This is a genomic window from Sphingobium sp. ba1 (assembly GCF_000743655.1).
Classification (GTDB): domain Bacteria; phylum Pseudomonadota; class Alphaproteobacteria; order Sphingomonadales; family Sphingomonadaceae; genus Sphingobium.
Genome location: NZ_JPPQ01000069.1, coordinates 301,186 through 384,330, shown reverse-complemented (window position 1 = coordinate 384,330; position 83,145 = coordinate 301,186). Strand labels below are relative to the sequence as shown.

General features: G+C 61.5%; 70 protein-coding genes, 1 tRNA gene and 1 pseudogene. 38 read left to right on the top strand and 34 right to left on the bottom strand.

Annotated elements, in window-relative coordinates; genetic code table 11:
• The first annotated feature begins 49 nt into the window (after positions 1–49).
• Genes IL54_RS04885 through IL54_RS04875 form a run of 3 tightly spaced genes read left to right on the top strand, consistent with a single transcriptional unit; the run spans position 50 to position 3,892 of the window.
• Complete coding sequence (locus IL54_RS04885; RefSeq protein WP_037477834.1) at positions 50–1,627, top strand: phytoene desaturase family protein; 1,578 nt, start codon at positions 50–52, stop codon at positions 1,625–1,627.
• Positions 1,628–1,639: 12 nt separating this feature from the next.
• A complete protein-coding gene (locus tag IL54_RS04880) occupies positions 1,640–2,734 on the top strand; it encodes a phosphotransferase (protein WP_037477832.1) in 1,095 nt (364 codons plus the stop codon).
• An 18-nt stretch (positions 2,735–2,752) separates the two neighbouring features.
• Complete coding sequence (locus IL54_RS04875) at positions 2,753–3,892, top strand: epoxide hydrolase family protein (RefSeq protein WP_037473647.1); 1,140 nt, start codon at positions 2,753–2,755, stop codon at positions 3,890–3,892.
• Between the two features lie 2 nt (positions 3,893–3,894).
• Here the strand turns inward: IL54_RS04875 and IL54_RS04870 are convergent, their stop codons facing one another.
• The 5 genes from IL54_RS04870 to IL54_RS22135 form a co-directional block, all read right to left on the bottom strand.
• Positions 3,895–4,725, bottom strand: coding sequence for an SDR family NAD(P)-dependent oxidoreductase (locus IL54_RS04870; RefSeq protein WP_037473645.1), 831 nt, complete (start codon positions 4,723–4,725; stop codon positions 3,895–3,897).
• A gap of 19 nt (positions 4,726–4,744) precedes the next feature.
• Positions 4,745–6,118: a phosphotransferase gene (locus tag IL54_RS04865; protein WP_037473644.1), complete on the bottom strand. Its 1,374-nt coding sequence runs from the start codon at positions 6,116–6,118 to the stop codon at positions 4,745–4,747.
• Positions 6,115–6,492: a nuclear transport factor 2 family protein gene (locus IL54_RS04860; protein ID WP_037473643.1), complete on the bottom strand. Its 378-nt coding sequence runs from the start codon at positions 6,490–6,492 to the stop codon at positions 6,115–6,117. Before IL54_RS04860 ends, IL54_RS04865 begins: the two co-directional genes overlap by 4 nt.
• Before the next feature lie 2 nt (positions 6,493–6,494).
• Positions 6,495–8,915 carry a TonB-dependent receptor gene (locus IL54_RS04855; protein ID WP_037473640.1) on the bottom strand — a complete coding sequence of 807 codons (2,421 nt, stop codon included), beginning with the start codon at positions 8,913–8,915 and terminating at the stop codon, positions 6,495–6,497.
• A 144-nt stretch (positions 8,916–9,059) separates the two neighbouring features.
• Positions 9,060–9,710, bottom strand: coding sequence for a TetR/AcrR family transcriptional regulator (locus tag IL54_RS22135; RefSeq protein WP_161774232.1), 651 nt, complete (start codon positions 9,708–9,710; stop codon positions 9,060–9,062).
• A 149-nt stretch (positions 9,711–9,859) separates the two neighbouring features.
• Between IL54_RS22135 and IL54_RS04845 the strand changes: the two genes are divergently transcribed.
• Genes IL54_RS04845 through IL54_RS04820 form a run of 6 tightly spaced genes read left to right on the top strand, consistent with a single transcriptional unit; the run spans position 9,860 to position 17,192 of the window.
• Positions 9,860–11,482 carry a GMC family oxidoreductase gene (locus IL54_RS04845; protein ID WP_037473639.1) on the top strand — a complete coding sequence of 541 codons (1,623 nt, stop codon included), beginning with the start codon at positions 9,860–9,862 and terminating at the stop codon, positions 11,480–11,482.
• A complete protein-coding gene (locus tag IL54_RS04840; protein ID WP_037473638.1) occupies positions 11,479–12,969 on the top strand; it encodes an aldehyde dehydrogenase family protein in 1,491 nt (496 codons plus the stop codon). The genes IL54_RS04845 and IL54_RS04840 overlap by 4 nt, the downstream gene beginning before the upstream one ends.
• 3 nt (positions 12,970–12,972) lie before the next feature.
• The gene (locus IL54_RS04835) at positions 12,973–14,133 is read left to right on the top strand and encodes a sulfotransferase family protein (protein ID WP_037473636.1); all 1,161 of its coding nucleotides are present in this window, start codon (positions 12,973–12,975) and stop codon (positions 14,131–14,133) included.
• On the top strand, positions 14,120–15,298 hold the full coding sequence (locus IL54_RS04830) for a hypothetical protein (RefSeq protein WP_237748783.1): 1,179 nt from the start codon (positions 14,120–14,122) through the stop codon (positions 15,296–15,298). The genes IL54_RS04835 and IL54_RS04830 overlap by 14 nt, the downstream gene beginning before the upstream one ends.
• Complete coding sequence (locus tag IL54_RS04825; RefSeq protein ID WP_237748782.1) at positions 15,280–16,047, top strand: SDR family NAD(P)-dependent oxidoreductase; 768 nt, start codon at positions 15,280–15,282, stop codon at positions 16,045–16,047. Before IL54_RS04830 ends, IL54_RS04825 begins: the two co-directional genes overlap by 19 nt.
• 38 nt (positions 16,048–16,085) lie before the next feature.
• Entirely contained in the window at positions 16,086–17,192 is a 1,107-nt protein-coding gene (locus tag IL54_RS04820) for a phosphotransferase (protein ID WP_037473633.1), read from the top strand.
• Positions 17,193–17,789: 597 nt separating this feature from the next.
• Here the strand turns inward: IL54_RS04820 and IL54_RS04815 are convergent.
• A complete protein-coding gene (locus IL54_RS04815) occupies positions 17,790–18,821 on the bottom strand; it encodes an IS110 family transposase (protein ID WP_037473632.1) in 1,032 nt (343 codons plus the stop codon).
• A 375-nt stretch (positions 18,822–19,196) separates the two neighbouring features.
• Between IL54_RS04815 and IL54_RS04805 the strand changes: the two genes are divergently transcribed.
• On the top strand, positions 19,197–19,421 hold the full coding sequence (locus IL54_RS04805) for a hypothetical protein (RefSeq protein WP_037473628.1): 225 nt from the start codon (positions 19,197–19,199) through the stop codon (positions 19,419–19,421).
• A 76-nt stretch (positions 19,422–19,497) separates the two neighbouring features.
• Here the strand turns inward: IL54_RS04805 and IL54_RS22710 are convergent.
• Positions 19,498–19,696, bottom strand: a pseudogene (locus IL54_RS22710) (IS3 family transposase); the annotation flags it as partial.
• Between the two features lie 10 nt (positions 19,697–19,706).
• Positions 19,707–20,402, bottom strand: coding sequence for a TetR/AcrR family transcriptional regulator (locus tag IL54_RS04800; RefSeq protein ID WP_081912770.1), 696 nt, complete (start codon positions 20,400–20,402; stop codon positions 19,707–19,709).
• A 163-nt stretch (positions 20,403–20,565) separates the two neighbouring features.
• On the opposite strand from IL54_RS04800, the gene IL54_RS04790 reads away from it, so the two are divergent.
• The 5 genes from IL54_RS04790 to IL54_RS04770 are packed head-to-tail and all read left to right on the top strand — an operon-like array spanning position 20,566 to position 25,099.
• Complete coding sequence (locus tag IL54_RS04790) at positions 20,566–21,963, top strand: phosphotransferase (RefSeq protein WP_156106123.1); 1,398 nt, start codon at positions 20,566–20,568, stop codon at positions 21,961–21,963.
• Positions 21,964–21,978: 15 nt separating this feature from the next.
• Positions 21,979–22,836 (top strand): helix-turn-helix transcriptional regulator, encoded by an 858-nt coding sequence (locus tag IL54_RS22130; protein ID WP_052027558.1) that lies wholly within the window; start codon positions 21,979–21,981, stop codon positions 22,834–22,836.
• 33 nt (positions 22,837–22,869) lie between these two features.
• A complete protein-coding gene (locus IL54_RS04780; RefSeq protein WP_052027557.1) occupies positions 22,870–23,523 on the top strand; it encodes a glutathione S-transferase family protein in 654 nt (217 codons plus the stop codon).
• Positions 23,520–24,758: an aromatic ring-hydroxylating oxygenase subunit alpha gene (locus tag IL54_RS04775; RefSeq protein WP_037473622.1), complete on the top strand. Its 1,239-nt coding sequence runs from the start codon at positions 23,520–23,522 to the stop codon at positions 24,756–24,758. The genes IL54_RS04780 and IL54_RS04775 overlap by 4 nt, the downstream gene beginning before the upstream one ends.
• Positions 24,755–25,099: a hypothetical protein gene (locus IL54_RS04770; RefSeq protein ID WP_037473621.1), complete on the top strand. Its 345-nt coding sequence runs from the start codon at positions 24,755–24,757 to the stop codon at positions 25,097–25,099. Before IL54_RS04775 ends, IL54_RS04770 begins: the two co-directional genes overlap by 4 nt.
• Here the strand turns inward: IL54_RS04770 and IL54_RS04765 are convergent.
• From IL54_RS04765 to IL54_RS04745, 5 genes are all read right to left on the bottom strand, one after another.
• The gene (locus IL54_RS04765) at positions 25,091–25,480 is read right to left on the bottom strand and encodes a DUF4345 family protein (protein ID WP_037473619.1); all 390 of its coding nucleotides are present in this window, start codon (positions 25,478–25,480) and stop codon (positions 25,091–25,093) included. The genes IL54_RS04770 and IL54_RS04765 overlap by 9 nt on opposite strands.
• Positions 25,477–27,714 (bottom strand): molybdopterin-dependent oxidoreductase, encoded by a 2,238-nt coding sequence (locus IL54_RS04760; RefSeq protein WP_037473618.1) that lies wholly within the window; start codon positions 27,712–27,714, stop codon positions 25,477–25,479. Before IL54_RS04760 ends, IL54_RS04765 begins: the two co-directional genes overlap by 4 nt.
• Positions 27,715–27,720: 6 nt before the next feature.
• Positions 27,721–30,129, bottom strand: a complete 2,409-nt coding sequence (locus IL54_RS04755) for a TonB-dependent receptor (protein ID WP_037473616.1) — start codon at positions 30,127–30,129, stop codon at positions 27,721–27,723.
• 143 nt (positions 30,130–30,272) lie between these two features.
• Complete coding sequence (locus IL54_RS04750) at positions 30,273–31,478, bottom strand: cytochrome P450 (protein WP_152542803.1); 1,206 nt, start codon at positions 31,476–31,478, stop codon at positions 30,273–30,275.
• 38 nt (positions 31,479–31,516) lie between these two features.
• On the bottom strand, positions 31,517–33,988 hold the full coding sequence (locus IL54_RS04745) for a TonB-dependent receptor (RefSeq protein WP_037473613.1): 2,472 nt from the start codon (positions 33,986–33,988) through the stop codon (positions 31,517–31,519).
• 72 nt (positions 33,989–34,060) lie between these two features.
• Between IL54_RS04745 and IL54_RS04740 the strand changes: the two genes are divergently transcribed.
• From IL54_RS04740 to IL54_RS04725, 3 genes are all read left to right on the top strand, one after another.
• Positions 34,061–34,624 carry a hypothetical protein gene (locus IL54_RS04740; protein WP_237748781.1) on the top strand — a complete coding sequence of 188 codons (564 nt, stop codon included), beginning with the start codon at positions 34,061–34,063 and terminating at the stop codon, positions 34,622–34,624.
• Positions 34,621–35,454, top strand: a complete 834-nt coding sequence (locus IL54_RS04735; protein ID WP_037473610.1) for a ferredoxin--NADP reductase — start codon at positions 34,621–34,623, stop codon at positions 35,452–35,454. The genes IL54_RS04740 and IL54_RS04735 overlap by 4 nt, the downstream gene beginning before the upstream one ends.
• Before the next feature lie 161 nt (positions 35,455–35,615).
• Positions 35,616–36,754 (top strand): IS3 family transposase gene (locus IL54_RS04725; RefSeq protein ID WP_148648459.1). Its coding sequence is split into 2 segments (ribosomal slippage): positions 35,616–35,883 and positions 35,883–36,754, totalling 1,140 coding nucleotides; the frame shifts between segments, so codons are not numbered across the junction.
• Between the two features lie 122 nt (positions 36,755–36,876).
• On the opposite strand, the gene IL54_RS04720 is transcribed toward IL54_RS04725, so the two are convergent.
• Both IL54_RS04720 and IL54_RS23955 read right to left on the bottom strand, forming a co-directional pair.
• Positions 36,877–37,491 carry a hypothetical protein gene (locus tag IL54_RS04720; RefSeq protein WP_156106121.1) on the bottom strand — a complete coding sequence of 205 codons (615 nt, stop codon included), beginning with the start codon at positions 37,489–37,491 and terminating at the stop codon, positions 36,877–36,879.
• A gap of 44 nt (positions 37,492–37,535) precedes the next feature.
• Positions 37,536–37,778, bottom strand: coding sequence for a hypothetical protein (locus IL54_RS23955; RefSeq protein WP_076605548.1), 243 nt, complete (start codon positions 37,776–37,778; stop codon positions 37,536–37,538).
• Between the two features lie 83 nt (positions 37,779–37,861).
• Here IL54_RS23955 and IL54_RS23630 point away from each other — a divergent pair.
• Positions 37,862–38,628, top strand: a protein-coding gene (locus IL54_RS23630) for an IS5 family transposase (RefSeq protein ID WP_156106119.1) whose coding sequence is annotated in 2 segments (ribosomal slippage) — positions 37,862–38,174 and positions 38,174–38,628 — 768 coding nt in all. Because the reading frame shifts where the segments join, the coding sequence is not laid out codon by codon here.
• 362 nt (positions 38,629–38,990) lie between these two features.
• On the opposite strand, the gene IL54_RS04705 is transcribed toward IL54_RS23630, so the two are convergent.
• Positions 38,991–39,782 (bottom strand): Crp/Fnr family transcriptional regulator, encoded by a 792-nt coding sequence (locus tag IL54_RS04705; protein WP_052027555.1) that lies wholly within the window; start codon positions 39,780–39,782, stop codon positions 38,991–38,993.
• A gap of 74 nt (positions 39,783–39,856) precedes the next feature.
• Complete coding sequence (locus IL54_RS23950; protein WP_156106117.1) at positions 39,857–40,336, bottom strand: DUF6894 family protein; 480 nt, start codon at positions 40,334–40,336, stop codon at positions 39,857–39,859.
• A 159-nt stretch (positions 40,337–40,495) separates the two neighbouring features.
• Between IL54_RS23950 and IL54_RS24820 the strand changes: the two genes are divergently transcribed.
• Together IL54_RS24820 and IL54_RS24815 are read left to right on the top strand one after the other, a co-directional pair.
• The gene (locus tag IL54_RS24820) at positions 40,496–40,729 is read left to right on the top strand and encodes an antitoxin (RefSeq protein WP_037473601.1); all 234 of its coding nucleotides are present in this window, start codon (positions 40,496–40,498) and stop codon (positions 40,727–40,729) included.
• Between the two features lie 3 nt (positions 40,730–40,732).
• Complete coding sequence (locus IL54_RS24815; RefSeq protein WP_037473599.1) at positions 40,733–41,134, top strand: type II toxin-antitoxin system VapC family toxin; 402 nt, start codon at positions 40,733–40,735, stop codon at positions 41,132–41,134.
• Between the two features lie 287 nt (positions 41,135–41,421).
• Here IL54_RS24815 and IL54_RS04685 read toward each other — a convergent pair whose 3' ends face one another.
• The 6 genes from IL54_RS04685 to IL54_RS04660 form a co-directional block, all read right to left on the bottom strand.
• Positions 41,422–42,381, bottom strand: a complete 960-nt coding sequence (locus tag IL54_RS04685; RefSeq protein WP_037473598.1) for a fumarylacetoacetate hydrolase family protein — start codon at positions 42,379–42,381, stop codon at positions 41,422–41,424.
• Between the two features lie 4 nt (positions 42,382–42,385).
• Entirely contained in the window at positions 42,386–43,165 is a 780-nt protein-coding gene (locus IL54_RS04680) for a cyclase family protein (protein WP_037473596.1), read from the bottom strand.
• Positions 43,162–44,319, bottom strand: coding sequence for an alpha/beta hydrolase family protein (locus tag IL54_RS04675; RefSeq protein WP_037473594.1), 1,158 nt, complete (start codon positions 44,317–44,319; stop codon positions 43,162–43,164). Before IL54_RS04675 ends, IL54_RS04680 begins: the two co-directional genes overlap by 4 nt.
• Positions 44,320–44,335: 16 nt before the next feature.
• A complete protein-coding gene (locus IL54_RS04670) occupies positions 44,336–45,238 on the bottom strand; it encodes a VOC family protein (RefSeq protein WP_037473593.1) in 903 nt (300 codons plus the stop codon).
• A 30-nt stretch (positions 45,239–45,268) separates the two neighbouring features.
• The gene (locus IL54_RS04665) at positions 45,269–46,384 is read right to left on the bottom strand and encodes an FAD-dependent oxidoreductase (RefSeq protein ID WP_037473592.1); all 1,116 of its coding nucleotides are present in this window, start codon (positions 46,382–46,384) and stop codon (positions 45,269–45,271) included.
• A gap of 81 nt (positions 46,385–46,465) precedes the next feature.
• Positions 46,466–47,380, bottom strand: coding sequence for a LysR family transcriptional regulator (locus IL54_RS04660; protein WP_037473590.1), 915 nt, complete (start codon positions 47,378–47,380; stop codon positions 46,466–46,468).
• A gap of 123 nt (positions 47,381–47,503) precedes the next feature.
• Between IL54_RS04660 and IL54_RS04655 the strand changes: the two genes are divergently transcribed.
• Genes IL54_RS04655 through IL54_RS04645 form a run of 3 tightly spaced genes read left to right on the top strand, consistent with a single transcriptional unit; the run spans position 47,504 to position 51,270 of the window.
• Positions 47,504–49,780, top strand: a complete 2,277-nt coding sequence (locus IL54_RS04655; RefSeq protein ID WP_037473588.1) for a TonB-dependent receptor — start codon at positions 47,504–47,506, stop codon at positions 49,778–49,780.
• Between the two features lie 27 nt (positions 49,781–49,807).
• Positions 49,808–50,362, top strand: a complete 555-nt coding sequence (locus IL54_RS04650) for a cupin domain-containing protein (RefSeq protein WP_037473586.1) — start codon at positions 49,808–49,810, stop codon at positions 50,360–50,362.
• Positions 50,359–51,270 (top strand): NAD-dependent epimerase/dehydratase family protein, encoded by a 912-nt coding sequence (locus IL54_RS04645; RefSeq protein WP_037473585.1) that lies wholly within the window; start codon positions 50,359–50,361, stop codon positions 51,268–51,270. Before IL54_RS04650 ends, IL54_RS04645 begins: the two co-directional genes overlap by 4 nt.
• On the opposite strand, the gene IL54_RS04640 is transcribed toward IL54_RS04645, so the two are convergent.
• Complete coding sequence (locus IL54_RS04640) at positions 51,257–52,201, bottom strand: LysR family transcriptional regulator (protein WP_037473583.1); 945 nt, start codon at positions 52,199–52,201, stop codon at positions 51,257–51,259. The genes IL54_RS04645 and IL54_RS04640 overlap by 14 nt on opposite strands.
• An 88-nt stretch (positions 52,202–52,289) precedes the next feature.
• Between IL54_RS04640 and IL54_RS04635 the strand changes: the two genes are divergently transcribed.
• Positions 52,290–53,357 (top strand): aromatic ring-hydroxylating dioxygenase subunit alpha, encoded by a 1,068-nt coding sequence (locus IL54_RS04635; RefSeq protein ID WP_037473581.1) that lies wholly within the window; start codon positions 52,290–52,292, stop codon positions 53,355–53,357.
• A 41-nt stretch (positions 53,358–53,398) separates the two neighbouring features.
• On the opposite strand, the gene IL54_RS04630 is transcribed toward IL54_RS04635, so the two are convergent.
• Positions 53,399–54,040: a TetR/AcrR family transcriptional regulator gene (locus IL54_RS04630; protein ID WP_037473580.1), complete on the bottom strand. Its 642-nt coding sequence runs from the start codon at positions 54,038–54,040 to the stop codon at positions 53,399–53,401.
• A 201-nt stretch (positions 54,041–54,241) separates the two neighbouring features.
• Between IL54_RS04630 and IL54_RS04625 the strand changes: the two genes are divergently transcribed.
• From IL54_RS04625 to IL54_RS04610, 4 genes are all read left to right on the top strand, one after another.
• On the top strand, positions 54,242–56,569 hold the full coding sequence (locus tag IL54_RS04625; protein WP_037473579.1) for a TonB-dependent receptor: 2,328 nt from the start codon (positions 54,242–54,244) through the stop codon (positions 56,567–56,569).
• A gap of 12 nt (positions 56,570–56,581) precedes the next feature.
• Positions 56,582–57,889, top strand: a complete 1,308-nt coding sequence (locus tag IL54_RS04620) for a glycoside hydrolase family 1 protein (RefSeq protein ID WP_237748780.1) — start codon at positions 56,582–56,584, stop codon at positions 57,887–57,889.
• Positions 57,890–57,932: 43 nt separating this feature from the next.
• Complete coding sequence (locus IL54_RS04615) at positions 57,933–61,010, top strand: alpha-L-rhamnosidase (RefSeq protein ID WP_037473577.1); 3,078 nt, start codon at positions 57,933–57,935, stop codon at positions 61,008–61,010.
• Between the two features lie 317 nt (positions 61,011–61,327).
• The gene (locus IL54_RS04610; protein ID WP_337587979.1) at positions 61,328–62,887 is read left to right on the top strand and encodes a DUF1593 domain-containing protein; all 1,560 of its coding nucleotides are present in this window, start codon (positions 61,328–61,330) and stop codon (positions 62,885–62,887) included.
• A 304-nt stretch (positions 62,888–63,191) separates the two neighbouring features.
• On the opposite strand, the gene IL54_RS04605 is transcribed toward IL54_RS04610, so the two are convergent.
• Together IL54_RS04605 and IL54_RS04600 are read right to left on the bottom strand one after the other, a co-directional pair.
• Entirely contained in the window at positions 63,192–64,544 is a 1,353-nt protein-coding gene (locus IL54_RS04605) for an IS1380 family transposase (protein ID WP_037472266.1), read from the bottom strand.
• Between the two features lie 772 nt (positions 64,545–65,316).
• Positions 65,317–65,390: transfer RNA gene (locus tag IL54_RS04600), tRNA-Gly, on the bottom strand.
• A gap of 86 nt (positions 65,391–65,476) precedes the next feature.
• On the opposite strand from IL54_RS04600, the gene IL54_RS04595 reads away from it, so the two are divergent.
• Together IL54_RS04595 and IL54_RS04590 are read left to right on the top strand one after the other, a co-directional pair.
• Positions 65,477–66,409, top strand: a complete 933-nt coding sequence (locus IL54_RS04595; RefSeq protein ID WP_037473574.1) for a LysR family transcriptional regulator — start codon at positions 65,477–65,479, stop codon at positions 66,407–66,409.
• A 123-nt stretch (positions 66,410–66,532) separates the two neighbouring features.
• Positions 66,533–68,692 (top strand): TonB-dependent receptor, encoded by a 2,160-nt coding sequence (locus IL54_RS04590; RefSeq protein WP_037473572.1) that lies wholly within the window; start codon positions 66,533–66,535, stop codon positions 68,690–68,692.
• A 55-nt stretch (positions 68,693–68,747) separates the two neighbouring features.
• Here IL54_RS04590 and IL54_RS24810 read toward each other — a convergent pair whose 3' ends face one another.
• Positions 68,748–68,921, bottom strand: a complete 174-nt coding sequence (locus IL54_RS24810; protein WP_193378815.1) for a hypothetical protein — start codon at positions 68,919–68,921, stop codon at positions 68,748–68,750.
• A 138-nt stretch (positions 68,922–69,059) separates the two neighbouring features.
• On the opposite strand from IL54_RS24810, the gene IL54_RS04585 reads away from it, so the two are divergent.
• Positions 69,060–70,469, top strand: a complete 1,410-nt coding sequence (locus IL54_RS04585) for a helix-turn-helix domain-containing protein (RefSeq protein WP_037473571.1) — start codon at positions 69,060–69,062, stop codon at positions 70,467–70,469.
• Positions 70,470–70,506: 37 nt separating this feature from the next.
• Here the strand turns inward: IL54_RS04585 and IL54_RS04580 are convergent, their stop codons facing one another.
• Positions 70,507–73,140 carry a glycosyl hydrolase 115 family protein gene (locus tag IL54_RS04580; RefSeq protein ID WP_037473569.1) on the bottom strand — a complete coding sequence of 878 codons (2,634 nt, stop codon included), beginning with the start codon at positions 73,138–73,140 and terminating at the stop codon, positions 70,507–70,509.
• A gap of 224 nt (positions 73,141–73,364) precedes the next feature.
• On the bottom strand, positions 73,365–74,237 hold the full coding sequence (locus tag IL54_RS25670; RefSeq protein WP_037473567.1) for a cold-shock protein: 873 nt from the start codon (positions 74,235–74,237) through the stop codon (positions 73,365–73,367).
• Positions 74,238–74,495: 258 nt separating this feature from the next.
• Between IL54_RS25670 and IL54_RS04570 the strand changes: the two genes are divergently transcribed.
• The 4 genes from IL54_RS04570 to IL54_RS04555 are packed head-to-tail and all read left to right on the top strand — an operon-like array spanning position 74,496 to position 77,010.
• On the top strand, positions 74,496–75,113 hold the full coding sequence (locus tag IL54_RS04570; RefSeq protein ID WP_037473566.1) for a ribonuclease D: 618 nt from the start codon (positions 74,496–74,498) through the stop codon (positions 75,111–75,113).
• A 15-nt stretch (positions 75,114–75,128) separates the two neighbouring features.
• Positions 75,129–75,776, top strand: coding sequence for a hypothetical protein (locus tag IL54_RS04565; RefSeq protein WP_037473564.1), 648 nt, complete (start codon positions 75,129–75,131; stop codon positions 75,774–75,776).
• Positions 75,776–76,327 carry an LptA/OstA family protein gene (locus tag IL54_RS04560; protein WP_037473563.1) on the top strand — a complete coding sequence of 184 codons (552 nt, stop codon included), beginning with the start codon at positions 75,776–75,778 and terminating at the stop codon, positions 76,325–76,327. Before IL54_RS04565 ends, IL54_RS04560 begins: the two co-directional genes overlap by 1 nt.
• The gene (locus tag IL54_RS04555) at positions 76,324–77,010 is read left to right on the top strand and encodes a pentapeptide repeat-containing protein (protein ID WP_037473562.1); all 687 of its coding nucleotides are present in this window, start codon (positions 76,324–76,326) and stop codon (positions 77,008–77,010) included. Before IL54_RS04560 ends, IL54_RS04555 begins: the two co-directional genes overlap by 4 nt.
• 87 nt (positions 77,011–77,097) lie before the next feature.
• On the opposite strand, the gene IL54_RS04550 is transcribed toward IL54_RS04555, so the two are convergent.
• The 4 genes from IL54_RS04550 to secB all read right to left on the bottom strand — a co-directional run bounded on the left by IL54_RS04550 (position 77,098) and on the right by secB (position 81,140).
• Positions 77,098–77,751 (bottom strand): DUF4136 domain-containing protein, encoded by a 654-nt coding sequence (locus IL54_RS04550; protein WP_037473560.1) that lies wholly within the window; start codon positions 77,749–77,751, stop codon positions 77,098–77,100.
• A 162-nt stretch (positions 77,752–77,913) separates the two neighbouring features.
• Entirely contained in the window at positions 77,914–78,918 is a 1,005-nt protein-coding gene (trpS, locus tag IL54_RS04545; RefSeq protein ID WP_037473558.1) for a tryptophan--tRNA ligase, read from the bottom strand.
• Between the two features lie 13 nt (positions 78,919–78,931).
• Entirely contained in the window at positions 78,932–80,515 is a 1,584-nt protein-coding gene (gene murJ / locus IL54_RS04540; RefSeq protein ID WP_037473557.1) for a murein biosynthesis integral membrane protein MurJ, read from the bottom strand.
• A gap of 118 nt (positions 80,516–80,633) precedes the next feature.
• Positions 80,634–81,140 carry a protein-export chaperone SecB gene (secB, locus tag IL54_RS04535; protein ID WP_037473556.1) on the bottom strand — a complete coding sequence of 169 codons (507 nt, stop codon included), beginning with the start codon at positions 81,138–81,140 and terminating at the stop codon, positions 80,634–80,636.
• A gap of 182 nt (positions 81,141–81,322) precedes the next feature.
• On the opposite strand from secB, the gene IL54_RS04530 reads away from it, so the two are divergent.
• Both IL54_RS04530 and IL54_RS04525 read left to right on the top strand, forming a co-directional pair.
• A complete protein-coding gene (locus tag IL54_RS04530; RefSeq protein WP_037473554.1) occupies positions 81,323–81,976 on the top strand; it encodes a Tim44/TimA family putative adaptor protein in 654 nt (217 codons plus the stop codon).
• 7 nt (positions 81,977–81,983) lie between these two features.
• Positions 81,984–83,145, top strand: a 1,162-nt coding sequence (locus IL54_RS04525; protein WP_076605546.1) for a murein transglycosylase A, incomplete at its 3' end; no start/stop codon positions are given.

Below are 83,145 nucleotides of genomic sequence, written 5' to 3'. Positions count from 1 at the left end.
AGGCCTATACCGCCGCCGCCACCGCCTGAAGCAACAGAGGACAGAGAGCATGACCGATCAGGTGGACGTCGTCGTCATTGGAGCCGGGCATAATGGCATGGCCGCGGCCGGCTATCTGGCGCGCGAGGGCAAGAAGGTGCTGGTCGTCGAGCGGATGGCCAAGGTCGGGGGCATGACCAGTTCGGGCTATATGATCCCCGAAGCGCCCAATCATCTGGTGACGCCCTGCGCCGTCGAACTGCTGTTCGCGCGCAAATCCGGCATAATCGAGGATTTCGAGCTGGCCAAATATGGCCTCAAAACCGTCGATCCCGACCCGACCTATGCTTATCTGCACCCCGATGGCAGCTCCATCGCGCTGTTTTACGATTACAAACGCACAACCGAGGACATAGCCCGGATCAACCGTAACGACGGCAAAGCCTATCTGAAGTTCATGGAAACGCTGAACGTCATGATGGACATTGGCTTTCCGATGATGATGGCAGAACCAGGCCGCCCGGACATGAAAAACCTGTCCAAGATGATCGGCAGCGCGGTGCGTAACGTGCGGTTGAAGGATGAACTGGTCGCCATGTCGAAGGCGACGGCCGATCAGGTCGCGTGCGAACGGTTCGAACATCCCGCGACCATCGCCCTGCTGCTGGGCATCGCGGCCGGTGCCGGGCCGGTGGATGATGATGGCAATGCGGCGGCCTATATGATCTTCGCGGTCACGCATAAATATGGCACCGGCAAGCCGATCGGCTCGCTCCAGTCCTTTTCCGACGCGCTGGCGCGCAGCATCGAAGCGTCCGGTGCGACGATCCAGCTTAACGCCCCCGTCGCCGAAATCATCGTCGATGATGGCGCGGCAAAGGGCGTGCGGCTGGAGGATGGCCGGGTGATCCGGGCGAAGATGGTCATTGCCACCTGCGACCCGCGCACCGCCATGCGCATGACTACACCGGGCGGGGTCGATCGCGCACTAATGCAGCGGATTGAACATGCGCCCTCAAACCGGTCCAACGCTGCGCCGTTCCTGGCCAATATCGCGATGTCGGGACCATTGCGCCTGAAGAAGCATCAGGATTTGCGCCATGACGACGCGGACCTGAATAAGGCGGTCGGCCTGATCGGCACGTCCGAAGAAGTACGCGAATCCTTCGCCACCGCGCGGCGCGGCGACATTCCCGATCGCCATGCGATGTCGCTCAGCCCGCTGTCGAACAGCGACCCGACGCAGGCACCGCCGGGCGGATCGCTGGCCTATGTCTATCTGCCTGCCATGGCGGTGGATGCGCGCGAGGGCTGGTCGCCCGCGCTCAAGGACAAGACCATGTCATCGGTCATCAGCCATCTGGGCGACTATTATGACGGGCTGGACACCGAAGTCGGGCGCTTCGTGGAAACCGCGCGGGAACGGGAAAAGCGGTTGAACGTCACCAATGGTTGTGTAACCCATATCGATTTCGGCGCGCTGCGTTCGGGCGTGCATCGCCCCGCCACTGGTTTTGGCGGTCCCAAGCCGCCCTTCCCCGGATTTCTGATCGGCGGCGCGGGCGCGCATCCGGGCGGCGGCGTGTCGGGCATTGCCGGCCGGATCGCGGCCAATCGCGCGCTGCGTGAACTCAAGAAAATGAAATAAGGGATGGATGCCATGACAAGTTTCGTAAATCCGGTCGGCATCCCTGCAAAGCTGGAGAATGTCACTGCCGAATGGCTGACACAGATCATGCAGGCGCGCTTTCCCGGCATCGTTGTGCAGGAGATGGAAGCAGTGTTCCTGCGCAACAGCCACACGACCAAATATCAGGTCAAGCTGACGCTCAACGATGTTGGAAAGGCGGCGGGTATCCCGGAGAATGTATGCCTGAAGGCTAATTGGGCGCAGTTCGAAAGCCAGGGCATCTGTCGGTTGGAAGCCAGGTTTTACGAAGATTTTCGCCGCCTCGTCGCCTTCCCCGCGCCCCGCTCCTTCTTCGAGGCGTGGGATCCGCGCGATAATAGCGGCCAGGGACTGGTCGTGATGGAGGATCTTTCGATCGAGGGCGGCCATTTCGGCGTCAGCACTGACCATATGGGCGTGGAGGAAGCCGCGCGCGCCGTCGCCAGCCTGGCGAAAATCCATGGTGCCTTCTGGGATAGCCCGGTACTGCACGCGGCCGACTGGCTGCCCGTGTCGATGGTGACGGCAGTCGACGCGCAGCAGCTACACATGATGTATAGTTTTGCGGAAGCAAACCATGCAATGCCTGAATATCAGGCGTTCCTGCCAAGCTGGATCAAGGGCGACCTGTCGCGGCTGCATACGGTGTTCGACGCGCTGGTCAACTTCGCGCAGCATAAGGAACAGGGACCATGGTGCCTGGTCCATGGCGACAGCCATCAGGGCAACAGCTATCTGCGCCCCGACGGCGAGCGGGTGTGGCTGGACTGGCAACTGGTGCGCAAGGGGCGGCCGATCCGCGACTTCACCTATTTCCTGCTCGGCGCGCTGACGATCGAGGAGCGGCGCGCCAATGAACGCGACCTGTTGCGCCATTATCGCCGCTGCCTTATCGAAACCGGGGCGCAGGGCGTACCGGACGACGAGACATTGTGGGAATATTATCGCCGCTGGCCACCCTATGCGATGCAGGCATGGATCGCCAATATGGACGAGTGGGGGCAAAAGGGGATGCACATCGTCGAGCGTATCTTCGTCGCGGGCGAGGATTTGGGCACGGTCGAAGCGCTGGGCGTCACTTTCTAAAGATAAGGGAAAAGCGCCATGTCGGATTCCATCACGCCCTTTACAGTGGCCATTCCGCAGGAGGCTCTGGACGATCTGCATCGGCGGATCGTTCACACACGCTGGCCAGCAGCGGAGACGGTTGCGGACTGGAGCCAGGGCGTGCCGATCGCCGCGATGCGCGACTTGTGCACCTATTGGGCCGATGGCTATGACTGGCGGCGGTGTGAGGCGGCGCTCAACGCCCTGCCCCAGTTCATGATGCAGATCGACGACCTAGCGATCCATTTCCTGCATGTGCGCAGCCCCCGGCCCGATGCCGTGCCGCTGATCCTGACCCATGGCTGGCCCGGATCGGTGCTGGAGTTCATGAAGGTCATCGGCCCGCTCAGCGATCCTGCGACCGCCGATGCGCCAGCCTTCCACCTCGTCATCCCGTCCCTGCCCGGCTATGGTTTTTCCGACAAGCCCATCGCGACCGGATGGGGCGTCGAAAAAATCGCAGACGCCTGGATCACGCTGATGCGGCGGCTGGGCTATGATCGTTTCTTCGCGCAGGGCGGCGACTGGGGCGCGGCGGTCACGACCGCCATCGCCATGGCCGCGCCGCCGGAACTGGCGGGCGTCCACCTCAACATGCCGCTGGTCTTTCCCGAAGCCGCCGACTTTGCCGACCTGACGCCCGCCGAGGCCAAGACGGTCGAGCGGATGCAATATTATCAGGACCATGATGCGGGCTATGCCAAGTTGCAGGGCACAAGGCCGCAGACGGTCGGCTATGCGCTGGCGGATTCTCCGGTCGGGCAGGCAGCGTGGATATACGAGAAATTCCAGGCTTGGTCCGACAATGGTGGCCGGGCGGAAGACGCGCTGAGCCGCGACGACATGCTGGACATCATCAGCCTCTACTGGCTGACCAACAGCGGTGCTTCATCGGGGCGGCTTTACTGGGAAAGCGCGGGCGCGTTCAAGGCGCAGCGGCTGGACCTGCCAGTCGGTGTCAGCATCTTCGCGCAGGAAATCTTTCGCCCCTCGCGCCGCTGGGCCGAACGCAGCTATTCCGATCTGGTCCACTGGAACGAACTGCCGGTCGGCGGCCATTTCGCTGCGTTCGAGCAGCCTGCGCTGTTTGCAGTGGAATTGCAGGCCTGCTTTGGCGCGATGCAGCCCCGCGCCTGATTTCAGCCCGGCAGGAAGCTGAGTGGTGCGCCCATGGTTGCGCGGTAGGACACAGGCTGCTTGCCGTCCGTATCGCGCAGGCCATAGCCTTCACCCAGTTCCGCGCCAATCAGCGCCTTGCCTGACAGGGCGGCAAGATCGGGATCGTCCATCAACCGGTCGAGGACCAAGCCGGAAAATTCCGGGGTTTCCCAGGACGGCAACATGGCGCGCAACTCTTCGGGCAGCATTTCGGGTGGCATGGCGCGCACCGCATCGGTCAGGATGAAACCGGGCCACAGGGATACCGCCGACACGCCATGGGGCGCCAGGTCGATCGCCATGTCGGCGGTCATCTTGTCCGTTCCTGCCTTCGCCGCGCCATAGGCTGGACCGTGGAAATAGGACACTGCGCCGTAGAAGGATATGCTGGCGATCAGACCCCTGCCCGCCGCGACCATCATAGGTGCTGCATGATAGGCGGCGACATAGGACGATCGCAGGCCGACATTTATCATGTCAGCCAGATGGAGTGGCTTTTCCCAGAAACCTCCCGGTGCGATCAGGTCCATTGCATGGACGGCCGCGACATTGTTGACCAGCAGGTCCAGCCTGCCGCCGGTCCACTCCGCCAGCTTGGCGAAGGCTGCGGCCACCGCATCATCGTCGCGATGGTCGCAGAGCAGCGCCAGCCCTTTGCCCCCGGCCCGGTCGATCTCCGCGACAACGGCGTCCAGTTCTAACCTGTCCCGCCCAGTGACGGCGACCCTATGGCCGCGCGATGCCAGGCCCCTTGCGATGCCACGCCCCAATCCGCGCGTTGCGCCTGTCATCAGCACCATCTTGTCGCTCATATGCCTGTCCCTGTTCTGTTCATGCCCTGCGCGTGACCGGCAACACCACATTGCTGGCCGCCACGCCCAGCGCAGTGGGGCCAAAAAGCTGGAGCTGCCGGCCCTCTATCGTGCCAAGTAGGGTGATGAGCGCCGCGTCCTGGTCCGGGCCGGCAGCGTTCACATACGCCTCCAGCGCCGTGGCGGCCGCGTTCCAGTCCTGAAACGGCCGATCCAGCAGCGCCGTCACATCGGCGATGTTGCGTGCGACCATATCCGCGCCATGGGCATCGGCGCGCTCCGCCCATTCGACCAGTTCCGCCACCTGCCTTTTCTGCATCTGCGCCCCTTCGTCGGCCATGGCCAGTCCGGCCAGCGTATCGGCGATCTTGGCCATCAACGGCGCATTGTCACCCTGTCGTTCGACCAGTGGCGGCAAATCGGGCAGCGCCACCCCCGACAGGGCAGACAGGGCCAGCAGGATCGACCGGCGCAGTGCCAGGTCGAACATCAGATAGACCGAATGAGGATCGCCCGCTTTGGGCGCACCCACGGTCCCGGTGAACTGCATCGTGCCCAGCAGGGAAAATTGCAGGACGTGGAACAGCACCGCGTCATGGTCGACCGGCTCGCCCGTCGCCTCTTCATAATAGCCGACCAGTTCCGCCAGCGGCGCGCCCAGCGGTTCGAAACTGTCGCGCATCCCCATCGTCGCGATATCGACCAGCGGATCGCCGATCATCGAAAATTCGAAATCATACAGCTTTGTCATCGCGCCCTGATCGACCAGATATTGGCCCGAATCGAACTGGATGAAGCTGGCTTGAGTGCGGTAATCCGGCACGTTGCGACGCAGCCAGCCGATCACGAACGCCAGCAAAGGTTCGGGGCGGCTCTTGGTGCGCCGATAATGCGGCATATAGGCGTCCAGCCCGGCCAGCGCGATCGCCTCGGCACCGTCCGGCTGGTGTAGCCCGGCCGCGACGAAGGGTTCGATCGGCAGCCGGTGCATCGCCGCGACGGCGTGCATATAGTCGCGCCCGATCGCGATCCTCGTTGCATCGTCCAGGGTAGAGAAATCGCGCGTACCCGCTATCGCTTCCATGACGATGCAGGGCGGATCGGCGAGATAGCCATGGATTTCCGGCACCGGCAGTCCCTGCCTGTGAAGCAGGTCGATCACGTCCGCCTCACGCTTGAGGTCGGGAAAGATCGACACGTCGCCGCCCCGGTCGCCGCGCAGGTGGAGGCGGCGCACCACCCCGTCCACCTCCACATCGGCGAACCAGGAAGGGCGCCAACGGATCAGCCGTTCCAGGCCCACGACTTTGCCGCCGGTCAGGTGTTCGACATAGCCGGTGATGCGCCCGACCGCCGCATCGTCATAGTCGTTGAGGGGGACGGGGCCGCTCACGGCGCGAAGGCCTCCGCTGCGGCGCGCGTGTCCATATATTCTCGCCCCGACAGAATCTGGCCGTCGCGGATCACCAGCAGATTATGATAGTCGTTGCGATAGACCCGGTCGGGGAAGATCATTTCGCCGCGCACTTCCACCGCGACCCTGTCCCCTTCGGCCGTGATGCCGACCACCTGCGCGCTGCGCCGCTGCGCCGACAACAGGCCGCCGGTTACGCTGGCGATGAAATCGGCGCGGCTCATGTCGCCAAAGCCTGATATCCACCATGTGCAGTCGGGATGCTGCAACGCTTCGATCGTTGCGGCGTCCCCCTCTTCCACCGCCTGCATGTAGCGGCGAGCGACCGCCTTGTTCGCTTCGAGGTCGGCCATGCTCATTCTCCCAGACGATAGCGCAGGGTCAGGCCATATTGGCGCGGCGGACCGAAGATAGCTGTGTTGAAGCCCAACCCCGCCCCCGATACGGCACCGATCGCCTGATAGGTCTTGTTGAAGACGTTGGTCATAGTGACGCCGACGTCGATCGGGCGGCCACCGACATTACGCCAGTCCAGCCGTATGTTGGCCAGGCCATAGGCTGGTAACGCCGTGTCGACGAAGGACAATTTGCTGGAATGATAATAGTCCGCCGACGCGTTGAGATCGCCCATCGCGCCCAGTGGGATGCGATATTGCGCGCCCAGCGTGAAGGTCGCCTTCGCCACCAGGTCGAACGGGATTTCCTGGGTTGTGAGATAAGCGGCGATCGGCGCAGGGGCGGTCAGTTCGCGCGTTTTGGTGTCGAGCAGGTTGCCGCCGAAGGTGAAGGTCAGCCGATCGGAAAACAGGATGCGACCGTCAAAATCCAGCCCCGCGACGCGCGACTTGCCGGCATTGGCCAGCATCGTGCCCGACTGCGGATCGTTGTCCGCGCTGCAATCGCCATCGGGGGAAAAGGGCGCTTCGCCAAAGACCGGATCGCCCGCAACGCAGCCCGGCTGGGTCAGCAAGCCGCTCAGTGCAATCTGCACCCCGTCATAATAGCCCACAAAGCCCGACAGGTTCAGGCGGACGCGGACGTCGCCCAGCGTCCAGTCGGATCGCACCCCCAGTTCCAGGTCGGTGACTCGTTCCGGCCCGAAGGACTGATAGGGCGCCAGCCGCCCGCCGAAGGTGGGCGTATTGATGCCGCCGGTGCGATAGCCGCGCCGGGTGGAAATATAGGTGAAGAGGTCGGGCGTCACCTGCCAGTCGAAACCCACGGTCCAGGTGGGCGCATCGGATTTGGCGGTGTTGGTGGTTGCGCCGATCAGGATCGGGTTGGTCGATACGCATTCATTGGGGCGGACGGTCCCCTGGGTGGTGTTGTCGGTCGCCGTACAGGCGATTTCCTTGTCCCAGGTGTAGCGCAGCCCGGCGTTGAAGCGCAGACCCTGGGCGATTTCATCCAGCTTTATGTTGACGTTGCCGAACAGCGCTTTGCTCTTTTCGGTGTAGAAATTATATTGGAAGGTGCCGTAATTTTCGGCCGGCAGGAAAGGTGGCAGCACGACCTGGGCGATCGAATTGCCGCTGCCTGTCGGGCCGTAGGGCTGGCTTTTCAGATAAAATCCGCCCACCAGCCAGTCCACCCGGTCGTCAAGCGCGCTGCCCTTGATCTGCACTTCATTGGTATATTGTTCGACGTTGTTGACCGCGCCTGCGTTCAGCAGGGTCAGCGGCAAGCCGGCGGGCAGTCCGGCAGCAGGATTGCCAGTCGTGATCAGCAACGGCACGCCGTCGGTGTTGATATTATAGTTCACATAGGTTTTGCGATAGCCGAAGATGTTGGTGAAGCTGACCCCGCTGTCGCCCAGGTCGATATCGGTGCGGTTGGTGATGCCCCAGCGGCGGGTGCGGTTGATTGCGGGGGACACGTCGCTGTCGATGACGCGGGGACCACGCGCCTGCTGCGCCGCCAGCGCCTCCTGCATCGCGCTGCGCAGACCCAACAGGTCGATCAGGCTGGGATTGTCGAACAGGCTGGTCAGCAACACCGCGTCGCCGGTGTAGTTGTTGCGATACCAATCGAAGATAGTGAGGTTCTTGAAACCCTCGACTGGTTCGGCCAGCACGGACACGCGGAACGCGCGGGAATTGACGTCGTCCAGGTCGCCGCCCAGTCCGATATTCTTGGTATAACCCTCGCGCTTTTCGTACCGGCCCGCGACCCGTACCGCCAGCTTGTTGTCCACGATCGGGATGGACAGCGCGCCTTCCAATTGCTTGCGTTCATAGCGGCCGTAGCCCGCCTCAACATAGCCGCCCAGGACATATTCGGGCGCGGCGGGATAATAGAGGACGGCGCCGCCGGTGGTGTTACGGCCAAACAGCGTGCCCTGCGGCCCTTTGAGAACCTGGACCGATGCCATGTCATAGGTTGCGACGCCGCTGCCGAAGGTGGGCGCGGGCACATCGGCAAAATAGCTGACGACGGCAGGCGCGTTGGACCCGCTCAACGCCTTGGACTGGCCACGGATCTGGAACACCGAATTTTCGCGCCCGCCCGATCCGGACAGATAGACGCCGGGCGTCTTGATCATCAGGTCGGCGGTGGTTGCGATATTAGCTTCGCGCAGCATATCCGCGTTGAAGGCGGTGACGGACACAGGCGTCGACTGGATGCTTTCCTCGGAGCGGCGGGCGGTGACGACGATGTCGTCGATACTAGGCGACGCCTGGGGCTGCGCCGTTTGGGCGATCGCCAGGACCGGCAGGGCCAGGGGTGCAACGGACGTTAAAAGTACCGCAAGACGCGCGGTGAAAATCGGGCGCATTTCATCTCTCCCTGAGCAGCAGAACGTCATGTTCTCGCAAGCCTGACCTTTGCCAGTGCCGTCGGGAGAAGTAGAAGACGATCGTCTTAGTCGTGCCTATCGCCGGAGAGGGCCCTCGATTTTCGTCCATGACCCCGCCAATCGTCAGCCGGGCGTGTCGGCGGCTTCGACGAAGGGCGGCAGCATCAGCAAGGCGCAGCCTGCGGTGATCAGGTCTTCAAGATATTGGTCGGAGCGCGGATAGGCGCCGCCGGTCAGATTGGCGACCCGGTCCCCATAGCTGACGCCCATCAGGAAATTCGTCACCGCCACCGACAGGCGCATGGTGAAGACCTGGTCCGACATGGCGGCGCAGCATCCCCGCAACGCCTGATGAACCAGCGCGACCGCCGGTCCTTCTCTGGCTCGGTCAAAGGCTTCGTCAAACGGATCGTTCAGGATCAGGTGCAGGATGAACTGCGAATAAATCCACCTCTGCCGCCCTGCGAAGGCGTCCAGCACCGGCAACAGGAATAATTCGAGCAGGCCGCGAATATCGTCGGGCAGGCGCGGCAACCCCTGCATCCGCAGCATCCGGCAATCGTCCACTTCCGCCTGGCGGATGTCGTAAATCGCCCGGATCAATAATTCTTTCGATCCGAAATGACGATAGATGGCGGAGTTATTGCCCTGCTTGGCGACGCGCAGGATTTCGCGGATGGATGCACCCTCGATCCCGCGTTCGGCGATGATTTCCTCCACGGCGAGCAGCAGCTTGCGCGCGCCGGGTCCATAATCTTCCCATTTACCCTTCATGCCCGCACGCATCGCAATTCGCTGCCGCCAAGCCAAGCGGAAAGCGAACCACCCGCGACGAGCGCGCCGACCGTCCACCTATCACCCGACAGGTGGGACTAAGGCCACGTCTATGGTCTTTAGCGGCTATGGCGAGGAACTCGAACGGCATGAACCAGAATGGCTACGACTATATCATCATCGGCGCCGGGTCGTCCGGCTGCGTCCTGGCGAACCGGTTGTCGGTCGACCCGGCGGTCAAGGTATTGCTGGTGGAAGCTGGCCCGGACGACAACAGCCCGCTGATCGCCATGCCGCGCGGCATCGGCAAATTGCTGGCGCCGGGCAATCCCCATGTGTGGGACTATGCCGTGTCGCCGGGCGGCAATGCGCCGCAGGAAAGCTGGCTGAAGGGGCGCACGGTCGGCGGATCGAGTTCGGTCAACGGCATGGTCTATGTGCGCGGTGCGCCGGCCGATTACGACGCGTGGGAAGCGGCGGGCTGCACCGGCTGGGGCTGGCAGACGATGGGCCGCCATTTCGTCGCGCTGGAGGATCATGCGCTGGGCATCAAGGCGTGGCGCGGGACCGGCGGCCCGCTCAAGGTGAGCGTCCATCCGTCCGGCGATCCGTTGTGCGAAGCGTTCCTAACCGCGGCCGAGCAGGCCGGGACGCATCGGGTGGACGACATGAACGACATCCCTGCGGTCACGCAGGGTGGCATGGGCTATCAGCCGACATCCACCTATCGCGGCAAGCGCTTTTCCGCTTCGCGCGCTTTCCTGAAACCGGTGCGGGGACGCGCGAACCTGACCGTGGTGACCGATACCGACGTGCAGCGCATCCTGTTCGACGGGCAGCGGGCCAGCGGCATCCTGCTGCGTGACAAAAATGGCTTGCACGAAGTCGCGGTACGGCGCGAAATCATCCTGTCGGCGGGGGCCATCCAGAGCCCCAAATTATTGCAACTGTCGGGCATTGGCCCCCGCGCCCTGCTCGAACCGCTGGCCATTCCGGTCGTGGTCGACGCGCCCGGCGTCGGCGCCAATTTGCGTGAACATCGCTATCTGAGCTTTACCTACAAGGTGCGCGGCAACAGCCTGAACCAGAAACTGTCTGGCCTAGGTCTGATCGCGTCGGTGCTCCGATACTTCTTCGGCTCGAAAGGGGCGCTGACCCACGGCGCGCATGAAGTGGGCGGCTTCATCAAGACGCAGGCGTCGCCTGACCGGCCCGATGCCCAGATCGGCCTGGGGCTCTATTCCTTTCATACCGATGCGAAGGGCGCGGTGGTGCTGGACCCCTATCCCGGCATGACCGTCATCGCCTATTATCTGCGGCCCGACAGCCAGGGGCAGGTGCGGATCAGCGCCGCTGATCCCGATGCGCCGCCCGTTATCGACGCCAATCACCTGGCCACCGATGCCGACCGGCGGCACTTCGTCGCCCTGTTCCGCTGGCTACGCGATCTGGCCACGCAACCCGCGCTCAAGGACTGGATCGTCGCGGAAACCGGCAAAACCGTGGGCATCGAGACGGACGAGGACATACTGGCCAATGCCATCAGCCTTGGCGGCACGACATTCCACATCTGCGGCACCTGCCGGATGGGCGCGGACGAAGACGCCGTACTCGACCCGCAGTTGCGCGTGCGCGGCGTCACCGGCCTGCGCGTGGTCGATACCTCCATCATGCCGACTATTGTGTCGGGCAACACCAATGCGCCAGCGATGGCCATCGCCCTCAACGCCGCGGAGATGATCCTGCGGCCCGGACAGGATATCCACCCATGACCATCCCCTTCACAACGATCGACAAACTCTACATCGACGGCGACTGGGTTGCCGCAGGCGCGGAGCGCGACGCTATCATCAATCCGGCGACCGAAGCGGTGATCGGCCACGCGCCTGTGGGCAACGCGGCGGCGGCGGAAGCAGCGATCGCGGCGGCCCGCGAGGCGTTCGATCATGGCGTGTGGCCGCGCATGGCGATGGCCGAGCGCGCAACCTATCTGCGCCGGATGCACGCGGCGCTGGACGCGCGGCGGCCGCAGATCGTCGCGCTGATCGTGGCGGAGGTCGGTTGCGCGCAGGGCGTGACCCACGGGATGCAGGTCGCCAATCCGCTCGACCATCTTCTCGCTGCGCTGGAACATTCAACGCGCGACGATAGTGTCCGCCTGCCGATCGACATCACCCCCAATCCCTTCGACCCCGATGGCCCCCGCAAAATGGGCGGCACGACGGTCGTTCGCGAGCCGGTCGGCGTGGTCGCAGGCATTACCGGCTATAACTTCCCCTTCCTCATCAACCTGGCCAAGATCGTGCCGGCGCTGCTGGCGGGCAATACGCTGGTGCTCAAGCCGTCTCCCTTCACCCCCTTTTCCGCTTTGCTGTTCGGCGAGATCGCCGACGAGATCGGCCTGCCCAAGGGTGTGCTGAACGTCATCACCGGCGGGCCGGAGGTTGGTACGATGCTGACCAGCGACCCGCGCGTCGACCTGGTCAGCTTCACCGGGTCCGAAGGCGTCGGCGCGGCGATCATGGCGCAGGCGGCCCCGACGCTGAAGCGCGTCCATCTGGAACTGGGTGGCAAGTCAGCGCTGATCCTGCGGCACGATGCCGATGTCGCGCGGGCGGCGGCGATGGCAGTCGCCGTGCTGTCGGTCAATGCGGGCCAAGGCTGCGCGCTCCTTACCCGCCTGGTCGTCCATAACAGTATCCGAAAGGCGTTCGTCGAAACCGCCTGCGCCGTCGCCAGCCAGTTCAAGATCGGAGATCCTGCCGATCCGAGTGTGGCGATGGGGCCGTTGATCCGCGAATCGCAGCGGAGCAAGGTCGAAAATCTGATCGCCATCGGCCGCGATGAAGGCGCGAAGATCGTCCATGGCGGCGGGCGGCCTGCGGGTCTGGACAAGGGTTTCTTCACCGACATCACGATTTTCGACGATGTCGACAACAGCATGACTATTGCCCAGGAAGAGGTGTTCGGCCCGGTCGGCTGCATCATCGGCTTCGACACCGACGAGGAAGCAGTCCGCATCGCCAATGATAGCCGCTATGGGCTGAATGGCGGCGTCGAAACGGCGGATGCGGCCAAGGGATACGAAATGGCCCTGCAAATCCGGTCGGGCAGCGTCATGCTGAACGGCGGCACCGGGCGCATGAGCTATGCGCCGATCGGCGGCTATAAGCGATCGGGTGTCGGGCGCGAATATGGTCCCGATTGGCTGCATGAATATCAGAATCAGAAGTCGATATTCTATCCGGTGGGGATATAAGCCATGGCAACGATCAGCAGCGCCCATGATTTCCCCGACGCCGATACGCTTCTGGACCGCTATCCCCTGCCCGACTATCTGCGCGACAATGTCAGGCCCGGCCTGACGATGTTGCTGGCGTCGATGGCGGAGGACCGCGATCTCAACGCCAATGGCCATGCCCGCGCCCTGCATATCGTCAACGATGATCTGTCGCGCCTGAAAGCGATAGCCGACGATCGCGCGCGCTACCCCGAAATTGCCGAGGTGGAGATCAGACAACCACTGTTCATCCTGGGTCTGCCCCGTTGCGGCACCAGTTTCCTCCATGCGTTGATGGACGGCGACCCGCAGGTCCGCACTCCACTGATGTGGGAAGTGGCCGAACCCTCGCCCCCGCCAGAGGCCGCCACGGCGGACACCGACCCGCGCATCGCCCGTTTCGACGCGCATCTGCGCGCGCAACTGGGCGCGGATGCCGACGAATTGCTCAAGGCCCATCCGCTGGGTGCGAAGATACCGCAGGAATGCGGGTCGTTCATGACCACGTCGTTCCAGAGCAGCAACCCGTGCATGTTCCAGCATCTTCCCCGCTTCTACGACTGGTTCAAGGGGATCGACGCGACCTTCCGCTACGAGGTGCACAAAATGTGGCTCCAGCATCTGGGCTGGCGCCATCCGGGCCAGCATTGGGTGCTGAAGATACAGGAGCATATGTACAAACTGCCCGCGCTGCGCAGCGTCTATCCCGACGCAATCTTCATCCAGCCGCATCGCGACCCTACCACCGTCATCGCCTCCATCTCGCAATTGATCAGCGTCATTCGCGGACCATCTTATGATGATCTCGACCTGCACGCGCTGGGGGCCGAATTTCTGCAACTCTGGTGGGACGGGGTGAAGTGCAGCATGGACTATCGCAAGGCGCATCCCGACCTGCCAATCCACGACATGCGCTACAAGGATCTGGTCGCTGATCCGGTCGCCACCATCCGCGCCGCCTACGACCATTTCGGCTGGGACTTCACCCCGGAATCGGAAACGGGCATCCTTGGCTGGCTGCATGACAATCCGGCGGGCAAGCATGGCGCGCGCAGCTATACGCTGGCCGATTATGGCCTGACCACCGATCAGGTCAGCGACCGGTTCGCCGAATATATCGAGACTTACCGTGCCTATATCTGAACCCTCCGCCTGGCGCGGCTGGCTGGAGACGATGGCCAAAGCGGACAGCGTATTGGACAGTTTGACGGACCCCGCCGACCCGCAGGCACGGGCGGAGGCGCACCGCCTGCTCTTTGCCGCACTCGCCACCGGCTACCAGACTGCCTTTGCCGACGCCGACCGGCCCGATTTCGTGCCGTCGGTCAGCAATGTGCTGAACACCGTCGGGGTCAATCCCGACTTCATCTATGGCGCGGCGCGGATCGATGGCGGGGGCGTGTACCGGCTGTCGGGCCAGCGGGGCGACGGCGTGTTCGTGTTCATCGATCTGGTCGCGGGCGGGCTGGGGCCGATGGAGCAACTAGGGCCGTCTGTCGGGATGATCGACCTGGATGCCTGCACGCTGGGGCCGGACGGGGCGTTCGACATATTGGTCGGCGGACAACGGCCGGAGGACCATGCGGGCGACTGGTTCCCGCTCGATCCGCGCGCCGTCACCATCGGCCTGCGCCACGCTTATTATGACTGGGGCGTAGGCCAGGAATTGCGCATCGCCATCGAGCGGGTCGACCGGCCGGTGGGCGGCGCGCTTATGCCAGCAACCGAGATCGTGCATCGGCTCGATCGCCTGTCCGCCTTCGTCGAACGCTATGCCGGTTTCGCGCTGGGCTATGTCCAGCGGCAGCGGGCGCAAGGCTTCGTTAATCGCCTAGAATATGACGACTGGGCCGGGCGCGGCGGCGTAGCCGGGCAGCATTATTATCAGGGCATTTTCCGGTTGGAACCGGGGCAAGTGATCATCATCGACACCGCGATGCCCGATCAGGTCCGCTATTGGAATGTGCAGTTGAACGATCCGCTGTGGAACACAATCGACTGGATCAACCATCAGAGCAGCTTGAATGGCGGCCAGGCCGTTCTGGATAGTGACGGCCGGTTTCGCGCCGTGATCGCGATAGACGATCCCGGCGTGCCCAACTGGCTGGACCCGGCCGGGCGGCTGGAAGGATCGCTGATGCTGCGCTGGACCGGCGCGAGTTCGGGGCCGGAACCCACGCTCAAAATCGTACCGGCGGCAGAGGTACGCGATCACCTGCCCAGCGATACGCCGGTGGTGACGCCATCGCAGCGCGATGAAGCGCTTCGTAGGCGCAGGCGAGGCGCGCAATGGCGGCGGCGCTGGTGATGGAATTTACCGGCAAGGTCGTCCTCGTCACCGGGGCGGGATCGGGATTGGGCCGTGCCGCCAGCCTGGCCTTCGCGCGGGAGGGGGCGACGCTGTGCCTGTTGGGGCGAAGCGCGGACAAGCTGGCGGAAACGGCGCGGTTGATCGGGGAAGCGGGCGGCCGCAGCGTGGAACTGCCCTTCGACCTGGGCGATGCCGATGATTGCGCCGCGTCGATCGCAGCGGCCATCGCGGCGTTCGGGCGGCTGGACGTGCTGTGCAATATCGCCGCCGACGTGATGTTCCACCAATTGTCGGACGTCACGGCGGACGAGTGGCGTCGCACCATCGCGTCCAACCTATCCGGCCCCTTCTTCCTGATGCAGGCGGCTATGCCGCATCTGGTCGAAAGTCACGGCAATATCATCAGCGTGGCGTCCACCGCGGGCTTCATGGGCCAGGCCTATCTGGCTCCCTATACCGCGTCCAAATTCGGCCTTGTCGGCCTGACCCTGTCGCTGGCGATGGAGATGATGGACAGCCCGGTCAGGATCAACGTGCTGGCCCCCGGCCCGATGCGGACGGAAATGTTGCAGGGGATGGCATTTCCCGACTTCGCCGATCCCAAATTGCTGGCCCGTTACACCGGGATGCGGCCGCCCTGCCCGCCCGAGGACGTGGTGGAGCCGCTGCTGTTCCTGGCGTCCGACCGCGCGCGCCGGGTGCATGGCGCCTGCTGGGCGGTCGATGGCGGGATCATGGCCGGTTAGCCCCGCGGATAAACCATAACAGGAAAGGATAGCTTTGCATGGCCGACCCATTGGCGCACCCGACATCGGCGGCGGACATCACGCCCGCTTATCTGACCAGGCTGATGGCGCAGGCCGTCCCCGGCGTGACCGTCACCCATGTCAATATGGTGGAGGCCAAGACCTATGGCGAGCAGTTCGTGTCCACGGCCGGGCGCGTGATCGTCAATGTCCGCTATGGTCCGGGCAGTCCGGCAGACCTGCCCACCCGTCTGGTCGTGAAGGTCGCGCGCGGCGTCGACACAATATTGGCACCCTTCTACGAAAATGAAGTCAATTTCTACAACCGCGTCCGTCCCGAACTGGACCTGGAGACGCCGCGCAGTTTCGGCGCGGGCTTCGATGCGGCATCGAGCGACTTTGCCATCGTGCTGGAAGACCTGACGCTGCGCGGCGCGACCTTTCCCAGCGTCCTGTCGCCGGTGACGCTGGACACTGTGCGGTCGATCCTGTCGCAGCAGGCCAAGTTGCACGCCCGTTTCTGGGAAAGTCCGCGCCTGCGGCCCGGCGGCGATCTGGCCTGGGCGGGGAGCCATGTCGAGGGCAAGGTGGCCGACCTGATGATGGTGGGCGCGCAGCCGCTGATCCAGCATGAGATCGACACCGTGTCGTTCAAGCGCGAAATGGTGCAGCGGCTGCGCACGACCGGCCCGGACCTGCGCAACGGCACCTTGGCGCTGCACCGGCACCAGCAGAGCCTGCCCCAGACGCTGGTCGAGGGCGACATGCATATCGGCAACAGCTATATATTGCCTGACGGGTCGGGTGGCCTGCTCGACTGGCAACTCACCTGTCGCGGCCATCATATGCATGATGTCAGCTATCTGGTGACGACGGCGCTGTCAGTGGAGGATCGCCGCGCCCATGAACAGGATCTGGTCCGCTTCTATCTGGACAGGCTGGCGTCCGAGGGCGTGATCGATGGGCCTTCGTTCGAGGACAGTTTCACCGAGTTTGGCCGTTGCCTGATGTGGGGCGTCTATATCGGCTGGCTGACGACGCCAGTGGTCAATTATGGTTGGGAAATCAATGTCATGAACCATTTTCGCCTGACCACGGCGTTCGAGGATCACGAAACAGCTCGGTTGATAGCACAGGTAGTGTGACAGATCGAGCTTGGCGACGCGCCCCCCGCTCGTCATTGCAGAGGGCAGCGTCGAGAGGTTCGTAACCACGCCACAACCGCAGAGATCACCAGCATCTTCGAGAAAGAGCGCCTGTCTCCCATTTTCATCGCTATTTGAGATCTAGCGGCATCGACATGAACAATTACCGGATCGCGATCAAAATGGCGACTTCAACCGGCACCTGACGCCAGAAACAGCAGTGAAATGTGGAAGCTGGTGTTGAACTCCGAATTATAGTCAACTTGTTGTATAATCGCGTCCCTCCAGTCAAGCGTGGTTGGCATGGGAAGGCTGATCGCGTCGGTTAGTGCGTCGACACGTTAATCAACCTTGTGCTTGTTTTTCTCAATGCGGCGTGTCGCGCGAGGGTGTTCGTATGCCGGGAGCAGGGTTGTCTTCGCGGTCGGCATAAAGCCGCCGCATGATGGGTCTCCGCAGGCAAGGTCTTCCTATGTTTTGTGCGCAGTCTTTAAAAAGCTGCAGCCGTTAAAGCGGAATGACCTGACCCACGTCCACGGCAAGGACGCCTCAATACGTCAGATGCTGACGCGTTGAGAAGTTAAGCTGGTGAATTGGTTATGCGGTGACGCCAGCCGATGTGTTGAATGCCTCTCCTGTTTTGAGCATTGTGTGCATGATGACTGCCAGTTTGCGGGCCACAGCGACCGCGGCGCGCTTGAAGCCCAGCCGCTCGCGTAGCCTGAGGCCCCAGTCTTTGAGGCCGCTCTGGTTGCTAGCGCTGGTGCGCGTGAGAATGACCGTTGCCGCCTCGTATAAGAGGCCGCGCAGATGGTTGTCGCCTCGCCGCGAGATGTGGCCGTCATAATCCACTTCGCCTGATTGGTAACGCCGCGTGGTAAGCCCGAGCCAAGCGCCGACCGCGCGTGAAGTTTTGAAGTTTGCTGGGTCTTCGATCGCCGCAGCATAGGAGACGGCCGTGACCGCCCCGACTCCCGGGATCGTCATCAGCAGCTTGATTGCCTGGCTTTGCCGGGCTGCGGCGAGCAACTGACGATCAAGTTCAGCGGCGCGCTTGCGGATGTCGCGCCAGGCCTCCAGCAAAGGCAATATGATCTGTGCCAGGCCATCCCTGCCGTCCAGAAGCTCGCGGACATTCCCGTCGAATACACGACCTGTACCCTTGGGAACGACGATGCCAAACGTCTTCATGACCCCGCGGATCTGATTGCTCAGCTGCGTTGAGATGGTAAGCAACAGGTTGCGGGCGCCCACCAGTGTGCGGGTCAACATGGCGTCGAACGACTTCACCCGGACCGCCTTGTAAAAGCCGGCTTCTGCCAGTTGGGCCAGACCGTCAGCATCATTGGCATCAGTTTTGTTGAGCGTCTCGTTCAATATTTTCTGCGCATGACGCGCTTCGATGCAGATCGCGGGAACTCCCGCCGCCGTTAACGCATGATAGAACCAGGTCGACAATGGACCTGTCTCAAATACCACCCGCTCCGCATGCGGGGCGTGTTTGCGGACTATCTGCGCCAGGATCTGGGGATCCGATGCGCACTTGCCGCGCCAGATCCGTTTTCCATCCTGACGAATGGAGATCGCGGTATCTTTTAGTGAAACGTCAAAGCCTATATATTGTTTCATGGTTGCTCTCCGTGCGATGCTTGGGCCCGGTGCCAATCGTGAGCCCGTTTTTCCATCATATCGGGGGGCAACCACCCCTGTCAGCTATATCAAAAAGCTGATGCCCAGGATGAATCGCGCCGCGATTATCCCATGTTTTGTTCCGTGAGCTTGTCCCTGCCTGACGTTTCCCCTGGCTGGTATGAACAGATCAGAGAAGGGGTATCAGACGAAGGACGGAGTAAAGGCGGAGGACACCGGTCGCCTTCTTGATGTTCACGTTAAAGCCGTGAGCCTTGAACAGATGGAGATCGCACGGCTGGAGGCCGAGCTGGTGCGAGTGCGCATGGAGAGCCACATTCTAAAAAACAGCGGTAGACTCGCGAGGGAGCCGCGGTGAGGTATGCCTTGATCCGGCGACATGGTGGCACCTGGCCGATCGTGGTGCAGTGCCGTGTTTTGCAGGTCAGCGCTAGCGGCTATCGTCATCACAGATTGCAGCAAGCCACCGATATTGGCCCAAAGCAGCCGCACCGTCTGCTCAGCGATGCGGCCTTGGCGGTGCATATCAAGGCGGTCTTCGCCGGGATGAAGGATGCCTATGGCTGGCCAATGATTTGACGTTTTCGGTCGTCAGAACATTCAGCACACTTCGCGGCATAAATTAGCGGAGTGGTGGCCTCGTGTGGGGGTAGGTTTAGGGGGCGAGCTTGCGGTGTTGCAAGCGCCGATGCTCGATGGTCTGCCGCTTGAACCTTTCGCGCTGCTTAATGATGGCTGGGCCCCCTGCCAAAGTAGGCGTCGGCGGACGTCACGTTGCTCAGGCTCTTTTGATACCTCTGATGGTTCTAGTGCTCAACGAAGGCCTCGATCTGAGCCTCAAGGTCGCCCGGCATCTGTCAATTATTAATGTGTCGGCTCCGACGTAGCCTGCCAACGGCAGATCAATGCTTCGACGATGTCACGCAGTATGATACGGCCATCTGGGAAATCATCATGATCGCTTCCCCGCGGTAAGAGTACGGCCCCTGATATAGACGCCATCAGGGCTCCTACTGCCGATTGAATGTTCGAATTCTGGTGCGAACTGGGTGCCATTACGGAGCTGACCGCCTGTTCGAAAAAGGCATGGATGCGCGCTGCTGCGGGTGCAGTATCACGAATGGGAGCGCCATTCTGCGTGCCAGCGGGGTCGAACCAGAACAGGAACAAGCTATTCATGCCGAAGGCGGCGATCTGGTCGCGTGAAAAATCGAAGGCCCGATCGGCAACGGCGAACAGGCGCTCTTCCGCTTCGTCATATGTGGCGAATTCCATCTCTAGCCTATCACCGAAATTGGCCAATTCGCTGTCACGGATCGCGAGAAACAGTGAATCGCGATCCGCAAAATACCGATACACGACACCGGAGGAATAGCCGGCATGGCGGGCAATTCCACGGAGCGATATCGGTCCTGAGGGCTTGGCCAGCAGCAGATGACGTCCCGCGTCAATCAATGCTTGCCGCACATGATCCTTAGCCTCTGCGCTGCGCGCCCGACGAGGTGATGCCGTGGTGCCAGCGACTAGAATATCTTGGTGGCCCTTAGCATTGCTCTCCATTGCGCGCTTTCCTGTCCGATGTCGGGTGCTGAATAGCGCAATCACGGCGCATTGCCCCGCGATAAATTCGCTTGAATGAACAGTGTTACCCTATTATGATAACGCTGTTCACATAAAGATTGCATCCGCGTTGCGGTGTGACGAACATTCATGAGGATGCCTGGTGATCGACCAGCCGAACTTAATAGCTGAGCAGAATATCCGGCTCTGGATCCAAGCGACGATGGGCGATATTGTCGCTATGGATATCCTGCCGGGATGGCGCCCGGCGTGGAACGCATCGGTCCGCACGCCAGAGGGCGTAATCCATATCCATATTCGCGGCGATCGCGGTGCGGGCCAGGAAACGCAGCCGTTGCGCGTAGAACATGATGTCTTGCGGTTGCTGGCGGACGAGGGCATCGCCGTACCGCATATCCATGGCTGGTGCGACAACCCCGCGGCGATTGCCATGGAGCGCATCGACGCGACGGCTTTCGCGGGCGGCGCCGACCGCGACGCAAACCTGCATCGGCTGGTCAGCGATTATATGGCGATCATGGCGTCCGTTCACCGGATCGATACAGTAAAGGCCGCAGGGATCGGATTGCCACAACCGCAAAGCCCGCAAGCCATTGCGCTCGCCTATTTTGATGATGCGGATCAACAGTATCAAAGCCATCGCGATGGTCCCGATCCATTGATCGCCTTTCTACGTAAATGGGTGCTGGGCAATCTTCCGCTGCATCGCACGGAAACGGCGCTGCTGATCGCCGACGCGCCGCAGTTTTTTCATGATGGGGACAGGATCACCCATATTTATGATCTGGAACTGGCGCATTTAGGCGACCCCATGGCGGACCTAGCATCGATCAGGGTGCGCGACATCAACGAACCGATCGGCGATCTGACGTCGTTGTTGCAGCGCTATGTCGTGGAAAGCGGTAACCCGATCGACTGGGTGGCGCTCGATTTTCACACCATCGCGTCTTTCCTTGCTGTGCCGATGCGGATGGAGTCGGCACTCCGCACGCAGCGCCAATTGCCTGCCTATGTCGAATATCTGTCCTGGGATCTTGGCTGTAGGTGCGCTGCTTTGGAAATATTGGCGCAGGTGCGCAGCGTCGATCTGACACCTGTCGCCGATCTTGTAACCGTCGAAAAAGCGACCGACATCATTTATGATAATTTGGTCGCGAGTTGTACCGATCTGCCAGCGGCGCGCGGACGATTGCGCGAACCTCCAGCCTTATCGCTCGCCCGCTATGTACAGCGCCGCGACGCCATCGGCCACGAGATTGCGCGCCGCGATCGATCGGAGGCAGAGCAGTTGCTGGGCCAAAGTTTCGCAGGCGCGGCAGCGGCCGAGGCGACGCTGGAACAATATGTGCTGGCCGCCGGGCCAGATAAGGAAGCCGATCTGATCGGCCTGTTCCATCGCCGGACGATGCGCGCGCTGCAATTGCTGCGTGGCTACCCTGGACCCATCGTGGATAGAGCGCCCGGCCCTATCGATCGGCTGGCTTTTTCCGATCCGCCTTCGACGACTGTCATGGCGCACGATTCGGCCACCCATATCTAGAAAGAGGATAGGCGCATGGAGCAGGAGCAGGCTTTCAGGGGTGAAATGCTCTATACCGGAATGCTGGAAGGCGCGCTTGTGGACCCGGATTATTCGGTACGGGTCGACAATGTCCGATGGTCGAAGCCTGGCGAAGCAACAATCCTGTCGGATCAATTCTTCCTGGAATGGCTAATGTACCGGGAGGATGATATCGAATGCGCACGTCCGGGGCGCAACTTCGTGACGTCTCATGCCGTCATCCTCGTGCCGCCAGGGCAGGCGGTGCGGACCCGCTGGAACAGCGGCCGCCTTCGGACCATATCCTGTAGCTTTCGATCCGAATTACTGGCTGACTATCCCGAATTGCTATCGTTCCTCTCCAGTCTCGACGGGGACCATCAGTTTAATCTCGATAGCCCGTTCCTCCATGCCGGCCTGACCCGTATCGCTGACGAGGTCGTCACGCCGGGCCTCGACAGCGGGTTCATGGTCCGGTCGCTACTGTTCGCCATTTGCGGCGAGATACGCCGGGCGACGCTGGGGCAACCGGTGCCGCAGAAGTGCGACGGCACCCTTTCGCCCGGCCAGATGACGATGTTGCGGCAGGTTTTGCATGAAAGCGGCAAATTGCCCACGGTGGTCGATCTGGCACAGCATTGTGGCGTGACGTCGCGTGCCTTGTCACCGCTGGTGAAGCGCGCCACGGGCGTTACGCTGCGCCATTATATCGCACGGGAGCGACTGAACCGCGCCAAGGCGTTGCTCGACGACCAGAAATTGATGGTCAAGCAAGTCGCCTATTCCTGCGGCTTTGCCAGCGCAGCGGCGTTTACGGCCGCCTTTCGCAAGACGACGGGCATGACGCCGGTCGAGTATCGGACGCGATGCTGATCGGCTCCTTCTCCAGATTGAAAGTCACCGACAATGCTGACCGTACATCACCTCAACGACTCCCGCGCCCAGAAGACGATATGGCTGCTCGAAGAACTGGGCTTGCCCTATGATCTGGTGCCTTATCAGCGGCATCAGGTATCGATGATGGCACCGCCCGCGCTCAAGGCGCTGCATCCGGTCGGCAAATCGCCGATGATCGAGGATGAGGGACGGATCGTCATCGAATCGGGCGCGATTACGGAGCATATCATCGAGCGGCATGGCGATGGTCGATTGGCGCCAGTGCCCGGTACGGATGCGCATGAACGGTATCGGCAATGGCTCTATTATGCGGTGTCGTCCGGCATGAACCCGATCATGATAAAGGTCTATGCCCGCGCCTTTGGTCTGGATGGCAGTCCGATCGATGAAGCAGCCAATGTCGAACTGGCTAAGGCGCTGACCTATATCGACGATGCGTTGGCCGACGGTACGTTTCTTCTCGGCGAGGATTTTTCTGCTGCCGATATCCAGATGAGCTTCATCCCGGAAATCGCGCAAACGCTGATGCCGATCGACGCCTATAGCCATATCGTGACTTGGCTGGACAGGCTGCATGGCCGTCCCGCGTTCCGGCGGAGCATCGAGCGAGGCGGCGACTATAGACTGGCGGGCAAGGCGGGACTGCGGGAGCCAGTTGCATGACCAATATATTGTCGGCCACGCCGGACGGCGGTTTCGATCTGGGACATGGCGTGATGCAGCCAGACGCCGCGATCCTGCGCGATGGTCGTGTAGCGGCGGACAGCTTCTGGAGCGAGGCCCAACATGCGGCCGAGCGCGACGCGATATACCGCCGATGCTGGCTTTTTATGGTCCGGGCGGAGGACGTGCCGGAACCAGGCGATTATGTGGTCCGCGATGTCGAAATTTGCGGCGTGTCGGTGCTGATCGTGCGGGGTAGGGACAAGGTGCTGCGCGCATTCCACAATGTCTGTCGCCATCGCGGGATGCCGGTCGCCGATGCCCCCTGCGGCAAGGCAGAGGCATTTCGCTGCCCCTATCATAGCTGGACCTTCCGCCTGGACGGCAGCTTGAAGGCCATCCCCAACCAGCGACGCTTTCCGGCTCTGGATGCGGGCGACCTGGGGTTGGCGCCGATCGCGATCGACATATTTGCAGGGTTCGTGTTCATCAATCTCGATCCGCTGTCGGCCTTGTCGCTCCCGGCGTTTCTAGGCGGCATCGCGCCGCTGCTGGAGGCGACGACGCTGGCCCCCTTCACCCACCGGGACAGCCTGTCGTACGAAGTCGCGGCCAACTGGAAGGCGGGGCTGGATCCGCAATATGAAGGCTATCATGTCGGCACTGTCCACGCGCTGACGATCCGCGAAATATCGGTGACGCCTGCCAACCCCTTTTCCGAATTCCGTAAGATGGCCTTTGCCGGGCCGCACGCGGCAGGCTGGTCGCAGGGTAATCCGAGTTGGCGACCACGCGCCGACCGGATCGTCCAGTCCTTTGCGGTGCAGGCGATGGGGGCATTGGCGGGACGTGTGGCTGGCGAGGGCTACCCAAGCGCTGAGACACCGGCGTCGCTGGCGATATTTCCCAATTTCATGATCCATCCCGGCGCAGGCGGCTGGTTCACGCAGCAGCATTGGCCGCTGACGGCGCAGAGTCATCGCTGGACAGCGCATTATTATTATCATGCCCCCATCACGGCCAGCGAACGCTTCGCGATCGCTCAGGCCACTACATTCGGGCGGGATTCGGGGATGGAGGATTTCATGGTGATGGCGCGGCAGCAAAAGGGGCTGGCGTCCGGCGCGACCGAAAGTTTCTATTATGGCGAGGCGGAAATGTTGCCCCGCCACCGCGCGGCGGTAATCCGATCCGTTTTGAACGGCGCGCGGGCCGATATGAGGAGCGCCGCATGAGTGCCAGCCTGCCCGCGGCCTTTGCCGATCTGGAACCGTTCGCCCATTCGTGGATCGGACTGGAGACGATGGAAAGCCGCTATCGCGCGCGACAGGACATCCCATTCGATGCGCTGAAGCAGTTTTACGATGCTGCCGCCCCCCGACTGGCCGACATCATGGCGCATCTGGATGCGTTCGGATCGGACACCCTGCCATCGGCCGAAGCGCGGCTCTATCGCGTGGCGCTGGGGCTGGTGGAGGCGGCGCAGGCGGTGGAGTTTTTCGCCGCTGCCCGCCTGCCCGGCGCGCCCTATCCGCACACTGTCGCCGTGGGCGGCCAGGCCGCGCTATCAGACTGAGGATATAGGGGCGGTCCGGCTCGCGGCGATCAGGATGAGCGCCGCCACGACTTCCGATCCGATCGACGCCGAGAGGATCGGGGCATAGCCGTCCATCGCGATCGATATGATCCGCGCGACGACGAAGCCTGCAAAGATCACACCCACCGCGAGAAAAAGGGGTTGCCGAAAACGCGGCGTGCCAAGACCATAGAGGATCAACCCGCCCATGGCCCAGAACGAGCCAGCGTAAATAGCGCGGGCTTCGTTCAGGCCGGCCACGCCCCTAGGGTCCAGCGCGGTCATATCGGTAATGGCGGTTGTTGCGACCAGGGCGTAAATGCCGAAGGCGATAAGCGCGAAACCGATCACGCCGGACAAGGCTCCCAATATCTTGCTCACGCAGTTGCTCCCATTGTTTCGCAGGGTTGAAGGTCGGCCTTGCGGACCTGAACCGGAATGCCGTTCAGCACAGCATTGCCCGAAATGACGTCGACCATCATGCCGGGACTAAGGATATTGGTGTTGGCCCCGGCGTGCGCCTGGGCAATCGCGATTTGTGTCTGTGGATCGCGATGCCCCCAGCCGTGCGGCATCGACACCACGCCGGGGCGGATGTCGTCGTCAATCTCCAGCGGTACATGGATTTCACCCGATGCAGAGGTCAGCGCGACCATATCGCCATTGGCCAACCCATGAGCGGCGGCGTCGATGCTGTGCATTTGCAGGGTGCAGCGATCCTTGCCTTTCACCAGCGTATCGATGTTGTGCATCCAGCTGTTGAGCGAGCGGAGATGGCGACGGCTGACCAGGACGAGCGAGGGATTGTTGGCGACCAAGGCCCGCTCCAGCCGGGGAAGATCGGACAGGATGAGGGCGGGCGTGAGGTCGATCTTGCCGGACGCGGTTTCAAACCCCTCATGCGCGCGAGGGATGGCGGGCGCGACGATCAGGCCGTCTGGTTCGTCACGGAAACTGTCGAGTGTCAGGCCGCCCGCTACCGTGCCGAAGCGATCGCCGAATGGGCCGGTTCGAATTGCCAGGTCCAAAATGCGATCCGGCCCACGGTTAGGCAGCGCCATGATCGCCATGTCGGGATCGATCCCGCGCCCGGTGGCGAGTGCGCGGAAATAGCCATCGTCCATGGCGTCGATATCGGCACTTGGTTGCCCACCGATGATCGCGCCGACGCGCGCGACGACGCGCCAATGGTCCGGGCGATCGGTAACTGGAAAGATCGGTGGCGAATAATGGCCGCCGCTGGTCAGGCAGAAGACCCAGGACCACATGTCATAGTGCGCGCTTTCCAGGAAGGATGGGCTGGGCAGGATCACATGGGCGTGTCGAGTCGTTTCGTTGAGATAATTGTCCAAGCTGACCATGCATTCCAGCAGCGGCAGCGCCTCGGCAAGCTTGCCCGAATCCGGCGCGCTGAGCGCTGGATTGGCGGCGAAGGTCAGCAGCCCCTTGATCTGGCCCGGTCCGGGCGTCGCGATCTCTTCGGCCATGCAGGAAGCGGGGAACTGGCCCAGCACCGCAGGAACGCCGCGCACCCGGCTCTTGCCCATGACGACCGGCATATCGGCAGGCAGCGTCGCGAGCATGTCCACCAGTGGTGCGACCGGGCGGCTCCACATGCTGCCGCCCTGCCGGTCCAGATTGCCGGTCAGGATAGCCAGCACGTCGATCATCCAGGACGCCAGCGTGCCAAACGTCTGGGTGCAGGTGCCGATGCGGCCATAGATGGCGGATCGTTCGGTGCGGATCAATTCGTCGGCCAGGTTTTCGATGACGATGGCGTCGATGCCGCAATGATGGGCGACCCATTGGGGGCTGAACCCGGTGACGATCTCCCGCAGCGTCTCCAGCCCATCGACCAGCCCATCAAGGTGCCGCAACCGCACGGCGTCGCGGGCGAACAGGACATGCGCGATGCCCAGCATGAAGGCTGCGTCGCTACCGGGTTTCAGACCGATCCACTGGTCGGCCGATCGCGCCGTCTGGGTGCGGACCGGATCGATCACGATGACTCGCCCGCCGCGGGCGCGTAAATCCCGCATCGCGCCCATCACGTCGCGATGGGAAAAGATGCTGCCCTTCGATGCTGCCGGATTGCCGCCGAAGATGACGAACAGGTCGGTATGGTCGAGATCGGGAATGGGGATTTTCCATTCACTGCCGAACATCAGCATGGCCGACAAATTCTTGGGGTGCTGATCGACCGTGCCAGACGAATAGACCTGTTGAATGCCCGACGTCGCCAGCATCAGCCCCGAATAGCGCGACAGCGTGGCGTCCTTGCCCGCCATATTGCCGCCATAGGCCGCGAACGCATGGGGGCCGTGGCGCTCGCGCACTCCATCGACCAACGTCTCCAGACGATCGAACGCGGCTTCCCACGAAGCGCTTTTCCACTCGCTCCCGTCGCGTATCATCGGCGTGCGTAGCCGGTCGGGATCATGATGGAGCGCGCCCAGCGTCGTGCCCTTGGGGCAGATATGGCCCAGGCTCCAGCGATCCTTCTTGTTGGGGCGGACGGTCGCCGCTCGTCCGCCCTCCACGGTCACGGTAACCCCGCACATCCCCTCGCACAGGGGGCAGGTGCGGTGCTGTACGCCGTCGTGGGTCATCGTCATGCTGTCCTAGCTGCCAAATCGATAGGTGAGTTGGAGACCGTAGGTGCGCGGATCGCCATAATAGACGGTGCTGGCCGGAAAGGAACTGAGCAGCACGGCCGGGCCGATCGGATATTGTTTGTCGAACAGGTTGCGGACATAGGCCGCGATGCTGATGCCGCGCCCGCCAATGTCGCTCAACTCCAGGCGGCTGTTGACGACATCATAGCCGGGCAGTTGCTGACCAAACTGCGCGTCATAGGCCGATGTGTGATAGAGGTCGGCGTTGAAGGCGAGTTCCCCCTCCATCGGACGGATCGGCAGCACGGCGCGTAAAGCGGCTGTCCCCGAGAATTTGGGGGTGGGGAGCGTGACTTCATTCTTGGTCAGCGTCAGCGGGCCGAACGGCTTTACGTCATCGACCTTCTGATCGACATAGGCACCGCCAAAGCTGAACGTCAGCCAGGGCGCTGGCTCGATCACGAGTTCGGCCTCTATGCCGCGCACGGTCGCGTCGGATGCGTTGATGGCGAGCGAGGTCCGGGTCGGCTGATCGGGTGCCGTCGGCGGAATGCCGAGCGGGCGGACGTTGAAGAATTGCAGCGCGTCCTTATACTTCGTTTGGAACGCCGATACGTTGAAGCGGCCTTTCATAGCGCCCGCGCGCCAGTTGAGCTTCATACCCAATTCGACGTCGGTCACCTGTTCCTGCTTCACCTCCTGGTAAGGTCGCAGGTCAGGGCAATTGACCCCGCCCAGGCACGCGCCGACGCCGCCCGTCGTGAACGGCGTTTCGAACAGCGGCGTGTTGACATTGACGCCGCGAATGCCGCGCCGGGACGTAACATAGAGGAACAGGTCGTCGGTTGCCTGATAATCCAGCCCCACGGTCCAGGTCGCGTAATCGCCCTTATTCTTCACGATGCCAGTGCCGTCGGGCAAGCCAAGCGCAGCCTGATCGGCGCATTGCTGCTGACTGAGCGCCCCTGCCAGGCTGTTGCCCGCGCACGCCTCTACCTTGTCCCAGGTGTAGCGTGCGCCTGCGTTGGCGGTCAGCTTGTCGGTGATCTTGAACCCCAGCTGCGCGAACAGGGCGAAACTGCTGTTGGTATAGTGCGACGTGCTGTAATTCACCGCCGGGCCATAAAGGTCGATGAAGCTGAACTGCTGCGGGAAATTGACGTTGGTGCCGGTGGGCTTGTCCTTGCTGTAAAAGGCACCCGCAAGCCAGTTGAGGCGGCCCATGTCGCCCAGCACCTGAAACTCGTCGGTGAGGAAGGATTTATTTGCTTCGGCGCCGGTGTGATAGATGACAAGCCGTCCTTGAGGACCGATCAACTGGCGGGTGCCCTGGGTATTGACGAATTGATAATTATAGACGTCGCGATAGCCGAAAATGTTGCGGATGGTGACGTCGCCCAGTTCCAGACTGGTGGTATTGGTGATGCCCCAGATCCGGCGATCGGCCGCAACTTTCAGGCCGCTACCATCGTTGACCAGTTCGTTAGTGACCTTGTAGGGACCGTTGGCCTGTTGCTGCGCAAACAGGCTGGCAAGATCCGCTTCGTAGACAGCTGCGTCGGCGGGCGCGAAGCCGAAGCCGCCGACCAATATACCTGACAGCACACCGGCATTGTAGCGATTGGGCACTTCGGCGGCGGGCTTTTCCCGCGCGCGGAAATAATCGAAAACCAGCGTGTTGGTCAGATTTTCGGTAGGCTGGAGTAGCAACGACGCGCGAAAGCTCAACTGGTTGGTGTCGTCCAGGTCGGGATTGCCGGATGTCAGGTTCTTCGTCCGGCCGTCACGGTTGCGATACTGTGCAGCAATGCGAAGCGCCGCCACATCTTTGGCCAACGGCACGTTGAGCGCGCCCTCCAATTCCTTATAATCGAAATTCCCATAGCCGGCCTGGATATAGCCTTCGGTGTCGAAGGTCGGCTTTTTCGAATTGACCAGCACCGCCCCGCCGATGGTGTTGCGCCCGAACAATGTGCCCTGCGGCCCCTTCAGCACCTGAATATTGGCCAAGTCGAACGTCGGAATATTGCCGCCCTCCTTGGACAGGGGCACATCGTTGAAATAGGCGACGATAGCGGGCACCCCTTCGCCGATCGGTAATTGACCAAGGCCGCGCAACGACAGCGTCGGCTGGTTCTTGCCGCCCTCCTGCGAGAAACGGAAGCCGGGTGTGAGCGTGGCGACATCGCTCAGATCCTGGACCGATTTCTGCTCCAGCATCTCGGCGGAGATGGCGGTGATCGATACCGGCACCGACTGAAGCGATTCCTCGCGACGGCGTGCGGTCACGACGATATCCTGTAGCCCGCTATTGACCGAAGGCTGGTCGGCAGGCTGCTGTGCCAAGGCAGGTACGGCGGTCGCGAACAGGGCCAGCGCGCTGGTGGCAAGCACCTGGCATTTGACGGATCTCATAGCTTCATCTCCCCTTGGGCACCTTCTGTGTCGATCCATGGATCGCCTGTGGTGCTCAGGTGCAAACTAGGGCAGCCGCCGCCGGGGCACGACCGCCTTTGCTATCGCTCGTTGCAAAGACGCTATCGCTGAGCGCGCCATACCTATCTGGCCCAGACCAGTGGAAGCGATTCCACATGGATGATGTTGCTGAGATAGAAGGGCACATCGAACCCCGGTTGCACTGTAAAAGCCGGCAGGGCGGCGAGCATTTCCTGCATGGCGATCTGTAGCTCGCGCCGGGCAAGATGTGCGCCGAGGCAGCGATGTGGGCCATAGCCGAAGGTCAGATGCGAAGGGCGGCGGTCGAAACGGATGTGCGTCGGGGCCTCGAACGCTTCGGGATCGTTCGATCCCAAAGGGGTCGACATCGCAACCCGGTCACCCGCGCGGATCGTGACATCGTGCAGCATCACGTCTTTGGTGCAGATGCGGAAGGTCGTGACAGCGGCATAAGCGCGCAGCAACTCCTCGATGGCTACGGTGGCACCCGCCGGATTTTGCCGCAGGGCATCCTGATCGGCCGGATGGGTCGCGAGATGCTGGAAATGCAGGCCGATATTCGCCGACACCGTATCCAGCCCGCCCAGATACAGATTGAAGCAATGGCCGAACACCTCTTCGGGCGTCCATTTGCGCCCTTCATATTCCAGTTGGAGCGCGATGCTTATCAGGTCGTCGCCGGGCCTTTTGCGACGATCTTCGATGGCGTTGAGCAGATAGGCCTTGACCGCGCGCGTGCCCTTGACCCGATCTTCCATGTCGTCGGTGTGTAACAGGGAAAATTCCCAATCGAGAAACTGCTGCATCTCCTCCTGCGGCAGGCCGAGCAGGTCGAGGAAGATCGACACCGGAAAGGGGATGGCGAAATCCCGGACGAAATCGCATTCCCCCCGGTCCTTGAACCTGTCGATATATTCCCGCGCGCGCAGCCGCACCTTGCCGTCCAGTTCGCCCATCCGCTTGGGCGAAAAGACGGGATTGAGCGCATTGCGAAAGCCGGTGTGTCGGGGCGGGTCGAGTTCGGTCGGGATGATGTCCCAGCTTTCGCCGATCCCGGCGGCAAAGCCGGTGTTGCCGCGTTTCCCGAAACTATCAGTGTCGGCATAGATTTTCCGCAGGTCTTCCGCGCGCCGCACTACCCAGCCTGGCTGACGCCCCGGAAACACGTCGGTGCCGTAGAAGATCGGCGGGCCTTCATGCAGTCTGGGAATGATGTCGGTATAGGGATTGACCGTGGTCGTCCGACGCGGCGTAAGCGCAAAGGGCATCACGAGTTCGCGCGGAACATTGTCGGGAAGGTCGATCACGAGCAGCCTTTCTTGTCCAGGTTTCGATCGGGCACGCTTTATTGTGCGCCGAAACGATAGCGCATACCAATGCCGACCACGCGGGGGTCGCCCGCATAGTCGACAGCTATGCCCAGGCCGCCGGTCTGGTAGAGATCGGAAAAGCGGCGGCTGAGATATTTTTTGGCTGTCAGGTTGCGGCCATAGACATAGAGTTCGATATTCGGATCGTTGAGCTGATAGGCGATGCGGCCGTTGAGCAGGCCATATCCTGCCGTTTCACCCAACGCATTTTCCTGCGCGTAGGCGGCTTTGACCGCAGCGGTCTGCTGGTCCGACGCCACCACCGGGTTGAAATGCTGCTTGCCGACATAGGCGTAATTGACGTGCAGGATCAGGTCGCCGGTCGACAGGGCGATGGTCTGGGTCGCGCCGATGCTGAACTGGATCTTGGGCAGCTGCGTCAGCGCGCGACCGCTGAGGTCGACAGTGCAGTCGTAGCGCGGGACGCCGGCGGCGGTCGGCGGCGCGGCGGCGCATCCTGTCAGCGGCGTGGCGCTGGTGATCCGCTGCACTTCGGAAATGCTCCCCGCCTTATATTTGCCGTCGAGCAGCGAGAGATTGCCCGAAATCTCCATGCCCGACCATGGCGCCGCCACGACCTCGAACTCAGCCCCCCAGACGCGGGTGTCGCCGTTATTCTGGGTATATTGGGTGACGCCGACCCCCGGTGCTACGGCATTGACGATCACCTGCGCATTGCTTTTCCAGGTGTGGAACAGCGCGACATTGGTGCGCAGCCGATTGTCGAGCCAGCTTGCCTTGATGCCGCCTTCGACGTCCTTGACCTTTTCCGGCGAGAAGGCGGGAAGCGACCCGGCGCGTATGTTGAAGCCCCCCGCCTTAGCTGCGCCGCGCGTGGCAACATAGAGGAAGATGTCGTCGCTCGCCTGCCAGTCTAGCCCCAGGTTCCAGGCGGGATAGGAAAAATTCTTCGCCTGGGTCTGGTTGCATTGCGTGGCCGTTGGCGTCTGGTCCGGGTTGACCAGATTACAGTTCACGCCGAACGGCGTGCCCGCGACGGGCGCATTGGGGGCAAGGCCCAGCACCTGCTGGTTGTGCAGGACAACCTCACGCCCGTCCCAGGTGTAGCGGAAGCCGCCCACTGCACGCACGCTGTCAGTCAGATTATAATAGAGTTGCGCATAGGCGCCCTTGGTCGTGTTCTTCGCGTCGCCGAAGCTGTTGCGGATTAGCCCGCCAAAAATCTGCGACTGGGAATATTCAAAACCTGTTTCGCGCGACGCATATCCGCCCAGAATGTAGCTCAATTGATCCGTGATATTGCCGGACATTTGAAGTTCCTGCGAATAGGATTCCGAATGCGCGCCGCCGAATACGGCAAGGACCGGCGATGGCGATCCATCGAGATCGATCAGACCGTCGGAATCCGAATAGCGATAGGCGGTGATCGATTTGAGCTTGTGCTCGCCAATGTCGATGTTGACTACACCGGAAAAGCCATAGGCAACCAGCTTGTCGAAAGGCAACTGGCTGTATTTGGCCTGGATGTCGGCAGGCAGCGTGGCGAAGGTCGGGTTGGTCGTGGGCCGCGTCAGCCCACCTGCATAGGTCGTGTACCAATTGTCCTCCGTGTGAATCGCGCTGGCCAGGCCGGGCGCAAAGGCTGCCAGCGGCCCCTGAAACGACAGCGGGTTGAACCCGGCGGTCTGGGCAAGCTGGCCCATGTCCGTTATCTTGTTATAATCGCCGCTCAGGGTGACGTCGAACCCGTCATTTTCATATTTCAGCTTGCCGCGCAGGAAATGGCTTTTCTGATCGCCCACGTCGCGGTTCAGCCGGGCATTGTAGCCATAGCCGTTGCGATCATGGAAATCATAGACGACACGCGCGGCCAGGCCCTCTGCCAGCGGCACGTTCAAAACGGCTTCAACATCCCGATAGGCATAATTGCCGACCTCGCCCTTCAGGCTGGCTTCCAGCCGATCGACAGGATCCTTGGACAGAATGTTGATCGCGCCGCCCGTCGTGTTGCGACCAAACAGCGTGCCCTGCGGACCACGTAGCACCTCGAGCCGCTGGAGATCGTGCAGATCGGTCAGGCCCTGCGAAGGCCGGGCGATATAAACGCCGTCAATATAGGTCGCGACCGCCGGATCGTTGGCGATCAGCGGCTGGAGATTGCCTTGGCCGCGGATCGACACGAATGCGAAGCCGGACGTCGAGGCAGAGCCGGTCGATATGACGACGCTGGGCGCGACACGCTGCACGTCCTGCACGCTGACGATCTGCGCGCGCTGAATCGCGACAGCGCCCAATGCCGTGACGGCCAGCGGGGTGGTTTGCAGGCTTTCCTCGGTCCGCCGCGCGGTGACGACGATATCCTGAATGCCGCTGAACTGTTCCTGCGCCGCTTCCTGTGGTGCGACTTGCCCCCGCGCAGGCTGAGCCATCGCGACAGGCAGGCCCGACAGCATCGTCGCCACCATCAGTTTGGACGTTTTCATCATTCTCTCCCACATATCTTTATTGATGGCGGACAGGCGACATTTCGATGGGATGACAACCTACCTTAGGAAAGGGTGGCACGGTTCATCGATAGTGAAACGCGGGTCGGCGATAGCCGCGCCGCTTCCGCGTCACATGATTGTTGCGAAACGATAGCCTATTGCATTCCGGCGATAGCTTGTCGCCTTGCCCGCCCTTTCTCCCATGGTCAGAGATCGTTCCAGCAATCAGAACAGCGGCTGCGGGCCGCTAAAAAGGACATACAGATGGCAACGCTCGACGCAGACCGGATCGAAGCATTTCTCCGGCATCAACTTGATATGTTCAATCAGGGTCAGCGTGACGACTTCATCGCCGCCTACCGTGACATCGCGCCAGGCGGGCTGCTGATCGATGACCCGGTGGGTAGCGATCGTCAGGAGGGGCTGCACCTGATCGGGGAATTGTTCGACCGCTATGTCGGCTGGAAGCTGACATTTGTCGAACTGATCGTGAACGGGCATGAGGCCGCGGCCTGCGTACGGAACGAAGGCATGATGAATGGCCATCCCGTCACAGTGCACAGCCTTGAGACATATCATTTCGGCGAGGACGGCACCTTCCTGGCCCGCTATTTCCATCCGGCGATGTCGGCATGACCGCCTCGGACCAACTCGCGATACACAGCGACAAGATAGAACTGACCGCGACCAGCGCCCTGTCGGTCGAGACTGTCCTGAAAGTCCGCCATTGGAACGACCGGTTGTTCAGCTTTTCGGTGACACGCCCGGCGAGCTTTCGGTTTCGGTCCGGCGAGTTTGTCATGATCGGACTCGCGGGCGAGGGTGGCAAACCGCTGTTGCGCGCCTATTCGGTGGCCAGCCCTGCCTATGCCGAGGAACTGGAATTTCTGTCGATCAAGGTGGAGGACGGCCCCCTGACGTCGCGATTGCAGAATATCCGGCCCGGTGACCAGATATATCTTGGGCGCAAGCCCACGGGCACATTGGTGACTGACGCGCTGTTGCCTGGCAACCGGCTGTTGCTGCTGTCGAGTGGCACCGGGCTGGCGCCGTTCCTCAGTCTGATCCGCGACCCCGACGTCTATGAACGCTATGAGCGCGTGGTCGTCGTCCACAGCGTCAGGCAGGCAAACGACCTGGCGTTTCGTGCGGAACTGGAATCCGGCCTGCAGGATGATCCGCTGGTATCGGAACCGGCAATGGTGCAACTATCCTATCTGCCCACGGTCACGCGCGAAGCCTTTACTTGCAACGCGCGTATCACAACGATGATCAAAGATGGCAGCCTGTTCGCGCAGGTTGGACTGAGTGGTGCGCCGCTCTCGGTCCAGACCGATCGCATCATGCTATGTGGCGGCATGGCCATGATCAAGGGTATCGCTCGCCTGCTGGATGCGCGGGGCTTTATCGAAGGTTCCAACGCGAAGCCGGGCGATTATGTGATCGAACGAGCCTTTGTCGGTTAATAACGGCGGGATGCTGGTCACTTGCCATTTTTATAGATGGGCTTCAGATCGGCCTAGCCTCGGCTCGGCGGGCATCAGAGGTGGCCTGGGAAATCTGGACATTGAGATGAGTGGATTTTCTGCCTGACGGCGGCCAGGATGGCCGCGTGACAGGAGTAGAAATGAGCAAACGACCACGCCGGAATCACAGCCCGGCTTTCAAGGCGAAGGTAGCATTGGCTGCCGTGAAGGGGGAGAAGACGCTGGCCGAGTTGGCGCAGCAGTTTGACGTGCACCCAAACCAGATCACGACGTGGCGTAGCCAGTTGCTGGAGGGCGCGGCCGGGGTATTTGATTCGGACAATGCGTCGGCAACGGCCGAGCCGGCGATTGACGTGAAGACGCTGCACGCCAAGATCGGCGAGTTGACGCTGGCGAACGATTTTTTGGCCGGCGCGCTCGGGAAGGCCGGTCTGTTGCCGAGCGCAAAGCGATGATCGATCGTTCGCACAGTTTGCCGTTGGCGCGGCAGGCGCGGGAACTGGGGATCAGCCGGGGCAGCGTCTATTACCTGCCCAGACCGGTTTCGGAGGCTGATCTGGCGATCATGCGGCGCATCGACGAGTTGCACCTGGAATTTCCGTTCGCAGGCAGTCGCATGCTGCGCGATCTACTGCGGCAGGAAGGCATGAAGATCGGCCGCCAGCATGTAGCTACGCTGATGAAGAAGATGGCGATCGAGGCGATTTACCGCCGCCCGAACACTTCAAAGCCGACGCCGGGGCACAAGGTATATCCCTATTTGCTGCGCAAGCTGGCGATCGTACGGCCCAATCAGGTATGGGCGACCGACATCAGTTACATTCCGATGGCGAAGGGGTTCGTCTATCTCGTGGCTATCGTCGACTGGTTCAGCCGCAAGGTCCTGGCCTGGCGGGTGTCGATCACGATGGAAGCCGACTTCTGTGTCGAGGCACTGGAGGAAGCTCTGGCGCGCTTCGGCAAACCGGAGATCTTGAACACCGATCAGGGCAGCCAATTTACGAGCATGGCCTTCACCAGCGTGTTGCTCCGCGAAGAAATCGCCATCAGCATGGACGGTCGGGGCGCATGGCGCGACAATGTGATGGTCGAGCGCCTGTGGCGCTCGGTGAAATACGAAGAGGTTTATCTGCACGCCTACGGCGGGGTCAGCGAAGCCCGATCATCGATCGGTCGGTATCTGAGCTTCTACAATAGTAGGAGGCCGCATTCGAGCCTTGCTGCCAAGACGCCGGACCAGACCTATTTTGACAACCTGCCCATGTTGATGGCAGCTTGAATTTGGCCGCCGATATGGGGCGTCACTCTGGTCGGCTACGCCCTCCCGACATGACGCCCCATATCGGCAGTTCGATGAAACCGGCAGACGATCCACTTAACCGTTGCAGATCCCTGTTCAAATCAACCCGGCCACCTCTCTCGGCGGCGACGATCCGCAACGATCGCAATCAACGGCCACAGCATCACTGCGGCGAAAACGCCCCATTCTGCATATGGGACAAGCAGCGGCATCGGCAAAAGGCGACCAAAGGCTGGTCCGGTCAGGATGGCCATGCCGCAAAACATCAAACGCCGGTGCCATTCGATCCGCTTGCGCATCGATATCGCCACGACGACCAATCCGCCAAAGCAGAGGATCGACAGGATGTTCATGACAAGAAAATATGCGGGAAGGAAGAAGAACGGCGTGGCGGCATTTCGCGTCATTTCTATGGTCGTATATATGCCGACGAGAACCATGGCGCTGGCCCACCCAGCGCCTACCCAACCGAGCCGCCGGTGAAGAGCGATCGAACCCCGTGAGACTAGGAAGCTTTGGGAAACGAACAGCACCACCCAACCAAAGAAGATGAAGGCGTGAAGGTGGACAAGCGGCGGCGCGCCAAACGTCGAGCGACCTGTCGCCGCCTGAAGGGAAAAGCCCGCAACGATGGTCAAAGCCATCGCGATCGCCATATTTAAAAAGAACCGGTCATCCCGCCCATATCCAGGTAGCGGTTCAGCCAAAGTTGCCATCTGTGACCTCCACGCCATCTAGGTCGTGAACCCATAAACGCGATTCAGGCTGGGATGTAGAAGCCCCATACACCGTTGGAGAGTTCGCCAGCCGCGAAGCGGATTGGGCTATCTGTAGGCCCGACCTCGTAAATATCGAACCGATGGCGCTGATGCTGGTAGCTTGGATGAGGGAGTTGAATGGCTTCTTCCCCAGTGCGTCGCCAATTTTGCTGCCAGACTGCAATGCCGCTGATTTTCACACCGTCGCCCTCAAAGCCAACGTGAACATCTCGCCACTCGCTCATTTCAACACTGCCTTTGACCTGGATACACGCCGGATAGCACATAATGGGTTTTGTCTCGCTTCGACTTGTGATTCAGCGGCGGCATGAGCCGATATGACCTAACCGATTTTGAGTGGCGCGTGATCGAGCCGCTGCTGCCCAACAAGCCCAGAGGCGTTCCGCGTGTTGACGACCGACGCGTCCTGAACGGCATTTTCTGGGTGCTGCGATCCGGTGCTCCGTGGCGCGATCTTCCCGAGCGCTATGGGCCGCGCACCACCTGCTATAACCGCTTCGTGCGATGGCGAAAGGCTGGCGTCTGGGACCGGATGATGAATGCCATCACCGCTGCGCACGACGGCGACATCCAGATGATCGACAGCACCTCTGTTCGGGCCCACCAGCAGGCCGCGACGGCAAAAAGGGGGATCGAGATCATTGCCTCGGTCGCTCCCGAGGCGGGCTTACGACCAAAATCCACGCGGTCGTCGATGCGCAAGGGCTCCCGATCCGGCTTGGCCTAACGGCGGGACAGGCGCATGACGGGCAGGTCGCGGACACGCTGCTCGACCATCTCGGGCCGCGCACCATCGTGCTCGCTGATAAAGCCTACGATGCCGACCGCATTCGCGCACTGATCGAAGAGCAAGGAGCTACGCCTAATATTCCGGCCAAATCCAATCGAAAATGGAAACCCTGCTTCAGCAAGCGCCTCTACCGCGAGCGCAACCTGATCGAACGGTTCTTCTCGAAGCTGAAGCACTTCCGTCGCGTCGCAACCCGCTATGATAAACTCGCCGACAACTTCCTCGCCATGGTGCAACTCGCTTCAATGCGCCTCTGGCTCCGTGCTTATGAGTCTACGGCCTAGTGATGAAGCTAACGCAAGAGAAGGCGAGGCTCAACCGGTACAGAAAGCTATTTAGGCGATCCGTATCACCTGATTTCGGCGAAAGTCCTATTGCTGATAGACCTGCAGGTTAAAGGTCAGAGATCGTCCGGAGGCACCCAATAACCGACGGTGTGCTGACCGATAACGAAATTTAATCGCTGAAAGGTGAGAGCGGCTCGACTCCCGCCTGATTACGTGATCGTCGCTTTGTCCCGAACGCTTCACCGAGCGCAGTCATCGGCGCATGGGCATAGCCAATCTCGCTATCAAGATGGGCCACCTCGCTTCGAAAGTTGCCCACAGCTTCCGCTTCCAATCAATGACGAAGAGCCGATAGCGGGCTACTGAAATACAAGACGTTTCTGTCTGTCAGGGAAGGTGTCGGCGACAAGGTAGGTGGGGTCGAACTCACCCGCCTGCATGAGACGTTCCCAGTCATGAATCTGGACGATACCGCCCCTAACCGTAACCAGGCGTTCCTGTCGCAGGGTTTTAAGACTCCGGTTTACATGGACAGACGTCAGAGCGGCTGCATCGCCCAGCTGCTCCTGGACCATCGGCAGATCAAATTCCAAAAGCGGATATCCACGTCCGCCACCGTATCGGATCGCCAGCTCGCACAGAATGTGAGCGAGCCTTGATCGCGCGTCTTTTCTGCCGAGATTGACCGCCCACTGCATAAGAATGGCACCATCCAATATGCAGTCCCTCCAGAATGCTTCTGCAATGGCTGGAAAATCTCTACCTAACGTCCGAACGGCGGCGTGAGGCACGCGCAGGATCAACGTGTCTGTCAAAGCGGTCAGACCGCCGATCCCTATAGGTCGAACCGCCGAATGAAGATCTGCCATGTCGCCTGGTATATGAAGTGCGGTAGTTTGCCGCGACCCATTTTTTACCTGACCAACCCGCGCGACAAGGCCAGACGCGATATAACAACAATAATCCGTCTCTTCGCCGAGCGACACAAAATCCTGTCTGGCACCCACCTCAATCTCGTGGGTCGGCAGCGCCATAATAGCGTGCTGTTCTTCTTCGGTAAGACGTGACCGCGCCAACAGGCGTTGAACGAAAAGACCAAGGTCTGATAAATGTTTAAGTCCGCTGACTTGCCCGTCCTGCTCGTCTTGCACGCCCTTTAGCCCTCTGTTGACTCTCAATATGCCAATTCTGGTCTCTACTCGAGATCCAGGGCTCGGGTTTGTCGCTAGGCCGCAGCCGCCTTGCTGTCGGTTATGGTGATTAGCTCCCGGAAATCGATGGTGGCCAAAACCTTCCCCTCATCATCTGCTACCTCAATACGATGACCAAGATCGATGGGTTCACCGGCTTTGACATGTTCGGCCATCAGATCGCGGGAGCTTCGTATCGCTTCTTCTTTCGCGGCGGCCAGATCCTCGAAGTCACGACCGTCCTCATCATAGGTGTCGGCGCTGTTGAACAGATTGAGATGATAGCGTGGCATGCCTCGATAATACCTGAATTTGTCACCCGTTCCGGCAGACAAGAGACAAATTTGGATAACGTGGATCAACGCTTGCCGCCTGAGAGATGATGAGGTCCTGAAGGTTGGCAATAGCCAAGTTTGTGGATCGGCGCCGAAGCGGAACCCCCTAAAATTACTTCCATACCACTGTATTTCAATGAGAAAACATCCGAAGCTGGGGTCCTGATAAGCGCCGATCATGACCCGCCGATATCCCCTTCTCGGTGTCTTTTCAGATAGTTGTACCGCACCAAGGCAGAAATCCCCTGCGACGCCGATCCACATCCTCACCAGTGGTCGAGCCGTTATTGGGTCGCCAAAGTGTTTGGCATATGCTAGGGCATAGGCCAAGGAGCTGCTATGGGTGTCGAACGTCACGTGAAACTGTTCAAGAACGGCCGTAGTCAGGCCGTCCGCATTCCCCGCGAATTCGAACTTCCGGGTGATGACGCTATAATGCGCAAAGAAGGTTCGCGCATTATCATTGAACCCGCCCCCCGAACGTCGTTGCTCGGCTTGTTGGCGACGCTTTCGCCAATCGAGGACGATTTTGGCTCGATCAACGATGACGTACCTGAACCTGTAGTTCTTTGACCTATGTTCCTGCTCGATACGAACATCCTATCAGACCTAATTCGGCACCCTCAAGGCGTAATTGCAAATCGCATCGCGGTTGTCGGAGAAGCAGAGATTGCGACAAGCATCATTGTCGCCAGCGAGTTGCGTTATGGCGCAGAGCGCCGTGGATCCGACCGCTTAACCCGGCAGCTTGAGGCGGTGCTCTCCCTCGTGCCGGTGCTACCGCTGGGCGACGATGCCGACATGGAGTACGGGCGGTTGCGCACAGACCTGGAAAAGCGTGGCCAACCTATTGGCGGCAACGATATGCTGATTGCCGCACATGCTCTAAGTCTCGGAGTCACGCTGGTGACGGACAACGTGAGAGAATTTCAGCGGGTTACCGGACTGACCATCGCAAACTGGTTACGTTCATCATGATATTGCCAGCAATTTAACTGCATCAGCGAAAATTTTTTCGGTCCGTTTAAGGCATGGATTGCGACTTCGTCCTCGGTCTGCATTGCGGCATTAGACGAAGTTGGCCGCGTTTAAGAACGAAACTGGGACATCTCACCGATCGGCGTCGAAACAAGATGGTAGCAACGCCTGAAGAGTAGCCAGCCAAGGAAGCGCTCGCACTGCAATATTGACGCCCCCACTGCCGTCAACTGATCAAGAGCTGTCAGGCGTACAACGTTGCACCAGGTAGGTGGGCGATGTTGCTGCTAACCGGGTTGCAAGGACGGGGGCACGATTTTTTGGCTGATCGGTCCGAAGTGCGTGCCCGCGACCTCCATATGAATATGGTCGCCAAAATGCATGAATGGGGTCACTGCGGATCCGATTTCGATCGCCTCGATGGCCCGCCTCTCCGAAAGGCAGGACGATCCGACGGTTTGATAATCTGCATTTGACACAGTACCCGATCCGATGATCGTGCCCGCGACCAAATGACGGGTGCGCGCGGCATGGGCGATCAGATCATGAAAACCGAACTGCATCTCTCGACCGTGGGGATGGCCGAACCATTCGCCGTTCAACGTCACCTTGAGCGGCAGATGTACCCGACCCTCCGCCCATGCATCACCCAGCTCGTCGGGTGTGACGGCATAGGGCGCCACGGAGCAGGCCGGCTTGGCCTGGATCCAGCCGAACCCGGTCCTCATTTCGACGGGCGCGATGGCACGCAGGGACCAATCGTTTATGAGCAGGATTAGCTTCACATGGGCCAGCGCGTCGCTCGCCGCGATGCCCATCGGAACGGCGTCCGTGATGACGCCGAATTCCCCCTCGAAATCGATGCCATCCGCCTCGCTGGGAAGGGCGACATCGGCATGACCAGGCAGGAAACGGTCGGAAAGCCCCTGATACATCAGCGGACGATTGGTCTCGATCGGCGGCAGGTCGAACGCCTTCTGCATCAAAACACCATGCTGGGGAAAGGCAGAACCGTCGAGCCACTGCCAAGCGCGCGGCAGCGGCGCGAGCAGGGAATCATGGTCCAGCGGCTCGCCTTCGCCCCGCGCCAGCCGCCGGTCAAACGCGCGCAAGACCGGTTCGGTCTCGGTCCAGCGCTCGACTGCCTGTTGCAACGTGCCGTTGGAGGGCAGGAAACGTTGCGCGTCGCGCGAAACGACGACCAGTGCGCCGTCAGGGGTGCCGTTGGACAGGGTAGCAAGACGCATCAGCCTAGTCCTCGATGATCGCGACGGCGCGGGTCCAGCCCGCCGAAGCGCCTTTTATCTTGTGGGGGAAGCAGCTGACGATAAAGCCGTTGCCGGGCAGTGCTTCGAGATTATGCAGCTTTTCGAGATGACAGTAGCCGATGTCGCGGCCCGCCTTATGCCCTTCCCAGATCAGCGACGTGTCGCCGGTTTCTTTCACCTTTTGCGCCGTATAGCTGAACGGCGCGTCCCAACTCCAGGCATCGGTGCCGGTGACGCGCACGCCGCGGCTGGTGAGATACATGGTCGCGTCATAGCCCATGCCGCAACCGACATCGACGAAGTCGGGCCGCCCCAGCGCCTTGCCCGCCGCTGTGTTTACCAGGACGATATCAAGCGGCTGGAGGTCGTGGCCGATGCGGGCCAATTCGGCCTCGACATCGGCCGCCGTAACCACATAGCCATCAGCGAAGTGTCGGAAGTCGAGCTTGACGCCCGGACGGAAGCACCAGTCCAGCGGCACCTCGTCGATGGTGATCGCCCGTTCGCCATTGTCCATGGTGGGATGATAATGATAGGGCGCGTCAAGATGCGTGCCGTTATGCGTCGTCAGCGTCACCCATTCCGCAGCCGCAAAGCCCGCGCCGTCGGGCGTCTGGTCTGCGGTGACGCCGGGGAAGAAATGCTGGAGTTCGCCCACCGTCTCGCCATGCGTCTGATAGGTGATCTTGGGACGTAGGAAGGGTGGATCGGACACCACATCATTGTCGAGCGTGATCGACAGATCAATGAAACGGCGGCTCATGCGGTCCGGCCTCCCAGCGTTTCGGCGAACCAGTCGGCAATGACGTCGCGACCATAGGCCATATTGTCGGCGCCGACATGCTCGACACCGCCTTCGCGATCAGTGAAGATTACCTTCTCGCGGCGCGGGCTGTTGACGAGCTGGTCGTAGAGATCGTCGGCATAGGACAGGCTGATCTGCCGATCCTTGGCGCCGTGCGTCACCAGGAACGGCACGGTAATGCGGTCCATATGGCCGTTGAGGTTCATGTCCGCACTCTTCGCGTGGAAATCCTCCATGTCGCTGGCGCCGAACGCCCACATGACATGCGCCCAATAATGCGGCACCGGATTTTCGCCTTCGCGGTTGAGGCGTTTCTGCTGCACCTCCGCCCAATTATGATTGGCGCCCCATACCGCGCCGCTGGCAAAGCGCGGTTCATAGGCCACGGCCCGCGGCGCGAAATGGCCACCCAGCGAAATGCCGGTCATGCCGATGCGGGCGGGATCGACATCATCCTGCGTTTCCAGCCAGTCCACCGCCTTGCTGGCCCAGCTTTCGCTGTGCGGATCGACGGGCAATTCCTGCAAACGCAGCGCTTCCCCGCTGCCGGGCTGATCGACGCACAGGGTCGAGATACCACGCCGCGCGAGTGCTTCGGGCAAGCGCGACCAGTATAGCAGCTCCTTGCAGCTATCGAGACCGTTGCAATAGACGACGACAGGCTTGCGGCCTTCACCAGGCGCGCGGGTGTAGAGGGCGGGCATGGTGCCGTTTGTCAGCGGGATATCCACCCGCTCGCGATTGAGGCTACCCAGCTTCGTCGATGTTTCGAACGCGGCCAGCGCCTTGGCATAGGTGTCCTTGCGCCCCGGATGGCCATGGCCTTGCATCCGTTCGGCGGTGATAAGATAGAGGGCGGCCCGCTCCAGCTTGTCGGAGGCCGAAAAGGCCCGGCCGCGCGCTTCATCCTCCTGCGCCAGCCCGATCAGCTTGTCGCCCATCGCCGCCCACTGCGCCATGAATTGCGGCGTGCCCGCGTCCGCGCCGCTGGCCGCCGCGTCGCGGATCGGCTGGCACATGTCGATGATCTCGCCAAGCTGCGCGCCCGACTCCATCGCGATCGAAACCGACAGGTTCCAGATATAGTTGGGGAAATATTCGAACAGGGCCATGGTTATGCTTGCCCCTTCACGCTTCTACGGCTTGGAACAGGCCTGTATCGGCCTCCGGGTGCGGCATGGTCTGCGGGCCACCGACGCCAATGCCCCACTGGTCCATCGTCTTGGGGCCAGGCACATGGACCTTGGCCTCATGGTTTTCGAAGTCCACCTCCTCCAGTTCCGACGTATATTCGACCGCAAAGCCCGCGGGCGTGGTGAAATAGCTGAAGGTGTTGTTGCCCGCCGTGTGCCGGCCCGGACCCCAGCGGATGTCGGTGCCCTTCTGGCGCAGGCGGTTGATGCCCACCATCATGTCATCGACGCTCAACATGTCATAGGCGACATGATTGAGGCAGGGCGGTCCAGGCAGGATCGCCATGCGGTGGTGCGCCGCATTGCAGCGCAGGAAGCCCATGAAATCGCCCAGCCAGTCGCTGATCTTGAACCCCAGCACGTCGCAGAACCACTGCGCCATCGCCTTGTGATCGGGCGAATGGAGCACGATATGGCTGATCTTCTGCGGAACGCCCTCCCAGCGGCTGAGCAAGCGGGGCGTGCGGACGGCGACGTCGCTGGAAATCTCGAACGGCAGGCCGTCGGGCGAGAAGAAGCGAAAGCCATAGCCGCCGCCCAGCGTATCCAAATCCTTCGGCGTGAAGATGATGCGCGCGCCCGATGCCGCCACCTTGTCGTGCAGCGCATCCACATCGGCCCGGCTGTCGGCCGCCAGCGCGATCACGTCGATGCGCTTGTCCGCTGCGGCGCGCAGGCGGACGACATAGCCCTCTTCGCCGCCGTCAGCGGCGAAATAGGTCATGCCGTCCTTCTCGCCCGCCTCGACCAGCTTCCACTGTTCGGCATAGAAGGCGCGTTCGGCCTCCAGGTCGGGAACGGCATAGCCGACATAACGAATTTCAGTGACACGGCTCATGGTAGATAACTCCTGGGAAAAGGGCGCGCCTCAGATTGGCTGGGCGACGATCGCGAACATGGCGTGGGTGGCCTTGGCATTGTCGACCGGCGGACCCCGGCCGATCTGGCCGTGGCAGATGGCCAGGCTTTCGCGCACGATATAGGCACAGCGATCGAAACGCCGGTCGCGATAGGCGGTGAAGGCTGTATCCAGATCGTCGTGGCGCGACAATTCGTCGGCCAGGACCAGACTGTCCTCGATCGCCATGCCTGCGCCCTGTCCCATATGCGGCGTCGTCGCGTGTATGGCGTCGCCCAGCAGGGCGACCCGGCCCTTGTGCCAGGGGCCATCGACCAGCAGCCCGTCCAGCGGTCGATAGACCACGCCTTCATCATCCACGATCTGCTCGGCAAGCGCGCGGATGGCAGGCGCTGTCTCCGCCAGTTTGCCGCGCATGGTCGCGGCCAGACCTTCCCGTGGATAGCGCGGATTGTCCGGCTCCGGGGTGGTCACATACATATACATCAGGGCGCTGGAGATTGGCACCAGCCCCACCCCGGTTCGCCCATTATAGACCTGAAGCGCGTCCAGCCCCTCAGGCCGCGCGAAATTATAGCGCCACACGGCCTGGCCGGTAAACTGTGGTCCGGGTGCATCGGGAAAAAGGGCAGATCGGGTCTGCGAATAGACGCCGTCGGCGCCGATGACCAGATCGTAGCGACCCGAACCGCCATCGGAAAAAGCGACGTCGACGCCAGCGCCATCATCATCGATCGACGCCGTTGTTACACCGAGTTGGACAGTTGCGCCGCTCGCCTGCGTGCGGTCGCCCAGCACCTTGTGCAGCGCGCGACGACCGATTCCGACATTGGCGGGCTTCCCCTCCACCAGCCGGGGCGAAGGCACCCGCGCGATCATCGTCCCGTCGGGCAGGAATATCTCCACCGCGTCGAAGCCGACGCCTGCCGAAAGATAATCGTCGAGCAGGCCCAAGTCGCTCATGGCCCGGACGACGTTCGACTGTTGTATGATGCCAACGCCATAGACCGACCAGTCGGGGTCGCGTTCGATGACATGAACGTCATGCCCTTTCGCGCGAAGTGCGATCGCTGCGGTCAGTCCGCCAATGCCGCCACCGATGACCAGAATCCGCTGCGCGTCCAAACTTCGCTCTCCACTCTTATCCCGTGGAGGCAAGTCTAGCGTCGAAAAAAAATATCAAAATTCGATTGTTTGGATGATTATTTATCCGTGATTTTTATGGATGGCGGCAGCGCGTAATTGAGACCGTAACCAGCGCAGGCCTTCATCTGCTGCGCGTGTCTGATGAAACTGCACCAGTTCTTCCATCACCGGGAAGGGGAATGGCAAGGGCTGATAGACGATCGGAAACATCCGGGCCGCCGCAAGCGCCAGTCGTTCATGCATAATGGCAAGCCGCTGCGTTCCGACCAGCAGCCAGGGGACGGTTGTAAAGGACGATGCAGACACCTCGATACGCCGATGCTTACCCATGAGGGTCAGCTGTCGATCTGCGAAAGCCGCATTGGATAGCGCGCCGATCGCGATGGCGACATGGCCAGCGGCCAGAAAGCGCTTCTCGTCCAGTGGCGTGGACAGCAGATCATTGCCCCTCCATCCCGCCACCACATGCTGCTCTTCAAACAGCAGTTCGCTCGGATGATCCTGTGACAGGAATTCACGCGGGCTGATCATCAGATCAGCCTTGCCCGCCGCGATCAGCGATGTGCTTTGTTCGCCTGGCGACATGAGCTGGACCGTGACGGTCGGGGCTTCGACCGCAAGGCGCGCCAGCAACGGGGCGATGACGGCGGCGACAACATAGTCAGATGCGATGACCTTGAAGAGCCGTTGAGACGATTGCGGATTGAATGATGCCGATGTCGCCAGCAGCGTTTCAATCCCGCCAAGACATTCACGCACGAGGGGCGAGAGGCTCTCGGCAAAGGCGGTGGGATACATGCGCTTGCCATGACTGACGAGCAGAGGATCACCGAAATAATCCCGCAACCGCGACAAGGCAGCGCTCATGGCGGGCTGGCTCAGATGCATCTGACGCGCTGTTTCCGACACCGAGTGGGTTTGCATCAGCCCTTGAAACACGGCGAGTAGATTGAGGTCGAGACCGCGAAAACGCATAATCCATCCATTCTATGATTGGATACCGATAAGATCAAACGATTTAACCTATGCGCCCTTCCTGTCTAGGCTTTCCTGACAGACGCGCCGGATCAGGCGCGCGCATTTGGAGAGGAGACGACCATGAAGGCAGCCCTGCTAGCGACCGCCACCGCTTTTTTAACGCCGATCTTACCCGTTCACGCCGAGGCAGGAGCGGGCAATGATCAGGCGAATGGGGGCGGCATCGCGGACATCATCGTCACGGCGCAGCGCCGCAGCGAAAATCTCCAGAATGCCGCCATCGCCGTCAGCGCCGTGACCGGCGACACGCTGGTCCAGCAGAGTATCACCCAGGCCAATGACCTGACGCGCGTCGTGCCTGCGTTGCAGGTCGCACCTGCGGCATCCTTCACGCAAATCTATCTGCGCGGCGTCGGCACCTTCGGCGCCAACGCTTTTGCCGAACAGGGCGTCGCCTTCAACCTCGACGGCGTGTATCTCTCCCGCCCGGCCGCGCCGGCCGGTCTTTTCTACGATCTCGAACGGGTCGAGGTGCTTAAAGGACCGCAAGGCACGCTGTACGGCCGCAACGCCACCGGCGGCGCCGTCAACGTCATCACCGCCAAGCCCAAGCTTGGTGAGACGAGCGGCTATATCAACGCGGAATATGGCAATTACGATGCGCTGAAGGGATCAGCAGCGCTCAATCTGCCGTTGGGCGACAGGGTCGCCTTCCGGGTCGCAGGCCAATATGTGCAGCGCGACGGCTATTATAGCGACGGCTATGACGATGAAGATACGCAAGCCGTGCGTGCCCAATTGCGCGGGGAAACCGGCACCGGCCTGGATGCCACCCTGTCGGTCGATTATGCCCATGTCGGCGGCATGGGATCGGGCGGCACCATCATGCCCTTGCTCGACGGCAAGACGCGTCTGGGGCCGAGCGATCCGCGCGTCATTGCGGCCTATGTCGCCCGCTCTCCCACGCGCCCGGTGCCGCAGGCGATCGCCAGCGACGATGGCTATCAGGACAATAGCTTCTTCGGCGCGGCGCTGACGGTCAATGCCGATCTGGGTTTCGCGACGCTGACGGTGGTGCCCGCCTACCGCAAGACGGACCTTGATTTCCGTTCCTATGCGTCGAGCTTTCTGATCGACATTCAGGAAAAGTCGAGCCAGATGTCGCTGGAAACCCGGCTCGCCAGTCGATCCGGACCAGTGGAATGGGTGGTGGGCGGCTATTACTTCGCCGAAGATGTCAGCGCCCGGCAGTTTTTCGACCAGGCTAGTAACGGCACCCGTCTCAATTCACAGCTGGATACCGAAAGCCTTGCAGCGTTCGGCCAGGCCACGCTGTCCTTCTCGGATCAATTCCGCGTGACCGGCGGCTTGCGCTACACCACCGACACCAAGCGTCAGGCTACCGAGGCGCACACGCTGCCCTTCGTCGGCTTCGTCAATCCGGCTCAGGGCAATTTCACACCGATCATCCTGGACATCCTCAGCAATCCGCGCACGAACGTTGATTTCAACAAGTTGACCTGGAAAGTAGGCGTAGAATTCGACGTCGGTCCACGTTCGCTGCTTTACGCTTCGGCCGCGACGGGCTTCAAATCGGGCGCACTGTTTGCCGCGACAGGTCGTAACTACTCTGCGCCGGAAAATATGATGGCCTATACGGTCGGGTCGAAGAACCGCTTCTTCGACAACAAGGTGCAGGTCAACGCCGAAGCCTTTTACTGGAAATATAAGGACCAGCAGATTTCGCATCTTGGTCCCGTTCAGGTCGCCAGCACCCCAGGCGGCCCGATCTTCGGCCCGGTCTTCACCACGGAGAATGCCGGAAAATCGACCATTTACGGCCTCGAACTGGAAGCGCTGTTCCAGCCGTCCGCCAACGCCCAATTCTCCGCCAACATCCAGTATCTCCACACCAAATATGACGAACTGATCTATCAGGCCTATTCGACCACGGGCATTGCGCCCGTTATCGGCTGCGCGGTCACGCCAACTACCCTGACCGGCGCATCGCCGGCGGCGCGTATATTCAACGTCAACTGCTCAGGCCGTCCGCTGGTCAACGCGCCCAAATGGGTGTTTAACCTCGGCTATGAACATGGATTCCAGCTGGGCGATCATGGCCGGATCATAGCCGCTATGGACACACGGATCGAAACATCGCGCTATCTCTCGCTCGATTTTCTCGATCTGGGCCGACAGGGCAGCTATATGATGTCGAACGCGCGCCTGTCCTACGAGACGCCATCGGGCAATTTTTCGCTCACCGGCTTCGTCAACAACATCGAAAATGAACTGGTGTTCGCCAACTCGCTGCAAAGCCCCGCGAAGCCCGGTGTCATCTATAACCAGCTACGCCCGCCCCGCACCTACGGCATCCGCGCTGGCTTCCGATTTTGATCGGCCATCGCGCAGCGGGAGAATAGCATGGGTACGGAGCCCGGTTCCCCATTTCGCCGGATCGTGACCGGCCATGATGAGAAGCTACGGTCGCGCGTCACCAGTGATGCGGCACCAGCGCGGGTCTTTGATAATCTGGGCGAAGAAGGGCTGGTCTTTTACGAAGTTTGGAATACCCGGCAAACGCCAGCCGTCCTCGACCTGGAGGATGCCGAACCGCCGGAGGATCGCCTCATGCTGGCGCCTCCAGTAGGCGGGACGCGTATTCGCCTGCTTGATATTCCGCCCGAGCAGGCCGGGGCGGATTTCGACGCCGTGTTCGACGCGATCGGCGGCAGCGACGCCCATGTCGGCAAAACGTCAAATCGGCACGCGAGTTTCCATCGCACCCGCTCGATCGACTATGGGATCGTGCTGTCGGGCGAGATCACCTTAATGATGGACGTTGGAGAAACCGTCGCGTGCGCAGGCGATATCATTATCCAGCGCGGGACAAATCATGGCTGGATCAATCGGTCAGGCGCGTCCTGCCGGATCGTGTTCATCCTGATCGACGGTGTATTCAGCGACGATCTGGCATGACGTTGCTGGTAACCGGAGCGGCCGGATTCGTTGGGCGTGAGGTCGTGCACCTGCTGGTGCAGCTGGGCGGGTTTAGCGCCGTGTGGCTTACCGACAGGACCGCACCGCCGATCCCGCACGGCAGCGGATTTGAGGCGATGCCTTTTGATCTGGCCGCAACCGGCGAGTTGGGCTCGCTGCTTGAAGGGGTCGATGCCATCCTTCATCTCGCCGCCATCCCAGGTGGCGGTACGGAGCAGAATCCCGCCCTCGCCCGCTGCGTTAATGTCGATGCGCCGCTCGCCATGCTGGAGCATCTCGACCGGGCGACGCATAGCTGCCGCTTCGTCTATGCCAGCTCAATCGCCGTGTTCGGAACGCCAGCAGCTGATGTCGATGACGGAACTCTTCCCGCCCCCACCACACTCTATGGCGCCCACAAGCAAATGATCGAGAGCGCGCTGGTCCAGTTTACGCGGCGAGGCCGCGTGCGCGGGATCAGCCTGCGCTTACCCGGCATCGTCGCCCGCCCCGCTGCACCCAGCGGGCTCGTATCTGCATTCATGAGCGATCTGTTCCATGCCGCCAGGGACCAACGTCCCATAGTGCTGCCCATATCAGTCGAAGCCACGATTTGGCTGCTATCGGCACGAAAGGCGGCTTGGAATCTGGTCCATGCCCTCGGTTGCGATATCAATGACGGGCGCAGCCTGACGTGCCCGGCCTTGCGCGTTTCGATCGGAGAACTGGTGGGGTGCCTCTTTTCCGATCGCTCTCTCGTCCATCATGCGCCCGATCCTCACATCGAGCGACTGTTCGGCTCTCTGCCGCCTCTGGCGACGCCCGCGGCGCTCTCGGCCGGCTTCCGCGCGGACGAGAGCCTCGACGCATTAATTGCATCCGTGATGGCAGCAATCAGCCCGCCATAGAGCAGTTTACCGGCATGGACGGGTCGCGGCCCAGAAACAGTTCGGCGATCAGCGTGCGAAACCAGACGATCGCCGGATCGCCGTCGACCCGTCTATGCCAGAATTGCTGAAGACTGATGAGAGGTGTTTCGAACGGCGGCGGCAACAGCTTGAGCGGCGCCATGGTGGCCAGGATGGCCGCAACCGCATGGGGCACGGTGGAGATGAGGTCGGACCCGGCGACCAGCAGCGGCACGCTCATGAAATGGGGCGACTGCAACTGGATGCGGCGCGACAGGCCCAGTTGCTGCATCCGCATTTCGACCAATTCCTGGCTGCGCCCCTTTTGCGACACCAGGATATGACCCAGGCCCAGAAACTGGTCGAGCGACAGGCTGTCGCCGATGGTCGGGTGATCGCGCCGCACAATGCAGCTGAAGGGATGATCGAACAGGGTCTGACACAGGAAGCTGCTGCCCTGAAGGTCCGGGAAATAGCCGAGCGCGATATCGACCACGCCGTCCGCCATCGCCCTTTCCAGTTCCTGGGGCGGCATGGAATGGCAGCGCAATGTGGCGCCCGGCGCGCGATGCTTCAGCACCTCCAGCAGGGTCGGCAGGAAAACCAGTTCGCCGATGTCCGAAGTGCTGATCGCAAAGCAACGTTCCGAACGGGGCGGATCGAAGACCGGCAAGCCCATCAATTCTGCGTCGACCGTCTCCAATATCCGTCGAACCGGTTCGCGCAGCCGATCGCCCAGGGGCGTGGGCTGCATGGCGTTGCCGATGCGCACCAGCAATGCATCACTGAAAAACTGGCGCAGCTTGCCGAGCGCAAAACTAACATTGGGCTGGCTCATGTTCAGCCGCCGTGCGGTGGCATGCACTCCGCGCTCCTCTAGCAGGATGTCGAGCACCACCAATAGGTTCAGGTCCAGTCTACGGTAATCCATATCGCTGATCTACCATATCAGCATAACTAGTTACATAAATTAGTTCGAAACGCGCTAAGCCATGTGTGAGACAAGACAGGAGAGCGCATTGACCCAGCAGCCCGCATCCGCCGGCGAGTCCTCTTTCCTTACCGACATCTGGTATGTCGCGGGGTGGGGCCATGAACTGACGCCTGGCACGCGCACAGCCCGCACGATCATGGATCAGCCGCTGGTGCTGTTCCGCACCGAAGCCGGGGCGGTCGCCGCGCTGGAGGATCGCTGCTGCCACCGCGCCATGCCGCTGAGCGAGGGGATGGTCGTCGGGGACAATATCCGTTGCACCTATCATGGCCTTGAATTCGCCGCCGACGGCGCCTGTGTCCGCATTCCAGCGCAAGACAAGATTCCGGCCACCGCACGTATCCGCCGCTATCCACTTGTCGAAAAAGACGCCTTGTTGTGGATCTGGATGGGCGACGCGGCGAAGGCCGATCCTGCCGCCATTCCCGATCATCCCTGGCATAATGATCCGGGCTGGGCCTGGCGCAGCGCTCATTATGACGTGCAGGGCAATTGGCAACTGCTGGTCGATAATCTGATGGACCTGTCACACCTGCCCTATATCCATCCGCTGACGATCGGCGGCGATCCCGAATTGCATTTCAGGACGCCGACGCAGGCGACCCGGCTGGCAGACGGCGTCCGCGTCGAACGGCGGATGCCATCCTCGGTCCCGCCGCCGACTTACGTCGCGGCGGCCGGCTTTGCCGGGCTGGTCGATCGCTGGCAGGAAATCGAATTCCATCCGATGTTCATCCGCATCCACACCGGCGCCTGCGACGAAGGCACGGGCGCCTATGACGGTGATCGATCACATGGCCTGTCGATGCTGGGTTTCCACGGCATCACCCCGGAAACCGAAAGTAGCACCCATTATTTCTGGTCGATGTCGACCAACATTGTCGAGGGCGATATTCCCGACTTAGTGTTCGAGCAAACAGCGCGCACGTTCAAGGAAGATCAGTTGGTCCTAGAAATGCAGCAGAAGCGAATCGCGCGCGAACCTGACCGCCCGATGCTGGACATCGCAAGCGACGTTGGCGGGCGGCAGACGCGCCAGTTCATCCAGCGGTTATTCCGCGCACAAGCGGGCGAAGAGATGTCTGTTGCTTGACGCGATGGACGGTGAGAAGGCGCGCTGTCGGCTACCCGATCTCATTCGTCCATCAAAGACTGCAAGGGTCCGATCGTCCCGTCAGGCGCAGCCTGACGAAGCAATTGGCCTAGCAGTTCGACGGCATCCTGCGTTTCGGCGCGGTGGGGAAGATAGCGTTCTGCGATCGAAAGGCCGCGGACAGACCAGACCATCAGTCGCATCACGGAAAGCGCGAGTTTCTCATCTCCGCCAAAGGCACTGCGTATCGCCTTGAGAGCAGATTGCTCGACGGCCTCCTGCATCGGGACCACGAGCGCCGCCAGTTCTTGATCACTGCGGGTCGCTTGAAGGATTTCAAGTACGGCCATTCCCGACAGGCGGCTAAGAACCGTCCAAAGGAGCTTGGGCCAGTCGTAGAGCTGATTGCCGATCCCGGTTCGCAGCCGGATCTCTTCATAGGTAGCCATCTCGTCATCGAAAACATGCCGCACCACCTCGGCCATCAGTGCGGCGCGGGTTGCAAAATGATGCACCATCGCGCCACGGCTAACGCCTGCTTTCTTCGCGATCAGCGCGGTGCTGGCACCGGCATATCCGCACTCGCCGATCACGGCGATCGCTGCTTCAATGAGCGCCAGCCGCGTCTGTGCCGTCCTCTCTTCCTGCGTTCGACGGGGCCTGGAACCCCTCTGATCGGACATATGATTGCACTTTCACTAAGGCTGGCGACTAGGACTGGCTTGCAACGATCTGCAATGTCGCGCTGCAGTGTGCAAGCACGTCATCCATAACTAAAATCGATCGATAACCATACATACAAACAGCGTTGACTGTTTGTATGTATCACATCAAAGCATGACGCAAGCGCAGGCCAACTGCATGACCGATAGGGGAGGATATATATGCGCAAGACAATGTTGTTCGTGGGCGCGAGCCTGGCTTCGATGGCTCCGAACGTCTACGCCCAGACTGAACAGCCCAGCGAAGGCGTCGCTGAAATCGTCGTGACGGCGCAGCGCCGCGTTGAACGGCTGCAGGATGTTCCTGTCAGCGTGACCGCATTGGGCGGTGACGCGCTCAAGTCGCTCAACCTCAATGATCTCACCCAGGTCGCCCTCGCAGCGCCCAGCCTTCAGGTCGGCAACGATAACAGCTTTGCAATCCGCGGCGTGGGTACGCAGGCGTTCGCGACCACGATCGATTCGAGCGTCGCAACCGCGCTGGACGACGTCAATCTGGGCCGTCCGTTTCTGGCACAAGGCCTTTTCAACGATGTCGAACGGGTTGAAGTTCTCAATGGCCCGCAGGGATTGCTGTTCGGTAAGAATGCCTCGGCTGGCCTGCTCAATGTCGTGTCAACACGACCCAAGATCGGCAAGTTCGAGAGCGAAACTAATCTGGAACTCAATAATCGGGATACGCCCGGCAGCGACGAACAGTCCTGGTCAGCGATCGCCCGCCAGACAGTCAATGTCCCGGTAGGCCAGAGCGGCGCGCTGCGGATCAACGGCACATATTCAATCGAAGAGCCGGGCACCCATTTCGTTGGGACAGGCGGCGTGCGCAATGACCTTGATCGCAAGCAGTACGGCGCCCGAGTCAAATATCTACAAGAGATCACGCCCGCCCTCGAACTGTACGTCATCGGCGAATATGCGGAATCGCATGGTGTTGCGGGCATTTACGACCGAAGCTATCGCCAGCTGGGCGCAGGTAGCATCAATGCCGATCCACTCGCTGCCTCTGGCATCGTTCCAGGCGACCGGAACTTCTCCGTCGCAGGAGACGGTGGATATTGGCGTGATCTGAAACTTGGTGGTGCCCAGGCCTCGCTTGCCTATACGGCCGATAACGGTATCGTCGTCAGCAATATCTTCGCCTGGAAATTCTATAATTTTGATGCTCAACTCGACACCGATTTCACCAACAGCAACGGTGCCAACATCAATTCTTCCCATGCCGATTATGACCAATTCTCAAACGAGTTGCGTATCGCCTTGCCTGCCGAAAACCGCCTGAGCGGCCAGGCTGGGCTCTATTATTTCCATTCGACGATCGAACAGCGAAGCCAGATTGCCGGCAATAATTATCTGCCCGATTTCCTACTGCCGACTTTTCCCTTCTGCGTCGGTGCTACCGCCGTACCTGGGGCATTTCCTCCGACCTGTTCGACCAGCAACGATTATTTCCTTGGCCGCGACAACAGCTATCGCATGACGACTGACAGCTATGCCGCCTTCGGCCAGCTGACCTTCGCCGTGACCGATCAGTTCAAAATTTTTGCCGGCGGACGAGTCACCCGCGACGAGATCGGCATCGACCTGGACCAGAATCGCGGCGCATATTTCGTCACCCTGGGCGTGCCGGGTGCTATCGTCGAATCATACAGCAACACCGATTTCAGCTGGCGTGTCGGTGGCCAATATCAGGTGACACGGGACGCCATGATCTATGGCTCATACGGTCGCGGCTATAAAGGGCCGGGCTTCAACGATACCGGCGCGACCCCGAACGCGCCGCTGGTGGTGCAGCCGGAAAAATCGAACACGGCGGAAATCGGCTTCAAGACCAGCTGGTTCAATCGCCGGCTGATCGTCAATGCCTCTGCCTTCCACACCAAGTTCGACCAGTATCAGACACAGTCGCTCGACACGCAGCTGCAGAGCTTCATCATCCAGAATGCGGCGTCCGTAACCAGCAAGGGCGTCGAGTTGACCGTCAACGCCAATCCGTTCCGGGGCCTGTCGCTCAATGGCTCGGCGACCTTTCTCAGCTCCAAGTTCGACGATTTCGCGGGCGCGGAATGCTATCCTGGCCAGGCCACTCCTAGCTGCGCAACAACCGGCTCCTTCAACGCCGCCGGTCGCCGCACGCCGACGGCACCGAAATTCACATCGTCGCTGCAAGCCATATATGAAGTGCAGACGGACGGCTTCATCCATCCCTTCATAGAGGGTAACTGGTATCATCGCACTGCGATCAACTATCTGATCAATGGTGCGCCCGGTGCCACAGTGCCGACGCTCGACCTGATCGGGGCCAGCGCGGGCGTGCGCCTGGACAACGGCATGCGGTTGTCCATCTTCTGCAAGAACTGCACGAACGAATATAACCCCAATTTCATTGGATTGGACGCAGGAGACGCCATTCAGGGGATTGCATCCTATAACCAGCAATTCGGGTTCGATTCCGTCCGGACGGTCGGCGCAAACATCCAGTTCCGCTTCTAAAGGAGGCACCTAATGCATTCCAACATTTCGCGCCGCTCAATGATGCAAATTGCGGCGGGCAGCCTTGCCGCGACGCTTGCTGGACCCGCTCTTGCCGCCAGACGCAAGCTCGGCCCCGACTTCCTGTGGGGCGCAGCGACCGCCGGGCATCAGGTGGAGGGCGGCAACGTCAACAGCGACAGCTGGGTAATGGAGCATCTCCAGCCCAACAATTTTGCCGCCCCCTCCGGCGATGCCTGTGACAGCTATCACCGCTGGCGCGAGGATATGACGCTCGTCAAGCAAATGGGCTTGAACTGCTATCGTTTCGGGATTGAATGGTCGCGGATCGAACCGGAAGCGGGCGAATATTCACGGGCTGCGCTTGATCACTACCGGGCCATGATTGACGGATGCGCTGAAATGGGTCTCCAGCCCATGGTCACCTATTCCCACTTCACCGTCCCGCGCTGGTTCGCGGCGAAGGGCGGCTGGGAAGAAGCTGCCAATGTCGATCATTTCCTGCGCTTTTGCGAGCGGGCCGCAAAGGCGCTTGGGGCCAACTATAGTCATGGCCTGACGTTCAACGAACCCAATCTGGCGGCGCAACTTTCCTGGCAGCCGGGCTTCCGCGCCACCATGCCCTATTTTGCACAGGCCAACGCCGCCGCCGCGAAGGCGGTCGGTAGCAACCGCTTCTCGTCCACACCCATCTTCGATGCCGCGCGCGCGGGACCGATTCAGGCCGACGCGCACCGCCGAGCAGTGGAGGCGATCAAGTCGGTGCGGCCCGACCTGCAACTCGGCCTTAGCCTCGCCGTGGCCGACGAACAGGCTGGCCCTGACCCCGAAGGTCTCAAGCACAAGATCGCACAGGTTTACGCGCCCTGGTTCGCGGCCGTGGCGAAGGATGATTTTGTCGGGGTCCAGACCTACGGCCGGGCTTTGGTCGGCAAGGATGCAGACCTGCCGCCGCCCGCCGGTGTGGAACTGACCCAGACCGAAATGGAATTTTATCCGCAAGCGCTTGAAGCAGCGGTCCGCTGGACAGCCAAGGCCACTGGCCGACCCGTGATCGTGACCGAGAACGGCGTCGCGACGGCTGACGATAGTCGCAGGATCGCCTATATCGACGGGGCGTTGGCCGGTCTTGGCCGAGCCATCCAGGATGGCGTCGATGTCCGCGGCTATATTCACTGGTCGTTGCTCGACAATTTCGAATGGAACCGCGCCTACACTGCCCAATTCGGCTTGGTCGCTGTCGATCGCACGACCTTTCGGCGCACGATGAAGCCCAGTGCCTTGCATTTAGGCCGGTACGCCCGCGACAACAGCATCTGACGTGCGCCCCTATCGCCTCGTCTCCATTACCTAGGATAGCCCGATGCCCAATCTCGACCGCCGATCCTTCCTTGCTACCGGCGCGATCGTCGGATTGAGCGCTCAGGGCGCGACGGCGGCGTCGCGCGCGAATCCGATGGTGGTAGGGCTGCGCACCGCCATGCGCGAAATGCCGATCGGGATCGATGATCGGCAACCGGCTTTGTCCTGGCGGATCAAGGCCAAAACCGGCACGATGCAGGCCGCGTATCGCATCCTCGTGTCCTCCAGCTTGGCGGAGTTGACGCGGGGGCGCGGCGATTTGTGGGACAGCGGGCGTATCGAAAGCGCGGCATGCACCGGAATCCTCTATGCGGGGCAGCCGCTTCGGTCGGGTCAGACCTGTCATTGGCAGGTGCAGATCTGGGACCAGACAGGCAAATCAATGCAGAGCCATCCTGCTTTTTGGGAAATGGGGCTGCTTGACCAGGATGACTGGTACGGCGACTGGCTGGCCGTGGAGGGCGCAACCGAGCGGGATGATCGCCTTGCAGGTGCCACATGGGTCGGCGGTACCGCGCCTTCCCCTACACAAGCACGGTCATTCCGTCTCCCCTTTCAAAGCGGGGCGCAGACCGCGCTGTTGACCATCGTCGGCGACGGAGTGATGTCGCGGCTGACGCTGGACGGGCAGCCGCTCACCTTGCCGGAACGTGATCCCAATGCGTTCGGCGGAGCGCCCGCCTATCGTTTGCCCTTGGAGATCGGTGCTGGCGAGCATGTCCTCACCGTTGATGTCGCACCCACGCCCGGTTTTTTCGTCAAACCATCCGTATCGCTGGCTGCACAGATCCGTCTGGTCGATTCGACTGGTTCGGCACATCGGATCACCCAGGGTTGGGAGACGCGGCTGGGCGACAGGGAACCCTGGTCGACCGCCGTCGCTCTCGACCGACAGCCCATCTTCCCATGGCCACCGACGCCCGCCCGCCTGCTGCGTCGCGCCTTCGACAGCCAGGGCGCGGTCGTGCGCGCGCGGCTCTATGTTGCGGCGCTGGGCGGCTATCGCCTGTGGCTCAACGGCGGTCGCATCAACGACGACGAACTCCAATGCGAACCAGGCAATTACGCCGCGCGCATTCCCTACCGCACCTATGATGTCACCCGGTTGGTTCGGGACGGTGCGAATGTCATCGCCGCGATGGTCGGTGACGGCTACTTCGCTAGCTATCAGGCTCCCAACGGCCGCTATCCCTTTGGCGCGGCGCCCCGCCGTTTTCGGGCGATGCTGGAAATCACCCGGCAGGACGGGCGGATCGACCATGTCACGACTGACACGACATGGCGGCACGCCGAAGCACCGGTCCAGATGTCGGAAATCTATGCGGGTGAGGATCAGGATCTTCGCCTGGCGCAAAGCGGATGGGACAAGCTGGGCTTCGATGACGGCCAGTGGGACCGCGCTTGGCGGGCGCCATCGCCGACCGCCCCCTGTGCCGCCGCCCTCGCCGAACCGGTGCGCGCTGTTCGAACCCTGGCCCCTGTCACGATCCGCAGAGTGGGTAACACTCGTCATATCATCGATTTTGGCCAGAATTTCGCTGGCCGCGTCCGGTTGCAGGTGAAGGGTGCCGCTGGCCAGCACGTCATCGTCCGCCACGCCGAGATAGTGTCCGACACGGGCGAACTGGACCGCCGCAACCTGCGCGCGGCGCGCGCCGAGGATCATTATCGGCTACAGGGCACGGGCAAGCCGGAGACGTTGGAGCCCGTCTTCAGCTATCAGGGCTTTCGCTATGCCGAAGTGGAGGGCGTCGCCACGCTGACGTCGGCCATGATCGCGGGCATCCAGTTGTCCAGCGCGATCCCGGAGACAGGCAGCTTCCAAATCAGCGATCCCAATGTGCAGAAATTATGGTTGAACACGCTCTGGAACCAGCGTTCCAACTTCATGGGCGTGCCCACCGACTGCCCCCAGCGGGACGAACGGCTGGGATGGACCGGCGACGCCCAGATTTTCTGGGACGCCGCCAGCTTCAATATGGACGTCGGTGCTTTTACCCGCTCCTACAGCCGCATCCTGCGCGACACCCAAGCCCCGAACGGCGCCTATCCGCTTTGGGCACCTTCGCCCGAAGGTCTGGGATGGGGCACGAACAGCGCAACGCCTGGATGGGCCGATGCCGGGGTAATGCTGCCCTACACCGCCTATCTCCATAGCGGCGATCGCACCGTCGTCGATGAAAACTGGGCCGCGATGACCGCCTATGTCGGCGGTATCCTTGCAACCAACCCTGACGGGCTATGGAGCAAGGACAGGGGTGCTGACCTTGGCGATTGGCTGGCCCTGGACGCCAAATTCCCGATGGACGAAACCACGCCCAAAGCGCTGATCGGAACCGCCATGCTTGCCCGGTCGGTCGATCAACTGGCGCAGATGGCGGCATGGACAGGGCGCGCGTCCGAAGCCGATCGATGGCGCGCGCAACATAGTCGGATCCGCGATGCGTTCGCCGCGGCCTTCGTGACGTCCGATGGCCTGGTCGGCAACGGCAGCCAGTGCAGCTATATCCTGGCCCTGCGCCTTGATCTTGTGCCGCCCGCGCTGCGCGCCAAGGCAGGCGCATTATTGGCTGCCGATATCCGCAGCCGTGGAACCCTGCTCTCCACCGGTTTCCTTGGCACGCCGCTAGCTCTCGACGCGCTTGCCGATGTCGGGGAAGGCACACTTGCCTGGGATTTATTGCTGCGCTCCGATTTTCCCTCTTGGGGCTATATGGTGCGTAAGGGCGCGACCACGATCTGGGAGCGGTGGAATGGTGACACAGGCGATGTCGCGATGAACTCGTTCAATCATTATGCGCTCGGCGCGGTCTGCGGCTTCCTATATCGCAGGATCGCAGGCATCGATCCGATCGAGCCCGGCTTCGCCAAATTTCGCGTGGCGCCGGTTTTCGACCCGCGCATTCCGCAATTCGGCGGCAAGGTCGATAGTATCAGAGGGCCGATCGAGACGCGATGGAACTTCCGGGATGGTCATGCGGCGCTGGACCTTGTCGTTCCATCCAATACGACCGCCGAGATTATTGTTCAGGGTACGCGGCGCGACGTAGGCGCAGGCCATCACCAATTCACATTTTAGCCGTGGTTGTTTTAGCCATTACCTGTGTACGCAATTACAGATCGACTGATCCAGCCCGTTTCTTCTAGATCATTGGATCACCGGCATCCTAAAATAGCCCGCTATCGACTTTACGTAATGACGATTGACACGGAAATTTAGGTACTTTCACCACCTGCTTTCGGTATGGCATCGCAAACCTTTAAAAAACAGCATTATCAGTGGAATACGATTGAATATATACATTTTTTTGATTGGTTAAATCTCCGATTTTTTGTGCCTATAGAGCATCTAATTAGTAGGCGAAAAAGAAATTTTCAGACGGAGTTACATAGCAAATGAAAAGTTATTGGAAAATATTACGCACAGCACTACTCATGCTGAGCGTGTCTCTATGCACATTTGCCGAAACTCTTAATGCATCCACTCCTCGGTCTCGGTCGGCTGATGTTAAGCCACGAGTAATCATTACAGCAGACCCAGAGTTGGACGACTCGAACTCCCTTCTGCGGTACCTGCTTTACAGCTCGGATTTTCGAACGGAAGGCCTCATCTACGCTAGCAGTCAGTTTCACTGGAAGGGTGACGGTAAAGGCACACTGGCTGTACCAGATGGGATGGATTATCGTCGATTAAAGGTGAAGCCTTGTCCTTGTACGTCGTGGAGATGGAACCCAGACGAGCGGTTTATTGACGATGCAGTAGCCCTCTATTCCAAAGTTTATCCGAATTTACGTCGGCACAAGCGAGGCTATCCCACGCCTGCGTCCCTAAAAGACCGAATCCGTTGGGGTAATGTTGCGTTTGATGGAGAGATGTCTGAAGATACGCCAGGATCCGATCTCATCAAGACAGTGCTACTCGACGATGACGATGCGCCGGTTTATCTTCATGCTTGGGGTGGTCAAAGCACAATCGCACGCGCACTGAAGTCCATCGAAGACACCTATAAGGGTACGATCCGATGGAATGCGATTCGTGAGAAAATCATCCGCAAAGCTGTAATTCATCCATCAGGGGACCAGGATGACACATATGCGAAATATATTAAGCCTCATTGGCCAGAGATTCGATATCAATTAACACTCGACGCGGTCAATCTCAGTTACTTCGCGCACGATGCCGTAAGCGCAGATGATGCCTTGTATTTTTCCGCCCCTTGGACCCAGAAAAATATCTCAGCGCGCGGGCGTGCTGGATCTTTTTACTACGTATGGGGTGATGGACGGCAAATGGTCGCGGGCGATAAATTCGATTATTTCGGTTTTGCTGGAAAAAGTGCGGACGAACTGCAACGGGAGGGGTATAACATCTGGACGCCTATCAGGCCGAAGGGGAGCTTCATTGGTGAAGGCGACACCCCCACCTTCCTAAATTTGATAGACAATGGCTTAAAGGGGTATCTCGATGACAGTTTTGGCGGCTGGGGTGGATATCTCGATCCGGCACCGCGCCTGGTCAGCATGCGAGAATTCAATGGACCTTTCTCTACGCCTGTCCGTGCGCCGACGCATCCTTTCCTAGCGGCTGCTCAGCGGGACTTTGCGGGACGATTGGCCTGGAGCCAAGCGACAAGCTATGGGGCCGCAAATCATCATCCGATCATCATTCTTGGAATGCCCACTACCTTATCAGCTAAACCTGGAACAACTTTGTCACTCAAAGGAAGGACAAGGGACCCCGATGGCGACAAAGTGTCGCTGACCTGGTGGTTGCTCGAGGAGAAGGGCGGGACGTTCCACAAACAGGTACTTAACCAGAGAGTGAATGGTCAGGCTGTCTTTGTGGTGGCAAACACTGCTAAAGCAGGAGACAGGATTCAGATCGTCGCAGAAGCGACGGATGCCGGCAAGCCGGCACTGACTCGCTATGAAAAGATCATTGTAACTGTACATTGATGAGTGCGCACAGCCTGATGTATAGCTTCAGGGACAGGAGAATATTAGGAGAATAGACCTCACTGCGTTGCGGTTTTAGATAAAGAACGGCCTGTCCGCCGTCAGCACCAATGGCACAGATTTGAGGTTGTGATCTAACCTCTCTTATTCACCGGGCTGCTGCGTGATGGCTTAATCCGGGACGGGGTGGCAGGCTGAGGCGGCCAGCGCGAGTTGCCCTGTGGCGACTATTTCATCGCGTTTGGCCGAGAGGTTTGCGGGGTTTCTGGACAGGGTGGATCGATCTGCGGCCGCGCCGCGCCGTTCAGGTCGGCGCGGGTTTGAGGGCGCGGGCGATATGCTGGAAGATGTCGGCGTCGGGGCAAGCGCTGGCGAAGGCGATGCGGATGCGACTGGCGGTTTCGACGACGCGGGCGGCGACCTTGATGAGGCGGATGCGGATGGTGGCGAACTCGGCGTTCCTCAGCGCTGCGGTGGCGGGCACGGCCTGCCGCAGCTTCCACATCAGCCAATATGCGGCGGTGTGGAGGATGAGGCGCATCTGGTTGGCATTGGCCGATCGGCACGAGGTGCGATCGCTCTTCAACTGGGTCTTGTGGAGTTTGATGAGGTTTTCGGCCTGGCCACGAGCACAATAGAGCGTGTCGTAGATGTGCTCGGCGCTACCAAGCTCGATCGAGGTGACGACGAAGCGGATATCGAGGCCCATAGTGCTGGCTTCGATCCGCGCGACGACCCTGCGTTTGGTCGGCCCCCAGGATTTGGCGGCGTAGCAAGTCTCGGCATAACGGCGCAGCACGCCCAATCCCTGCAGCGCCCGGTCGGTGGCACAGGCATCGCCGCGATTGACGATGACGGGATCGGCATGGAGCGCCTTGTTGCCGGGCAGGCCGAACACATAGTCGATGCCGTTCGCCTCGCACCACGCCATGATCTCGGGGCGGCCGTAATGGCCATCACCGCGTAGCGTGATGCGGGTATTGGGCCAGTGGCGGCGGATGCGCCGGATCAGCCGACGCACATGGCCTGCCGTCTCGACCCCCGATGGGCTCTTGCCGGTGCGCAGCAGCATCGCCACCGGACGTCCAGTCGCGGTGTCATAAACATGGATCGGCAGGAAGCAGCGCTCGCCATAATGGCCGTTCCAGAAGGAGAGCTGCTGGCCGCCATGGACGACATCAACCGTCTCATCGATATCAAGCGTCACCGCGACCGGCGGCACGGGATAGCTCGCGCAGTAGAGATCAACGAGCGCGCCTGTCAGACGCACCAGTTCGCGCGTCGTCGGCGCATTCTCCCAGCGGCTCATCGTTGGCTGGCTTGCCAGGCCGATCACGCCGCCGGGCAGTTTGCCGAGCGCCAGCTTGAACCCAGGATCGTGACGCAAACTGTCGAGATCATCGGCATCCTCATAGCCGCAGGCGATCGCCAGCATGCGAGCGCGCAGGATGTCGTCGAGATCGTGGACGACGCGGCTCTGGTCGCGAGGGTCGCAAATGCAGGCGGCAAGCCGTTCCGCAATGCCAAGCTGTCGCTCGGCCTGCGCCAGCAGCAATACGCCACCATCGGATGTCAGCCGACCGCCGTCGAAGGCGGCGGTCATTTTCTTGCGGCAAATCGCTGGGAATGAGAAACCGAGGAGGCTATCATCTGCCATGGCGGTCGTGGCACTTTCTGTCCGGCGTAGAGGGATGATTTAAGCACTCTTTCTCTACTCCAGATCAGTAACTTACGCCACGTCCGCCAACCCCATCCCATGCCGCCGGTGAATAAGACGGGCTAAGGACGAGATTGAATGGGATAGCGGTGCTGAAATAGTAAGGCGCTTGGCCCTGACCGCACCCGTTAGGCGATCAGCTCCAAGTCCGTACGAAAATCGTGATAATGCTTATAGAAGAGAGGCTTATCGCCTTATCCAGAGGTTTTTGCGTCGCAAAGATGGATCAGTAATCAAGAGAATCGTCCAACTTGACGAGAATGAACCCAAATCCCCGAGTTTCGAGCAGAACCCCTTCTACTGGGGCCTGCTGGCAATCGATCCTCACGGAGATTTTCTAAATTCAAAAAGGTTGTACCGTTTTTCTCGGCATCTTCTCTATGCTTCTCACCATAATATACCTCCTGAGCTACTTGCAGGTTTTCTCCATCAATGCGGAAGCCCCGATCGAATATGCGAGAAGGCCAATGATGGTTTCACTGAGCCTTGGCTTGCAGACTACAAAGCTTATCTGGCAGCTCGCTCCCTCGCGAGCCCGTGAATGAAGTGCTGAGAGGGAGAGGCAACGATCACTGAGCATGAAGCAACTGGGAATCTTTACTCCGCAGCCCCCTCTTTTACCAGCCGATGTGATTGCCAGGTGATTGCTACAGCCTGACCACCGCCCGGATGGACGGCGCTCTGATATTCTTTAAGTCATTGATATTGTTGCTGGAGCGGGTAGCGGGGATCGAACCCGCATCACAAGCTTGGAAGGCTAGTGCTCTACCATTGAGCTATACCCGCTCGGCAGGAGAGCGCCCTGCCATCATTGGGCGGGCTTCGTCAAGATCGCGCTTACACCGGCCTAGCATTTCCTCTATCAGGCGGGGATGGACACGCCATCCCTGCGCCAGTTGGACCTTTTTGCGCAGATGGTGGCGGCGGGGAATTTGACGCGTTGTGCCAATGACATGGGGCTGTCGGCCGAAGAGATTGCGCGCGACCTGGCATCGTTGGAAATGCGGCTGGGCTATCGCTTGTTCGAGGATCTGGAGGGCGCGGCGCGGTTGACCCCGGCCGGACGCAAGACGGCCGAGGCGATGACGTTGCTGTCGCAGGATAAGGCGGATGATTGGGACCGCCCGGCTCCCGCTGCCGTGGCCGCTGCCCCGATGCCGCCCCCTGCCCCTATTGCCGCCGAGCCGCCGCGCCGCACCATCATGCTGGCCGCGCCCGCGCCGGTGTTCGGCCATTTGCAGGATGCCTTGGCAGCGTTCGAGGCGGCGAACGAGGACGTGGCGATCGCGCTCGACCTGCATGTCCAGTCGGCGGCGGATGCGGATGCGGCGCTCAAAAGGGGGCGCGCCGACATCGCCTATTTCTATGCACTGGAAGCACCAGCGGATTTTCCGTCGCGCTATGGCTGGTCGGAGCCGGTCAATATCTATGCCGGGGCGGATCATCCCTTTGCGCGGTCGCAGAGCGTATCGCGCGCCGATCTGGCCGCAGCGCCGATGCTGGCGATGGAGCGCGATAACGCCATGCGCGCGGTGATTGAGGCTGCGCTGGCCAGGGGCAAGGTCCGGTCGGGGCCGCTAGCGCTGGAAAGCGACAATATGGCGGCGATCATGGCGGCCCTGCGGGACAATGTAGGCCTGTTCGCGGCTTTCGGTCCGCTGGCGCGTGACTTGGGCCGGATGGAGGGCATCAAGCGGATCGCGCTCGACATGCCCCTGCCCGCAGTCGAAATTCGCCAGGCGGTGCGGCCCGATGCAGCGGAAACCCCGGCGGTCGAGGCGCTGGCGGACTTTCTGTTTCTGTAAATTGCCGGAGATCGTGGCGCGAATGCTGCGCTGCAACGGAAAAGCGACGAGCCGATATTGATATACCATATCATATTGGTTACAGGGTCTCATTCTTCCCGTTGCCAAGGATGACCATCGTTGATGTCCCGCCTCTTTTCTTTGCGTGCTGGTTGCGCCCTGTCCGCCCTGTGTGTCGCGCCCGCGGCTTTTGCGCAGGCGCCTGACCCGCAAGCGCCGGACCAGGCCTATCATGACAATCGCGCCGATATTGTCGTCACCGCGCTGATCCCGCGTCGGCAGGGCGATATCCTGTCCGGCACTACTGTCCTGACCGGCGACAAGCTGACCCAGCAATTGCGCACAACCATCGGCGAGACGCTGGCGCGGCAGCCGGGCGTGTCGGCGACCTCCTTCGGTCCCAATGCGTCCCGCCCGATCCTGCGCGGCTTTCAGGGGGAGCGGGTGCGTATCCTGACCGATGGGATCGGCAGTTTCGACGTGTCCAATACATCGGTCGATCATGCGGTGGCGATCAACCCGCTGACCGCCGACCGGATCGAGATACTGCGCGGCCCTGCCGCCCTGCTCTACGGATCGTCGGCGATTGGCGGCGTGGTCAATGTGATCGACAGCCGCATCCCCCGCCGCGTGCCCGACGAGCCGGTGCATGTCGAAGGCCTGGCGACCTATGGCAGCGCGGCCAATGAGCGGACGGTGAGCGGCGAGATCGAAGCGCCGCTGGCGGAGAATTTCGTCGTCCATCTCGATGGCAGTTGGAGCAAGAGCGACGACCTGCGCACTGGCGGCTATATCCTGTCCAAGCCGCAGCGCGCGCTGGCGGCGCAGTCGGACGACGCCGAAATCCGCGAAGACGGGATGTGGAAGGGCAAATTGCCCAACACGGCGGCCGAGACTTGGGAAGTGGCGGGCGGCTTTGCCTATATCGGCGATGGCGGCAATCTGGGCGTATCGGTGTCGCACACCGAGAACCGTTATGGCGTGCCGTCGCGGATCGACGTGACGGAAGAGCATGATCATGAGGGCGAAGAGCATGGCCATGAAGAGGAAGAAGGCCACAGCCATGAGGATGTGACCTTGTCCATGCGCCAGACCCGCGCCGACCTGCGCGGGGAAGTCGCAACGGGGGGCGGGTTCCTGGACAGCATCCGCCTGCGCGCGGGCTGGGCCGATTATCAGCATCAGGAAATCGAACCGACGGGCGAAGTCGGAACGACGTTCAAGAATCAATCGATGGAAAGCCGCCTGGAATTCATCCAGGCCAAGCGCGGCGGTTGGGACGGCGCGTTCGGCGCGCAATTTTTCACCCGCCGGTTCCAGGCAGATGGCGAAGAGAAGTTCCTGCCCAAGAATGAGACCAACCAGCTCGGCGTCTTCACGCTCCAGTCGCTCGATCTGGGCGACACGCGACTGGAGGCGGGTGCGCGCTATGAACATACCGACCTGAAGGCCGATCCCGATGCCGATCTGTTCGTCGATGGGCGGACGCGCAGTTTCAACGCGCTGTCGGGATCGCTCGGCATCAGCCAGGCGATCATGCCCGGCTGGCGCGCAGGCCTGAACCTGTCGCGGAGCGAACGGGCACCGTCGGCGGAGGAATTGTTCGCGCGCGGCAATCATGCCGGGACGCAGGCATTTGAACTCGGCAATCCCGATTTCGGCAAGGAACGCAGCTGGGGCGTGGAAGGCACGCTACGCGGCGGGGGCGAAGGCTACAGCATCAGCCTGGCCGCGTTCCACAACTGGTTCGACGGCTATATCTATGACGCGATCGTCGATGACAGCGTGTGCCAGGCGGCCAATGGCGGGGCGGAACTGGAATTTCCCTGTTTCGCCTATGCCCAGGCGGATGCGCGCTATTATGGGTTTGAGGCAGAGGCGTCGGTCAAGCTGGCGCAGGTCGGCGGCTATGCGATCAATGTCGATGGCGTGGCCGATTATGTGCGCGCGCATATTAAGGGCAATGGCCCGGCGCCGCGCATTCCGCCGCTGCGGCTGCTGGGCGGGGTGGAAGCGCGTGGCGACCGACTGTCGGCGCGGGCGGAGATCGAACATGCTTTCGCGCAGGAACGGATCGCCGATTATGAGACGCCTACCGACGCCTATACGCTGGTCAATGCGTCGCTGGCGTTCAAGCCGTTCGCGGGGAATGACCGGACGACGTTGATGCTGTCGGCCAACAATATCTTCGATGTCGAGGCGCGGCGGCATGCCAGCGTGCTCAAGGATTTCGCGCCGCTCGCCGGACGCGACATTCGGGTGACGGCGCGCTTTTCGCTGTAAGGCGGGTATCCAGGGGCACAGGTGGGGTCAACCTGCGCCCCTGGACGGCCGGGCGTCAGGCGACCCGACCAAGCCGGTGGTAGAGATTGGCATATTTGACCGATTCGGGCTGGTCCTGAACCTCGCGCAGATAATGGGCGATGGCGGTGCGGATCAGGCCGAAATCTTCGGGCGAGAAGACCGCGCGCGGACGGGCGGGCTGGGGATGGCCGGTGGTGTCGGTGGTCATGTCCTTGTCCTTTCAGATGCGCCGTTCATCGGCTTGCGTACAGCGATACGGACAAGGGTTGCGCGTTTGAAGGACGGTTAGTGGCCGCGTGTCATGATTAGATTTGGTATAATTGTCATTCTATGACAGTATGTCCATATGGCAGAACTGACCGATCGCAAACTTTATCTTGGCCCCAAATTGCGCGTTTTGCGCCGCGAGCTGGGCCTCAACCAGACGCGCATGGCCGAGGAATTGGGGGTTTCTCCCAGCTATCTCAACCATTTGGAGCGCAACCAGCGGCCTTTGACGGCGCAGATGCTGCTGCGGCTGGCCAATACCTATGACATCGACATTCGGGACTTTACCGCGACTCCGGCCGAGGGTGGTCCCGGCGAACTCAGTGAAATTTTGTCCGATGCGCTGGTGCGGGACATTGGGATCGCGCGCGACGAGGTGTTAGAGGTCGCGGAAAATTATCCGGGTGTGTCCGAAGCCTTGGCGCGATTCTATCGCGCGCTGACCGATTTGCGGCGCTTGCCGGGCGAGGCGGTCGCGGGGGCGCGCGGCCCGGCGCCGCTGGTTGCGCCGGTGGACTGGTTGCGCGAGATGATCGCGCGGGCGGGCAATCATTTTGCGGAGATCGATGCGGGGGCGGAGAGCCTGGCCGCGACGATGAGCGACGATCCAGCGCTGTTGCAGGCGGAATTGCGCGCGCGGTTGAAGGACCGGCATGGCATGGCGGTGCAGGTGGTGCGCGCCGATGTGCTGGCGGGGACGCTGCGCCATTATGACATGCACCGGCGGCGCTTGATGCTGAACGAGCGGCTGCCCGCGTCCGGGCGGCTGTTCGCCATCGCCTATCATCTGTGCGCGCAGGAACTGGCCGAGGCGATCGCGGCGCAGGTGGCGCGCGCCGCGCCGCCCGATGAGGATAGCCGCCGCATCGCCACCATGGCGCTGACCAACTATGCCGCCGCGGCGCTGATCATGCCCTATGACCGGTTCCGTCAGGCGTGCGAGCAGAGCCGCCATGACTTGGCCCTGCTGCGCGACCGGTTCGGGGTGTCGACCGAACAGCTGGCACATCGGCTGACCAGCCTGGGGCGCACGGGGGCGCGGGGCATCCCCTTCTTCATGGTCAAGATGGACCGGGCGGGGCTGGTGTCCAAGCGGTTCGATGGCGAGGCCTGGCCCTTTGCCCGCTATGGCGGGGCGTGTCCGCGCTGGGACGCCTATGACGCGGCGTCGAGCGACGCGGTGGCGTGCCAGTTGATCGAGACGCTGGACGGGCGGCGCTTCGTCACGCTGGCGATGGGGATAGCGGGCGCACCGGGCGCGCGCGGCCGATCGGTGATCGCGATCGGGTGCGAGGCGAAACATGGGGGGCGGATCGTCCATGCCGACAGGATCGACCTGGACAAGGACGGCGCGACGGAAGTGGGGCCGACCTGCCCGCTGTGCGAACGGCGCGCCTGCGCGGACCGGGCCTTGCCGCCGGTGACGCGGGCGCTGGATTTACACAGTTATGAGCGAACGGTCGCGCCGTTTCCGTTTCGGCGGGTTTGAGGCCTAAGGCCGCGCCACCGGGAACACCCCTCCCCCGCTAAACGGGAACCGGGCCAAGATAGGAATCCGGTACAGCGACGGTGGCGAGAATGAGTTTCTGCAACACCGCATTATCGTCTAGACGCCAGACCTTGATGACGTGCTTGCCGGGTGCCAATTGTCCCATGTCAGCCGAAAGCCGGACTTCATTGTCACAGACTGCTTTGGCCCATCGCTGCTTGCCGGGCGTATCCTGCGCGCCGCCTGTCGCTTCCAAGGCGGCCACCAGCGTTTGTACCGGCCCATCGTCCAGCGACACACCGATACGCACACCGCCGCTCCCACTGGTATCGAGGGTCGGGGCCAGTATCAGTGTCAGGGATGCCGGACCTGCCTCGGTGACCTGCACGTCATATTCCAGTCGGACACCATCGTTCGCGGCGGTCGCAGGCCGACCCTGAGGAAGCGCCAGAACGGCGCCGTCGGTTCGGCCAAGATGCGGGATCGTGGCCCAGCCTAGCCCTTTCCTATCATAGGAACGAGCGAACGCAGGCGCTTCGATTGCGATCACGCCCTTTGGTCCAGCAGCGCGCTTGATGAAGTGAACGCCGCTGCCGCGCTTGTCGGTGGGGGTATCGCCAGCAACACGGGTAATGCTGGGCATCGTCTGCTGAGTCGGGTCATTCCAGATGACATAGCTCATGTGAACCTGCGTCATCATACCGTCCCACTTGCAGCCATTGATAGCATGATATTGGCGGGTCAGCGCTGCATCGCGCGCAAAGGCGGCTTCGACCTGATCAGCAAAAATATTGGCACGGGCGTCGTTGCGCGACGCCAGTTTGCGATTCCAGGCCGTCCCATAATAGAGCCGATAGAGGTTTGCGACGGCCGAAATCGGGAACTCAACCAGTTGATAATAGGCATCATATTGATTGGGCGGGAGTTTGCCCCGCGCGTCAAGCATCTGTGATTCCAGTGCATCCCATTCCGCCACCATCGCCCCGAATTCGCCACCGTCCAGTCCTTCGGGCAAAATGGCACCGATCGAGAAGCTATCCTGATCAATCAACTCTGGCTTCCGACGGGCAGCATATTGGCTGTAGCGGGTGACCAACCCGCCGATTGCGGATGCGTGATCATCGCCGAACGTGGCCGCCGCCCAATGCGCGGGGTAAGCCGCAAGCATTGCAGGCGTCATCGCATCGGGATTCCAAGCCATGGCAAGAAAAAAACCCAAGGGATATTCCATCGGTTTGATGTCGCCGACATTGGCAATCCACATGGCCCGCGCGCCGCGTTCATAGGCAAGATTCATTTGCTGCCAGATTTTTTCAATCTGGTTGGTGTTCAGCCACTTATAATTGCGCGGCACCCCGACATAGTCGAAATGATAATAGACACCCGCTCCACCACTACGTTGAGGTGAGCCAAGCGCAGGCAGGCGACGAATTTGCCCCCAATTATCGTCTGCAAAAAGCAGCGTAACATCGTCGGGCACTTTCATGCCGTGATCGTAATAATCCTGCACCTCCTTGTAGAGCGCCCAAACTTGCGGCGTTTCCTGCGCCGGTTTTCCGGTCACTTGCGCGATGATGGCGCGCTGATCGGTCACGATGCGTTCCAGTAGGCCGGTGGCGGTGCCTTCCGCCATTGCTTCATCCCCATCACCGCGCATTCCGATCGTAACAACGGATTCATAGCTTTGGCCGCGCCCCTTTGACACCATACGTTCTATGCCGCCGCGCCAGAAGGTCCGCAGATTCTGCGCATTGTCGGCATAGTTCCATGCGCCGCCGGTCACGCCTTTTTCCGTGTTCCGATGCCACTCGTCCTGCGCACGCATCATCACTTCATGATGCGAACTGCCCATCACCACACCCATTGCGTCTGCCAAGATCATATTGTCAGGATCGTCCGCAGCAAAGGCCTTCGGCGACCACATGGCAGGCCACAAATAATTACCCTTCATCCGCAGCAACAGTTCAAAGACATGCGCGTACATAGCAGCGTTGATGCCACCGAATTTTTTGACGGCCCACCCACTGAAATTGGGGTCCTCATCATTGATAAAGAAGCCCCGATAGCGAACCTTGGGCTGGTCGCGTCGCGATCCTGCCGGAATCAGCACCGTCCTGCGCTGCGCAACAGGGACGTCGGCGAACCAATGCCAGGGCGACACACCCATCCGTTCGGACAGGTCATAGGTGCCAAATACTGCCCCTCGCCGGTCAGCACCGACAATGATCAGCGCCTGCGATACGCCAACGAATGGCCGATCGACGACGATCTGGCGGAATGCTTCCCATTCCCCCGACAGATCGGAGGCGTCGATTTTGCCTGAAGCCACTAACTGATCAATGATGGGGCATTGGTTCAGAACCCCGATCACAACGAGCGGCCCGCTTACCCTATTCACATTGGCCGCGCGGACAGGCTGTCGGCCGCTGACCCGATAGAGATCTCCGGCAAAGCTGTCAGCAGCACGTAGTACGGCTGAATCTGCTTTCGCATCTACGAGGATCGTCGCCGGAATTGTGTTATCGATCAAATGAAAGGCGCGGCCATCGCCTGTCGTGGCTGCGAGGGCAGTCGGCATCACAGCGGCAAATGGACTGGCCAGCATCACACCGATACCAGCCACGCTGTTAAGCAAGCTTCTACGCGTTACGGGCTTGATTGCCTCAGACATTGGCCTCTCCTAGTCAGTGTTATCGCTACCATGCCAATGATAAGGAGACGTGGCAATTGCGATTTCCAAAAGAGCGGCTTGGCGAGAGGGCGATCTTGTCGTGGCAAGCGAGGCAGCCCGTTTCATCACGAAGCCCCGGCAGCGAACGCCAACAAAAAAGGGCCGCCCCTTGGGGCGACCCTTTTTCTATCCTCTCCCCATAACAGGGACAGTCAGGAGGCCGTTTAGTCGGCCTTCGTCTGAAGGTTGACGGCGGCGTATTTGCCGCGGCGGTCTACTTCCAGCTCGAAGTCGAGACGGTCGCCTTCGTTGAGGGCGGCCATGCCGGCGCGTTCGACGGCGCTGATGTGGACGAAGGCGTCGGGCTGGCCATCATCGCGCTGAATGAAGCCGAAGCCCTTCATCGCGTTGAAGAATTTGACCGTGCCGCTGGAGCGTTCGCCGGTCAGCTGACGCTGAGGGCCACCACGTTCCGCACCGCCGCCGAAGCCGCCGGGGGCTGCACCGAAACCACCGGCGCGGGGTTCGCGCGGTTCGCGCGGCGGGCCGCGATCGGTGACGGGGAGCGGTTCGCCGTCGATGACCAGATCGGTCGCCGACACTTTGCCACCACGATCGACCAGGGTGAAGCCGAGCTGCTGCCCTTCGGCGAGGCCAGTCAGGCCAGCCTGTTCCACGGCGCTGATGTGGACGAACACGTCTTCGCCGCCATCGTCACGAACGATGAAGCCGAAGCCCTTTTGCCCGTTGAAGAATTTGACGACGCCCTTGCCTTCGCCAACGACCTGCGCGGGCATGCCGCCCCGGCCGCCACCGCCGCCGAAACCACCGCCGCCGCCGCCGAAGCCGCCACCGCGCGGTGCGCCGCCGCCGAAGCCGCCGCGATCACCACCGCCAGCGCCACCGCCGAAGCCGCCACGATCACCACCGAAACCGCCGCCGCCGCCGAAGCGGTCACCGCCGCCGCCGAAGCCGCCGCCAAAACCACCGCGACCACCGCCGCCGCCACCGGCACCCTGATCGTAGAAATTGTCGTCGCCGAAACCGTCGCGCTTGTCCTTGCCGCGCCCGCCGCGGCGACCTCTGTCAAAACTCATGCCCTGTTAGTCACTTTCGCTTCGCCCCAAGACCATTCGGACACGCATGTCGGGCGAATGACATGCAAAATCCACCGCAAAGGCGGGTTTGGGAATCACTATATCAAATTTTCAGGGGAGCGCGAACGATTTTAACAGGGGCGGTCCCGTTCCGTTCCTTTTGCGCAAACCACTGTGCTTTGCGGGTAATATTCCCCTTCTTTCCGCCGCCGCAAAGCGTCGATTGCGATATGTCCGCTTTACCCATAGAGGGAGGATATGACCGTCCATTTCCATGAAGAAGATCTGCCCGCTGGCGTGCTTGCCCCCGGCCCGATCGCCGTCGATACCGAAACCATGGGGTTGATCACCCCGCGCGACCGCCTGTGCGTCGTCCAGATAAGCGATGGCCAGGGCGACGAGCATCTGGTGCGGTTCAAGCCGGGCAGCGACTATGCCGCGCCGAACCTGCGCGCGGTGCTGGCCGACCCGGAGCGGCTCAAACTCTATCATTTCGGGCGGTTCGATATTGCCGCGATCCAGCATTATCTGGGCGTGGTGGCTGCGCCCGTTTATTGCACCAAGATCGCGTCGCGGCTGATCCGCACCTATACCGACCGCCATGGGCTGAAAGAACTGGTCCGCGAATTGCTGGGCCAGGACATCAGCAAGCAGCAGCAGTCGAGTGACTGGGGCAACCCGGTGCTGAGCGATGCGCAGAAGGATTATGCGGCGTCCGACGTGCGCTATCTGCATGCGCTGCGCGCCGAGCTGGACAAGCGGCTGGTGCGCGAAGGGCGGATGGAATTGGCGCAGGCCTGTTTCGACTTCCTGCCGCATCGCGCCGCGCTCGACCTGGCCGGGTGGCCGGAGATCGACATTTTCGCGCATATGTAAGGAAGTCGAAGCCCCGTGTCCGTCCAGGCCGATCAGCAACGCGATGTGCGCCGCCAATGGGCGCAGCCGGGGGGCAGCCATGACCGCATGGTCAAGCTGCTCAAAAACTGGCTGCCCGTGGCCGTCGGCGTGCTGAGCGCGCTGCTGGCGACGGCGCCCTTCACTGGCGGGGACAAGGTGAGTTTCGTTCTCGACAAGAATAAGGTCGATGTGGCGAAGGAGCGGATGCGGGTGACCGAGGCGCTGTATCGCGGCGAGGATAGCAAGGGGCAGCCCTTTTCGTTGCGCGCGGGGTCTGCCGTGCAGAAAAGTTCGCGCGAGCCGATCGTGGACTTGAACGCCATGTCGGCGCGCATCCTGCTGTCCGATGGTCCCGCCGTGCTGAGCGCGCAGAAGGGCCGCTATGATATGGACAGCGAGCGGGTCGGCATCGAGGGGCCGGTGCAGTTCGAGGCGGCGGGCGGATACAGGCTGACGACGCGCGATGTCGGCATCGACCTCAAGTCGCGACGGATGCAGAGCGCGGGCCGGGTCGACGGGCGCATCCCGATCGGCACGTTCAGCGCCGACCATCTGGAAGCGGACCTGGGCGCGCGGACGGTGACGTTGAATGGCCGGGCGAACTTGCGTATCGAACAAAATGGTCTCAAAGGGCGCAACTGATGACACGCTCCTTCCTTTTGCTGACGATCGGTGCCGTAGGTGCCGCCGGGATGATGATCGCTGGCGCGGGGGCGCAGGTGATGCAGAATCACGACAGCAATGCGCCCGTCAATTTCAACGCCGACCGGATCGAGGTGCAGGACCGCGCCGACCGCGTCGTCGTGTCTGGCAATGTCGAAGTGACGCAGGCGGGCATGACGCTGAACGCCGCGCGCATGACGGTGGCCTATCGCAACCAACCGGGCAGCGGCACGAGCGGCGTGGAGATCGACCGGATCGACGCGTCGGGCAATGTCGTGGTGACCAAGGGCGACCAGACGGCGCGTGGCAATGTCGCCATCTACGACCTCAACAGCAAGCTGATCACGATGCTTGGCAATGTCGCGCTGACGCAGGGCGGCAATCGGCTGACCGGCGGGCGGCTGGTGATGGACCTCAATAGCGGGCGATCGACCGTGGACGGGCGGTCTTCGGGCGGCGCGGCGGGATCAACGACGAGTCCGAGCGGGCGCGTGTCGGGCACCTTCACCGTGCCGCAGCGGAAGAATTGACGCCCGCCGAGCGGGCTGTGCGCGACCGGGTGCTGGGCCGGGCAGAGGTCGAGGCGTTGCTGGCGGGAGCGTTGCCGCTGCACCTTATCGATTGCGATCTGGAGGGGGCGGACCTGAGTGGGCTGGCCCTGCCCGGCTGGACGTTCGAGACGTGCCAGTTGCGGCGCGTAGATTGGACCGGGGCGCGGCTGGAGGGGACGGTGTGGCGATCCTGTCGCGGGGCGTTTGCGAATTTCGTGGGCGCGGATTTGAATGAGGCGCGCTTTGCCGCCTGCGACCTCAACAACAGCCAATGGCGCGGGGCGCGGTTGGGCGCGGCTGTGTTCGAACGGTGCAAGCTGACCGGGGCCGACCTGTCGGAGATCAAGGCGTTCGACCTGCGCTTTGACGAGACGCTGCTGATCAACGCCAAATTGCCGGGCTTCTCCTTTCGCAAGCAAGTGCTGCAGCGCATCGATTTCAGCGCGGCGGACCTGCGCAAATGCGATTTTCGCGATGCGCGGTTCGAGGAGTGCAGCCTGCGCGAGGCGCATCTGGCCGATGCGCGATTTGATGGCGCCGATTTGCGCGGCGCGGACCTGGGCGGATTGCGGCTGAACGATGCCAGCCGTTTTCGCGGCGCGACGATCTCGCGCGCGCAGGCGAGCCAGTTGCTCGGCGAACTGGGGCTGAAGGTTCTGTAGGCTCCGCAAAAACAAGCCCGGCGCTCTTGCGAGGCACCGGGCAGGATCAGGGTCTATGGCTGGGAGCCGACCCGATAATGTGCTGCGTCAGCCCTTCTTTTCGGGCGGCAGTGTGATCTTCACATCCTCGCCATTCTGGCCAGGGAAGTTGGTGAACATCGCGTCGATCAGGTTCGGGACCAGGTAGGTCAGCTTGTTGGACAGCGACTGGGCGCTCGCCTTGCCTTCGAACAGGCGGCGATTGTCGGCCGCGCGGTCGATCTTCATGCTGAGGTCGCTGGTATAGACGGTGTAGCTGGACACGTCGTTGAAACCGCCGCCACCGAACAGCCAGGGGTCATAGAAGCCATAGCCCCAAGGGCGACCCCAGCGACCGCCGAAGCCACCGCCCCATGGGCCAAAGCCGCCATAACCGCCGCCGAAGCCGGTCGAGCGGACCTTCTCGCGGCCATTGTCGACATCATAGGCGACGCGGACGATGAGGTCTGCGCGCGCGGGATCGCTGGCCGGGACATAGCCGGTCTGCGCCAAGCGCTGCCCGACCATGTCGGCATAATGGGCAAATTCGAGGCCGCCCGCGAGTTGCGGATTGTCAGCGACGATGGTGTAGCTCTGGCCCGCGGGGGCCGGGAGCTGCTGGAAACGGGCGACATCGGCCTTGAACGACGTGGCGCAGCCCGACAGCGCAACCAGCGCTAGGGCAGGCGCTGCGAACAGACCGAACTTTTTGAAACGGGTCATTTTTCTGCGTCCTGTATCAGGCATGAATCTATCTGCATCATTGGGGCCTGTTCTAGCAAGCCGCAACTGAACATCATTTGAACGCACGAGAAAACCGAACGGGCGCAAACCATGTCCTGTCACCGCAAGGACGCCACGCCCGGCCATAACCCGTAAGGCTCGTCAGCGCATCAGCCCCATCGCATCATAGGCCGCGCGCAACGTCGGTTCGGCCGCCGCCGCCGCCTTGGCCGCGCCCTTGTCGAGAATCGCGTCGAGCGCGGCGTCGTCGGTGCGCAGTTCCAGGAAGCGCTGGCGAATCGGGCGCAGCGTTTCGACCAGCACTTCGCCTAGCGCCGGCTTGAACGCGCCGAAGCCCTTCCCCGCAAATTCGGCGCAGACGGCATCAGGCGTGCGCGCGGTCAGCGTGGCGAGGATGCCGACGAGGTTGCTCGCCTCTGGTCGGCCCGCCAGGCCGGCCGCCGTTTCGGGCAGCATTTCCTGGTCGCTCTTGGCCTTCTTCACCTTGGCCATGATCGCGTCGTCGTCATCGGTCAGGTTGATGCGGCTCATGTCCGAGGGGTCGGACTTGGACATTTTTGCGCTGCCATCGCGCAGCGACATGATGCGCGCCGATTCCTTGGGGATGATCGGGTCAGGCAGGGTGAAGAGGTCGACCCCGAAATCGCTGTTGAACTTGGCGGCGATGTCGCGCGCCAGTTCCAGATGCTGTTTCTGATCCTCGCCCACGGGGACGTGGGTCGCGTTATAGGCGAGGATGTCGGCGGCCTGCAGCACCGGATAGACGAACAGGCCAACCGACGCGCCTTCGCGGTCCTTGCCCGCCTTGTCCTTGAACTGAGTCATGCGATTGAGCCAGCCGATGCGCGCGGTGCCGTTCAGCAACCAGCAGAGTTCGGCATGGGCGGGGACGCGGGCCTGGTTGAACAGCACCGAGCGATCCGGGTCGATCCCGGCGGCGACCAGGGCAGCGGCCATGTCGCGCACATTGCGGATACGCTGGTCGCGCGCCTCATGCACGGTGATGCTATGCATGTCGGCGAGGAAGAAGAAGCATTGCGAGTCCGCATCCATCTCGTCCTGCATCTTCACCCAATTGCGGATCGCGCCGAGATAATTGCCAAGGTGCAGATTGCCGGTGGGCTGGATGCCGGAAAGGACGCGCATGGGATGATCCGTTCTATTGCGTTGTGGTCGCGCTCCGCCGACGCATCAGCGCCTTGATATCGGACAGCCGGTAAGCGCCGGTGACGAAGCAGGCCAGCCCGTAGAGCGTGACGCCCGCGCCGACAAGTATAGCGAGCGCGATATAGCGTTGGACCATGGCTCCGCTGAGCCAGGGATCAAACAGGCTGGCCCCCGCGATCAGTGCGCCGCCCATGATGAGCGCGGCGAGCGCGAGGCGCGGCAGGCGACGGCGCAGCCCGGCATCGGCGGCAAAATGGCCGCGCTTGACGAGGGTGCGATAGAGCATCGCCACATTGACGGTGGAGGCGAGCGCGGTGGCAAGCGGCGGGCCGATATGGCCCAGCGTCGGAATGAGCGCGGCATTGCCGACGATGTTGATCAGGATCGAGAGCATGGCGTAGCGCACCGGCGTCCGCGTATCGCCACGCGCATAATAGCCCGGCGTCAATACCTTGACGAGGACATAGGCAGGCAGGCCGATCGAGAAGGCGGACAGCGCCCAGCCGCAGCGCATCGCGTCTTCGGCGGTGAAGCGGCCATATTGGAACAGGCCGCGCACGATCGGTTCGGCGACGGTCAGAAAGGCGATGGTGGCGGGCAGCGTGAGGAACAGGGCGAGTTCGATGCCGCGGTTCTGCGTTTCCATCGCCGCCTCATCCTCGCCCTTCGACAGCATCCGCGAGATGGTGGGGAGCAGGATGGTGCCAAGGCCGATGCCGATGAGGCCCAAAGGCAGTTGGTTCAGCCGGTCGGCATAATAGATATAAGTGATCGAGCCGGAGGCGAGCAGCCAGCCCGACAAAGCGGTCGAGACGAGCAGATTGACCTGCTGCGCCCCCGCCCCGGCCGCGGCGGGCACGATGAGGCGGAGCAGTTCGCGGACATCCTTGTCGAGGCGGGGGCGCTGGAGCTTAAGCGAAACGCCTGCGCGGCGGCAGGCCCAGATCAGCCAGAGCAGTTGCAGCGCGCCACCCACGGTCACCGAAATCGCCTGCACCCGCGCGGTTTCATATTCGTCCGCGCCATGGAAGAACCACAGGCCGCTGATCATCGCGACATTGAGCAGGATCGGGGCGGCGGCGTTGACCCAGAATTTGTCGAGCGAATTGAGGATGCCGCCCAGCAGCGAGGCGATGGAGATGAGCGCCAGATAGGGAATGGTGATGCGCGACAGGGTGACCGCGAAGGCGAACTGATCCGAAGTCGGATTCTGCCGCGAAAAGCCGCCGGACAGCGCCCAGGTGATCGGCCAGGCGGCGGCAATCAGCGCCAGGGTGAAGAGAATGAGGACCGGCAGCAGCACGGCGAGCGCGCGCTGGGCGAAGTCATAGCCCGCAGGCAGCCCGCCCTCGCCCGCCGCCTTCTTGTTGAACAGCGGGATGAAGGCGGCGGAAAAGGCGCCTTCGGCAAAGAGGGCCCGGAACATGTTGGGGAGGCGGAAGGCGACGCCGTTGAAGGCGTCCGACGCGAACCCCGCACCGACATAGCGGGCCGCGAGGGAATCGCGCACCAGCGCCAGGATGCGGCTGACGAGCGTCAGCCCGCCGACTGATCCCAGGGCGCGGACAAGTTTCATGGCATTACCCCCGTGCCCGTTCGGGCTGAGCCTGTCGAAGCCCCACACTTCCTTTTCAAAGAAAAGTGCAGCCCTTCGACAAGCTCAGGGCGAACGGAGACAGGGGTCATCCTGCGTGTCAGGCGTGGCCGGCCGGTTCGCCTGCGGTCTGTTCCAGCGCCTGGGCCTGTTGCAGGTAGAGCGCGCCGAAATCGATGGGGTCGAGCAGCAAAGGCGGGAAGCCGCCGTCGCGGATTGCGTCGGCCAGCACGCGGCGGGCGAAGGGGAAAATGAGGCGTGGCGCTTCAGCCAGCATGAAAGGCTGGATCTGCTCTTCGGGCACGTTGCGCATGCCGAAGATGGCGGCATAGAGCAGATCGACGGCGAAGGCGGTGCCCTGCGGCGCTGTGGCCTTGACGTCAATCTTGAGCGAGATTTCCATCACTTCTTCACCGACGCGGTCTGCGCCGATGTTGAACTGGACGTCGATCTGCGGCTGGTCGGGCCACTGATAGACGGCCGGCGCGTTGGGATTTTCGAAGGACAAGTCCTTCACATATTGGCTGATCAGCGCGATTTGCGGCGCGGTGTCGGCGCCGTTGCCCTGGCTGTTGATATAGGGGTTGGTGTCGGCTTCGTCGGCCATGGTCCGTCCTTATATGGTCAATAATGTCCGGCGGGCCGCAACCCCCCGCGATGTGACCCGCGCGCTTAGCAGGGGGCGCGGAGCAGGGCAATGGCACCGGCACGAAGGGGCTATTTGAAGTTGCGTGCAAACATGCCTATGTTGGTTGGAACATTGTCCCCGCGCAAAGGGTATAGATTTCCGTGTATGTGATCGTCATCCTCGCCATGATAGCCGGTTTTCTGGCGCTCCGGCTCTATTCCGTGCTCGGCAAACGTACCGGACACGAGCAGGAGCCTGCGCTCCGTCCCGCCGAAGACCGTGCCAAGGTGACGGTGCTGCAACCCCGGCCGATGGCCGAGGGCGCGGGCGATTCGGTGCGCCTGGCAGACGGGTTGATCGCACCGGGGGCGGAAAATGGCGTGCGCGCCTTGATCGCCGCCGATCGCAGCTTCGATGTGCCGCAGTTCGTCGATGGGGCCAAGAGCGCCTATCGCATGGTGCTGGAGGCCTTTTGGCGCGGTGACCGGGACGAGCTGGCCTGGTTGTGCGACGAGGATGTGCGCGCTTCGTTTGAAGCTGCGATCGCCGCGCGCGAGGCCGAGGGCCATGTGCTCGACAACCGGCTGGTGCGGATCGAAAAGGCGCAGATCATGGAAGCCTCCGTCAATGGCGGCGTCGCGCAGATCGCGCTGCGCTTCGAGGCCGACATCGCCGCGGTTACGCGCGATCAGGATGGCAATGTGGTCGCCGGGTCGATGACCGATGCGGTCGGGACCAACGATATCTGGACCTTTACCCGCGACGTCCGCAGTGCCGATCCCAACTGGAAGCTCAGCGAAACCGACGAAGCGTGATCGGCGCATGATGCTGCGTTCGAGGGCGGGCGCGCTGGCCGCTGCCCTGCTGCTGTCGGCTTGTTCGGGCAGCATGATCCCGCCGTCCGCGACTGGCCCTGCGCCGTCGCGGCCTGGGTCATCTGGGGAAGTCGCTATCCGCCCTACCCCGGCCACGCCGCGCCCCACCCTTCCGGTCGAAATGCCGACCGATGCGGCCCTGGTGCCGGGCACCGCGGCCGCGTTGGGCGTGACGCGCGGGCCAGAGGTCGGCAGCCTGATCCCGTCGGGCGAGCGATCGCGGCTGGCTTTGCAGGCGTTTCGCATTTCCTGCCCCACGTTGATGCGGCGCACCGATACCAGCGGACTGACCAGGGGGTCGGACTGGAACAATGCCTGCGCGGCGGCGTCGAGCTGGCCGGACACCAGCGCCAGCGAATTTTTCTCCCGCTATTTCGAAGCAGTCCAGGTCGGCGACGGCGCGGCCTTCGTCACCGGCTATTATGAGCCGGAAATCGCCGGGTCGCGCACGCGCCAGCCGGGCTATGACGTGCCCATCTATCGCCGCCCGACCGACCTGATTGACGTCGATCTGGGCCAGTTCAGCGAGAGCCTGAAAGGCCGCACGATCCGGGGCAAGGTCGCGGGCACCAAGTTCGTGCCCTATGACGAGCGCAAGCAGATCGTGAGCGGCGCACTGGCGGGGCGCGGGCTGGAATTGGCCTATGCCGCCGATCCGGTCGAATTCTTCTTTCTGCAGGTGCAGGGCAGCGGGCGGCTGAACCTGCCCGACGGCGGCGTCATGCGCATCGGCTATGACGGGCAGAATGGCCGCGATTATACCGGCATCGGCAAGCTGATGAAGGATCGCGGGCTGATCAAGGCCGGGTCGATGCAGGACATCATGCAATATCTGCGCGCCAATCCGGTCGAAGGCGCGGCCATCATGAACGAGAATAAGAGCTTCGTCTTTTTCCGCGAACTGACAGGCGCGGGGCCGATCGGCGCGTTGGGCGTGCCGGTGACGGCCGAAGGGACGGTCGCTGCCGATCCCAAATATGTGCCGCTGGGCGCGCCGGTGCTGCTCTCGCTCGACCGGGCTGAGCCCAATGGCATGTGGATCGCGCAGGATACGGGCGGCGCGATCAAGGGGGCCAATCGCTTTGACAGCTTCTGGGGTGCGGGCGCGC

Coding starts and splice junctions, on each gene's coding strand:
- IL54_RS04820 (WP_037473633.1), top strand. CDS start 16,086: ATGGCCGACCCATTGGCGCACCCGACATCGGCGGCGGACATCACGCCC.
- IL54_RS22135 (WP_161774232.1), bottom strand. CDS start 9,710: ATGAAGGGTAAATGGGAAGATTATGGACCCGGCGCGCGCAAGCTGCTG.
- IL54_RS04860 (WP_037473643.1), bottom strand. CDS start 6,492: ATGGCCGACCTCGAAGCGAACAAGGCGGTCGCTCGCCGCTACATGCAG.
- IL54_RS04670 (WP_037473593.1), bottom strand. CDS start 45,238: ATGAGCCGTGTCACTGAAATTCGTTATGTCGGCTATGCCGTTCCCGAC.
- IL54_RS04780 (WP_052027557.1), top strand. CDS start 22,870: ATGCTGACCGTACATCACCTCAACGACTCCCGCGCCCAGAAGACGATA.
- IL54_RS24810 (WP_193378815.1), bottom strand. CDS start 68,921: ATGACCACCGACACCACCGGCCATCCCCAGCCCGCCCGTCCGCGCGCG.
- IL54_RS04620 (WP_237748780.1), top strand. CDS start 56,582: ATGCATTCCAACATTTCGCGCCGCTCAATGATGCAAATTGCGGCGGGC.
- IL54_RS04735 (WP_037473610.1), top strand. CDS start 34,621: ATGACCGCCTCGGACCAACTCGCGATACACAGCGACAAGATAGAACTG.
- IL54_RS24820 (WP_037473601.1), top strand. CDS start 40,496: ATGGGTGTCGAACGTCACGTGAAACTGTTCAAGAACGGCCGTAGTCAG.
- IL54_RS04630 (WP_037473580.1), bottom strand. CDS start 54,040: ATGTCCGATCAGAGGGGTTCCAGGCCCCGTCGAACGCAGGAAGAGAGG.
- IL54_RS04845 (WP_037473639.1), top strand. CDS start 9,860: ATGAACCAGAATGGCTACGACTATATCATCATCGGCGCCGGGTCGTCC.
- IL54_RS23955 (WP_076605548.1), bottom strand. CDS start 37,778: ATGAGCGAGTGGCGAGATGTTCACGTTGGCTTTGAGGGCGACGGTGTG.
- IL54_RS04675 (WP_037473594.1), bottom strand. CDS start 44,319: ATGGCCCTGTTCGAATATTTCCCCAACTATATCTGGAACCTGTCGGTT.
- IL54_RS04880 (WP_037477832.1), top strand. CDS start 1,640: ATGACAAGTTTCGTAAATCCGGTCGGCATCCCTGCAAAGCTGGAGAAT.
- IL54_RS04855 (WP_037473640.1), bottom strand. CDS start 8,915: ATGCGCCCGATTTTCACCGCGCGTCTTGCGGTACTTTTAACGTCCGTT.
- IL54_RS04755 (WP_037473616.1), bottom strand. CDS start 30,129: ATGAGATCCGTCAAATGCCAGGTGCTTGCCACCAGCGCGCTGGCCCTG.
- IL54_RS23950 (WP_156106117.1), bottom strand. CDS start 40,336: ATGATCGGCGCTTATCAGGACCCCAGCTTCGGATGTTTTCTCATTGAA.
- murJ (WP_037473557.1), bottom strand. CDS start 80,515: ATGAAACTTGTCCGCGCCCTGGGATCAGTCGGCGGGCTGACGCTCGTC.
- IL54_RS04775 (WP_037473622.1), top strand. CDS start 23,520: ATGACCAATATATTGTCGGCCACGCCGGACGGCGGTTTCGATCTGGGA.
- IL54_RS04870 (WP_037473645.1), bottom strand. CDS start 4,725: ATGAGCGACAAGATGGTGCTGATGACAGGCGCAACGCGCGGATTGGGG.
- IL54_RS04685 (WP_037473598.1), bottom strand. CDS start 42,381: ATGCGTCTTGCTACCCTGTCCAACGGCACCCCTGACGGCGCACTGGTC.
- IL54_RS04800 (WP_081912770.1), bottom strand. CDS start 20,402: ATGGAGAGCAATGCTAAGGGCCACCAAGATATTCTAGTCGCTGGCACC.
- IL54_RS04840 (WP_037473638.1), top strand. CDS start 11,479: ATGACCATCCCCTTCACAACGATCGACAAACTCTACATCGACGGCGAC.
- IL54_RS04655 (WP_037473588.1), top strand. CDS start 47,504: ATGAAGGCAGCCCTGCTAGCGACCGCCACCGCTTTTTTAACGCCGATC.
- secB (WP_037473556.1), bottom strand. CDS start 81,140: ATGGCCGACGAAGCCGACACCAACCCCTATATCAACAGCCAGGGCAAC.
- IL54_RS04650 (WP_037473586.1), top strand. CDS start 49,808: ATGGGTACGGAGCCCGGTTCCCCATTTCGCCGGATCGTGACCGGCCAT.
- IL54_RS04610 (WP_337587979.1), top strand. CDS start 61,328: ATGAAAAGTTATTGGAAAATATTACGCACAGCACTACTCATGCTGAGC.
- IL54_RS04550 (WP_037473560.1), bottom strand. CDS start 77,751: ATGACCCGTTTCAAAAAGTTCGGTCTGTTCGCAGCGCCTGCCCTAGCG.
- IL54_RS04625 (WP_037473579.1), top strand. CDS start 54,242: ATGCGCAAGACAATGTTGTTCGTGGGCGCGAGCCTGGCTTCGATGGCT.
- IL54_RS04615 (WP_037473577.1), top strand. CDS start 57,933: ATGCCCAATCTCGACCGCCGATCCTTCCTTGCTACCGGCGCGATCGTC.
- IL54_RS04595 (WP_037473574.1), top strand. CDS start 65,477: ATGGACACGCCATCCCTGCGCCAGTTGGACCTTTTTGCGCAGATGGTG.
- trpS (WP_037473558.1), bottom strand. CDS start 78,918: ATGCGCGTCCTTTCCGGCATCCAGCCCACCGGCAATCTGCACCTTGGC.
- IL54_RS04720 (WP_156106121.1), bottom strand. CDS start 37,491: ATGGCAACTTTGGCTGAACCGCTACCTGGATATGGGCGGGATGACCGG.
- IL54_RS04640 (WP_037473583.1), bottom strand. CDS start 52,201: ATGGATTACCGTAGACTGGACCTGAACCTATTGGTGGTGCTCGACATC.
- IL54_RS04835 (WP_037473636.1), top strand. CDS start 12,973: ATGGCAACGATCAGCAGCGCCCATGATTTCCCCGACGCCGATACGCTT.
- IL54_RS04760 (WP_037473618.1), bottom strand. CDS start 27,714: ATGACGATGACCCACGACGGCGTACAGCACCGCACCTGCCCCCTGTGC.
- IL54_RS04770 (WP_037473621.1), top strand. CDS start 24,755: ATGAGTGCCAGCCTGCCCGCGGCCTTTGCCGATCTGGAACCGTTCGCC.
- IL54_RS04560 (WP_037473563.1), top strand. CDS start 75,776: ATGACACGCTCCTTCCTTTTGCTGACGATCGGTGCCGTAGGTGCCGCC.
- IL54_RS04745 (WP_037473613.1), bottom strand. CDS start 33,988: ATGATGAAAACGTCCAAACTGATGGTGGCGACGATGCTGTCGGGCCTG.
- IL54_RS24815 (WP_037473599.1), top strand. CDS start 40,733: ATGTTCCTGCTCGATACGAACATCCTATCAGACCTAATTCGGCACCCT.
- IL54_RS04645 (WP_037473585.1), top strand. CDS start 50,359: ATGACGTTGCTGGTAACCGGAGCGGCCGGATTCGTTGGGCGTGAGGTC.
- IL54_RS04570 (WP_037473566.1), top strand. CDS start 74,496: ATGACCGTCCATTTCCATGAAGAAGATCTGCCCGCTGGCGTGCTTGCC.
- IL54_RS04885 (WP_037477834.1), top strand. CDS start 50: ATGACCGATCAGGTGGACGTCGTCGTCATTGGAGCCGGGCATAATGGC.
- IL54_RS04825 (WP_237748782.1), top strand. CDS start 15,280: ATGGCGGCGGCGCTGGTGATGGAATTTACCGGCAAGGTCGTCCTCGTC.
- IL54_RS04660 (WP_037473590.1), bottom strand. CDS start 47,380: ATGCGTTTTCGCGGTCTCGACCTCAATCTACTCGCCGTGTTTCAAGGG.
- IL54_RS22130 (WP_052027558.1), top strand. CDS start 21,979: ATGGAGCAGGAGCAGGCTTTCAGGGGTGAAATGCTCTATACCGGAATG.
- IL54_RS04875 (WP_037473647.1), top strand. CDS start 2,753: ATGTCGGATTCCATCACGCCCTTTACAGTGGCCATTCCGCAGGAGGCT.
- IL54_RS04580 (WP_037473569.1), bottom strand. CDS start 73,140: ATGTCTGAGGCAATCAAGCCCGTAACGCGTAGAAGCTTGCTTAACAGC.
- IL54_RS04590 (WP_037473572.1), top strand. CDS start 66,533: ATGTCCCGCCTCTTTTCTTTGCGTGCTGGTTGCGCCCTGTCCGCCCTG.
- IL54_RS04585 (WP_037473571.1), top strand. CDS start 69,060: ATGGCAGAACTGACCGATCGCAAACTTTATCTTGGCCCCAAATTGCGC.
- IL54_RS25670 (WP_037473567.1), bottom strand. CDS start 74,237: ATGAGTTTTGACAGAGGTCGCCGCGGCGGGCGCGGCAAGGACAAGCGC.
- IL54_RS04680 (WP_037473596.1), bottom strand. CDS start 43,165: ATGAGCCGCCGTTTCATTGATCTGTCGATCACGCTCGACAATGATGTG.
- IL54_RS04605 (WP_037472266.1), bottom strand. CDS start 64,544: ATGGCAGATGATAGCCTCCTCGGTTTCTCATTCCCAGCGATTTGCCGC.
- IL54_RS04815 (WP_037473632.1), bottom strand. CDS start 18,821: ATGAAACAATATATAGGCTTTGACGTTTCACTAAAAGATACCGCGATC.